Source organism: Streptomyces sp. NBC_00178 (assembly GCF_036206005.1).
In the GTDB taxonomy this organism is placed as follows: domain Bacteria; phylum Actinomycetota; class Actinomycetes; order Streptomycetales; family Streptomycetaceae; genus Streptomyces.
In genome coordinates, this window is record NZ_CP108143.1 from 3,274,310 (window position 1) to 3,388,309 (window position 114,000).

The 114,000-nt window shown below is 71.0% G+C and carries 104 protein-coding genes and 3 rRNA genes (2 of these 107 only partly in view); 40 read left to right on the forward strand and 67 right to left on the reverse strand.

The genetic code is table 11. From position 1 onward, the window contains the following. Positions 1-244, forward strand: partial view of a YnfA family protein gene (locus tag OHT61_RS14085; RefSeq protein WP_329038389.1) — the 3' portion only. Its footprint begins 92 nt before the window's first position; only the last 244 of its 336 coding nucleotides appear in the window; its start codon lies beyond the left edge, outside the window; it ends in the stop codon at positions 242-244. Positions 245-332: 88 nt separating this feature from the next. Then, a complete protein-coding gene (locus OHT61_RS14090) occupies positions 333-1,091 on the forward strand; it encodes an SDR family NAD(P)-dependent oxidoreductase (protein WP_329038391.1) in 759 nt (252 codons plus the stop codon). Between the two features lie 159 nt (positions 1,092-1,250). Here the strand turns inward: OHT61_RS14090 and OHT61_RS14095 are convergent, their stop codons facing one another. Continuing rightward, on the reverse strand, positions 1,251-2,444 hold the full coding sequence (locus tag OHT61_RS14095) for an RtcB family protein (protein WP_329038393.1): 1,194 nt from the start codon (positions 2,442-2,444) through the stop codon (positions 1,251-1,253). A 171-nt stretch (positions 2,445-2,615) separates the two neighbouring features. On the opposite strand from OHT61_RS14095, the gene OHT61_RS14100 reads away from it, so the two are divergent. The 3 genes from OHT61_RS14100 to OHT61_RS14110 all read left to right on the forward strand — a co-directional run bounded on the left by OHT61_RS14100 (position 2,616) and on the right by OHT61_RS14110 (position 6,074). Continuing rightward, complete coding sequence (locus OHT61_RS14100) at positions 2,616-3,404, forward strand: DUF3558 domain-containing protein (protein WP_329038395.1); 789 nt, start codon at positions 2,616-2,618, stop codon at positions 3,402-3,404. A 209-nt stretch (positions 3,405-3,613) separates the two neighbouring features. Further along, positions 3,614-4,471 (forward strand): DUF3558 domain-containing protein, encoded by an 858-nt coding sequence (locus OHT61_RS14105; protein WP_329038396.1) that lies wholly within the window; start codon positions 3,614-3,616, stop codon positions 4,469-4,471. A gap of 181 nt (positions 4,472-4,652) precedes the next feature. Then, positions 4,653-6,074, forward strand: coding sequence for a DUF2637 domain-containing protein (locus OHT61_RS14110; protein WP_329038399.1), 1,422 nt, complete (start codon positions 4,653-4,655; stop codon positions 6,072-6,074). Between the two features lie 66 nt (positions 6,075-6,140). Here OHT61_RS14110 and lysS read toward each other — a convergent pair whose 3' ends face one another. After that, positions 6,141-7,901, reverse strand: a complete 1,761-nt coding sequence (lysS, locus tag OHT61_RS14115; RefSeq protein ID WP_329038401.1) for a lysine--tRNA ligase — start codon at positions 7,899-7,901, stop codon at positions 6,141-6,143. A gap of 146 nt (positions 7,902-8,047) precedes the next feature. Here lysS and argS point away from each other — a divergent pair, with 146 nt between their 5' ends. Further along, positions 8,048-9,817, forward strand: a complete 1,770-nt coding sequence (argS, locus tag OHT61_RS14120; protein ID WP_329038403.1) for an arginine--tRNA ligase — start codon at positions 8,048-8,050, stop codon at positions 9,815-9,817. A 70-nt stretch (positions 9,818-9,887) separates the two neighbouring features. On the opposite strand, the gene OHT61_RS14125 is transcribed toward argS, so the two are convergent. Together OHT61_RS14125 and OHT61_RS14130 are read right to left on the reverse strand one after the other, a co-directional pair. Beyond that, positions 9,888-11,186, reverse strand: coding sequence for a phospholipase D-like domain-containing protein (locus tag OHT61_RS14125; protein WP_329038406.1), 1,299 nt, complete (start codon positions 11,184-11,186; stop codon positions 9,888-9,890). A gap of 86 nt (positions 11,187-11,272) precedes the next feature. Next, complete coding sequence (locus tag OHT61_RS14130; protein WP_443049433.1) at positions 11,273-12,739, reverse strand: helix-turn-helix domain-containing protein; 1,467 nt, start codon at positions 12,737-12,739, stop codon at positions 11,273-11,275. 339 nt (positions 12,740-13,078) lie between these two features. Here OHT61_RS14130 and OHT61_RS14135 point away from each other — a divergent pair, with 339 nt between their 5' ends. Then, positions 13,079-13,855: a DUF4232 domain-containing protein gene (locus OHT61_RS14135; RefSeq protein WP_329038411.1), complete on the forward strand. Its 777-nt coding sequence runs from the start codon at positions 13,079-13,081 to the stop codon at positions 13,853-13,855. Here OHT61_RS14135 and OHT61_RS14140 read toward each other — a convergent pair. Next, on the reverse strand, positions 13,845-14,111 hold the full coding sequence (locus tag OHT61_RS14140) for an ATP-binding protein (protein WP_443049434.1): 267 nt from the start codon (positions 14,109-14,111) through the stop codon (positions 13,845-13,847). The two genes, OHT61_RS14135 and OHT61_RS14140, sit on opposite strands and share 11 nt — an antisense overlap. Positions 14,112-14,365: 254 nt before the next feature. On the opposite strand from OHT61_RS14140, the gene OHT61_RS14145 reads away from it, so the two are divergent. Further along, a complete protein-coding gene (locus OHT61_RS14145; protein WP_329038413.1) occupies positions 14,366-14,773 on the forward strand; it encodes an SRPBCC family protein in 408 nt (135 codons plus the stop codon). A 175-nt stretch (positions 14,774-14,948) separates the two neighbouring features. Here OHT61_RS14145 and OHT61_RS14150 read toward each other — a convergent pair whose 3' ends face one another. Continuing rightward, positions 14,949-16,040 carry a winged helix DNA-binding domain-containing protein gene (locus OHT61_RS14150; RefSeq protein ID WP_329038415.1) on the reverse strand — a complete coding sequence of 364 codons (1,092 nt, stop codon included), beginning with the start codon at positions 16,038-16,040 and terminating at the stop codon, positions 14,949-14,951. Positions 16,041-16,231: 191 nt separating this feature from the next. On the opposite strand from OHT61_RS14150, the gene OHT61_RS14155 reads away from it, so the two are divergent. Then, the gene (locus OHT61_RS14155) at positions 16,232-17,233 is read left to right on the forward strand and encodes a helix-turn-helix transcriptional regulator (protein WP_329038417.1); all 1,002 of its coding nucleotides are present in this window, start codon (positions 16,232-16,234) and stop codon (positions 17,231-17,233) included. 27 nt (positions 17,234-17,260) lie between these two features. On the opposite strand, the gene OHT61_RS14160 is transcribed toward OHT61_RS14155, so the two are convergent. The 3 genes from OHT61_RS14160 to OHT61_RS14170 form a co-directional block, all read right to left on the reverse strand. Beyond that, complete coding sequence (locus OHT61_RS14160) at positions 17,261-17,905, reverse strand: DUF5701 family protein (protein ID WP_329038419.1); 645 nt, start codon at positions 17,903-17,905, stop codon at positions 17,261-17,263. A 234-nt stretch (positions 17,906-18,139) separates the two neighbouring features. After that, the gene (hemB, locus tag OHT61_RS14165) at positions 18,140-19,135 is read right to left on the reverse strand and encodes a porphobilinogen synthase (protein ID WP_329038421.1); all 996 of its coding nucleotides are present in this window, start codon (positions 19,133-19,135) and stop codon (positions 18,140-18,142) included. A gap of 85 nt (positions 19,136-19,220) precedes the next feature. Further along, positions 19,221-19,814 (reverse strand): TetR/AcrR family transcriptional regulator, encoded by a 594-nt coding sequence (locus OHT61_RS14170; RefSeq protein ID WP_329038422.1) that lies wholly within the window; start codon positions 19,812-19,814, stop codon positions 19,221-19,223. A 116-nt stretch (positions 19,815-19,930) separates the two neighbouring features. Here OHT61_RS14170 and OHT61_RS14175 point away from each other — a divergent pair, with 116 nt between their 5' ends. Then, the gene (locus tag OHT61_RS14175) at positions 19,931-20,941 is read left to right on the forward strand and encodes an NADP-dependent oxidoreductase (protein ID WP_329038424.1); all 1,011 of its coding nucleotides are present in this window, start codon (positions 19,931-19,933) and stop codon (positions 20,939-20,941) included. A 109-nt stretch (positions 20,942-21,050) separates the two neighbouring features. Here OHT61_RS14175 and OHT61_RS14180 read toward each other — a convergent pair whose 3' ends face one another. The 5 genes from OHT61_RS14180 to OHT61_RS14200 all read right to left on the reverse strand — a co-directional run bounded on the left by OHT61_RS14180 (position 21,051) and on the right by OHT61_RS14200 (position 26,531). Beyond that, positions 21,051-22,718 carry a bifunctional uroporphyrinogen-III C-methyltransferase/uroporphyrinogen-III synthase gene (locus OHT61_RS14180; protein ID WP_329038427.1) on the reverse strand — a complete coding sequence of 556 codons (1,668 nt, stop codon included), beginning with the start codon at positions 22,716-22,718 and terminating at the stop codon, positions 21,051-21,053. Further along, positions 22,715-23,707, reverse strand: a complete 993-nt coding sequence (gene hemC / locus OHT61_RS14185; protein WP_329038428.1) for a hydroxymethylbilane synthase — start codon at positions 23,705-23,707, stop codon at positions 22,715-22,717. The genes OHT61_RS14180 and hemC overlap by 4 nt, the downstream gene beginning before the upstream one ends. Further along, positions 23,704-25,188 carry a glutamyl-tRNA reductase gene (locus OHT61_RS14190; RefSeq protein ID WP_329038430.1) on the reverse strand — a complete coding sequence of 495 codons (1,485 nt, stop codon included), beginning with the start codon at positions 25,186-25,188 and terminating at the stop codon, positions 23,704-23,706. The genes hemC and OHT61_RS14190 overlap by 4 nt, the downstream gene beginning before the upstream one ends. After that, positions 25,185-25,970 (reverse strand): redox-sensing transcriptional repressor Rex, encoded by a 786-nt coding sequence (locus tag OHT61_RS14195; protein WP_329038432.1) that lies wholly within the window; start codon positions 25,968-25,970, stop codon positions 25,185-25,187. The genes OHT61_RS14190 and OHT61_RS14195 overlap by 4 nt, the downstream gene beginning before the upstream one ends. 285 nt (positions 25,971-26,255) lie before the next feature. Beyond that, entirely contained in the window at positions 26,256-26,531 is a 276-nt protein-coding gene (locus tag OHT61_RS14200) for a glutaredoxin family protein (RefSeq protein WP_329038433.1), read from the reverse strand. Positions 26,532-26,688: 157 nt separating this feature from the next. Between OHT61_RS14200 and OHT61_RS14205 the strand changes: the two genes are divergently transcribed. The 3 genes from OHT61_RS14205 to OHT61_RS14215 all read left to right on the forward strand — a co-directional run bounded on the left by OHT61_RS14205 (position 26,689) and on the right by OHT61_RS14215 (position 30,251). Continuing rightward, entirely contained in the window at positions 26,689-27,630 is a 942-nt protein-coding gene (locus OHT61_RS14205; protein ID WP_329038435.1) for an HAD family hydrolase, read from the forward strand. Positions 27,631-28,059: 429 nt separating this feature from the next. Next, positions 28,060-28,845 carry an ECF subfamily RNA polymerase sigma factor, BldN family gene (locus OHT61_RS14210; protein WP_329038437.1) on the forward strand — a complete coding sequence of 262 codons (786 nt, stop codon included), beginning with the start codon at positions 28,060-28,062 and terminating at the stop codon, positions 28,843-28,845. A 209-nt stretch (positions 28,846-29,054) separates the two neighbouring features. Then, positions 29,055-30,251: a DUF5667 domain-containing protein gene (locus tag OHT61_RS14215; RefSeq protein WP_329038439.1), complete on the forward strand. Its 1,197-nt coding sequence runs from the start codon at positions 29,055-29,057 to the stop codon at positions 30,249-30,251. Between the two features lie 83 nt (positions 30,252-30,334). On the opposite strand, the gene OHT61_RS14220 is transcribed toward OHT61_RS14215, so the two are convergent. From OHT61_RS14220 to OHT61_RS14275, 12 genes are all read right to left on the reverse strand, one after another. Then, positions 30,335-31,381, reverse strand: a complete 1,047-nt coding sequence (locus OHT61_RS14220; RefSeq protein WP_329038441.1) for a lysophospholipid acyltransferase family protein — start codon at positions 31,379-31,381, stop codon at positions 30,335-30,337. Between the two features lie 16 nt (positions 31,382-31,397). Next, entirely contained in the window at positions 31,398-32,468 is a 1,071-nt protein-coding gene (locus OHT61_RS14225) for an NAD-dependent epimerase/dehydratase family protein (protein WP_329038444.1), read from the reverse strand. Between the two features lie 225 nt (positions 32,469-32,693). After that, a complete protein-coding gene (locus OHT61_RS14230; protein WP_003948845.1) occupies positions 32,694-32,792 on the reverse strand; it encodes a 30S ribosomal protein bS22 in 99 nt (32 codons plus the stop codon). A gap of 111 nt (positions 32,793-32,903) precedes the next feature. After that, positions 32,904-33,116, reverse strand: a complete 213-nt coding sequence (locus tag OHT61_RS14235) for a helix-turn-helix domain-containing protein (protein WP_014046653.1) — start codon at positions 33,114-33,116, stop codon at positions 32,904-32,906. Between the two features lie 128 nt (positions 33,117-33,244). Next, positions 33,245-34,060, reverse strand: coding sequence for a phosphatase (locus OHT61_RS14240; protein ID WP_329038446.1), 816 nt, complete (start codon positions 34,058-34,060; stop codon positions 33,245-33,247). 75 nt (positions 34,061-34,135) lie between these two features. Then, entirely contained in the window at positions 34,136-35,308 is a 1,173-nt protein-coding gene (locus tag OHT61_RS14245) for an acetoin utilization protein AcuC (protein ID WP_329038448.1), read from the reverse strand. Continuing rightward, a complete protein-coding gene (locus tag OHT61_RS14250; protein ID WP_329038451.1) occupies positions 35,277-36,482 on the reverse strand; it encodes an MFS transporter in 1,206 nt (401 codons plus the stop codon). The genes OHT61_RS14245 and OHT61_RS14250 overlap by 32 nt, the downstream gene beginning before the upstream one ends. 42 nt (positions 36,483-36,524) lie before the next feature. After that, entirely contained in the window at positions 36,525-37,172 is a 648-nt protein-coding gene (locus OHT61_RS14255; protein WP_329038453.1) for an HAD family hydrolase, read from the reverse strand. 72 nt (positions 37,173-37,244) lie between these two features. After that, a 5S ribosomal RNA gene (rrf, locus tag OHT61_RS14260) occupies positions 37,245-37,361 on the reverse strand. 79 nt (positions 37,362-37,440) lie between these two features. Then, positions 37,441-40,566 (reverse strand): 23S ribosomal RNA (locus OHT61_RS14265). 304 nt (positions 40,567-40,870) lie between these two features. Then, a 16S ribosomal RNA gene (locus OHT61_RS14270) occupies positions 40,871-42,396 on the reverse strand. Together the 16S, 23S and 5S rRNA genes form the textbook arrangement of a ribosomal RNA operon. 657 nt (positions 42,397-43,053) lie before the next feature. Beyond that, positions 43,054-44,046 carry a GlxA family transcriptional regulator gene (locus tag OHT61_RS14275; RefSeq protein ID WP_329038456.1) on the reverse strand — a complete coding sequence of 331 codons (993 nt, stop codon included), beginning with the start codon at positions 44,044-44,046 and terminating at the stop codon, positions 43,054-43,056. A gap of 74 nt (positions 44,047-44,120) precedes the next feature. Here OHT61_RS14275 and OHT61_RS14280 point away from each other — a divergent pair, with 74 nt between their 5' ends. Then, positions 44,121-44,705: a cysteine hydrolase family protein gene (locus tag OHT61_RS14280; RefSeq protein ID WP_329038458.1), complete on the forward strand. Its 585-nt coding sequence runs from the start codon at positions 44,121-44,123 to the stop codon at positions 44,703-44,705. A 4-nt stretch (positions 44,706-44,709) separates the two neighbouring features. Here OHT61_RS14280 and proC read toward each other — a convergent pair whose 3' ends face one another. From proC to OHT61_RS14310, 6 genes are all read right to left on the reverse strand, one after another. Further along, the gene (proC, locus tag OHT61_RS14285; RefSeq protein ID WP_329038460.1) at positions 44,710-45,519 is read right to left on the reverse strand and encodes a pyrroline-5-carboxylate reductase; all 810 of its coding nucleotides are present in this window, start codon (positions 45,517-45,519) and stop codon (positions 44,710-44,712) included. A 71-nt stretch (positions 45,520-45,590) separates the two neighbouring features. Further along, the gene (locus OHT61_RS14290; RefSeq protein ID WP_329038462.1) at positions 45,591-46,349 is read right to left on the reverse strand and encodes an ABC transporter permease; all 759 of its coding nucleotides are present in this window, start codon (positions 46,347-46,349) and stop codon (positions 45,591-45,593) included. Continuing rightward, positions 46,346-47,128 carry an ABC transporter ATP-binding protein gene (locus tag OHT61_RS14295; RefSeq protein ID WP_329038464.1) on the reverse strand — a complete coding sequence of 261 codons (783 nt, stop codon included), beginning with the start codon at positions 47,126-47,128 and terminating at the stop codon, positions 46,346-46,348. The genes OHT61_RS14290 and OHT61_RS14295 overlap by 4 nt, the downstream gene beginning before the upstream one ends. 51 nt (positions 47,129-47,179) lie before the next feature. Then, a complete protein-coding gene (locus OHT61_RS14300) occupies positions 47,180-47,938 on the reverse strand; it encodes a class I SAM-dependent methyltransferase (protein WP_329038466.1) in 759 nt (252 codons plus the stop codon). 90 nt (positions 47,939-48,028) lie between these two features. Next, the gene (locus OHT61_RS14305) at positions 48,029-48,568 is read right to left on the reverse strand and encodes a hypothetical protein (RefSeq protein WP_329038468.1); all 540 of its coding nucleotides are present in this window, start codon (positions 48,566-48,568) and stop codon (positions 48,029-48,031) included. 34 nt (positions 48,569-48,602) lie between these two features. Then, on the reverse strand, positions 48,603-48,917 hold the full coding sequence (locus OHT61_RS14310; RefSeq protein WP_329038470.1) for an SH3 domain-containing protein: 315 nt from the start codon (positions 48,915-48,917) through the stop codon (positions 48,603-48,605). 124 nt (positions 48,918-49,041) lie between these two features. Between OHT61_RS14310 and OHT61_RS14315 the strand changes: the two genes are divergently transcribed. Next, positions 49,042-51,201 (forward strand): serine/threonine-protein kinase, encoded by a 2,160-nt coding sequence (locus OHT61_RS14315; protein ID WP_329043249.1) that lies wholly within the window; start codon positions 49,042-49,044, stop codon positions 51,199-51,201. Positions 51,202-51,235: 34 nt separating this feature from the next. Here the strand turns inward: OHT61_RS14315 and ilvD are convergent, their stop codons facing one another. The 4 genes from ilvD to OHT61_RS14335 all read right to left on the reverse strand — a co-directional run bounded on the left by ilvD (position 51,236) and on the right by OHT61_RS14335 (position 55,984). Beyond that, on the reverse strand, positions 51,236-53,086 hold the full coding sequence (ilvD, locus tag OHT61_RS14320) for a dihydroxy-acid dehydratase (RefSeq protein WP_329038472.1): 1,851 nt from the start codon (positions 53,084-53,086) through the stop codon (positions 51,236-51,238). Between the two features lie 334 nt (positions 53,087-53,420). Further along, complete coding sequence (locus OHT61_RS14325) at positions 53,421-54,044, reverse strand: TetR/AcrR family transcriptional regulator (protein WP_329038473.1); 624 nt, start codon at positions 54,042-54,044, stop codon at positions 53,421-53,423. After that, on the reverse strand, positions 54,041-54,865 hold the full coding sequence (locus OHT61_RS14330) for a sugar phosphate isomerase/epimerase family protein (protein ID WP_329038474.1): 825 nt from the start codon (positions 54,863-54,865) through the stop codon (positions 54,041-54,043). The genes OHT61_RS14325 and OHT61_RS14330 overlap by 4 nt, the downstream gene beginning before the upstream one ends. A gap of 171 nt (positions 54,866-55,036) precedes the next feature. Then, entirely contained in the window at positions 55,037-55,984 is a 948-nt protein-coding gene (locus OHT61_RS14335) for a Ppx/GppA phosphatase family protein (protein WP_329038476.1), read from the reverse strand. Between the two features lie 32 nt (positions 55,985-56,016). On the opposite strand from OHT61_RS14335, the gene OHT61_RS14340 reads away from it, so the two are divergent. Then, positions 56,017-56,859, forward strand: coding sequence for a hypothetical protein (locus tag OHT61_RS14340; RefSeq protein ID WP_329038477.1), 843 nt, complete (start codon positions 56,017-56,019; stop codon positions 56,857-56,859). A 151-nt stretch (positions 56,860-57,010) separates the two neighbouring features. Here OHT61_RS14340 and OHT61_RS14345 read toward each other — a convergent pair whose 3' ends face one another. Beyond that, positions 57,011-58,753, reverse strand: a complete 1,743-nt coding sequence (locus OHT61_RS14345; RefSeq protein ID WP_329038478.1) for a BACON domain-containing protein — start codon at positions 58,751-58,753, stop codon at positions 57,011-57,013. Between the two features lie 186 nt (positions 58,754-58,939). On the opposite strand from OHT61_RS14345, the gene radA reads away from it, so the two are divergent. Both radA and disA read left to right on the forward strand, forming a co-directional pair. After that, a complete protein-coding gene (gene radA / locus OHT61_RS14350) occupies positions 58,940-60,352 on the forward strand; it encodes a DNA repair protein RadA (RefSeq protein ID WP_329038480.1) in 1,413 nt (470 codons plus the stop codon). Between the two features lie 80 nt (positions 60,353-60,432). After that, positions 60,433-61,557 carry a DNA integrity scanning diadenylate cyclase DisA gene (disA, locus tag OHT61_RS14355; RefSeq protein ID WP_329038482.1) on the forward strand — a complete coding sequence of 375 codons (1,125 nt, stop codon included), beginning with the start codon at positions 60,433-60,435 and terminating at the stop codon, positions 61,555-61,557. Between the two features lie 189 nt (positions 61,558-61,746). Here the strand turns inward: disA and OHT61_RS14360 are convergent, their stop codons facing one another. Further along, entirely contained in the window at positions 61,747-62,559 is an 813-nt protein-coding gene (locus OHT61_RS14360) for a hypothetical protein (protein ID WP_329043251.1), read from the reverse strand. A gap of 260 nt (positions 62,560-62,819) precedes the next feature. Between OHT61_RS14360 and OHT61_RS14365 the strand changes: the two genes are divergently transcribed. The 5 genes from OHT61_RS14365 (at position 62,820) to cseC (ending at position 67,212) form a co-directional block, all read left to right on the forward strand. Beyond that, on the forward strand, positions 62,820-63,722 hold the full coding sequence (locus OHT61_RS14365) for an A/G-specific adenine glycosylase (RefSeq protein WP_327117378.1): 903 nt from the start codon (positions 62,820-62,822) through the stop codon (positions 63,720-63,722). A gap of 178 nt (positions 63,723-63,900) precedes the next feature. Beyond that, entirely contained in the window at positions 63,901-64,485 is a 585-nt protein-coding gene (locus tag OHT61_RS14370) for a SigE family RNA polymerase sigma factor (RefSeq protein WP_329038485.1), read from the forward strand. Next, positions 64,473-65,177, forward strand: a complete 705-nt coding sequence (locus tag OHT61_RS14375; RefSeq protein WP_443049440.1) for a hypothetical protein — start codon at positions 64,473-64,475, stop codon at positions 65,175-65,177. The genes OHT61_RS14370 and OHT61_RS14375 overlap by 13 nt, the downstream gene beginning before the upstream one ends. Before the next feature lie 11 nt (positions 65,178-65,188). Further along, positions 65,189-65,896 carry a two-component system response regulator CseB gene (gene cseB / locus OHT61_RS14380; protein WP_329038487.1) on the forward strand — a complete coding sequence of 236 codons (708 nt, stop codon included), beginning with the start codon at positions 65,189-65,191 and terminating at the stop codon, positions 65,894-65,896. Beyond that, positions 65,893-67,212, forward strand: coding sequence for a two-component system sensor histidine kinase CseC (cseC, locus tag OHT61_RS14385; protein WP_329038489.1), 1,320 nt, complete (start codon positions 65,893-65,895; stop codon positions 67,210-67,212). The genes cseB and cseC overlap by 4 nt, the downstream gene beginning before the upstream one ends. Before the next feature lie 92 nt (positions 67,213-67,304). Here the strand turns inward: cseC and OHT61_RS14390 are convergent, their stop codons facing one another. Beyond that, positions 67,305-68,885 (reverse strand): MDR family MFS transporter, encoded by a 1,581-nt coding sequence (locus OHT61_RS14390; RefSeq protein WP_329038492.1) that lies wholly within the window; start codon positions 68,883-68,885, stop codon positions 67,305-67,307. 132 nt (positions 68,886-69,017) lie between these two features. Between OHT61_RS14390 and OHT61_RS14395 the strand changes: the two genes are divergently transcribed. After that, a complete protein-coding gene (locus tag OHT61_RS14395) occupies positions 69,018-69,602 on the forward strand; it encodes a TetR/AcrR family transcriptional regulator (protein ID WP_329038494.1) in 585 nt (194 codons plus the stop codon). A 24-nt stretch (positions 69,603-69,626) separates the two neighbouring features. Here OHT61_RS14395 and OHT61_RS14400 read toward each other — a convergent pair whose 3' ends face one another. The 3 genes from OHT61_RS14400 to OHT61_RS14410 form a co-directional block, all read right to left on the reverse strand. Beyond that, entirely contained in the window at positions 69,627-70,349 is a 723-nt protein-coding gene (locus OHT61_RS14400) for a M23 family metallopeptidase (protein ID WP_329038496.1), read from the reverse strand. Positions 70,350-71,176: 827 nt separating this feature from the next. Further along, positions 71,177-72,442, reverse strand: a complete 1,266-nt coding sequence (locus OHT61_RS14405; RefSeq protein WP_329038499.1) for an LAETG motif-containing sortase-dependent surface protein — start codon at positions 72,440-72,442, stop codon at positions 71,177-71,179. Positions 72,443-72,950: 508 nt separating this feature from the next. Next, complete coding sequence (locus tag OHT61_RS14410; protein ID WP_329038502.1) at positions 72,951-75,479, reverse strand: ATP-dependent Clp protease ATP-binding subunit; 2,529 nt, start codon at positions 75,477-75,479, stop codon at positions 72,951-72,953. 440 nt (positions 75,480-75,919) lie between these two features. On the opposite strand from OHT61_RS14410, the gene OHT61_RS14415 reads away from it, so the two are divergent. Beyond that, positions 75,920-76,507 carry an SCO3374 family protein gene (locus OHT61_RS14415; protein WP_329038503.1) on the forward strand — a complete coding sequence of 196 codons (588 nt, stop codon included), beginning with the start codon at positions 75,920-75,922 and terminating at the stop codon, positions 76,505-76,507. Here OHT61_RS14415 and OHT61_RS14420 read toward each other — a convergent pair. The 10 genes from OHT61_RS14420 to OHT61_RS14465 all read right to left on the reverse strand — a co-directional run bounded on the left by OHT61_RS14420 (position 76,486) and on the right by OHT61_RS14465 (position 84,702). Further along, a complete protein-coding gene (locus OHT61_RS14420; RefSeq protein WP_329038505.1) occupies positions 76,486-76,821 on the reverse strand; it encodes a histone-like nucleoid-structuring protein Lsr2 in 336 nt (111 codons plus the stop codon). The genes OHT61_RS14415 and OHT61_RS14420 overlap by 22 nt on opposite strands. 144 nt (positions 76,822-76,965) lie before the next feature. Beyond that, complete coding sequence (locus tag OHT61_RS14425) at positions 76,966-77,583, reverse strand: amino-acid N-acetyltransferase (protein WP_443049441.1); 618 nt, start codon at positions 77,581-77,583, stop codon at positions 76,966-76,968. Positions 77,584-77,592: 9 nt separating this feature from the next. Beyond that, entirely contained in the window at positions 77,593-78,027 is a 435-nt protein-coding gene (locus OHT61_RS14430) for a BlaI/MecI/CopY family transcriptional regulator (RefSeq protein WP_329038507.1), read from the reverse strand. Between the two features lie 100 nt (positions 78,028-78,127). Beyond that, the gene (locus tag OHT61_RS14435; protein ID WP_329038509.1) at positions 78,128-78,307 is read right to left on the reverse strand and encodes a hypothetical protein; all 180 of its coding nucleotides are present in this window, start codon (positions 78,305-78,307) and stop codon (positions 78,128-78,130) included. Between the two features lie 67 nt (positions 78,308-78,374). Continuing rightward, positions 78,375-78,962, reverse strand: coding sequence for a hypothetical protein (locus OHT61_RS14440; protein ID WP_329043255.1), 588 nt, complete (start codon positions 78,960-78,962; stop codon positions 78,375-78,377). Positions 78,963-79,102: 140 nt separating this feature from the next. Next, the gene (locus tag OHT61_RS14445; protein ID WP_329038511.1) at positions 79,103-79,900 is read right to left on the reverse strand and encodes a type III pantothenate kinase; all 798 of its coding nucleotides are present in this window, start codon (positions 79,898-79,900) and stop codon (positions 79,103-79,105) included. Next, positions 79,900-80,946, reverse strand: a complete 1,047-nt coding sequence (gene nadC / locus OHT61_RS14450; RefSeq protein WP_329038513.1) for a carboxylating nicotinate-nucleotide diphosphorylase — start codon at positions 80,944-80,946, stop codon at positions 79,900-79,902. The genes OHT61_RS14445 and nadC overlap by 1 nt, the downstream gene beginning before the upstream one ends. A gap of 2 nt (positions 80,947-80,948) precedes the next feature. Further along, entirely contained in the window at positions 80,949-82,715 is a 1,767-nt protein-coding gene (locus tag OHT61_RS14455) for an L-aspartate oxidase (protein WP_329038515.1), read from the reverse strand. Further along, positions 82,712-83,728 carry a pantoate--beta-alanine ligase gene (gene panC / locus OHT61_RS14460; protein WP_329038517.1) on the reverse strand — a complete coding sequence of 339 codons (1,017 nt, stop codon included), beginning with the start codon at positions 83,726-83,728 and terminating at the stop codon, positions 82,712-82,714. Before panC ends, OHT61_RS14455 begins: the two co-directional genes overlap by 4 nt. Continuing rightward, complete coding sequence (locus tag OHT61_RS14465; protein WP_329038519.1) at positions 83,725-84,702, reverse strand: Rossmann-like and DUF2520 domain-containing protein; 978 nt, start codon at positions 84,700-84,702, stop codon at positions 83,725-83,727. Before OHT61_RS14465 ends, panC begins: the two co-directional genes overlap by 4 nt. A gap of 169 nt (positions 84,703-84,871) precedes the next feature. On the opposite strand from OHT61_RS14465, the gene OHT61_RS14470 reads away from it, so the two are divergent. Beyond that, entirely contained in the window at positions 84,872-86,116 is a 1,245-nt protein-coding gene (locus tag OHT61_RS14470; protein WP_329038521.1) for a threonine aldolase family protein, read from the forward strand. 29 nt (positions 86,117-86,145) lie between these two features. Here OHT61_RS14470 and OHT61_RS14475 read toward each other — a convergent pair whose 3' ends face one another. Continuing rightward, a complete protein-coding gene (locus tag OHT61_RS14475) occupies positions 86,146-86,304 on the reverse strand; it encodes a hypothetical protein (RefSeq protein ID WP_329038523.1) in 159 nt (52 codons plus the stop codon). A 104-nt stretch (positions 86,305-86,408) separates the two neighbouring features. On the opposite strand from OHT61_RS14475, the gene OHT61_RS14480 reads away from it, so the two are divergent. Next, entirely contained in the window at positions 86,409-87,521 is a 1,113-nt protein-coding gene (locus OHT61_RS14480; protein ID WP_329043256.1) for a DUF5937 family protein, read from the forward strand. A gap of 25 nt (positions 87,522-87,546) precedes the next feature. Here OHT61_RS14480 and OHT61_RS14485 read toward each other — a convergent pair whose 3' ends face one another. Continuing rightward, on the reverse strand, positions 87,547-88,218 hold the full coding sequence (locus OHT61_RS14485; RefSeq protein WP_327117335.1) for a response regulator transcription factor: 672 nt from the start codon (positions 88,216-88,218) through the stop codon (positions 87,547-87,549). A gap of 17 nt (positions 88,219-88,235) precedes the next feature. Continuing rightward, positions 88,236-89,444, reverse strand: coding sequence for a sensor histidine kinase (locus OHT61_RS14490; RefSeq protein WP_329038525.1), 1,209 nt, complete (start codon positions 89,442-89,444; stop codon positions 88,236-88,238). Positions 89,445-89,540: 96 nt separating this feature from the next. On the opposite strand from OHT61_RS14490, the gene OHT61_RS14495 reads away from it, so the two are divergent. Further along, positions 89,541-90,536 carry an SAM-dependent methyltransferase gene (locus OHT61_RS14495; protein WP_329038527.1) on the forward strand — a complete coding sequence of 332 codons (996 nt, stop codon included), beginning with the start codon at positions 89,541-89,543 and terminating at the stop codon, positions 90,534-90,536. Further along, on the forward strand, positions 90,533-91,675 hold the full coding sequence (locus tag OHT61_RS14500; protein ID WP_329038529.1) for an NADH-quinone oxidoreductase subunit D: 1,143 nt from the start codon (positions 90,533-90,535) through the stop codon (positions 91,673-91,675). Before OHT61_RS14495 ends, OHT61_RS14500 begins: the two co-directional genes overlap by 4 nt. 28 nt (positions 91,676-91,703) lie before the next feature. Here the strand turns inward: OHT61_RS14500 and OHT61_RS14505 are convergent, their stop codons facing one another. From OHT61_RS14505 to OHT61_RS14520, 4 genes are all read right to left on the reverse strand, one after another. Further along, positions 91,704-92,732: a hypothetical protein gene (locus OHT61_RS14505; RefSeq protein WP_329038530.1), complete on the reverse strand. Its 1,029-nt coding sequence runs from the start codon at positions 92,730-92,732 to the stop codon at positions 91,704-91,706. A gap of 104 nt (positions 92,733-92,836) precedes the next feature. Beyond that, a complete protein-coding gene (locus tag OHT61_RS14510; protein WP_329038532.1) occupies positions 92,837-93,817 on the reverse strand; it encodes an ABC transporter substrate-binding protein in 981 nt (326 codons plus the stop codon). Between the two features lie 54 nt (positions 93,818-93,871). Then, positions 93,872-94,546 carry an ABC transporter permease gene (locus tag OHT61_RS14515; RefSeq protein WP_329038534.1) on the reverse strand — a complete coding sequence of 225 codons (675 nt, stop codon included), beginning with the start codon at positions 94,544-94,546 and terminating at the stop codon, positions 93,872-93,874. Between the two features lie 2 nt (positions 94,547-94,548). Next, a complete protein-coding gene (locus OHT61_RS14520; RefSeq protein WP_329038536.1) occupies positions 94,549-95,268 on the reverse strand; it encodes an ABC transporter permease in 720 nt (239 codons plus the stop codon). A gap of 141 nt (positions 95,269-95,409) precedes the next feature. Between OHT61_RS14520 and OHT61_RS14525 the strand changes: the two genes are divergently transcribed. The 6 genes from OHT61_RS14525 to OHT61_RS14550 all read left to right on the forward strand — a co-directional run bounded on the left by OHT61_RS14525 (position 95,410) and on the right by OHT61_RS14550 (position 99,977). Next, positions 95,410-96,585, forward strand: a complete 1,176-nt coding sequence (locus OHT61_RS14525) for a betaine/proline/choline family ABC transporter ATP-binding protein (protein ID WP_329038538.1) — start codon at positions 95,410-95,412, stop codon at positions 96,583-96,585. Positions 96,586-96,922: 337 nt separating this feature from the next. Next, the gene (gene folP, locus OHT61_RS14530) at positions 96,923-97,783 is read left to right on the forward strand and encodes a dihydropteroate synthase (RefSeq protein WP_329038540.1); all 861 of its coding nucleotides are present in this window, start codon (positions 96,923-96,925) and stop codon (positions 97,781-97,783) included. Further along, on the forward strand, positions 97,780-98,262 hold the full coding sequence (locus OHT61_RS14535) for a nuclear transport factor 2 family protein (protein WP_329038542.1): 483 nt from the start codon (positions 97,780-97,782) through the stop codon (positions 98,260-98,262). The genes folP and OHT61_RS14535 overlap by 4 nt, the downstream gene beginning before the upstream one ends. 192 nt (positions 98,263-98,454) lie before the next feature. Beyond that, positions 98,455-98,814 (forward strand): dihydroneopterin aldolase, encoded by a 360-nt coding sequence (gene folB, locus OHT61_RS14540; protein WP_329038544.1) that lies wholly within the window; start codon positions 98,455-98,457, stop codon positions 98,812-98,814. After that, positions 98,811-99,422 (forward strand): 2-amino-4-hydroxy-6-hydroxymethyldihydropteridine diphosphokinase, encoded by a 612-nt coding sequence (gene folK, locus OHT61_RS14545; protein ID WP_329038545.1) that lies wholly within the window; start codon positions 98,811-98,813, stop codon positions 99,420-99,422. Before folB ends, folK begins: the two co-directional genes overlap by 4 nt. Before the next feature lie 69 nt (positions 99,423-99,491). Continuing rightward, positions 99,492-99,977: a DUF3180 domain-containing protein gene (locus OHT61_RS14550; RefSeq protein ID WP_329038547.1), complete on the forward strand. Its 486-nt coding sequence runs from the start codon at positions 99,492-99,494 to the stop codon at positions 99,975-99,977. 59 nt (positions 99,978-100,036) lie between these two features. On the opposite strand, the gene OHT61_RS14555 is transcribed toward OHT61_RS14550, so the two are convergent. The 7 genes from OHT61_RS14555 to dacB form a co-directional block, all read right to left on the reverse strand. Beyond that, positions 100,037-100,387, reverse strand: a complete 351-nt coding sequence (locus OHT61_RS14555) for a VOC family protein (protein ID WP_329038549.1) — start codon at positions 100,385-100,387, stop codon at positions 100,037-100,039. Between the two features lie 104 nt (positions 100,388-100,491). Next, positions 100,492-101,097 carry a GTP cyclohydrolase I FolE gene (gene folE / locus OHT61_RS14560; protein WP_327117307.1) on the reverse strand — a complete coding sequence of 202 codons (606 nt, stop codon included), beginning with the start codon at positions 101,095-101,097 and terminating at the stop codon, positions 100,492-100,494. A gap of 183 nt (positions 101,098-101,280) precedes the next feature. Continuing rightward, positions 101,281-103,329: an ATP-dependent zinc metalloprotease FtsH gene (gene ftsH / locus OHT61_RS14565; RefSeq protein ID WP_329038552.1), complete on the reverse strand. Its 2,049-nt coding sequence runs from the start codon at positions 103,327-103,329 to the stop codon at positions 101,281-101,283. Positions 103,330-103,539: 210 nt separating this feature from the next. Continuing rightward, positions 103,540-104,079, reverse strand: coding sequence for a hypoxanthine phosphoribosyltransferase (gene hpt, locus OHT61_RS14570; protein WP_329043257.1), 540 nt, complete (start codon positions 104,077-104,079; stop codon positions 103,540-103,542). A gap of 97 nt (positions 104,080-104,176) precedes the next feature. Beyond that, complete coding sequence (tilS, locus tag OHT61_RS14575; protein ID WP_329038555.1) at positions 104,177-105,250, reverse strand: tRNA lysidine(34) synthetase TilS; 1,074 nt, start codon at positions 105,248-105,250, stop codon at positions 104,177-104,179. Positions 105,251-105,440: 190 nt separating this feature from the next. Continuing rightward, positions 105,441-106,586 (reverse strand): zinc-dependent metalloprotease, encoded by a 1,146-nt coding sequence (locus tag OHT61_RS14580; protein WP_329038556.1) that lies wholly within the window; start codon positions 106,584-106,586, stop codon positions 105,441-105,443. 48 nt (positions 106,587-106,634) lie between these two features. Continuing rightward, positions 106,635-108,119, reverse strand: coding sequence for a D-alanyl-D-alanine carboxypeptidase/D-alanyl-D-alanine endopeptidase (gene dacB, locus OHT61_RS14585; RefSeq protein WP_329038558.1), 1,485 nt, complete (start codon positions 108,117-108,119; stop codon positions 106,635-106,637). Between the two features lie 86 nt (positions 108,120-108,205). Between dacB and OHT61_RS14590 the strand changes: the two genes are divergently transcribed. Both OHT61_RS14590 and OHT61_RS14595 read left to right on the forward strand, forming a co-directional pair. Further along, positions 108,206-108,700 (forward strand): inorganic diphosphatase, encoded by a 495-nt coding sequence (locus OHT61_RS14590; protein ID WP_018959738.1) that lies wholly within the window; start codon positions 108,206-108,208, stop codon positions 108,698-108,700. Between the two features lie 197 nt (positions 108,701-108,897). Continuing rightward, complete coding sequence (locus OHT61_RS14595; RefSeq protein ID WP_329038560.1) at positions 108,898-110,613, forward strand: threonine/serine ThrE exporter family protein; 1,716 nt, start codon at positions 108,898-108,900, stop codon at positions 110,611-110,613. Positions 110,614-110,673: 60 nt separating this feature from the next. On the opposite strand, the gene OHT61_RS14600 is transcribed toward OHT61_RS14595, so the two are convergent. Further along, complete coding sequence (locus tag OHT61_RS14600; RefSeq protein ID WP_329038562.1) at positions 110,674-112,134, reverse strand: DedA family protein; 1,461 nt, start codon at positions 112,132-112,134, stop codon at positions 110,674-110,676. Between the two features lie 148 nt (positions 112,135-112,282). Between OHT61_RS14600 and OHT61_RS14605 the strand changes: the two genes are divergently transcribed. The 3 genes in view from OHT61_RS14605 to OHT61_RS14615 are tightly spaced (at most 54 nt apart) and all read left to right on the forward strand, a layout consistent with a single transcriptional unit that may run on beyond the window. Next, complete coding sequence (locus OHT61_RS14605; protein ID WP_327117278.1) at positions 112,283-112,648, forward strand: YbjQ family protein; 366 nt, start codon at positions 112,283-112,285, stop codon at positions 112,646-112,648. 54 nt (positions 112,649-112,702) lie between these two features. Then, positions 112,703-113,326 carry an NAD(P)H:quinone oxidoreductase gene (gene wrbA / locus OHT61_RS14610; protein ID WP_329038565.1) on the forward strand — a complete coding sequence of 208 codons (624 nt, stop codon included), beginning with the start codon at positions 112,703-112,705 and terminating at the stop codon, positions 113,324-113,326. A gap of 16 nt (positions 113,327-113,342) precedes the next feature. Then, positions 113,343-114,000, forward strand: partial view of a glutamate decarboxylase gene (locus OHT61_RS14615; protein ID WP_329038567.1) — the 5' end (the start) only. Its footprint extends 767 nt past the window's final position; 658 of the gene's 1,425 nt are visible here — the first part of the coding sequence; the start codon lies at positions 113,343-113,345; the stop codon falls past the right edge of the window.

Consider the following 114,000-nt stretch of genomic DNA (forward strand, 5'->3'; position numbering starts at 1 on the left):
CAGGGGCTGGATCTGGATCGGCGCGGGCGTCATCGCCCTCGGCGCGTACGGCTTCGTGGCCACGCTCCAGCCGGACGGAGACTTCGGCCGCATCCTGGCCGCGTACGGAGGAGTGTTCGTCGCGGGATCGATCGCCTGGGGCGTGGTGGCCGACGGCTACCGCCCCGACCGCTGGGACGTGACCGGCGCACTGGTGTGCCTGGCCGGCATGGCGCTGATCGTGTACGCCCCGCGCGGCCGCTGACCCGGACCGGCGCCCGTCCCTGCGCCGTCCCGGCCGGGACCGCCCCGCCTATCCTTTCCCCGTACCGATCAGCTTCCGAGGAGTTCGCATGGCCGCCACCCCCATCGCCGTCATCACCGGTGCGAGCAGCGGCATCGGCGCCGCGACCGCCAGGCAGCTGGCCGCCGCCGGATACCGCGTGGTGCTCACCGCCCGCCGCAAGGACCGCATCGAGGCGCTGGCCGCCGAGCTCACCGAGGCGGGCCACCAGGCGACCGCCTACGCCCTCGACGTGACGGACCGCGCCGCCGTCGACGAGTTCGCGACCGCGTTCCGCTCCCTGGCCGTCCTGGTCAACAACGCGGGCGGGGCGCTCGGCGCCGACCCCGTGGCGACCGGCGACCCGGCCGACTGGCGGCAGATGTACGAGACGAACGTCATCGGCACGCTCAACGTCACCCAGGCCCTGCTCCCCGCCCTCACCGCGAGCGGCGACGGCACGATCGTGATCCTCTCCTCGACGGCCGGGCTCTCGACCTACGAGGGCGGGGGCGGTTACGTCGCCGCCAAGCACGGCGAGCACGTCCTGGCCGAGACCCTCCGCCTGGAGATCGTCGGCACCCCGGTCCGCGTGATCGAGGTCGCCCCCGGCATGGTCAAGACCGAGGAGTTCGCGACCACCCGCTTCCGGGGCGACGCCGAGAAGGCCGCCAAGGTCTACGCGGGCGTCGACGCGCCGCTCTCCGCCGACGACGTGGCCGAGACCATCACCTGGGCCGTCACGCGCCCCAGCCACGTCAACATCGACCTCCTGGTGGTGCGCCCCCGGGCCCAGGCATCCAACTCCAAGGTCCACCGCACCCTCTGACGCGAGCGCCGTGCCCGCCGTCCCCGACCGGCCGGCGGGCGCGCGGCACGCGACCCGCGACCCGTGACCCGTCCCCCGCGCCCCGTCCCCCGGCACGAAAGAGCCCCGGACCTCGCGCACCGCGGGGTTCCGGGGCTCACACCGGTGCCGGTCCTCGCCTCAGCCCTTCACACACACGACCTGCTTGAGCTTCGCGACGACCTCGACCAGATCACGCTGCTGGTCGATGACCTGCTCGATCGGCTTGTAGGCGGCCGGGATCTCGTCCACGACGCCGGAGTCCTTGCGGCACTCCACGCCCCGCGTCTGGTCCTCCAGGTCCTTCGTCGAGAATTTCCTCTTGGCGGCGTTACGGCTCATCCGCCGGCCCGCCCCGTGCGAAGCGGAGTTGAACGACTTCTCGTTCCCGAGTCCCTTCACGATGTACGAGCCGGTCCCCATGGACCCGGGAATGATCCCGAACTCCCCGGAGCCGGCGCGAATCGCGCCCTTCCTGGTGACGAGCAGGTCCATACCCTCGTACCGCTCCTCCGCCACGTAGTTGTGGTGGCAGGAGATCACCGGCTCGAACACGACCCGGGCCTTCTTGAATTCCTTGCGGACGACGTCCTGGAAGAGGCCCATCATGATCGAGCGGTTGTACTTGGCGTACTCCTGCGCCCAGAACAGGTCGTTGCGGTAAGCAGCCATCTGCGGGGTGTCCGCGACGAAAACCGCCAGGTCACGGTCGATGAGGCCCTGGTTGTGCGGAAGCTTCTGAGCCTGTCCGATGTGGAAGTCGGCGAGCTCCTTGCCGATGTTCCGGGACCCGGAGTGCAGCATCAGCCAGACCGAGCCCGCCTCGTCGAGGCAGAACTCGATGAAGTGGTTTCCGCTTCCCAGCGTCCCCATCTGCTTCGTCGCCCGCTCCTGGCGGAATTTCACCGCTTCGGCGATCCCGTCGAACCGCGACCAGAAGTCGTCCCATCCGGCGGTCGGGAAGCCGTGCAGCTTTCCTGGATCGACGATGCCGTCGTGCATACCCCGGCCCACCGGAATGGCCTGCTCGATCTTCGACCGCAGCCGGGAGAGGTCGCCCGGCAGGTCGTTGGCGGTCAGCGACGTCTTCACCGCCGACATCCCACAGCCGATGTCCACGCCCACCGCGGCCGGGCAGACCGCGCCGTGCATCGCGATCACCGAGCCGACGGTCGCCCCCTTGCCGAAGTGGACGTCCGGCATGACCGCGAGGCCCTTGATCCAGGGCAGGGTGGACACGTTCCGCAGCTGCTGCATCGCGACGTCCTCGACCGACGCGGGGTCCGCCCACATCCGGATCGGAACCTGTGCACCCGGCATCTCTACATACGACATAACCCCTCGATTCCCCCGAAAATGACTGAAGCGCAAAACCGGTGCCAAGGTCGGCATAACGGTCGGCCGACCGGCATTCACAGCGGCGCGTGCGATACACATTGTGTCCATCGGCCGCCATCGGGCGGCAACCCGTTTTCACACCGAAGGGAGCCTGGGACCGTGCGACACATGGCGTACGTACCCGGCGTCGCGCTCCTCGCAGCGCTCGTCGCCGGCTGCAGCGCCGGCTCCGGCGCCGACGACCCCGCCGCCGACAGCAAGCCAGGCAGCCCGACGGTCTCGGCCGCGCCTCCGGGTAAGTACCGCACCCTGCCGGAATCCTGCCGCGCCGTACCGCGCTCCACCCTCAAGGACCTGCTGCCGGGCACGGCGGAGCTCCCCGAGGAGCAGCGGGAGAAGATCTACGAGGGCACCGCGGTCGTCACCTACGACACCGACCGCAAGGTCGGCTGCCGCTGGAAGGCGGACGCCCCGGACGCCTCCCGCAACCTGTCGATCGACTTCGAGCGCGTGGTGTCCTACGACCCGGCGGTCAGCGACGACGACCGCGCCGACGAGGTGTACTCGCAGAGGGAGAAGGACGCCGAGCTGCCGGCCCCCGGCGGCGTGACACCGAGTACGTCCGCGACCGGGCCGGCCGTCGGCAGCCCGTCCGCCTCCGGCAGCAAGGCCCCGGCCTCCCCGGACCCCGGCACGACCCCTTCGGGGGGTGCGGATCTCGGGCCCAGGCTGCTCGACGGGCTCGGGGACGCGGCGTTCCTCGACGACGCGCTCACCCGGGCGGGTTCCAGCGCCCAGCACCGCACCGTGAGCGTGGTATTCCGCACATCGAACGTCATCGTGACCGTGAACTACACCGAGCAGTCGGCCCTCGTGACCGAGGTGCCCGACAGCCGGGAACTGCAGGAGAAGGCCCAGGCCCTGGCACGGAAACTGGCCGAGACCCTGAGCGAATGACCGGACGCCGAACGGCCCCGGACGTGGTGCCTGCCACGCTCCGGGGTCCCCGGCCGGAGGCGGCATCCGGTCGCGGTCCGTCGTACCGTGGCCCCCGGCCCGCCGACGACAGGACCGTCTCCGGCGGCCGGCCGCAGTGACCGCACCACCGCCGTACCGACGCAACCGCCCGCACGACCGAGACACCGTGCCGTCCGAGTGAAGGAACCATGCACCGATCAGCTCCGCGACTGTCCCGCATACTCGCCTGCGCCGCCGTTCCGGTGATGCTCGTCGTCGCCGGCTGCTCGTCGGACTCCGGCGACGCGAAGGACTCCGCATCGTCGACCTCTCCGAGTGCTCGGAAGTCCGGGCCGACCGTCGAGCCCGCGAAGTTCGACTCGCTGCCCGACGCCTGCGGATCGATCAGCAGGAAGACCATCGAGGACCTCGTCCCCAAGGCCAAGAGCAAGGGCGGCACCCCGGACAAGTCCAGTGACACCGCGGTCCGCGGCGGCTGCGCGTGGAACGGCCTGGACGACAAGGGCGTGAAGGGTTCGCAGTACCGCTGGCTCGACGTCGCCTTCACCCGCTTCGACTCCGACCAGTCGCTGGGGAGCGGCGCGAAGCGCGCCACCGCCGAGTACACCAAGCAGATCGCCAAGGCGCAGGCCACCGAGGGCGCCAAGAAGGTCGCCGCCAACCCCGCCGCGGGCATCGGCGAGCAGGCGACCGCCGTCGTGTACACCCTCACCAAGACCAGCGAGGAGTTCGAGTACGCGACGGTCGTGGCCCGCACCGGCAACGTCGTCGTCAGCGTCACCTACAACGGTGCCGGATACGCCGGTGCCAAGAAGCCCGCCGCCGCCGACATCCTCAAGGGCGCGCAGACGGCCGTCAAGGAAGCCGTGGCCAAGGTCGGCACCGACGACGACACCGACACGGACACGGACACCGGGAAGTCCCCGGCCTCACCGTCCGCCAAGCCGACGGGCAAGGCGACGCAGTCCGCCAAGGCGACCGCGAAGACCACGGCACCCGCCAAGGCGTCCTCGAAGACGACGGCCACCTCCAAGCCCAAGTCGTGACCTGAGACGTGCGGGGCCCCCGACTCCCCTGCACAGAGACGGCTTTACGCAGCCCGGTACCCCCGCTGGTACCGGGCTGCGGCCCCTCCCCGCGCAACACACCGCGCCGGCATGTGCCAGGCTGTGCCCGCGCCGGGTGCCGAAGTGGAACCGGTTCATCGAAGTCGGGAGGGGATCGCGGATGGCCGCCATGCAGCTGACCCGCGCGCACCGCGTACTCATCGGGGTCGTCGTCGCCGGCGCCGTACTCATCGCCGCGATCGGTTTCGCCGGCTCGTACGCCGCCGTACGCGAACTCGCGGAGGAGAAGGGCTTCGGCCAGTTCTCCCTGGTCTTCCCGATCGGCATCGACGCGGGCATCTGCGTCCTGCTCGCGCTCGACCTCCTGCTGACGTGGATGCGCATACCGTTCCCGCTGCTGCGCCAGACCGCCTGGCTGCTCACCGCGGCGACGATCGCCTTCAACGGCGCGGCCGCCTGGCCCGATCCGCTGGGCACCGGCATGCACGCGGTGATCCCGATCCTGTTCGTCGTCGCCGTCGAGGCCGCACGGCACGCCGTGGGCCGGATCGCGGACATCACCGCCGACAAGCACATGGAGGGCGTCCGGCTGACCCGCTGGCTCCTGTCGCCCGTCCCCACCTTCAAGCTGTGGCGCCGCATGAAGCTGTGGGAGCTGCGCAGTTACGAGCAGGTCATCAAGCTCGAACAGGACCGGCTGATCTACCAGGCCCGCCTCCAGGCCCGCTTCGGCCGCAACTGGCGCCGCAAGGCCCCCATCGAGTCGATGATGCCGCTGCGCCTGGCGAAGTACGGCGTCCCGCTCGCCGACACCGCCCAGGCCGGCCTCGCCGCCGCCGGTATCGAGCCGGTGCTGCTGGCACCCGCCCCCGCGGCGGTGGCGGCCGGACAGCACCCCCAACTGCCGTACGTACGCGAGGAGCAGGAGCCCCGCGAGCTCCAGGAGCAGGGCCCCCGCGAGCAGACGGCGCCTCAGCAGCCCGCCGCCTCCCGGCAGGAGCAGCACGACCAGCCCCAGCAGCACCCCCAGGAGGGCCCCGGGGCGCACGAGAGTCCCTGGTTCGCGGCCCCCCACGTGCCCGACGACGCGTACGAGAGCGCGTACAACCCGACGTACGTCGAAGGCCTCGAACCCACCCCGGTGATGATCCCCTCGGGCCCCGGAGGCCGCACCCGGCCGCTGGGTAACGTCGGCACCATCGGCGCGTTCCCGCACCCCCGCTCGGGCCAACCGCAGGAGGTCCAGCCCCAGCAGGTCACGTCCCAGGAGGCCCAGCCCCAGGAGGAGCCGCAGGGTCCCCAGGGTCAGCACGACCCGCAGCAGGGCTCTCCGGCCGGGCAGCAGGAGAGCGACCCCGCCGAATGGGCCGAGGCGGAGGCCGAGTTCAGTGCCGTCGCGTACAAGATGTTCACCGATTACACGATGGAGCACCAGGTCTACCCGAGCGCGGAAGCACTCGACATACACCTCTCGGACCGCCACGACGCCCGCCACCCGCGCAGCGCCGCCCTGCTCCGCAAGCTGCTGCCCGGTTTCAAGCAGCGCTTCGACAACGAGATGGCCGCCGACCACATCGCGTAGGGCGGGGCCGGACAGAGCGAGACGGGCGGGCCGCTGAGCGGCCCGCCCGTCCTCACACCCGAGGCGTTACGCGCCGAGCAGCTTCCGCACCCGGTCCGCCCCGACCGCGAGCAGCAGCGTGGGCAGGCGCGGGCCGGTGTCCCGGCTCACCAGCAGCCGGTACAGCAGCGCGAAGAACGACCGCTGGGCCACCTTCAGTTCGGGCGTCGGCTTGGCATCCGGCTCCAGTCCCTCCAGCACCTTCGGCACGCCGTAGACGAGCGTGGTCAGCCCGTCCAGCGACCAGTGCGCGTCCAGACCCTCCAGCAGCAGCCGCAGCGACTCGCGGCCCCGCTCGTCCAGCGACCCGAGGAGTTCCTTGTCCGCCTCGTCACGGACGACGGTGCGCGCCTCGGCCGGGACCTGGGTCGTGATCCAGTTCTCGGCGCGGTCGAGACGGGGACGCGCCTCGTCGAGCGTCGCCAGCGGGTTCGCCGGGTCGAGCTCGCTGAGGATCCGCAGTGTCTGGGCCTCCGCACCGGCCGTGATGTCGGCGACCGAGGCCAGCGTCCGGTAGGGCAGCGGGCGAGGCGTGGCGGGAAGCGCACCGGCGGCCGTGCCGATCGCCCGGGCGTAGGCGGCCGCGTCGGCGGGCAGCACGGTCCCCTCGGCGACCTTGCGGGCCAGCGAGTCCCACTCGTCGTAGAGCCGCTGGATCTCCTGGTCGAAGGCGATCTTGAAGGACTGGTTCGGCCTGCGGCGTGCGTACAGCCAGCGCAGCAGCGGCGCCTCCATGATCTTCAGCGCGTCGGCCGGGGTCGGCACGCCGCCCTTGCTGGAGGACATCTTCGCCATGCCGGAGATCCCGACGAACGCGTACATCGGCCCGATCGGCTGCACGCCGTCGAAGATCTCGCGCACGATCTGGCCGCCGACGACGAACGAGGAGCCCGGCGAGGAGTGGTCCACGCCACTGGGCTCGAAGATCACGCCCTCGTAGGCCCAGCGCATCGGCCAGTCGACCTTCCAGACCAGCTTCCCGCGGTTGAACTCGTTCAGCCGGACCGTCTCGGCGAAGCCGCACTCCGAGCAGGTGTAGTTCAGCTCGGTGGTGTCGTCGTCGTAGGAGGTGACGACGGTGAGGTCCTTCCCGCAGTTGCCGCAGTACGGCTTGTACGGGAAGTAGCCGGCGGAGCCCGAGCTGCCGTCGTCCTCGTCCGCCGCCCCGGAGCCCTCGGCGGCCTCCAGCTCGGCCTCGTCGACCTTCTTCTGCTGCGGCTTCTTCCCGCCCTTCGCGTCCGCCGCGCCGTCCTTCTTGGTGCGGTAGCGGTCGAGGACGGCGTCGATGTCGGCGCGGTGCCTCATCGCGTGCAGGATCTGCTCGCGGTAGGCGCCCGCCGTGTACTGCTCGGTCTGGCTGATGCCGTCGTACTCGACGCCCAGCTCGTCCAGGGCCGCCGTCATCGCGGCCTTGAAGTGCTCGGCCCAGTTCGGGTACGCCGACCCGGCCGGCGCGGGCACCGAGGTCAGCGGCTTGCCGATGTGCGCCTGCCAGGACGCGTCGACGCCCTCGACACCGTTCGGGACCTTGCGGTAGCGGTCGTAGTCGTCCCACGAGATCAGGTGGCGCACGGTGTACCCACGGCGGCGGATCTCGTCGGCGACGAGGTGCGGGGTCATGACCTCGCGGAGGTTGCCCAGGTGGATCGGGCCCGACGGGGACAGGCCGGACGCGACGACGACCGGTTTGCCAGGCGCACGTCGCTCCGATTCGGCGATGACATCGTCCGCGAAGCGGGAGACCCAGTCGGTCTCGGTGCTGCTCTGACTCGAAGCCACGGTCGGCACGTCCTTCTCTCGTGTAGGACTCGTAGGGGCGACCCCCATCAGGGGCACGCCCATTCTCCCAGGTACCGCCCGCAGCGCGAAAACGGCTTTACGCCCCGTGGGATACTGGGGTGATCCTTGTCCTCTACCGAAACGGCAGCCTTCTCATGGCTTCGGTCCCCTCCCTCGCTTCCACGCTCCAGCAGCAGCTGGCGGACGCCCTGACGGCAGCCCTGCCGGAGGCCGGCGCCGCGGACCCGCTGCTGCGCCGAAGCGACCGGGCCGACTTCCAGGCCAACGGGATCCTCGCGCTCGCCAAGAAGGTCAAGGGCAACCCCCGCGAGCTGGCCGACAAGGTCACGGCCTCCCTGCCGGCGGGTGAGCTGATCAAGGACATCGAGGTCTCCGGCCCCGGCTTCCTCAACATCACGCTCACCGACCGGGCGATCACCTCGACGCTCGCCGCGCGCGCCGCCGACACCGACCGCCTCGGGGTGCCGTCGAACCCCGCGGCCGGCACGACGGTCATCGACTACGCCCAGCCGAACGTGGCCAAGGAGATGCACGTCGGCCACCTGCGGTCCGCCGTCATCGGTGACGCCATGGTCCAGATCCTCGAGTTCACCGGCGAGAACGTCGTCAGGCGCCACCACATCGGCGACTGGGGCACCCAGTTCGGCATGCTCATCCAGTACCTCTTCGAGCACCCGGGCGAGCTGGAGCACGAGGGCGGCCAGGCCGACGGCGAGGCGGCGATGTCCTCGCTGAACCGCGTCTACAAGGCGTCGCGGGTCCTGTTCGACTCCGACGAGGAGTTCAAGGCCCGCTCCCGCGACCGGGTCGTGGCGCTCCAGGCCGGCGACCCCGAGACGCTGGCGCTCTGGCAGGGCTTCGTCGACGAGTCGAAGATCTACTTCTACTCCGTCTTCAACAAGCTCGACATGGAGATCGCCGACCCCGACATCGTCGGCGAGTCCGGCTACAACGACATGCTCGAGGAGACCTGCCGGATCCTGGAGGAGACCGGCGTCGCCGTCCGCTCCGAGGGCGCCCTCTGCGTGTTCTTCGACGACGTGAAGGGCCCGGACGGCAACCCGGTCCCGCTGATCGTCAAGAAGACGAACGGCGGCTACGGCTATGCGGCGACCGACCTGTCCGCGATCCGCGACCGGGTGGGCAACCTCAAGGCCGACACCCTGGTCTACGTCGTCGACGCCCGGCAGTCGCTGCACTTCAAGATGGTCTTCGAGACCGCCCGCCGCGCCGGCTGGCTGAACGAGGACGTGAAGGCGCACCAGCTGGCCTTCGGCACGGTCCTCGGCAAGGATGGCAAGCCGTTCAAGACCCGTGAGGGCACCACCGTCCGGCTGGAGGACCTGCTGGACGAGGCCGTCTCGCGGGCCACGGCGGTCGTCCGGGAGAAGGCCGGGAGCGTCGGCCTCTCCGAGGAGGAGATCGTCGAGAACGGCCGGTACGTCGGGATCGGCGCCGTGAAGTACGCCGACCTGTCGACCTCCGCCGTGCGGGACTACAAGTTCGACCTGGACCAGATGGTCTCGCTGAACGGCGACACGTCCGTCTACCTCCAGTACGCCTACGCCCGGATCCGCTCCATCATGCGCAAGAAGGGCGAGGCCGAGCCCGCCGCGCACCCGGAGCTGGAGCTGGCCCCGGCCGAGCGGACCCTGGGCCTGCACCTGGACCAGTTCGGCGAGGTCCTGTCCGAGGTTGCGGAGGGCTACGAGCCGCACAAGCTGGCCGCGTACCTCTACCAGCTGGCCTCGCACCTGACCACGTTCTACGCCCAGTGCCAGGTGCTCAGCCCGGACAACGCGCCCGAGGTCGTCGAGAACCGGCTGTTCCTCGTCGAACTCACCGCCCGCACCCTGCACCAGGGCATGAAGCTGCTCGGCATCCGGACGCCCGAGCGCCTCTGAGCCTCCGGTACCCCGTCGGCCCCGCACACTTCAGGGTGTACGGGGCCGACGGCGTATCCGCGTCGTCGTCTCACAGCCAGCGGCGGATCGGCAGGACGGCCAGTTCACGCATCCGCTGAGCCGGTGAGCGGCGCCGCCACCGGGCGCCGTCGATCAGCACGCTGTTGCCCCGGTCCTCCTCGAAGTGCTCGTCCAGGGTCGCGGTGAAGGCCGGGTCCAGCACGGCGAGCATCACCTCCTCGTCATGGTCGAGGGAGCGCCGGTTGAAGTTCGTCGACCCGATGAGCGAGGCGACGCCGTCGACCGTGAGCGCCTTCGTGTGCATCATCGTCGGCTGGTACTGGTAGATCTTCACGCCGCAGGCGGTGAGGTCCTCGTAGTGGTGCTGTCCGGCCAGCTGGCACACCCGCTTGTCGGTGTGCGGGCCGGGCAGCAGGATCTCGACGGTCACACCGCGCCGGGCGGTGGCGCACAGCAGCTCGATGAAATACGTGTCCGGCGCGAAGTACGCCGTCGTCAGGCGCACCCGCTCCTCGGCGGACTCCAGGACGACACGCAGCAGGGTCTGCATGTCCTGCCAGCCGAAGCTGGCCGAACCCCGCACCACCTGCACGATCGATCCGCCCTGGGGCTCGATCTCGACGAAGCGGTCGCGCTCGTCGAACAGTTCGGCGTGGCACTCCGACCAGTTCTGGGCGAACGCGGCGGCCAGGCCGTCCACGGCGGGTCCCCGGACCTGGACGTGGGTGTCCCGCCACTCACGCTCGTTGCGGGCGTCCCCGCACCACTCCTCGGCGATCCCCACCCCGCCCGTGAACGCCGTGCGTTCGTCGGTGATGAGGACCTTGCGGTGACAGCGGTGGTTCTGCTTCAGCGGCGAGAGGTACAACGGCTTGCGGAACCACGCCACCTCCACCCCGGCGTCCTCCATCATCGCCAGCTGGCCCTTCTCGATCAGCCGGCTCCCGAAACCGTCGAGCAGCAGCCGCACCCGCACACCCGCACGCGCGCGCTCCGACAACGCCTCCGCGAAGTCCCGCGCTATGTCGCCGCGCCAGTACACGAACGTCATCATGTCCACGGTGTGCTCAGCCCCGCGGATGGCGCCCAGCATCGCGGCGAAGATCTCGTCACCGTTGCGCAGGGGGACGACCTCGTTGCCCTCGGTGGCCGCGATCCCGATCAGACGCTCCAGCCGTCTGCGGAGCCGCTGGGTGCGCTCGGCCACCTGCCCGTCCGGTCTGCCGACCGCGTCCGGGGTGTCGTGCACGTCCGTTCTGCCGTTCGCGTCCGGGGTGTCGTGCACGTCCGATGTGCCGTTCGCGTCCGGGGTGTCGTCCAGGGACTTCTCGTCTGTGCGGAGGGACATCTCTCACCTGCTCGTCAGTGGCTGCGGGCAGGCGATGCCGCCGGCCCCTCGTGCTCCGGAACTCCTCGTACCCCGGAGAACGCCGCTCACAGCTCGGTGCGCTCCCACTGCGCGATATCGGGCCGGTAGAGGTACTGCGGCCTGGCCGCGACGCTGCTCGTGCGGAAGGGCCTGCCGTGGTCGTCGACCCTCAGCGTCCCGGTCCGGCCCCCGCTGGACCAGGCCAGCTCCAGGTACCAGCTCACGTCGTGGCCCTCCACGTGGGCGTCCAGGTGGAACACCTCCACATCGGTCGAACTCACCCGGTACGGGAAGTCCTTCGCGGGCACGACCTCGTCGCCCCGCGTGCCGGCGACCGGCTCGGTACGCGGCCGGGCGTCGTCCAGGTCGACCTCGAAGGACTGCGGCGTGATCCCGCTGCCGCAGCCGGTCCCCATCGAGTACGCCGACCGGTCGAGCGCCGGATCGCGTGTCAGGACCCGCACGTTCATCCCGGTCAGGACGACCGCGTCCCGTGAGGCCCCCTGGACGGTGAGCGCGAGCTTCATCGCTCCCCCGTCGACGCCGTCGAGCGCCCTCGCCCAGCCCCGGGTGTCCTGCGGCGCGGGCGGCGGCGGCACGTCGTCCGGCTCCCGGTCGAGCAGGTAGAACTGCCCGCACGGCTCCTCCCAGTTGTAGGAGCTGATCGTGGCGTGCACGGGGACGCCGCTGCTCTCCGCCTCCCCTTCCTTCCCGTCCGCTCCGGCTCGCGGCGGGGACGCCTTCACGGAGGGGGTTCCGGCAGCCGCGGGCGGCGACGACGGACGGCCCGGCTCCACGGAAGCACTCGCCCCCGGGCTGCCAGTCCCTCCCGGTGCGGTCACCGGAGCGCTCGGGCCCGGCTTCGCCGCCACCCCGTCGGCCGCGCCGTCCCGGGCGAACCCGTGGAGGGCGAGAGCCGCGGGCACGGTGAGCGCCACGACGGCCGTGGCGGCGAGCAGGACCCTCAGCCTTCTGCTCCGCCCCCTCCCCGGGCCGGTCCCGGCACCGGCCGCCTGGGGGGTCACGTCCTCGGCGGTGGGTTCCGTTTCGGGGTCGCCGTCCGATTCCGCTTCGGCATGTCCTTCACCGGTCCGTGGCCCGGGTTCCGCTGCGGACCCGGACGCGACGACCGGCTCCAGGCCGTCGGCCCCGGCACCGCCCCCGCCGTCGTCCCCGACGCGGCCCTCGTCGGGGACCGGCGCCTCCGGAGCAGCACTCCTCGCCGCCTCGGGCCTCCGCGCCGCACGCCGTTTGGCCTCGTCGGCCAGGATCCATCTGCGGTGCAGCGCCACCAGCTCGCCGGGGTTCGCACGGCACACCCGCGCCAGGCGCTCGACGGGCGCGTAGTCGGCGGGCACGGCGTCGCCGTTGCAGTAGCGGTGGACCGTCGAGGTGCTCATGTGCAGCTTCCGGGCGAGCGCGCCGTAGCTCAGCCCGGAGCGCTCCTTCAGCCGCCCGAGCTCCGCCGCGAAATCCTGGATCTCCGTACCCACCCCGACCGTCCCTCCCTCCGGCCCGTCCCGGAAAGGCATTCCAGGCGGGTCACGTCCATGCAGGTCAGGGCCCGTTCCGCCGTTCCGGCGTCCCGTCCTCGCCGGCAGGCGTTGCCACCGGAACACGGGCCCCCACAGGATGTGGGCACACCGCCGAACGCCACCTCGTCCGACCCGGAGACGCCGTGCGGACCCACCGTGGGATCAGCCTGACGGACATCGTCGCCACGGGGGTGCTGATCGCCTGCACGGCGATCGTCATCACCCTCCTGTGCCACCTCTGACCACTCGTCATTGTCCAGTACATCCAGCACGGTCCCGAACGCCGAAGCGGCGCGACGGGCACGACCGAACCACCGACACGGGGAGAACGACCTCATGCGCAGCCCTCGATTCCGCCACGCAGCCCGCACGACCGCCCTCGGCACGGCAGCCCTCGTGGCCGCCCTCTCGCTGACCGCCTGCCAGGGCGGTGACTCATCGGCCGCCGACTCCGCCGCACCGGCAGCGAACGCCCCCGCGGCACGCCCCGCCGCCAGCGACGGGAGCGGGTCGGACAAGGGCGCCGCAGCGTCCGGGGCCGACTCGTCCCAGGATTCCGGATCTCTGGGCGAAGGTACGTCCGGTTCCGGCTCGACCGAGGCGAAGCCCGCCTCGGACAGGCACGCGGGCAAGCACGCGGACACGCCCGCGAGCACACGGCAGGCGGGCGGAAAGGACAAGGACCCCGTCACCCGCGCGTGCGACGGCGGTAACACCGAGCTGACGCTCAAGCCCGTGACGCGCCCCCTCAACCACATGCTGCTGACCGTCACCAACACCGGCTCCACGGCGTGCAACGCCTACTACCACCCCTTCCTCCGGTTCGGCGAGGCGCAGTCCGCCCCGCAGGTCTTCGAGGAGAGCAAGCCGCAGGCCGTCGTCACCCTGAACCCGGGACAGTCCGCCTACGCCGGTGTCATGACGTCGTCCGCCGACGGGAGCGGCACGGGCGGCTACTCCACCAGGAAGCTGAGCGTGAACTTCCAGGGCCGCACGGGCGGCGGCTCCTCGGGCCCGTCCGCGAACGTGCCGCTCGGCAAGGCCGTGTACGTCGACAGCACACTGACCGTCACCTACTGGCAGAGCGACATGGGCGACGCCCTCATGTACTGACGGACCCGGAACCGGTGCACAGGACCGCGGGAGGGGCGGCGCCCGGACGGGTGTCGCCCCTCCCGCAGTCCCCCCGCGCGAACGCGCACCACACGACCTTGCCGGGGTCCCGCTCCCGCACACCCCAGCGGTCCGCCGCCGCTTCCACGATCAGCAGCCCCCGGCCCGACTCCCCGCACGGCTCCCGCTCGGCGGGCTCGCCACCTCCACTGTCGAAGCGCTCGCGGAGCAACGGGAATTGGATCGTCTCGTTCATGGGACGAGTGCCACTCTGCGCGCATGTCCCTGAGCAGCGCGCGCACCCGTACGGATTCCGCGTACGGGTCCGCCGCGCACGACGTACGTACCAGGGCGGGGAGTCCGACCGTACGCGCCCCGGGAAGCGCCGGAGCAGGAACGCGTCGGCCATGAGGACGGGGCGGAAGCGAGGGCCGGTGTGCCGGCCACGCCCCGGCCCCGTGTCCGATTCGTGCAAGACCGTCAGCGTCCCGGCTCGGTAGCGTCGCCCCCATGAACCCTTCCGCACCGGCAACCGTGCACCTCGCCGTCCGCATCGACCGCTCCGCCGACGAGGTCTACGCCTATGCGTCGGACCCGTCCCACCTGCCCGCATGGGCGTCGGGGCTGGCCGGGTCCATCGAGAAGTCCGGCGGGCAGTGGGTCGCGGACTCCCCCATGGGCCGGGTCCGGATCGCGTTCGCCCCCAGGAACGACTTCGGCGTCCTGGACCACGACGTCACACTGCCCTCGGGTGAGACCGTCCACAACCCGGTCCGGGTGATCGCCGACACCGCCGGATGCGATGTCGTCTTCACCCTGCGCCGGCGGCCGGAGACGAGCGACGAGGACTTCCGCCGCGACGCCGAGACGGTCACCTGCGACCTGGAAGCGCTCAAGCGCATCGTCGAGCGGTCCTGACGGGACCCACCGGCCCCTCCACTGCTCCCACACCACCGGGATCAACGCCTCCCACGCCGACGCAGTCACCCACGCCGACGCAGTCACCCGCCCCGACGCAGTCACCCCGCCTCATCGAACGGGCCACCCGCACCACCGGCCACCGGCCCGGAGACGGGCGGAGCGGTGGCCCGCCCTACCGGGCGATGCGCACACCGTCGGATCCACCCCCCGACAGGAACGCCGCGAGCCGCCCGCCCTCCTCGACGACCTCACCGCACTCGCTCCCGGTGAGGTCCCGCAGCGGGCTGACGGTCACCGCCCCCGCCTCCACGGTCCAGGTCGCCGATACCCGGCCGTCGACCAGCACCACCCGTGCCCCTTCGACCGACAGCCCCCGGTGCGCGTCGTCGATGATCCGGCTGCGGTCGTGGTAGCCGAGGATCGCGTTGTCGAACGCGGGCAGGAACCTCACGGGCGCGGGAGTGCCGGGGTCGGGGCGCGGCGCGTCGGGCAGGTCGAGCAGTTCACGCCCGCGCTCGTCACGGAAGCTGATCAGCTCCCCGCGGACCGCGGCCACAGCCGCCGGCAGACCCGCGAGCCCGCACCAGGCGCGAAGATCCGCGGACGCGGCGGGGCCGTACGCCGCCAGGTAGCGGCGTACCAGTAGCTCGCCCACCGGGTCGGCCCCCTGCGCGGCAGGTGCGTCGGCTTCGCGACCCAGCCATGCGGCGAGCGGGGTGTTACGGACTCCCGCCCTCACGCCCCACAGCCCTCGCGGCGGCATCTGCACCATCGGGACGAGCGCGGCGACGACCATCTCGCCCAGCGCCCTGCGCCCCGGGCCGGGCCAACGGCCGGTGAGGGCATCGGCGATCGCGGTCATCGTGCGGGGTTCGCCGTCGGCCATCAGCTCCCGCGCCGCGGTGGCCAGTTCACCCAGGTCCACCCCTTCCAGCTCACGCCGGTACGTCCCCAGCACCCGCTGGCGCAGCATCGGATCGTGCCGCGCCCGCCACACCAGGGCATCGGCCGCGGTGACGAGATGCACGGTGCGCCGCATCAGATGCGTACGCACCACGTGCCGCCCCGTCAGCAGTGCGTCCAGGGCCGCCGGGTCGAACGCGCGCACCCGGGACCACAGCCCCGTGAAGGGCTCCTGCGGCTCCTGCGCCTGCAGGCCGCACAGGTGCCCGATCGCGTCGAGCGGCGTCATCCCGGCGCGCTCCAGGAGCAGCTGCCTGGCGAGCGTCGCCCGGTTCAGCGCGCGGGCATCGAGGACGGTCATCCGGTCACCGCCGTGGGCGCGCCCGGCGGACGGCACAACGGTGCGGCGTCCGGGGTATCAGGAGGGGTGGTGGGCACGGGAGGGTTCCTTTCACCGTCGTACGGGGGCGGGGAGGGCGCGGTCGCCCTCGGGAACCACCGTCGCAGGGATGGAGGACAGGATCTGTCCTCCACTCCGGGCAGCATGGCCCCATGCCGAAGACCTCAGCCCGCCTGCTCGCGCTGCTGTCCCTGCTGCAGGCCCGGCGCGACTGGCCGGGCGCCCTGCTCGCGGAGCGCCTGGACATCAGCCCGCGCACCGTGCGCCGCGACATCGACCGCCTGCGCGAACTCGGCTACCCCGTCGCCGCCTTCAAGGGCCCGGAGGGCGGGTACCGGCTCGAAGCCGGCACCGTTCTCCCCCCGCTCCTGTTCGACGACGAGCAGGCCGTCGCACTGGCCCTCGCCCTCCAGGTCGTCACCGCGAGCGGCGCCGGGGTCGGGGAAGCCGCCGCGCGCGCCCTCGCGACCGTCCGGCAGGTCATGCCCGCCCGGCTCCGCGATCGCGTCGGCACCCTTCGGGTGACCACGGTGCGACAGCTCGCCGCCGGACAGGGCGCGCAGGCGGGCGGCGCCACTCTCATGGCGCTCGGCGGCGCCGTCCACGCCCGCGAGGAACTGCGCTTCGACTACGCCTCGCCGGACGACGCGGGACCCGACCGCCCGCCCAGGCGGGTCCAGCCCCACCACCTCGTCACCCACGCCGGACGCTGGTACCTCGTCGCCTGGGACCTCGACCGCGAGGACTGGCGCACCTTCCGCGCCGACCGGATCACCCCGCGCGTCCCCACGGGCCCCCGCTTCACGCCGCGCGAGGTCCCCGGAGGTGACGTGGCGGCCTTCGTGGCCGGCCGGTTCCGCGGCTCGGGGCCGCTCGGCGACTGGCCCTGCCGCGGCGTGGTCGTCCTGCGCACGTCCGCCGCCACCGTCCTGCCGTACGCCGACGACGCGATCGTCGAGGAACTCGGCCCGGACCGCTGCCGGGTCGTCATGGGCGCCTGGTCGTGGCCCGCGCTGGCCGCCGCCCTCGGCCGCTTCGACGCGGACGTCGAGGTCATCGGCCCGCCGCAACTGAAGGACGCCTTCGCGCACCTGGCGCGCCGCTACGCCGAGGCGGCCTCTCCCGGCCCGGCCCTCAAGGGAGCCATCGGGTGACGGCGGGGCCGGGGCAGGGGGCCGACGTCAGGAAGCGCCGCTTGCGGCGGTGCGCCCCGTGGCGGAGGCGAACCCCAGCCAGGTGTGCCGGTTGCCGGCCCAGCACCAGCCGATCTTGGGAGCGTCGCGGCGCTCCCGCCCGTCCCTCCCCGTGCCGTTGCTGATCCAGACGGCCGGAGTACGGGCGTCCAGCGCGCCGTTCGCCTTGCGCAGCCGCGAACCGATCGTCATGAAGCAGTGGTTGCGCTCCAGGACGGCGGGCTGCTGAAGCACCCACTGGATGCCCTCGGAGAGCAGCAGCGGCGACCGGCCCTCTCCGGCGAGGGCCGGCAGCGCCTCGTCCGGACTCCAGTCGGCCATGGAATCGCCCCGGTCGAGGCCGGTGACGACGTAGAACGGCGTGTCCGGCAGCTCGACGGTGTCCAGTGGCGCGAAGAGATCGACGTCGGCCATGTCGGTGACGACGAACCCGGGCCTGCCGTCACGGTCGAGGAGCGGCGCCAGGTGCGACGCCGGAACCCGGTCCGGGTGCACGGCCAGCAGGGCGCCGTCGTCCGCCCCGTCGGCGTCCGCCGCCCACGCGCGCAGCCCGGCGGCGTCGATGCCCGCCCTCTCGTGCACACCGAGCCGGATCAGCCGGTCGGCCTGGCCGGCGAGGGACGGAAGGGTCATGGGGGCGACAAGGGGTGCGGGTTCGGTCAAGGCAATCCCTCACTTCACGGATGCGGGGCAGCGGGCCCGGGGTGAACGAGGCACCCCGCCGGAACGTTCCCGGACCCGCCGCCCGCACCCCGAGCAACCCCGGCAGGCCGACCACGCCCGCCACGCGGTCCCGCGCCCGGCACACTCCCGGCGGGCTCACCACGCCCCTCTACGCGCTGTCCCACGCCCCCGCCCGTCCGGACGTCAGCGCCCGAGCTTCTGCGCGACCTCCGTGGCCCAGTACGTCAGGATCATCCGCGCACCCGCACGCCGGATACCGGTCAGGCTCTCCAGGATCGCCGCGTCCCGGTCGATCCAGCCCTTCTCCGCGGCGGCCTCGATCATGGAGTACTCGCCGCTGATCTGGTACGCCGCGACCGGCACGTCGACCGCGTCGGCGACCTTGGCGAGGACGTCCAGGTACGGTCCGGCGGGCTTGACCATGACCATGTCGGCGCCCTCCTCCAGGTCGAGCGCCAGCTCGCGCAGCGACTCGCGGAGGTTCGCGGGGTCCTGCTGGTACGTCTTGCGGTCGCCCCGCAGCGAGGAGCCCACGGCCTCGCGGAAGGGACCGTAGAAGGCCGAGGAGTACTTCGCGGTGTAGGCGAGGATCGACACGTCCTCGTGGCCCGTCTGGTCCAGCGCGTCACGGACGACACCGACCTGGCCGTCCATCATGCCGCTGGGGCCCACCACATGGGCGCCCGCGTCGGCCTGCACCTGGGCCATCTCGGCGTACCGCTCCAGCGTGGCGTCGTTGTCGACGCGGCCGTCCTCGGTCAGCACCCCGCAGTGGCCGTGGTCGGTGTACTCGTCCAGACAGAGGTCGGACATGATCACGAGGTCGTCGCCGACCTCCTGCCGCACCGCGCGCAGGGCGACCTGGAGGATGCCGTCCGGGTCCGTCCCCGCGGTGCCCCGGCCGTCCTTCTTCTCGTCCAGCGGGACGCCGAAGAGCATGATTCCGGAAACACCGGCCGTGACCGCGTCGACGGCGGCCTTCCGCAGCGTGTCCAGGGTGTGCTGCTGGACACCCGGCATGGCCGAGATGGCGACCGGGGCGTCGATGCCCTCGCGCACGAACGCGGGCAGGATCAGGTTCGCCGGGTCGAGCCGGGTCTCGGCGACCATGCGCCGCATGACGGGGGTCGTCCGCAGCCTGCGGGGCCGTGAGCCGGGGAAGTTTCCGTAATCGGTCATCCTTCGAGCCTAGACCCGCGCACATCAGCCTTTTACCGACAGCCCAGCCGGAAAAAAGCGGGCCCGGCCCGAGTGCGTGACGGTCTCAGCCACCGGCGCGGGTACGGCGCTCCCCCTCGGCGCCGCCAGGCCCCGCGCTCGTCAGGATCGCGCCCGCGACCACCCCGAAGAGCCGGTCGGCGCGTGAGGCCAACGCGGGCTGGTCGCCGAGCCAGGCCAGCATGGCCACCAGCCCGAGCAGATCGCCCCCGTCGATATCGCTCCGCGCCACGCCCTCGGCCTGGGCACGGGTGAGGAGGCGCCCACCGGCCGCGCGCAGGGTGACGCAGGAAGCGTGGAGCGCCGACTCGGGGTCCTCGATGGCGGCTGCCATGAGGACCGTCGCGCCCCGGTACTCGGTCGTCCACTCCACGCAGTCGCGCAGCCACGAGACGAGCGCGTCCCCGGACGAATCCGACGTCTCCAGTCCGGCCGCCCGTGCGGCCAGCTCTTCGAAGCTCGTGCGCAGCAGGGCCTCGAGCAGCGCCTCACGCGTAGGAAAGTGACGCAGCAGTGTCGCGAGCCCGACGTCGGCTCTGCGCGCGATGTCGCGCAAGGAGACCTCGACGCCTTGCTCGGCGATGGCGGCACCCGCGACTGCGAGCAGGTGGTCGCGGTTCTTCCTGGCATCGGCCCGCATCGGTCCGTCCCCCTTGACTATCCGGATCAGTGGTCCATATATTCGGATCAGCGATCCGTTTATGCGGACCACTGATCCGAATCAGCGTATCCCGTCACGCGAGCAGGAGAGAGACGATGTCGGCACACACGATGAGGGCGATCCGGCTCCACGAGCACGGCGGCCCCGAGGCCCTGCGTCACGAGGAGGTGCCGGTTCCCCGCCCGGGGCAGGGCGAGGTGCTCGTCCGCGTGCACGCGGTCGGCGTCAACCCGCCCGACTGGTACCTGCGCGACGGGATGTCGAACCTGCCTCCGGAGACGAGGCCGACGTTCACCCTGCCCGTGATCCCGGGGACCGACCTGTCGGGCGTCGTCGAGGCGGTCGCCGCTGACGTGGACGGCTTCTCCGTCGGTGACGAGGTCTTCGGCCTCCTCCGCTTCCCCGGCTTCGACGGCAGCACGTACGCCGAGTACGTGGCCGCGCCCGCGTCGGACCTCGCACTCAAACCGGCCGGCATCGATCACCTGCACGCGGCCGGAGCACCCATGGCCGGGCTCACCGCCTGGCAGTTCCTGATCGACCTCGGCCACGACCACCCCTCGCCCTTCCAGACGGCGAGGCACCGGCCGGTGCCGCTCCACAGCGGCGTCACGGTGCTCGTCAACGGCGCTGCGGGCGGTGTGGGGCACCTCGCCCTCCAACTGGCGAAGGAGAAGGACGCACGCGTCATCGCGGTGGCGTCGGGCGCGCACGAGTCGTTCCTGCGCGAGCTCGGCGCCGACGAGTTCATCGACTACACCAAGGAACGTCCCGAGGACCTCGTGCGCGATGTCGACCTCGTACTCGACACCGTGGGCGGCCCCCACAGCAGGCGCCTCCTGCGGACGCTCAAGCGGGGCGGCTCCCACTTCCCCGTGTTCTTCGGCGAGTTCGACGAGAAGGAGAACACGGAGCTGGGCGTCACCGTCACGGGCACCCAGGTCCGCTCGAACGGCGCGCAGCTCGCCGAACTGGGACGCCTGCTCGACGCGGGCACGGTCCGCGTCGCGATCGACAGCACGTTCGCGCTCGCCGACGCCCGAGCAGCGCACGAACGAGCCGCGCGAGGGCACATCCGGGGCAAGATCGTGCTCACGGCCGCCTAGGCGAAGGCCGTGCCCGGACCCGGCCCGTCCGCGGCCACCACCCGGGAAACGGGACGGGCCCGGCCCCTCCGGGAAGGAGGAGCCGGGCCCGTACGTCCGTCGGGAACCCTCAGGTCGTCGTCCGGCGCCGCCTCGCACCCGGACGCCGCTCGCTCGGCCGGGTCACCGGGTCGCCGGCCTCCTTGGCCGCGTCCCGGCGCTGCGCGCCGAAGTCCGCCAGCGCCTGCGCCAGCTTGTGCACCGACGGCTCGGGGGACAGCACGTCCACCCGGAGCCCGTGCTCCTCGGCGGTCTTCGCCGTGGCGGGGCCGATGCACGCGATGACGGTCACGTTGTGCGGCTTGCCCGCGATACCGACCAGGTTGCGGACGGTCGAGGACGAGGTGAAGAGCACCGCGTCGAAACCGCCGCCCTTGATCGCCTCGCGGGTGTCGGCCGGCGGCGGCGAAGCGCGGACCGTGCGGTACGCGGTGACGTCGTCGACCTCCCAGCCCAGCTCGATCAGCCCGGCCACCAGGGTCTCGGTGGCGATGTCCGCACGCGGCAGGAACACCCGGTCGATCGGGTCGAAGACCGGGTCGTACGGCGGCCAGTCCTCCAGCAGACCCGCCGCCGACTGCTCACCGGACGGCATCAGGTCCGGCTTCACACCGAAGTCGACGAGCGCGGCACCGGTCTGCTCGCCCACGGCGGCGACCTTGATCCCGGCGAAGGCACGGGCGTCCAGCCCGTACTCCTCGAACTTCTCCCGCACCGCCTTCACCGCGTTGACCGACGTGAAGGCGATCCACTCGTACCGGCCCGTGACCAGGCCCTTGACGGCCCGCTCCATCTGCTGGGGCGTACGCGGAGGCTCGACGGCGATCGTCGGGACCTCGTGCGGCACGGCACCGTAGGAGCGCAGTTGGTCGGAGAGCGAGGCCGCCTGCTCCTTCGTGCGCGGCACGAGCACCTTCCAGCCGAACAGCGGCTTGGACTCGAACCACGCGAGCTGATCACGCTGGGCGGCCGAACTGCGTTCCCCGACCACGGCTATGACCGGCAGGTGCCCGTCCGGCGACGGGAGCACCTTCGCCTGCTTCAGGACCTGGGCGATCGTCCCGAGGGTCGCCGTCCAGGTGCGCTGACGCGTCGTCGTACCTGCGATCGTGACGGTGAGCGGGGTGTCGGGCTTGCGGCCCGCCGAGACCAGCTCACCGGCGGCCGCCGCCACCGAGTCCAGCGACGCCGACACGACCGCGGTCGCGTCGCTCGCCCCGACCTCGGACCAGCAGCGGTCCGACGCGGTGCGCGCGTCGACGAAGCGCACGTCGGCGCCCTGCGCGTCCCGCAGCGGCACACCGGCGTACGCCGGCACGCCGACCGCGTTCGCGATGCCGGGCACGACCTCGAAGGGCACGCCCGCGGCAGCACAGGCGAGCATCTCCGCACCCGTGTCGCCGTCCAGGCCGGGGTCGCCCGAGACGGCGCGAACGACCCGCCTGCCGCCCTTCGCTGCCTCCATGACAAGATTGGCCGCATCCCTGAGAACGGGCACTCCGGCGGGTGTTGACGCCATGTCAACAACCGCCAGCTCAGGCGTGCTTACCCCTGCCCGCGCATGGCAGCGGACGACGTCGAGAACCTCGGGTTCGGCGACAAGGACGTCCGCGCTCGCAAGCGCCTCGACGGCGCGCAGAGTCAGCAGTCCCGGGTCGCCGGGACCGGCGCCGAGGAAGGTGACATGCCCTGAGGACAGGACAGGGAAGTCGGATACGACAGGGCCGGTGGGGCTCAAAGTGCTCGCTCCCCCATAAGACCGGCCGCACCCTTGGCGAGCATCTCGGCCGCGAGCTCGCGACCGAGGGCCGCCGCGTCGTCGTGCGACGTGGGGACGGGACCGGTGATGGACAGCTGCACCAGGGAAGTGCCGTCGGTGGAACCGACGACACCGCGCAGGCGCAGTTCGTTGACAACCTGCCCGTCGGCCAAGAGGTCGGCCAGCGCACCCACAGGTGCGGAGCATCCGGCCTCCAGGGCGTTGAGCAGGGCTCGCTCGGCGGTCACGGCGATCCGGGTGTACGGGTCGTCGAGCTCGGCGAGCGCGGCGGCGAGGTCCGCGCTGCTCGCAGCGCATTCGATCGCCAGTGCTCCCTGGCCGGGAGCGGGCAGGACGGTGTCGACCGGCAGGAAGTCGGTCACCTCGTCCGTGCGTCCGAGGCGGCTGAGCCCGGCGGCGGCGAGAACCACCGCGTCCAGCTCCCCGCTCCGTACGAAACCAATGCGCGTATCGACGTTGCCGCGGATCGCGACGGCCTCTATCTCCAGGCCGTGCGAGCGGGCGTACGCGTTGAGCTGGGCCATGCGACGCGGCGAACCGGTCCCGATGCGCGCACCGGGCGGCAGCTGCTCGAAGGTCAGCCCGTCCCGCGCCACCAGGGCGTCGCGCGGATCCTCGCGCGGCGGCACGGCGGCCAGGAGGAGGCCCTCGGGCTGCGTGGTCGGCAGGTCCTTGAGCGAGTGCACGGCGAAGTCGACCTCGCCGCGCAGCAGCGCCTCGCGCAGGGCCGCGACGAACACGCCGGTCCCGCCGATCTGCGCCAGCTGCTCCCGGGAGACGTCTCCGTACGTGGTGATCTCGACGAGCTCGACGGGACGCCCGGTCACCTCACGGACGGCGTCGGCGACCAAGCCGGACTGCGCCATGGCGAGCTTGCTGCGCCGGGTGCCTAGCCGGAGCGGTGTGCTGGTGTCGGTCTCCCCGCCCAGGGGTGGGTTGTCGGTCATGACCGCCCTCTATTCGGGTCGTTCAGGTCTGCCCGGGAGACGGCGGCCACCGTCTGCGGGTCGAGGTCGAAGAGTTCACGCAGCGCATCGGCGTACCCGGCACCGCCGGGCTCGCTGGCGAGCTGCTTGACCCGCACGGTGGGCGCGTGCAGGAGCTTGTCGACGACGCGGCGCACGGTCTGGGTGATCTCGGCGCGCTGCTTCTCGTCCAGGTCGGGGAGGCGTCCGTCGAGCCGCGCGATCTCGCCGGCCACCACATCGGCGGCCATGGTGCGCAGGGCGACGACGGTCGGTGTGATGTGGGCGGCGCGCTGGGCGGCCCCGAAGGCGGCGACCTCGTCGGCGACGATGGTGCGCACCTGGTCCACATCGGCGGCCATCGGGGCGTCCGCGGACGCCTCGGCGAGCGACTCGATGTCGACGAGGCGCACACCGGCGACGCGGTGGGCGGCGCCGTCGATGTCACGCGGCATCGCGAGGTCCAGCAGGTGGAGCCGCACGGGACCGTCCACGGGCAGGCGCACCGGCATCCGGCGCACGGCCCGGTCCTGCGCGGCGGAGCCGTTCTCCACCCAGGCCGCGTGCTGGTCCAGCTCGTCCGGCGCGGGTGCGACGGGTGCCTTCGGCGGCTGCGCCGCCGAGTCGAAGTCGACGCCGAGCGCACCGGCGACGGCCTCGGCGGTCAGCACGAGGCCCGTGGAGCCGGTACAGGAGACGACGACGTCCGCACGTGTCAACTCGTCCGCGACCCCCGCCATCTCGACGGCCCGCGCGGTCGGCACACCGGCCTGGGCGAGGATCTCGACGAGCCGGTCCGCGCGAGCACGGGTCCGGTTGGCGACGACGATCTCCTCGACGCCGGCGCGGGCCAGGGTGGCCGCGGCGAGCGAGGACATCGACCCGGCGCCGATCACCAGGGCCTTCTTGCCGGCCGCCCACGCGCTGACGTCGGCGCCGTCGGCCAGCTGCTCGAGACCGAAGGTGACGAGCGACTGCCCGGCCCGGTCGATCCCGGTCTCGCTGTGCGCGCGCTTGCCGACGCGCAGGGCCTGCTGGAAGAGGTCGTTCAGCAGCCGCCCGGCGGTGTGGAGCTCCTGCCCCAGCGCCAGCGCGTCCTTGATCTGCCCGAGGATCTGGCCCTCGCCGACGACCATCGAGTCCAGCCCGCACGCCACCGAGAAGAGGTGGTGGACGGCGCGGTCCTCGTAGTGCACGTAGAGATAGGGGGTGAGCTCGTCCAGCCCGACGCCGCTGTGCTGCGCGAGCAGGGTGGACAGCTCGGCCACACCTGCGTGGAACTTGTCCACGTCGGCGTACAGCTCGATGCGGTTGCAGGTGGCCAGCACGGCCGCCTCGGTGGCGGGCTCCGCGGCGAGCGTGTCCTGCAGCAGCTTCGTCTGCGCCTCGGCCGCCAGCGAGGCCCGCTCCAGTACGGAGACGGGGGCGCTGCGGTGGCTCAGCCCGACGACCAGGAGACTCATGCCGGCATCACGGCGGGCATGTCCCCGTCGGGTCCCTTCCGGCCGGTGGGGGTGGCGCGCATCGGCGGCGCCTCCTCGTCGGAGTCGCCTCCCGTGCCCCTGCCCTCGGCGGCGGCGTCCTCGCCGGCCTTGCGCTGCTCGTGGAAGGCGAGGATCTGCAGCTCGATCGAGAGGTCGACCTTGCGCACGTCGACGCCGTCCGGCACGGAGAGCACCGTCGGGGCGAAGTTCAGGATGGACGTCACACCGGCGGCGACCAGCCGGTCGCAGACCTGCTGGGCGGCACCGGGCGGGGTGGTGATGACACCGATGGACACACCGTTGTCGCTGATGATCCGGTCCAGGTCGTCGGTGTGCTGGACGGCGATCCCGGCCACGGGGGTACCCGCCATGGCGGGGTCGGCGTCGATCAGGGCGGCCACGCGGAACCCGCGGGAGGCGAACCCTCCGTAGTTGGCGAGCGCGGCCCCGAGATTGCCGATGCCGACGATCGCGACCGGCCAGTCCTGGGTGAGCCCCAGCTCGCGGGAGATCTGGTAGACGAGGTACTCGACGTCGTAGCCGACGCCGCGTGTGCCGTACGAACCCAGGTAGCTGAAGTCCTTGCGCAGCTTCGCGGAATTGACCCCCGCCGCCGCGGCGAGCTCCTCGGAGGAGACCGTCGGGACCGAGCGCTCGGAGAGCGCGGTCAGTGCGCGGAGATACAGCGGAAGCCGGGCGACGGTGGCCTCGGGAATTCCTCGGCTACGGGTCGCCGGTCGGTGAGTTCGGCCAGTTGCCACGGTGCTCCTGCGGGATGAGCGGGGCTGCAGGCGGCCGTATGTCCTATGACCGCCCCGTCGACAGCAGGCTATGTCTTTGTGAACGCGTGCACAAAGATAGTGTCCGTTTTGTCCGGTCAAAGTGACCGGGGTCACGCATATTCCCTGCGCGCTCCCGGAACCGGGGACGACATCCGTCCGTTGCAGGCCCGAAGGGGGCAAGACGGTACACACTCCTCATGTCCACGCCCCCGAGACCACTCAAAACGCCCATGATGTTAGCCGGATTCCACCGGTCGTTCCCCCTTACGCACCCAGAGCCGTGCGCAGCCTCGCCGCGTCGACCCGCCAGAAGGTGTGCTGCTCGCCGTCGATCAGCACCACCGGAATCTGCTCCCAGTACTCCCTGTGCAACGCCTCGTCCCGGGTGATGTCCTTCTCCACCCAGGTCGCGCCGGTCTCCTCGCAGACGGCGCTCACCACCAGCCGCGCGTCATCGCACAGGTGACAGCCGGGCTTCCCCACCAGGGTCACCACCCGGTCCGCGGGCTTCTTCCTCGCACGACGCAGCAGAGCACTCATACCCTTATTCTGCGCCTCCGCGGGCCGGACCCCGCACCCCCGCGGGGCGGCCGCGCCGACCGCCGAATCACCCGTTTAACGCCGCGGTCCCGGAGAGTTCACGACGCCGCATCCCGCCGGGTCGGGAACGGACGGACAGAATGGTTATGCTCACGACATGGCCGCACTTGGATGGCTCACCCCCCGCAGGCGCCCCGCCACGGCACGCAGCGTGCTCGCAGGCGAGGCAGCAGCCGAGGCAGCACGGAAGTCGGCGCTCACCGCCGGCGCGGGGGAGCCCCTCGCCCCCTCCGACGAGGACCGCGAGCCGCCGTTCCCGGTGGCGGGCGACGACCGGGCCGCCGCCTTCTTCGACCTCGACAACACCGTGATGCAGGGCGCCGCGATCTTCCACTTCGGCCGCGGACTGTACAAGCGGAAGTTCTTCGAGCGCCGCGAACTCACCCGCTTCGCCTGGCAGCAGGCCTGGTTCAGGCTCGCCGGTGTCGAGGACCCCGAGCACATGCAGGACGCCCGCGACAGCGCCCTGTCCATCGTCAAGGGACACCGCGTCTCCGAGCTGATGTCCATCGGCGAGGAGATCTACGACGAATACATGGCCGACCGCATCTGGCCGGGGACCCGCGCCCTCGCGCAGGCCCACCTCGACGCCGGACAGAAGGTCTGGCTCGTCACGGCGGCCCCCGTGGAGACCGCCACGATCATCGCCCGCCGCCTGGGCCTGACGGGCGCACTGGGCACGGTCGCCGAATCGGTGGACGGCGTCTACACGGGCCGGCTCGTCGGAGAGCCCCTGCACGGCCCGGCGAAGGCCGAGGCGGTGCGCGCCCTCGCGTCGGCGGAAGGCCTCGACCTGGAACGCTGCGCCGCGTACAGCGACTCGCACAACGACATCCCCATGCTGTCGCTGGTCGGCCACCCGTACGCGATCAACCCCGACACCAAGCTCCGCAAGCACGCCCGCGCCCTCGACTGGCGGCTGCGGGACTACCGCACGGGCCGCAAGGCGGCCAAGGTCGGGATTCCCGCCGCGGCCGGCGTCGGCGCCCTCGCCGGCGGCACCGCCGCCGCGGTGGCGCTCCACCGCCGCCGCCGCTGACCCCGGCCCCGCCGCTCACGGCCGCCCGTTCACACCGGACCGGCTCCCCGTACGCCCCCGGACCTCCCGTCCGGGGGCGTACGGCGTCTCCGCGCGGCGGCACGCCCGGATGCGTACGGCCAATCGGGAGCGGGGCAGCGGGCACCGGCACCCATCGCCCCGGCCAGTCGCGTTGCGTTCCGACGACCACAACCCGTCGCCTCCACATGCACTTCGCGAAGGAATTCGATCAATAAACGGTCACCATGCGCTACTCAAACCGTCACTTAGAGGTTACGGAAGCGACGTAACCGATGATTTGAGCAACTGGGTGTAGCACGGCCTGTACGAAGCGTTATTCTCCTCAGACGCACAAGGAGCCCGCCGCCCGCTACGACGAGTGACGGTTTTCGAACTGCACGTGATGGAAGCTCTGCCTCTGGGAGTCCCGTGTACCCACACGTCGGGGTTGACACCTCGGGCCTGGCTACGCTCCGCGCAACGGTCCTCGACCACTTGCGCGGCTTCGTCCCCACCGCGTACGCCGTCCCCCAATTTGCCACCCCTGCACCTGCCGGTCCCTGCTATGCCCTGGCCGAACGCAGCGCGGCGGTCGGAAGACGCAGCAACCGCGGCACCACGGCCGCCGCGTCGTCGGCTCCCGTGCGCCGTCCGACGGCCGACAGCGACAGCGCGCGCATGATGGATCTCGTCGAGCGCGCGCAGGCCGGCGAGGCCGACGCCTTCGGCCGCCTGTACGACCAGTACAGCGACACCGTGTACCGGTACATCTACTACCGCGTGGGAGGCAAGGCGACGGCGGAGGACCTCACCAGCGAGACGTTCCTGCGTGCGCTCCGCCGCATCTCCACCTTCACCTGGCAGGGCCGCGACTTCGGCGCCTGGCTGGTCACGATCGCCAGGAACCTGGTCGCCGACCACTTCAAATCCAGTCGTTTCCGACTGGAAGTGACCACCGGCGAAATGCTCGACGCCAACGAGGTCGCGCGGAGCCCGGAGGACTCCGTCCTGGAGTCCCTCTCGAACGCCGCGCTGCTGCAGGCCGTACGCCGGCTCAACCCGCAGCAGCAGGAGTGCGTCACGCTGAGATTCCTGCAGGGCCTCTCGGTCGCCGAGACCGCCCGGGTCATGGGGAAGAACGAGGGCGCGATCAAAACCCTGCAGTACCGGGCGGTGCGCACACTCGCACGACTCCTGCCGGACGACGCCCGCTGACGTCACCATGCGTGACGTGTTCGTGACACACCGATCGGATCATCTTTCGTCCGTAACCCAACTGCCGCGCCACTCGTTGTGCCGGATGCAGGCCCCCTGTCGCCGCACCAGACCGTTTCCACCCGCTCGATCGTGTGGAAACGTCTCCGGTGGGCAACCTTCCGGACCCTCAGGGGAGTCGACCGTCATGACGAGAGGAGGTGCCGCCAGTGATCGCAAACGTTTCGGCACACCGGCGGGCGAACGCCTTCGCCCAGGCCCTGGAGGACCAGTCCCCCCAGGGTGCGGCGGCCGTACAGCCCGAGGACCCGGCCCAACCGGCCGACCACGGACAGCTGTTGGCCCTGGCGAACGGCCTCGGTGCACTACCGGCGCCGGAATTCGATCCCGAGGTCAAAGTGGTGCAGCGGGCCCAGCTCGTCGCCGCCATGGAGACCATGTTCGCCGAAGGCGGTGCGTCCACGGGCCCTACGGTGCCCGAACAGCGGAGCAAGGGCGCCCACCGGGCGTCCCCGATCCGAAAGCTCCGGCCCCGCTCCCGCTGGGCGAAGGGCCTCACCGCGGGCGGGCTCACGGTCGGTGTCGCGGCGGGGGCGTTCGGCGGAGTCGCCGCTGCCAGTTCCGACGCACTGCCCGGTGATTCGCTCTACCCGCTCAAGCGCGGCATGGAAGACCTCAGCCTCGGCATGGCCGACACCGACGCCGACCGTGGCGAGGTCTACCTCGACCAGGCGTCGACCAGGCTCGGCGAGGCCCGTCGCCTGATGGAGCGCGGCCGCGCGGGCGACCTGGACCACGAATCGATCGGCGAGGTCAGACGCGCGCTCGACGGCATGACGCACGACGCCACCGAGGGCCACCGTCTGCTCCACTCCGCGTACCAGCGCGACGGCTCCATCGGCCCCATCCAGGCCCTGGACACCTTCTCCCGCTCGCACCGCGCGAGCTGGAGCAGCCTGCGCGACCGCCTGCCCGTCCAGCTGAACGACGTCGGGGACAGGGTCAGCTCCGTCTTCGACGCCATGGACGAAGAGGTCGCCCCGCTGAAGTCGCTGCTGCCCCGCACACCGGACACCGACCGGCACGCACCGCCCTCCTCCTCCCGGGAGAAGGAGGGTTCCACAGCACCCGACCGCAGGGCGCCCGCGAGCTCCGCAGCCCCGGACGACAGCGCCTCCACGAGCAGCTCGCCGAAGCCCTCCGGCTCCGGCAGCAGCTCCGCCGAGGGCCTGCTCGACGGGGGCACGGACGGCCTGCTCGACGACCTCCCGACGGACGCCGGCACCACCCCGTCGTCCCCGGGCGGCACCTCCGGCTCCTCCCCCGCACCCGACGTCACCCTGCCGCCGCTGCTCCCCGGGCTGCTGCCCGGCCTGGGCATCGAAGGCGAGGACATCGAGCCGTAGGGATCCACCCGTGCGTGAGGGGCCGTCCGGACCGGGCGGCCCCTCACGCCGTGCACGGACCGGGCGGCGTGAAGGAGGCGGCGTCAGAAGAAGACGGAGCGCCGCTGCACCAGCAGCTTGTACAGCGTGTGCTGGATCTGCTCCCGCACCTGGTCGGTCAGGTTGAACATCAGCATCGGGTCCTCGGCGGCCTCGGGCGGGTACCCGTCCGTGGGGATCGGCTCGCCGAACTGGATCGTCCACTTCGTCGGCAGCGGCATCATCCCGAGCGGCCCGAGCCACGGGAACGTCGGCGTGATCGGGAAGTACGGGATTCCCAGCACACGGGCCAGCGTCTTGGAGTTCCCGATCATCGGGTAGATCTCCTCCGCGCCCACGATCGAGCACGGCACGATCGGCACACCGGCGCGCAGCGCCGTCGAGACGAAACCGCCGCGCCCGAAGCGCTGCAGTTTGTAGCGCTCGCCGAACGGCTTGCCGATGCCCTTGAAACCCTCGGGCATCACCCCGACGACCTCGCCCCGCTGGAGCAGCCGCTCGGCGTCCTCGGCGCACGCCAGCGTGTGCCCGGCCTTCCTGGCCAGCTCGTTGACGACCGGGAGCATGAACACGAGGTCCGCGGCGAGCAGCCGCAGATGACGCCCCGCGGGGTGGTTGTCGTGCACCGCGACCTGGAGCATCAGCCCGTCGAGGGGGAGGGTTCCGGAGTGGTTGGCCACGATGAGCGCCCCGCCGTCGGACGGGATGTTCTCGATGCCCTTCACCTCGACCCGGAAGTACTTGTCCGCCAGCGGGCGCAGCACCGACATGAGGACCTGGTCGGTCAGCTCCTCGTCGTAGCCGAACTCGTCGACGTCGTAGTCACCCGTGAGCCGGCGCCGCAGAAACGCCAGTCCCCCCGCGACCCGCCGGTCCCAGCCGCCCCCAGGAGCCTCTCTGCCGCCCCCGGGGGCCGCACCGGCGGCCTCGGCGGCCCCCTCGGGCACCTGACCGCCCGGAAGCGCGCTCACGGGCGCGGGAACGGCCGTCGCGGGTGGCTGCACCCGGCCGCCGGGCACCACACCCCTGCGCCGCCCCGCACCGGAGCGCGATCGGTCGTCGTCGAACGGAATGACCTTGGCGTCCGCCATCGTCGGTCGCGCTCCTCTACCTGGCGCCGTGAGTCGAATGTGTCGTACCGGCCTGCCCGCCGGCGAGCGGCAGTCCCGCCAGTCTGCCGACCGCCCTGCCCACCCGGTCGGGCGGCAGCAGCCCCGGCCCCCTGCTCCGCGCGAACTCCGCGAACGTCTCGGCGGTGGTGAACTTCGGGCGGAAACCCAGCGTCTCGCGCATCTGCACCGTGGAGACGACCCTGCCGTGGGTGAGCAGACGGATCTGCTCCGGGGAGAAGTCGGTCATGCCGATCGTCCGCAGCGCCGACCCCACCCAGGTGACCGCCGGCAGCAGCAGCGGCACGGTGGGCCGCCCCAGCCGCCGGGAACACTGCGAGAGCAGCAGCACCCCGTCGCCGGCGATGTTGAAGGTGCCGCTGTTCAGCGTCCCGCGCCGGGGTTCACGGGACGCGATCTCCAGTACGTCGACGACGTCGTCCTCATGGACGAACTGGAGCCGCGGGTCGTACCCGAAGACCGTCGGCAGGACCGGCAGCGTCAGATAGTCGGCGAGCGGCGAATCCGGCTCGGGTCCCAGGATGTTGGCGAACCTCAGCACGCACACCGCCACGTCGGGCCTGCGCCGCGCGAAACCGCGCACGTACCCCTCGACCTCCACCGCGTCCTTGGCGAACCCGCCGCTGGGCAGGGACTTGGGCGGGGTCGTCTCGGTGAAGACCGCGGGGTCACGGGGCGCGGAGCCGTACACGTTCGTACTGGACTTCACGACGAGCCGCTGGACGGTCGGGGACTTCTGGCAGGCGCCGAGCAGCTGCATCGTGCCGATGACGTTGGTCTCCTTGACCGTCGTCCGGCCCGCCGCGCCGGGCGCCTTCGCGGACACGTCCAGATGGACGACCGTGTCGACGGAGTGCTCGGCGAGGACCCTCGCGATCGCGGACTGTCTGATGTCCGCGGAGACGAATTCGGCGTCACCCAACTGGTGCGCGGGGGCGACCGCGTCCACCGCGATGACCCGGTCCACACCGGGATCACGCTGTATCCGCCGCACGAAACGGCCCCCGAGCTGCCGGGCCGCACCTGTGACGAGCACGATCTTTCCCAAGATCAGCGCCTTCCGTCGTTCGATCACCGAGCGGGGTTGTCCCCTGGCCGTCACCGTAGTCGGTGGACGTTGCCCTGTGACGACCCCAGGCTGGCTTTACCGAAGCGATGACCGGAATACCACCGGAACCGCACAACACCGCCGCCCCGGACACGGCCCCGGAACGCGCCGAGGCCCTCCCGCCGGAACGGCGGGAGGGCCTCGAAACTCACGAACTGCGTTCGCCTACTTCTTGTTGCGACGCTGAACGCGCGTGCGCTTGAGCAGCTTGCGGTGCTTCTTCTTGGCCATCCGCTTACGCCGCTTCTTGATAACAGAGCCCACGACTACCCTCGCTCACTTCTTCTTCACTGGTGCGGGGCGTCTGGGCCCACACGACCTACGTCGGCCTAGCCTACCCGCCACTGAACGAGGGGCGTAATCCGAGGGCGACGGTCAGGCCGACTCCACCCCCACGAAGGACTCGCGGAGATACTCGTGAACCGCTTGCTCCGGGACCCGGAAGGACCTTCCCACCCTGATCGCGGGCAGATGACCACTGTGCACCAAGCGGTACACGGTCATCTTCGACACCCTCATGACCGAGGCGACTTCCGCCACGGTCAGAAACTTGACCTCGTTGAGAGGCCTCTCGCTGCCAGCAGCCATGACCCACCTGTACCTTCCGCACGAGACGCGCACCGGCTTCCCCTCCGGTGACTCTTCGTCGTTGTGCGCTCACTCCCCAGATTAGGGGCGGGTGATGCGAGTGGGGAAGAGGTGAGACGATCGGCCGCCTACTGGGACAGACAGGCCCTATTGAGCACATACCGCGCGAGAGGCCGGTAGTAGTCCGGACGCACGGCGTCATCAAGCGGAACGGCGACGGACACCCGCCCCTCCGCCTCGCCCACGAACAGCGCCGGATCGTCCGTGTCGGCCAGACCGATGGCCTCGATACCCAGCTGACCTGCACCGCAGACCCACCCGTGATCCCCGACCACGAGCTCCGGCAGCACCCCACCGGACCCCACCGCATCCTCCAGGACCGCCCGAACCGGCAGCGGGGAATGGGTGTGTGCGCCGGTCGCACTCCCTGGGACCCGCACGCCCGGTTCGCGCACCAGCGCGACGCCCCGTACGTAGTCGAGGTGGTACGTGCGTACGCCGAACCTGGTCGTTATGTCGACACATCGGCCCTGCGCGGGGGTGAGGACCATGCACCCCGCCGCCGACATGGCGTCTGCCAGCCCGGCGTAGAACCCGAGCAGCCGATGGGGGTGTCCCGTGCCGAACAGCACGGGTGCCCGCCGCTCCGCCGCACCCGACAGTCGCGCCGCGAACGCGTCCAGCGCGGCCAGCGTCCGCTCCGGATCGATCACGTCAGGACCCGACACGTGCCCGGGATCACCCGAGACCCCGCACTTCGCGGCCATCAGCCCCAGCAGGTCGCGCTCCCCCCAGGACCGGTCGGGATCGAGCCCGAGCAGAACCCGGGGATCCCGCGCCGCGAAAAGCCGGTAACTCCGCAGGCTGGTCTCCCGCGGCGTCGCCACGGGCCCGGCGAGCCGGGCCGCCAGCAGATGAGCGCGTAACGCTCCGGTGCTCAACACCCTTCCGATGCTGCCGCACCCACGGCGTCCCCGGGCCGGAACCCCGATCGTGCCCCACAGTTGGCGTAACCCCACTCAGGTCAGCAGCCCCCGCAGCGGGAACACCGCCCGCCTCGTCGCCAGCACCGCCTGGTCCAGCCGGTCCGCCGGGTCGTAGCCGTCCTCCCACGGCTGCCACGACGGCTTGCGCCCGTCCGTCATCCGCCAGGGGCCCAACTGCCGTGTCCTGGCGTACACCTCGTCCCGCCAGGACGACGGGATCGCCGCCTCCGGATCCACCGGCGCGTGCGCGGCGATGCCCACCAGGTGGGTCCAGGACCGCGGCACGACATCCACCACCGCGTAGCCGCCGCCGCCGAGCGCGACCCAACGGGCTTCCTCCACGCAGGAATGCGCCAGATCATGACAGACCGTCATGATCTCCCGCTGCGCGTCGAGCGACACCGCGAGATGGGCCAGCGGATCCTCGAAATGCGTGTCGGCACCGTGCTGCGTCACCAGCACCTGCGGCCGGAAGTCCGCCAGCAGTTCCGGCACCACCGCATGGAACGCCCGCAGCCACCCCGCGTCGCCCGTACCCGCCGGCAGCGCCACGTTCACCGCGCCGCCCTCACCCGCGCCCTCGCCCGTCTCCTCCGGCCACCCGGTCTGCGGGAAGAGCGTGCGTGGATGCTCGTGCAGGGACACGGTCAGCACCCGGGGGTCGTCCCAGAACGCCGCCTGCACCCCGTCCCCGTGGTGGACGTCCACGTCGACGTACGCCACCCGCTCCGCGCCCAGTTCGATCAGCCGGGCGATGGCGAGCGCCGGGTCGTTGTAGACGCAGAAACCCGACGCGCTGCCCGGCATCGCGTGGTGGAGCCCGCCGGTGAAGTTCACGGCGTGGGCGCTCTCCCCCCGCCACACGGCTTCCGCGGCTCCCACCGAGAGCCCGGAGATGAGCGCCGACGCCTCGTGCATCCCCGCGAAGGCCGGATCGTCGACCGTCCCCAGCCCATAGTCCGGATCGGCGGCACCGGGATCGGCGGAAGCCGCACGGACCGCCGCCACGTAGTCCTCACGGTGCACCAGCCGCAGCGTCGAGTCCCCGGCCGCCTTCGCCGACCGGACGTCCACCGCCCCGTCCAGGCCGAAGGCCCGCACCAGGCCCATCGTCAGGGCCAGTCTGACCGGGTCCATGGGATGACCCGCCCCGAAGTCGTACCCCGTTACCGCCTCATCCCACATCAGCCGCGCGCGCCCGCTCATGCCCGCCACCGTATCGGGCGGGCTCCGCGCCGAACGACCGGGCGTACACGAGCGTCGCCAGCACCAGCACCATGGGCACGAGCATCGCCCCCCGGTAGCTCCACGCGTCCCCGAGAGCCCCCACGAGCGGCGACCCGACGAGGAAGCCCACGTAGTTGAAGACGTTCAGCCGGGCCACGGCCACATCGCTCGCCCCGGGGAACATCCGCCCCGCCGCCGCGAACGTCTGCGGGACGATCACACACAGCCCCAGCCCGAGCAGCGTGAACCCGAGCATCCCCCACCAGGCCCCCGGCGCCACCGCGACCACCGCGAACCCGAGTGCGGCCAGCACACTCCCGCCCCGCACCACGGCCACCGCGCCGAACCGCCGCACCCCGAGGTCCCCCACGGCACGCCCCAGCAGCGTCGTCACCATGTAGACGTTGTACGGGACGGTCGCCAGCTGCTCGGAACCGCCCAGGACGTCCTGGAGGTACTTCGCGCTCCAGTTGGAGACCGTCGAGTCACCGATGTACGCGAACGCCATCACCAGGCAGAGCGGCATCAGCAGCCCGAACGGCACCGCCGCGCCCACGCCCCCCGGCTCCCCGGCCGACGCCTCACGGCCGGCTCCGCCCTCGGCGTACCAACGGCTCCCGATCAGAGCCGCGGGCAGCAGGACGACGACCGCCGGCAGGTAGGACACCAGCAGCGACAGGTCCCAGTGGGCCCCGGCCCACGCCAGCGACGCCCCGGCGATGCCGCCGAGACTGTACGCGGCGTGGAACCCCAGCATGATGCTGCGGCCGTAGGCCCGTTGCAGGCTGACACCCATCATGTTCATCGAGGCGTCCAACGCCCCCACGGCCAGCCCGAAGACACCGAGCGCCACGGCGGCCTGCCACACCTCGCTGCCTGCGCCCACGGCCAGCAGCGCCAGCATCACGACGGGCTGGGCCCACCTCAGCACGACCCCGGGACGCACCCGCGCGACCAGCTTCTCGGTCGCCACACTGGCGGCCCCCGCCAGGACGGGGACCGCGGCCAGGAACACCGGCAGCAGGCCGTCGGATATCCCGTAGCGGTCCTGTACGGCGGGGATGCGCGTCACGAGCAGTGCGAAGGTCACCCCTTGCACCAGGAAGCTCAGGGCGAGGGAAGCTCTGCCGTACCGCAACCGCGCATCCGTCATGGCCGCGAGCGTAGGGCCAGGGACTACTCCTGGGTAGGTCGATCAGGCGAGCAGTTTGAGGAGCTGCGACATGTCGGAGAAGTGCCCGGTGACGCCGACCAGCCGGTCCGCCGGCATCATCGACGTGAAGCCGTACACGTCCATGCCGGCCGCCCGCGCCGCCTCGACGCCGAGGGGGCTGTCCTCGATGACCACGCACCGTCCGGGGGCGACGCCCATCCGTTCGGCGGCGTGCAGGAACAGGTCCGGGGCGGGCTTTCCCCGGCCCACGTCCTCGGAGCTGAAGATCCACTCCTCCTCGAACCACTGGTCGAGGCCGGTGTTCCGGTGTCCGGCCGCGATCTTCTGGTGGCTCCCGGACGAGGCCACGCAGTACGCGACCCCGTCGGCGACGAGCTCGCCCAGCAGCTCGTCGACACCGTTCACCGCCGCCAGCCGCTCCTGCTGGAACACGGTGAGGGTCCGACGGTGCAGCTCCTCGTCGAAGTCCGCGGGCAGCTTCTGTCCGGTCCGCTCCTCCACGAGGTCGTGGACCCGGTGGATGGCGGCACCCATGTAGTCGCGGAGGGACTCCTCGTACGAGGTGGGGTGGCCGAGCTCGGTGAGGTAGCCGGCCAGGACGGCGTTGGAGATCGGCTCACTGTCGACGAGCACGCCGTCGTTGTCGAAGATGACCAGTTCGTAGCGCATGGTCCGACCCTAGACGCTCGGAACGCAGAAAAGCCCCGTGCCACAAGGGCACGGGGCTTTCCCGGAATAATTGTTCGGCGGCGTCCTACTCTCCCACAGGGTCCCCCCTGCAGTACCATCGGCGCTGAAAGGCTTAGCTTCCGGGTTCGGAATGTAACCGGGCGTTTCCCTAACGCAATGACCACCGAAACACTATGAAATTAACCAACACCGGAACACAACACGGCCGTTCGTTATTTCAGAACTAACACAGTGGACGCGAGCAACTGAGGACAAGCCCTCGGCCTATTAGTACCAGTCAGCTCCACCCGTTACCGGGCTTCCACATCTGGCCTATCAACCCAGTCGTCTACTGGGAGCCTTAACCACTCAAGGTGGTGGGAATACTCATCTTGAAGCAGGCTTCCCGCTTAGATGCTTTCAGCGGTTATCCTTTCCGAACGTAGCCAACCAGCCATGCCCTTGGCAGGACAACTGGCACACCAGAGGTTCGTCCGTCCCGGTCCTCTCGTACTAGGGACAGCCCTTCTCAATATTCCTACGCGCACAGCGGATAGGGACCGAACTGTCTCACGACGTTCTAAACCCAGCTCGCGTACCGCTTTAATGGGCGAACAGCCCAACCCTTGGGACCGACTCCAGCCCCAGGATGCGACGAGCCGACATCGAGGTGCCAAACCATCCCGTCGATATGGACTCTTGGGGAAGATCAGCCTGTTATCCCCGGGGTACCTTTTATCCGTTGAGCGACAGCGCTTCCACAAGCCACTGCCGGATCACTAGTCCCGACTTTCGTCCCTGCTCGACCCGTCGGTCTCACAGTCAAGCTCCCTTGTGCACTTACACTCAACACCTGATTGCCAACCAGGCTGAGGGAACCTTTGGGCGCCTCCGTTACTCTTTAGGAGGCAACCGCCCCAGTTAAACTACCCATCAGACACTGTCCCTGATCCGGATCACGGACCCAGGTTAGACATCCAGCACGACCAGAGTGGTATTTCAACGGCGACTCCACAACCACTGGCGTGGCTGCTTCAAAGTCTCCCACCTATCCTACACAAGCCGAACCGAACACCAATATCAAACTATAGTAAAGGTCCCGGGGTCTTTCCGTCCTGCTGCGCGAAACGAGCATCTTTACTCGTAGTGCAATTTCACCGGGCCTATGGTTGAGACAGTCGAGAAGTCGTTACGCCATTCGTGCAGGTCGGAACTTACCCGACAAGGAATTTCGCTACCTTAGGATGGTTATAGTTACCACCGCCGTTTACTGGCGCTTAAGTTCTCAGCTTCGCACACCCGAAAGTGCACTAACCGGTCCCCTTAACGTTCCAGCACCGGGCAGGCGTCAGTCCGTATACATCGCCTTACGGCTTCGCACGGACCTGTGTTTTTAGTAAACAGTCGCTTCTCGCTGGTCTCTGCGGCCACCCCCAGCTCAGGAAGCAAGTTCCCTCACCAGTGATGGCCCCCCTTCTCCCGAAGTTACGGGGGCATTTTGCCGAGTTCCTTAACCATAGTTCACCCGAACGCCTCGGTATTCTCTACCTGACTACCTGAGTCGGTTTAGGGTACGGGCCGCCATGAAACTCGCTAGAGGCTTTTCTCGACAGCATAGGATCATCCACTTCACCACAATCGGCTCGGCATCAGGTCTCAGCCTTAATGTGTGACGGATTTACCTACCACACGGCCTACACCCTTACCCCGGGAACAACCATCGCCCGGGTTGGACTACCTTCCTGCGTCACCCCATCGCTTACCTAGTACAAGTCTGGTTCGTCGGCTCCACCACTACCCTCAACTCCGAAGAGATCGGGCCGGCTTCACGGACTTAGCATCGCCTGATTCAGTATTGGGCGTTTCAAAGCGGGTACCGGAATATCAACCGGTTGTCCATCGACTACGCCTGTCGGCCTCGCCTTAGGTCCCGACTTACCCTGGGCAGATCAGCTTGACCCAGGAACCCTTAGTCAATCGGCGCACACGTTTCTCACGTGTGTATCGCTACTCATGCCTGCATTCTCACTCGTGAACCGTCCACAACTCGCTTCCGCGGCTGCTTCACCCGGCACACGACGCTCCCCTACCCATCCACACAGGCGTTGGCCCTATATGTGTGAATGACACGACTTCGGCGGTACGCTTGAGCCCCGCTACATTGTCGGCGCGGAATCACTTGACCAGTGAGCTATTACGCACTCTTTCAAGGGTGGCTGCTTCTAAGCCAACCTCCTGGTTGTCTCTGCGACTCCACATCCTTTCCCACTTAGCGTACGCTTAGGGGCCTTAGTCGATGCTCTGGGCTGTTTCCCTCTCGACCATGGAGCTTATCCCCCACAGTCTCACTGCCGTGCTCTCACTTACCGGCATTCGGAGTTTGGCTAAGGTCAGTAACCCGGTAGGGCCCATCGCCTATCCAGTGCTCTACCTCCGGCAAGAAACACACGACGCTGCACCTAAATGCATTTCGGGGAGAACCAGCTATCACGGAGTTTGATTGGCCTTTCACCCCTAACCACAGGTCATCCCCCAGGTTTTCAACCCTGGTGGGTTCGGTCCTCCACGAAGTCTTACCTCCGCTTCAACCTGCCCATGGCTAGATCACTCCGCTTCGGGTCTAGAGCGTGCAACTCAATCGCCCTATTCGGACTCGCTTTCGCTACGGCTTCCCCACACGGGTTAACCTCGCTACACACCGCTAACTCGCAGGCTCATTCTTCAAAAGGCACGCAGTCACGACGCACCGAGCAAGCTCGATGCGCGACGCTCCCACGGCTTGTAGGCACACGGTTTCAGGTACTATTTCACTCCGCTCCCGCGGTACTTTTCACCATTCCCTCACGGTACTATCCGCTATCGGTCACCAGGGAATATTTAGGCTTAGCGGGTGGTCCCGCCAGATTCACACGGGATTTCTCGGGCCCCGTGCTACTTGGGTGGTTCTCAAACGAGCCGTTGATGTTTCAGCTACGGGGGTCTTACCCTCTACGCCGGACCTTTCGCATGTCCTTCGCCTACACCAACGGTTTCTGACTCGTCGACCAACCGGCAGATTGATCAAGAGAACTCCCACAACCCCGCATGCGCAACCCCTGCCGGGTATCACACGCATACGGTTTGGCCTCATCCAGTTTCGCTCGCCACTACTCCCGGAATCACGGTTGTTTTCTCTTCCTGCGGGTACTGAGATGTTTCACTTCCCCGCGTTCCCTCCACACTGCCTATGTGTTCAGCAGCGGGTGACAGCCCATGACGACTGCCGGGTTTCCCCATTCGGAAACCCCCGGATCAAAGCTTGGTTGACAGCTCCCCGGGGACTATCGTGGCCTCCCACGTCCTTCATCGGTTCCTGGTGCCAAGGCATCCACCGTGCGCCCTTAAAAACTTGGCCACAGATGCTCGCGTCCACTGTGCAGTTCTCAAACAACGACCAGCCACCCATCACCCCACCCTTACAGGTGAGTGCACTGGGGCCGGCAACCAAAGGAACAGACTCACACGAGCCCGTACCTTCAGATACCCAACAGCGTGCCCGACCCGACCAACCCGTTCCTGTTTTCCACGCCGAAGCAGTACTCACAACAACTTGCCGATCGTGCCGAATAGTCAACGTTCCACCCATGAGCAACCAGCATCGAACATTCGCCGATGTACTGGCCTCTGGTCAGCCGAAGCCGACAAGAAGTGCTCCTTAGAAAGGAGGTGATCCAGCCGCACCTTCCGGTACGGCTACCTTGTTACGACTTCGTCCCAATCGCCAGTCCCACCTTCGACAGCTCCCTCCCACAAGGGGTTGGGCCACCGGCTTCGGGTGTTACCGACTTTCGTGACGTGACGGGCGGTGTGTACAAGGCCCGGGAACGTATTCACCGCAGCAATGCTGATCTGCGATTACTAGCAACTCCGACTTCATGGGGTCGAGTTGCAGACCCCAATCCGAACTGAGACCGGCTTTTTGAGATTCGCTCCGCCTCGCGGCATCGCAGCTCATTGTACCGGCCATTGTAGCACGTGTGCAGCCCAAGACATAAGGGGCATGATGACTTGACGTCGTCCCCACCTTCCTCCGAGTTGACCCCGGCAGTCTCCTGTGAGTCCCCATCACCCCGAAGGGCATGCTGGCAACACAGAACAAGGGTTGCGCTCGTTGCGGGACTTAACCCAACATCTCACGACACGAGCTGACGACAGCCATGCACCACCTGTATACCGACCACAAGGGGGGCACCATCTCTGATGCTTTCCGGTATATGTCAAGCCTTGGTAAGGTTCTTCGCGTTGCGTCGAATTAAGCCACATGCTCCGCTGCTTGTGCGGGCCCCCGTCAATTCCTTTGAGTTTTAGCCTTGCGGCCGTACTCCCCAGGCGGGGAACTTAATGCGTTAGCTGCGGCACCGACGACGTGGAATGTCGCCAACACCTAGTTCCCAACGTTTACGGCGTGGACTACCAGGGTATCTAATCCTGTTCGCTCCCCACGCTTTCGCTCCTCAGCGTCAGTAATGGCCCAGAGATCCGCCTTCGCCACCGGTGTTCCTCCTGATATCTGCGCATTTCACCGCTACACCAGGAATTCCGATCTCCCCTACCACACTCTAGCTAGCCCGTATCGAATGCAGACTCGGGGTTAAGCCCCGAGCTTTCACATCCGACGTGACAAGCCGCCTACGAGCTCTTTACGCCCAATAATTCCGGACAACGCTTGCGCCCTACGTATTACCGCGGCTGCTGGCACGTAGTTAGCCGGCGCTTCTTCTGCAGGTACCGTCACTTTCGCTTCTTCCCTGCTGAAAGAGGTTTACAACCCGAAGGCCGTCATCCCTCACGCGGCGTCGCTGCATCAGGCTTTCGCCCATTGTGCAATATTCCCCACTGCTGCCTCCCGTAGGAGTCTGGGCCGTGTCTCAGTCCCAGTGTGGCCGGTCGCCCTCTCAGGCCGGCTACCCGTCGTCGCCTTGGTAGGCCATTACCCCACCAACAAGCTGATAGGCCGCGGGCTCATCCTTCACCGCCGGAGCTTTTAACCCCGTCCCATGAGGGACAGAGTGTTATCCGGTATTAGACCCCGTTTCCAGGGCTTGTCCCAGAGTGAAGGGCAGATTGCCCACGTGTTACTCACCCGTTCGCCACTAATCCACCCCGAAAGGCTTCATCGTTCGACTTGCATGTGTTAAGCACGCCGCCAGCGTTCGTCCTGAGCCAGGATCAAACTCTCCGTGAATGTTTTCCCGTAATCGGGATCACAACACGAGAGCGGAACAACCAGGTCGGAATATGACCGGCTGTTCACAGCGTCCTCGCTGTTGTTGCCCACCCGATCCGAAGACCCGGCAGGACTTTTCAAAGGAACCACCAACCTGCGTGATGCAGGCCGGGGTATCAACATATCTGGCGTTGACTTTTGGCACGCTGTTGAGTTCTCAAGGAACGGACGCTTCCTTCGGTCCCGTTTCACCGGGGCCCTCCGGGCGCTTCCCTTCGTTCTTGCGTTTCCGACTCTATCAGACTCTTTCGTGTCCGATTCCCGGTCGAAGCGGGTTACTGCTTGTTTCGCTTTCCAGTTCTTCGCTTTCGCGTTTCCCTTTCCGGCGAGTCCGACTCTATCAGATCCTTTCGGGCCTGATTCCCAGTCAGCGGGGGTTGTCGTTCGGGTTGTTGGGCCCTTCCGACGAGTGAGACATTAGCGGAATCCCCGGCCCCGACGCTAATCGGGGTCCTTCGAACGTCGATTCCTCATTTCGCACGCGTGCACGCAAAAACGCCGCGACAGATGTCGCCGGTTTTCGGTGGTTACTGCGGAATGGCTGTCCGGGGACCGACCGGAGTCGGCGCTCACGTCGGACAACTCGGAGCACACTACGGATCCGTGACGGGCGTGTCAACCCCGGTCGGCATCCCCCCGCGCGCGGAAGGCGAGCCGGTAGTCACGTGGGCTGGTGGCCATGTGCGTCGCGAAGTGCTGGCGCATGGTGACCTCGCTCCCGAAGCCGGCGCGACGCGCCACCTCGGGCAGGGCCAAGTCCGTCCGTTCCAGCAGCTTCTGGGCCGCGGCGACCCGCTGGGTGATCAGCCAGCGCATCGGCGTCGTACCGGTGGTCGCCTGGAAGTGACGGGCGAAGGTACGGGCGGACATGCCCGCGCGGGCCGCCAGTGACCCCACGGTGTGCGGTTGCGCCAGATGGGTCAGCGCATGGGTCCGGACCACCGCCAGGGCGTCGGCGTCGCGGTCGGCGCGCGGGGTGGGGTGCTCGATGAACTGTGCCTGCGTGCCCGTGCGGAACGGCGCCGTGACCATCGAACGCGCGATCGTCGCGGCGGCCTCCGCCCCGTACGTCGTCCGCACGAGGTGGAGGCAGAGGTCGATGCCCGCGGCGGTGCCGGCCGAGGTCCAGATGCCGTCCTCCTGGAGGAAGAGGGCGTCCGGCACCACAGTCACCCGCGGATGGCTGGTCGCCAGCAGGCCGGTGAGGTTCCAGTGGGTGACGGCCCTGCGGCCGTCCAGGAGTCCTGCCTGGGCGAGAGTGAAGGCACCGCCGCAGAGTGCCGCGAGGGGAGTCCCCCTCTCATGGGCGCGGCGGAGTGCGTCGAGGACGGGCTCCGGCGCCGGAGTCACGTGGTCGTCGAGGCCGGGCACCACGATCAGGTCGGCCCGTGCGAGCCAGGACAGGGTGCGGTCGGGGCTGAGGGACAGGCCGCCGCGCAGCGGGATGTCCGCGGTGCCGTCCGCGGCCCTGCGCAGCTCGAAGGCGGGCACACCGCGATCGGTGCGGTCGACGCCCCAGACCTCGGTGATGACCGAGACGTCGAAGGCCCGGACCCCGGGAAACGCGACCAGGGCGATACGGCCGGGGCGGTTCACGGGTGCGGTCACCGTGGCAGTAAAGCATCGATCGATGACTTTCGCGGTCCTGGCAGCGGGCGGTGGACGCCGGGACAGTGGTGGCCATGGAGATCGAGGAGAACGCAGCGCTGGTGGTCGTCGACGTACAGCGGGGATTCGAGGAGGAGGACTACTGGGGGCCGCGCAACAACCCCGGGGCGGACCGGAACATCGCGGAGCTCATCGACGCGTGGCAGTCGAGCGGGCGGCCCGTCGTCTTCGTGCGGCACGACTCGCCGAAGCCGGATTCGCCCCTGCGGACGGGCTACGCGGGCAACGCGTTCAAGGAGTACGTGGAGGAGCGGCGCGGGAAGGACGCGGGTTCCGAGCTGTTCCTGACCAAGTCGGTGAACTCGGCCTTCTACGGGACCCCGGGGCTCGATGCCTGGCTCCGGGAGGCCGGGGTGCGGCAGATCGTGGTGGCGGGCATCCAGACCAACATGTGCGCGGAGACGACGGCGCGCATGGGCGGCAATCTCGGATACGAGGTGTTCTTCCCGCTCGACGCGACCTACACCTTCGACGAGGTGGGGCCGTGGGGCTGGAAGCTGAGTGCTGACGAGTTGTCGCGGGCCACCGCCGTGACCTTGCACGGCGGTGGGTTCGCGAGCGTGGTGCGCACCGCGGAGCTGGTGGCGGCGGCGGTGTAGCGGGTCAGCCGTTGCCCGAGGCCAGCTCGCGGCTGCGGTCGCGGGCGGCTTCGAGCGCGGCGATGAGCGCCGCCCGGACACCGTGGTTCTCGAGTTCGCGGATGGCGCTGATGGTGGTTCCGGCCGGGCTGGTGACGGCCTCGCGGAGTTTGACGGGGTGTTCGCCGCTGTCCCGGAGCATCACCGCCGCGCCGATGGCGGACTGGACGATCAGGTCGTGCGCCTGGGCGCGCGGCATCCCGAGGAGGATGCCCGCGTCGGTCATCGCCTCGACGAGGAAGTAGAAGTACGCGGGCCCCGAACCGGAGAGTGCGGTGGCCGCGTCCTGCTGGGACTCGGGGACGCGGAGGGTCTTGCCCACACCGCCGAAGATGGCTTCCGCGTGGCCCAGGTGCTCGGAGGTGGCGTGCCGTCCGGCCGAGATGACGGACATGCCCTCGTCCACCAGGACGGGGGTGTTCGGCATGACGCGTACGACCGGGGTGCCTTCGGCGAGGCTGTCCTCGATGAACGCCGTCGTGATGCCGGCTGCCGCGCTGATGACGAGGCGGTCGGCGGTGAGGTGGGGGGCGAGTTCGCCGAGGAGTGTCCCCATGTCCTGGGGCTTGACCGCCAGGATGAGGATGTCGGCGTTCTTGGCGGCTTCGGCGTTGGTGACGGCCTCGACGCCGTAGCGGGTGCGGAGCTTCTCGGCGCGCTCGGGGCGGCGGGTGGTCACCAGCAGGTCGGCGGCCCGCCAGCCGGCCCGGATCATCCCGCTGAGCAGGGCCTCGCCGATCTTTCCGGTACCGAGGACTGCGACTGTCTGGGTCATGCGGTTCATCCTCCGGGGGGCGGTGCGCGGTACGCGGTACGTGTGGTGGCCGCCATCCTCGCACCGCCCCGTCACGCGGTGCGGCGGCGGAGGGTTGCGGCGCCCAGGCAGAGGACGAGCAGGGCGCTGCCCGCCACGATCAGGATGTCGCGGGAGAAGTCGGCGGTGACGTCGGTGTGGGTGAGGACCTGGTTCATCCCGTCGACGGCGTAGGACATCGGCAGTACGTCGGAGAGGGCCTCGAGGGCCGGGTGCATCTGGTCGCGTGGTGTGAACAGCCCGCACAGCAGCAGCTGCGGGAAGATCACGGCCGGCATGAACTGGACGGCCTGGAACTCGGATGCGGCGAAGGCCGAGACGAACAGGCCGAGTGCGGTGCCGAGGAGCGCGTCGAGCAGGGCGACCAGGAGCAGCAGCCAGGGTGACCCGACGACGTCGAGTCCCAGGACCCAGACGGACATGGCCGTGGCCAGGAGGGACTGGGCGACGGCGATCGCGCCGAACGCGAGGGCGTACCCGGCGATCAGGTCGGCTTTGCCGAGGGGCAGGGCGAGGAGCCGTTCGAGGGTCCCCGAGGTGCGTTCGCGGAGGGTGGCGATCGAGGTCACCAGGAACATCGTGATCAGCGGGAAGATGCCGAGCAGCGAGGCCCCGATGGCGTCGAAGGTCCGGGGGTTGGCGTCGAACACGTAGCGCAGCAGGGTGATCATCACGACGGGGACGATCAGCAGCAGCGCGATGGTGCGGGGGTCGTGGCGGAGCTGTCGCAGGACGCGGGCGGCGGTCGCCAGGGTCCTGGCCGGGGTGAGTACGGGGGCGTCGGTGCTCATCGGGCGGTCTCCTGGCGGGGGGCGGAGGCTTCGTCGACGAGGTGGAGGAAGGCTTCCTCGACGGTGGCGGAGCCGGTCGCGGTACGAAGGGCGTCGGGGGTCTCGTCGGCGAGGATCAGGCCCTCGCGCATCAGCAGCAGCCGGTGGCAGCGCTCGGCCTCGTCCATGACGTGCGAGGAGACGAGGATGGTGGTGCCCCGTTCGGCGGCGAGCGTGTGGAAGAGCTTCCACAGGTCGCGGCGGAGCACGGGGTCGAGACCGACGGTCGGCTCGTCGAGGACCAGCAGCTCGGGGGTGCCGAGCAGGGCGACGGCGAGGGACACGCGGCTGAGCTGGCCGCCGGAGAGGTTGCCGGCCAGTGCGTCGGCGTGGCCGGTGAGATCGACGTCGGCGATGGCGCGGGTGACGGCGTCCTCGCGGTCGCCCCGGTGTCTGCGGCCGGGCCGGAGTACGGCCGCGAAGTAGTCGAGGTTCTGCCGCACGGTGAGGTCCGTGTAGACGGACGGGGCCTGGGTGACGTAGCCGACGCGGGGGCGGAGGGACGGGTGTCCGGCCGGCCGGCCGAGGACGTTCAGCGTGCCCGTGGTGTGGGCCTGTGTGCCGACGACGGACCGCATCAGCGTGGACTTGCCGCAGCCGGAGGGGCCGAGCAGGCCGGTGATCCTGCCCGGCTCGATGGTGAAGTCGAGGCCGCGCAGGACGGTGCGGTCTCCTCGTACGACGGTGAGGGCACGGGCCTCGACGGCCCCCGCGTTCGCGGCACCCGAGTAATTCATCATGTGATGAATATGGAGCCCGCCGATGGGCCGCGTCAAGGGCGGGGGTGGCGGTCAGCCGGTCAGCACGGCGAGTTCGACCACATAGCGCTCCTCGACCGCGCCGTCGGAGAAGACGGCGGCGAGGTGCCCGCGCTCCTCGTCGAGGAACCGGCGGGTGGACTCGCCGTCGCGCACGAGGAAGGCCGAGTGGGTGGCGAGGTTGGCCAGATGCGTGTCGACCGGCACCGTCCGGGACCAGGGGAGCAGCCGCCGCGCGAAGTCGCCGGACAGGGTCTCGACGTTGCGCGAACCGGAACCTCCCGGCGTGCCGTGGGCGCCGTCGTCGATGCCGAGGTGACGCCCCAGCCGGGTGCCCTGCTCGGCGATCCAGCCCACGGACGCGTCGGAGACGTTCCACCAGAGCGCGAGCGATCCCCCGGGACGCAGGACGCGGAGTGCTTCGGGGAGGGAGTGCGAGGGGTCGGTCCAGTGCCAGGACTGGGCGTAGGTGATCAGATCGGCCGAGGCGGTGGCCAGGGGGAGGCGGTTGCCGTCGCCCCGGACGACCGGGACGGACGGCAGCGACCGCTGCAGTTCCGCCGCCATGCCCGGCCCCGGCTCGACGGCCGTGACGCGGGCGCCGCGTGCGAGCAGCAGCCGGGTGGCGATGCCCGTCCCCGCACCGACGTCGACGGTGCGGGCGCCGGGCAGTGGCCGGCCGGCCAGTTCCTCGACGGCGTCCAGGAGCGCGGGCGGGTAGCCGGGACGGTTCGCGGCGTACTGAGCCGCTGCGCTGTCGAACGACAGGGCGCGGAGCGGTGTGGCGGACATGCGTTCATGCTGCGTCCGGACCGGCCGGTGCGGGCGGGGATCGCGAAAGCTTCACCGGCGTCCGGAACGGCCGCCCGGCCCGGGAGGGTGCTACCGGCGCCCGGAGCGCTTGCCCTTGGCGGTCTTGCGGGCCGCGGGGTTGCCGGCGCGGTTCGAGCGGCGCTTCTCGTACTGGGCGAGCGCCGTCTCGTACTCCGTGCGCCGCAGCTTCTCGCCCGGTGCCTCGCGGAACGAGCGGAGGAAGTAGGCGAGCAGCGAGCCGATGAAGCCGATCGACTTGAGCCCGCGCAGCCTGTCGTCCTGGGACGGGTCGGCGGACCGGCTGCCGAAGCCGTCCCAGGTCCTGCGGAAGGCGATGGCGCTGCAGACGGCGAACATCAGCACCACCAGCAGGCCGACGAAGCCGCCGACCTCAGCGATCTCCAGGCCCTGGTAGGCGAAGCGGAGGACGAAGCACGAGGCGACGGCCGCCGCGAGCGAGCCGACGGTCACCCCCGCGCGCCGCAGTCCGTATCCGCCGTCGTGGTCGACCCAGGTCGTACCGAAGAATCGGAGGGATTCGGGCTGCGGCCCGGGGGTGCTGCCGTCGCGCGGCGGACCGGCTGGGGGTGCTTCGTTTTTCTCGCTCACGGGATCGATTGTCCCAGGGCGGGTGGCTGTTCCGTCAGTCGCAGCGCGGTGCGATGTAGCCGTCACTGCCCGTGTGGACATAGGCGTCCGACACGAACTCGCCCGAGGCGATGTTGTCCCAGAGGTTCGACGTGCCGTACGGCCCGGTCACCCGCTCGCCCGGCTTCTGGCAGTAGACCGGGACGCTCATCCCGTAGGGAAGGGTCCGCACGATGCCGTACTGGGTGCCGGGCCCCCTGCGGACGTTGACGCGGTAGCCGGGTGCGATCGGGTAGCGGACGACGTCCGCCGCGAGCGCCGCCGCCTCCGCGCCGCCCCCTGTGGTTCCTGTGCTCTCTCCAACGCCCATGAGGGCCTCCCCCGTCGAGTGACGAACATGCCGACGCGCAGGCTAACAAGCCCCGCGTTCCTCGCACGCACCATCGACTAGGCTCCGTGCGTCGCACATGCGCACGAATACACGGGGGTGGGCGGTGCCGCCGCTGCGAGGGACCGGATCACATCCGGAAGCGGAGCATCCTGAGTACGCCGGGCAGTACCGGCTCGAGGCATGTCTCGGCTCGGGCGGCATGGGAGTGGTGCACCTGGCACGCTCCGCGTCCGGGCTCCAGCTCGCGGTCAAGGTCGTGCACCGCCAGCACGCCGCGGACCCCGAGTTCAGGGCCCGGTTCCGGCAGGAGGTCGAGGCGGCCCGGCGGGTCAGCGGGGCCTTCACCGCCCCGGTCGTGGACGCCGACCCGACGGCGGCCCTGCCCTGGATGGCCACCCTGTACGTGCCCGGCCCGACGCTCTCCGCACAGGTCAAGCGGAACGGCCCGATGAGCCCCGCCGAACTGCGCAGACTCACGGCCGGACTCGCCGAGGCACTCCGCGACATCCACCGGGCCGGCGTCATCCACCGGGACCTCAAGCCGAGCAACGTGCTGCTCGCCGACTCCGGCCCCAAGGTCATCGACTTCGGGATCTCCCGGCCGTACGACAGTGATCTGCGCACCGAGACGGGCAAGCTGATCGGCTCACCGCCCTACATGGCGCCCGAACAGTTCCAGCGGCCCAGGGAGGTCGGGCCGGCCGCCGACGTGTTCGCGCTCGGCGCCGTGCTGGTCCACGCGGCGACGGGCCGGGGGCCCTTCGACTCGGACAGCCCCTACGTCGTGGCCTACCAGGTCGTGCACGACGAGGCGGACCTCGCGGGGGTACCGGAGGACCTCGCGCCGCTGGTCGGCCGGTGCCTGGCGAAGGACCCTGCCGACCGCCCCACGCCCGACGAGATCATGGCGGCGCTGCACCCTCCGTCCTACGAGGCGGCCGCGTTCATCCCGGCCCAGCGGCGGCCCGCCGCCCTCGAAACCGCGGCGGGGGACGGGGGCGGCCCCGCCGAGGGGCCCACGCACGTGCGGTCCGCCGGCGGGCCCCCGCCCACGACGGGCACGGGGAGACGCAGGCGCGCCGGTCTCCTTGCGGCGGCCGGCGCCGTGGTGCTCGCGCTGGTCGCCGGCGGACTGTGGGCCGCGACGGCGGGAGACAGCCCCGCGGCACCGGGAGGGGGCGGGACCGGGAGCGAGGCGAAGCCCCGGGCCGCCTTCGTGCCGTGGCGGGCGGCGCTCCGCCCGGCGTCCGGATCGGCCCCGTCGTGCGCGTCCGCCGGATCCGCGCTGTACTGCGTGGCCGCCGGTTACGGGACGGCGCGGCTGGACCCCGCGGACGGACGGATGATCTGGACGCACCGGGACGACATCACCGAAGCCCCCGGGCTGGGCGCGGCACCGGACGGTCCGGCGTACACGGCGACGCCGGGCGGCCCGCTCCGGGCGTACGCCGCCGAGGACGGGGACCCGGCGTGGCGGGCGGACCTCTCCGGCTACCAGGACGTCCCCTTCCCGGCGGGCGCCACCCTGCTGATGGTCCGGCAGGACGGCACGGCGGAGGGCCTCGACGCGGCGACCGGCGCGTCCCGCTGGCACCACGCACTGCCCGGCCTCGGGCACCCGTCCTTCGCGTTCCACGACCCGGCGGCGGGAGTGGCGTACGCCTACGAGCACGCGGCGGACGGGACCTCGACGCTCGTCACCGCGATCGGGGCGGACACGGGGCGCACCGTGTGGCGGCACCGGCTGGACGGCATGCTCACCCCGGCCGGGACGTCCGGCGGGGAACTCGTGCTGACCGCCATGAACAGCGACGCCCAGATCACCGGGCTGGTCCGCTACGCGCCCGAGCGCCGGAGCGCGGCACGGGTCGCCCTGCCGTTCCGCATGAACGGGCCCGAGGTCGTCGTGGCCGGGGACACCGCCTATCTGCTGGAGCGGGGCGGGACCCTGCTGGCCGCCGGCATCCGGCCCGGCGGCGGCAAGGCGGAGCGGTGGCGTCTGGAGACGGCCGTCGGGCTGACCTCCGCCCCGGTGCTCGGCGCCGGGGACCGGCTGTACTTCTCGGCGGCCGACGGGCGGCTCCTGGCCGTGGACACGGTGCACGGGACGCTGCTCGGCCAGACGCGGCCCCGGCTGAAGGAGGGCAGGCTCGGCCTCGCCTCCTCGCTGCCCGCCCCCGTCGTGCTCGGGCGGAGCGTCGTGGCGACCGCTCCGGACGGATCCGTGTTCGCGGTGGACGCGGACGGCCCCGCCCACTGGTGAGACCAGGGACGGGGCCGGACGGGAAGCGCGCGGTTCAGCCGAGCTTGGAGACGTCGCGGACCGCGCCCCGGTCCGCGCTGGTCGCCATCGCCGCGTAGGCGCGCAGGGCCGCCGAGACCTTGCGGTCGCGGTTCTTCGGCGCGTACACGCCGTTCAGCGCCTCACGCCGGGTGTCGAGCTCCGCGTCGGGGACGAGGAGCTCGATCGAGCGGTTCGGGATGTCGATGCGGATCCGGTCGCCGTCCTCGACGAGGGCGATCGTGCCGCCGGACGCCGCCTCGGGCGACGCGTGCCCGATCGACAGGCCCGACGTACCGCCGGAGAAACGGCCGTCGGTGACCAGGGCGCAGCTCTTGCCGAGGCCGCGGCCCTTCAGGAAGGACGTCGGGTAGAGCATCTCCTGCATGCCGGGACCGCCGCGCGGGCCCTCGTAGCGGATGACGACGACGTCGCCCTCCTTGATCTCCTTGCGGAGGATCTTGTCGACGGCGTCCTCCTGCGACTCGCAGACGACGGCCGGGCCCTCGAAGGTCCAGATCGACTCGTCGACGCCCGCCGTCTTCACGACACAGCCGTCCACGGCGAGGTTGCCCTTGAGGACCGCGAGACCGCCGTCCTTGGAGTACGCGTGCTCCAGGTCGCGGATGCAGCCGCCGGCCGCGTCGAGGTCGAGGGTGTCCCAGCGCTCGGACTGGGAGAAGGCCGTCGCGCTGCGCACGCAGCCGGGGGCGGCGTGCCAGAGCTCGACCGCCTCGGGGGACGGCGAGCCGCCCCGGACGTCCCATTCCTTGAGCCACTCGGCGAGGGTGTCGGAGTGGACCGCGTGCACGTCCTCGTTGAGCAGCCCGCCGCGGTGGAGTTCGCCCAGCAGTGCGGGGATGCCGCCGGCCCGGTGGACGTCCTCCATGTAGTACGTGCCGCCGGGGGCCACGTTGGGGGCGACCTTCGAGAGGCAGGGGACGCGGCGCGAGACCTCGTTGATGTCGTCGAGGGTGTAGCGGAGCTCGGCCTCCTCCGCCGCGGCGAGCAGGTGCAGGATCGTGTTGGTCGAGCCGCCCATGGCGATGTCGAGCGCCATGGCGTTGTCGAACGCGGCGCGGGTGCCGATGGAGCGCGGCAGGACCGTCTCGTCGTCCTGCTCGTAGTAGCGCTTGGTGATCTCGACGACCGTGCGGCCCGCGTTCTCGTACAGCGCCCTGCGGGCGGTGTGTGTGGCGAGGACGGAGCCGTTGCCGGGGAGGGAGAGGCCGAGGACCTCGGTCAGGCAGTTCATCGAGTTGGCGGTGAACATGCCGGAACAGCTGCCGCAGGTGGGGCAGGCGTTCTCCTCGATGCGCAGGATGTCCTCGTCGGAGATGCTCTCGTCGACGGCGTCGCTGATCGCGTTGACCAGGTCGAGCTTGCGGACCGTGCCGTCGACGAGGGTGGCCTTGCCGGCCTCCATGGGACCGCCGGAGACGAACACCGTCGGGATGTTGAGGCGCATCGCGGCCATCAGCATGCCGGGGGTGATCTTGTCGCAGTTCGAGATGCAGATCAGGGCGTCGGCGCAGTGCGCCTCGACCATGTACTCGACGCTGTCCGCGATGAGGTCGCGGGACGGGAGGCTGTAGAGCATGCCGCCGTGGCCCATGGCGATGCCGTCGTCCACCGCGATCGTGTTGAACTCCCGGGGCACCGCCCCGGCCGCCTTGATCGCCTCGGAGACGATCCGGCCGACGGGGGCGAGGTGGGTGTGCCCGGGCACGAACTCGGTGAAGGAGTTGGCCACCGCGATGATCGGCTTGCCAATGTCCTCACTGGCTACGCCGGACGCCCGCATAAGGGCGCGGGCGCCCGCCATGTTGCGGCCGTGGGTGACAGTGCGGGACCTCAGCTGGGGCATCGTCTCTCGCTCCTTCGACAGAAAAGACTCCTTTGGAGCGTACGCCTACCGTGCCAAGATCTGGACAGACCGTCCGATATACGGGACGGGCGGCTCGGTGCGCGGACGGGGGGGGGCGGGCGCCGGACGGCCCGGTGCGCGGACGGGAGCGGGCGCCGGACGGCCCGGTGCGCGGACGGGGGGCGGGCGCCGGACGGCCCGGCGCCACGGGCTCAGTCCTCGGCCAGATACCGCTGGAGCGTGGGGGCGACCATCGCCCCCGGCGCCACGGGCTCAGTCCTCGGCCAGATACCGCTGGAGCGTGGGGGCGACCATCGCCCCCGGCGCCACGGGCTCAGTCCTCGGCCAGATACCGCTGGAGCGTGGGGGCGACCATCGCGATGATCTTCTCCGGATCGGCCGACGCCAGCGGTTCCGCCTGGATCACGTACCGCAGCATCGCGATGCCGATCATGTGGGAGGCCGCGAGCTCCGCCCGGAAGGTCGGATCGGGCACGTCGAGGTCCGCCGCGATCCGCTCCAGCAGCCGCCGCAGCACGAACTCGCGCAGCACTTTCGCCGCCGCCTCGTGGGTGAGGGCGGAACGCAGGATCGCCAGCAGCGGCGCCCGGGACGCGGGGTTCTCCCACACGCCGATGAAGTAGCGGGCCAGCCGCTCCCCGACGTCCTCGGAGGGGCCGCCCAGGATCGAGGGGATGACGAGCGCCGGCTCGAAGGAGACCTCGACGGCGGCGGCGAAGACCTCGTCCTTCGTGCCGAAGTAGTGGTGCACCAGGGCTGAGTCCACCCCGGCCGCCTTCGCGATGCCCCGGACCGACGTCTTGTCGTAGCCGCGTTCGGCGAACTCCGCGCGGGCCGCCTCCAGGATGCGGGTCCTGGCGTCGGGCCCCTCGGCGTGCGCGGTACGGGAGGGGCGGCCCCTGCGCCGGGGTGCCGGTCCTTCGGCGCCGGACGTCACGAGCGGGGCGCCCGCGCCGGTGAGGCCAGGTGGAGCCGGGTGAAGGCCAGCGCCTCCGCGAGGTCCGCCTCGCGCTCCGCGGACGACATGGCCCTGCGGGTGTTCACCTCGATCACCACATGGCCGTCGAAGCCGGTACGGGCCAGCCGCTCCAGCAGTTCCGCGCACGGCTGGTCGCCCCGGCCGGGCACCAGGTGCTCGTCCTTGCCGGACCCCTTGCCGTCCGCGAGATGGACGTGCGCGAGCCGGTCGCCCATCCGGTCCACCATCGCGAGGCTGTCGGTGCGCGCGGTGGAGGTGTGCGAGAGGTCGACGGTGAAGTGCCGGTAGTCGTCGTTGCTGACGTCCCAGGCCGGTGCGTACGCCAGCATCTCGCGGTCCCGGTAGCGCCACGGGTACATGTTCTCGACGGCGAAGCGCACATCGGTCTCGTCGGCCATGCGCCAGATTCCGGTGATGAAGTCGCGGGCGTAGTTGCGCTGCCACCGGAACGGCGGGTGCACGACCACCGCGGAGGCCCCGAGCTTCTCCGCGGCGTCCCTGGCCCGCTGGAGCTTCACCCACGGGTCGGTGGACCAGACCCGCTGGGTGATCAGCAGACACGGCGCGTGGATGGCGAGGACCGGCACCTGGTGGTAGTCCGACAGCCGCTTCAGCGCCTCTATGTCCTGGCTGACGGGGTCGGTCCAGACCATGACCTCGACGCCGTCGTATCCGAGGCGCGCGGCGATCTCGAAGGCCGTCGCCGTGGACTCCGGATAGACGGAGGCCGTAGACAGGGCGACCTTCGCATCCGGGATGCGCACCACTGGTTCTGCCACCAGGACAGCCTACGGGCAGCGGCGCGCGTCCTTCGGGGACCCCGGCGGAAAGTGAGAAGGGCCATGACAGCCCCGGGCGGGATCAGGGACGGCCTCCGACGGGTTCAGGGACAGCCCTCGGCGGCTTCAGGGGCGGTCTCCGGTGGGATAGGGGGACGGCCTCCGGCAGGGTCAGGCCAGGACCGCCTGCGCCGCCGGCAGGTGGTCCAGCCGCCGCAGGATGACGCCCTCGCGCAGCGCCCACGGGCAGATCTCCAGCTCCTCGATCCCGAAGAGGTCCATCGCCCCCTCCGCGACGAGCGCCCCGGCCAGCAGCTGCGCGGCACGCCCCTCGGTGACCCCGGGCAGGTGACCCCGCTGCTCGACGGTCATCGTCGTCAGCTTCGGCACCCACTCCTCCAGCGCCTTGCGGGAGAGGACGCGCTGCACGTACAGCCCCTCGGCGGAGCGGGCGGCGCCCGTGATCCTGGCGAGCTGCCGGAAGGTCTTGGACGTCCCGACGACGTGGTCGGGCGGTCCCAGCCGGGTGAACTCGCCCACCGAGCGGGCGATCCCGGCGCGGACGTGACGGCGCAGGGCGCGCACGTCCGTCGGGTCCGGCGGATCGCCCGGCAGCCAGCCGGCCGTGAGGCGCCCCGCGCCGAACGGCAGCGAGACGGCCGCGTCCGGCTCCTCGTCCATCCCGAAGGCGACCTCCAGCGAACCGCCGCCGATGTCCAGGACCAACAGCTTCCCCGCGGACCAGCCGAACCACCGGCGGGCCGCCAGGAAGGTCAGCCGCGCCTCCTCCTCGCCGCTGAGGACCGCCAGGGACACCCCGGTCTCCTCCCGCACGCGCGCCAGCACCTGATCGGCGTTGCCCGCCTCGCGCACGGCCGAGGTGGCGAACGCCAGCACGTCCTCGCAGCCCTTGTCCTCGGCCGCCTGGACGGCTCCGGCGATCGTGGACACCAGGCGGTCCATGCCCTCGGGGCCGATCGCCCCGTTCTTGTCGAGGAGTTCGGCGAGCCGCAGCTCCGCCTTGTGCGAGTGCGCGGGCTGCGGGCGCGCACCGGGGTGGGCGTCGACCACCAGCAGGTGCACCGTGTTCGAACCCACGTCGAGGACTCCGAGTCTCATACCGGAACGCTACTGCGGCTTACTCTGGGCGCGTGCCAAAGACGAAAAAGGCGAAGCCGGACAAAGCCACGAAGAAGCAGTCGCGATCGGAGCAGGAGACGCAGCAGCCGGATACGACAGGGCCCGGCGGGCCCGACGAGAAGGAGCTCGACTTCGCGCGGGCCTGGGTCGAATTCCCCGACCCGTCCGACGACGAGCAGGTCTACCGCTGCGACCTGACCTGGCTCACGTCCAGGTGGAACTGCATCTTCGGGAGCGGCTGCCAGGGCATCCAGGCGGGCCGCGCCGACGACGGCTGCTGCACGCTCGGCGCGCACTTCTCCGACGAGGACGACGAGAAGCGGGTGGCCGGCCATGTCGCACGGCTCACACCGGACATCTGGCAGTTCCACGACGTCGGGTCGAAGTCGGGCTGGGTCGGGGTCGACGAGGACGGCGAGCGGCAGACCCGGCGCTGGGAGGGCTCCTGCATCTTCCAGAACAGGCCCGGATTCGAGGGCGGCGCGGGCTGCTCCCTGCACATCCTGGCGCTTCGGGAGGGCAAGGAACCGCTGGAGACCAAGCCCGACGTGTGCTGGCAGCTGCCGGTCCGCCGGACGTACGACTGGATCGAGCGGCCCGACGACACCCGTGTGCTCCAGGTCTCGATCGGTGAGTACGACCGTCGCGGCTGGGGCCCCGGCGGGCACGACCTGCACTGGTGGTGCACCTCGGCGACCTCCGCGCACGGTGCCGGGGACCCGGTGTACGTCTCCTACCGGCCCGAGCTGACCGAGATGATGGGCAAGGAGGCCTACGACCGGCTGGCCGAGCTGTGCGAGCAGCGCCTGGCGTCGCTGCTGCCGATGGCACCGCATCCGGCCGACCCGGCCTGAGGCGGTCCGGCGCCCGCCCGCACACGACGGCGGCCCGGTGCGCGGTGCGACGTCCTCGCGCCGGGCACCGGGCCGCCGTCGTGTGCCGGGTACAGCGCGGATCCGTGCCACCGCGCACGTGGCCGCGGACCGGGCCGCCGCCGTGTGCGGCTCAGCCGGCCGGTTCCGACGGCTCGTCCGGCGGCGTCGTGCCGGGTGAGGGCTCGGGCGGCGACGGCTCGCCGGTGGGTGACGGCGTCGGGTCGGTCGGATCCGGCGTGGGCGTCGGTGTGGGCGTCGGGTCCGGTGACTGCGTGGGGTCGGGGGTCGGATCGGGCGACGGGGGCGGCGACGACTGCGTGGGGCCCGGCGGTTCGGACGACGGGCCGGGGGACGGGCTGCCGGGGCGCGGGGCGCCCGCGCCGTGGCCGGTGACCGCGACGACGGAGCCCGAGGGCGTGAGGACGACGCGGGCGGTCCAGGGGCCGCGCGGTTCGGCCGCGCGGTCGACGAACACCTGGAGGGTGGTGCTCCGGCCCGGCGCGAGCGTGCCGGACGAGCGGCTGAGGCGGAGCCACGGGGCCTGCGCCCGCGCCGACCAGGAGACCGCGCGGGTGCCGGCCGACGTCAGGGTGATCGTCGTACGGCCCCCGGACGAACGGGCCGAGACGGTGAGCGTGCCCGCCGCGGCCGGGGAGGCGCCGACGCTCACGACCTCGGCGGAGACGTCCGGCCTGCGGGCACCGTCCCTGAAGCTGTCGTCCGCCTCGGGCCTGGCGTTGCCCGCGTTCTCGTAGTGCTCGTACGTCTCGTCGCCGGGGGCCGGTTCCACGTCCATGTCCGTCGCCGTGACCGAGGTGTCCCGCCCCTCCCCCGTGAGCGGAGCGCCCCGGTAGGCGGCCCACAGGGCGATCACCGGCGCGGCGACGACCGTCGCCACGACCGTCGTCGTCACGACCCGGGCGCGGAGCCGGTCCCTGCGGGCGGCGTGGTCCTTGGGGTCCAGCGGGAATCCCGTCCTGCCGAAGCGCGGGGCGGCGGACCTGGAGCGCCGGGCGTGGGCCAGGGCGACGTGGACGGAGGGGCGGGGCGCCTCGACGACCGGCAGTGAGGCGACGGGCCGCACGGCCGTCCCCGGCCAGGGCCCGGCGGCGCCCGCCCGTTCGGCGGCCCGGCGGCAGCGCGGGCAGTCGTCGACGTGCCGGACGAGCTCGCTGCGCAGGACCGCCGAGAGCAGCGCCTGACGCGTACCGGTGAGCCTGGCCACGGCGGGGCAGTCCCCCCTCTCGACGACAGCGAGGGCGGCGCGGGTGCGCTCCACCTCGCAGGCGGCCCCGGCCAGGAGTTCCCGGGCGCTTCCGACGTCCAGGCCGAGGACGGCGGCGACGGCTCGCGAGGTGAGCCCGTGGCGCACGGCGAGCTCCAGTGCCTCCCGCTGCTCCGGGGTGGTGCCCGCGGCCTCGGGCCAGGCCAGCTGTGCGAGTTCCCGCCGGCGCGCCTCGGATGCCGGCGACCGGGCAGGTCCGCCCGGGTCCGCCGCCTCCTCCGGGGAGCTGTGCGTGACGGCGGGGACCGGGGCCGGGACGGACTGCCGGCGGTGGGCCTGCCGGCCCCGGCGCTGCTCGGTGAGCGCACGCAGACACGTCCACCTGGCCAGGGCGTACAGCCAGGATTTACGTTCCTCCTGGGACTCGGGGCACCGGCCGTCCTGCCGTTCGGCGATCGCCAGGACGAGGCCCAGGGCGTCGGTCGCCGCCTCGTGGTCGCAGAGGACGGAGAGGCAGTAGGTGAACAGGCCGTCGAGGTACGGCTCGTACCGTGCGGACGGGCGCTGCGCCGAGGGGTGCGCCGCGCGTCGGTGCGCCCGGTGTGCGCCGGTGGTGCGTACGGAGGTCTCCAGCCTGCTGCTCGTCACCTTGCGACCGTAGGCAGACGGGGGTGACCCCCTGGCGGCACTTTCCCGGATTTAATCCTTACGAGTGACGCTGTCCTTCCAAAGCGGACGAGGATTCCGCATTCCACCGGAATCCCCGCATCGGGCACGTGTTCGCTCGTCGCTCCCCCGGCCGGTGCTGTCGGACCTCACCTATACGGTGACGCCATGGCTGCCCGTACGAAATCCGCGAAGGACCGGCCGTCCTACCGCTGCACCGAGTGCGGCTGGACGACCGCCAAATGGCTCGGCCGCTGCCCGGAGTGCCAGGCCTGGGGGACGGTCGAGGAGTTCGGCGGCGCCCCCGCCGTCCGCACGACCGCGGCCGGCCGGGTCTCCACCGCGGCCCTGCCGATCGGCCAGGTCGACAGCCGCCAGGCCACGGCACGCTCGACCGGGGTCGGCGAGCTGGACCGGGTGCTCGGCGGCGGGCTCGTGCCCGGTGCCGTCGTGCTGCTCGCGGGCGAGCCGGGCGTCGGCAAGTCGACGCTGCTGCTGGACGTCGCGGCGAAGGCGGCGAGCGACGACCACCGCACGCTCTACGTCACCGCCGAGGAGTCGGCGAGCCAGGTGCGCATGCGGGCCGACCGCATCCGCGCGATCAACGACCACCTCTACCTGGCAGCCGAGACCGACCTCTCCGCCGTCCTGGGGCATCTGGACGCGGTCAAGCCCTCCCTGCTGGTCCTCGACTCCGTGCAGACGGTCGCCTCACCGGAGATCGACGGCGCGCCCGGCGGGATGGCGCAGGTCCGCGAGGTCGCGGGCGCGCTCATCAGGGCGTCCAAGGAGCGCGGCATGTCGACGCTCCTGGTCGGCCACGTCACCAAGGACGGCGCCATCGCGGGACCGAGGCTGCTGGAGCACCTCGTCGACGTCGTCCTGTCCTTCGAGGGCGACCGGCACGCGCGCCTCAGGCTCGTGCGCGGCGTCAAGAACAGGTACGGCGCCACGGACGAGGTCGGCTGCTTCGAGCTGCACGACGAGGGCATCACCGGTCTCGCCGATCCGTCGGGGCTCTTCCTGACCCGGCGCGACGAACCCGTGCCCGGCACCTGCCTGACGGTCACCCTGGAGGGCAAGCGCCCCCTGGTCGCCGAGGTGCAGGCGCTGACGGTCGACTCGCAGATCCCGTCGCCCCGGCGCACCACCTCGGGCCTGGAGACCTCCAGGGTCTCGATGATGCTGGCGGTCCTCGAACAGCGGGGCCGGATCAGCGCGCTCGGCAAGCGGGACATCTACAGCGCCACGGTGGGCGGCGTGAAGCTCACCGAGCCGGCCGCGGACCTCGCGATCGCGCTGGCGCTGGCCAGCGCGGCGAGCGACACACCGCTGCCGAAGAACCTGGTCGCGATCGGTGAGGTGGGCCTCGCGGGCGAGGTCAGGAGGGTGACGGGGGTGCAGCGCAGACTGGCCGAGGCCTACCGTCTGGGGTTCAAGCACGCCCTGGTTCCGAGGGACCCGGGACAGGTTCCCGCGGGCATGAAGGTCACGGAGGTCGCCGACATGGGAGACGCTCTGAGAGTCCTTCCGCGCCGGTCTCGCCCGGACGGACCACAGGACGACGGCGCACGCCGGTAGACTTTGCCCTGGTCTCGCCCGTCCGTACGAACGGTACGAGGGACGCAAGGGCACCGCAAACCTGTGACCGGAGGAGTGCAGTGGCAGCCAACGACCGGGCAGCAACGCCCGGAAAGTCCGGCCAAGGCACGGGGAACGAGGCGCTGATGCGCGCCTCCTTGAGCGCGGTCGCGCCCGGAATGGCCCTTCGTGACGGCCTGGAACGCATCCTGCGCGGCAACACCGGCGGGCTGATCGTTCTCGGCATGGACAAAACCGTCGAATCCATGTGCACCGGTGGGTTCGTGCTCGACGTGGAGTTCACCGCGACCCGCCTGCGCGAGCTGTGCAAGCTGGACGGCGCGCTGATCCTCGACAAGGACATGACCAAGATCCTCCGGGCCGGCGTCCAGCTCGTCCCGGACGCCTCGATCCCGACCGAGGAGACGGGCACCCGCCATCGCACGGCGGACCGCGTCTCCAAGGCCTGCGGGTTCCCCGTGGTGTCGGTCTCCCAGTCGATGCGTCTGATCGCGCTCTACGTCGACGGGGAGCGCCGGGTCCTGGAGGAGTCCTCCGCGATCCTGTCCCGCGCCAACCAGGCCCTCGCCACGCTGGAGCGCTACAAGCTCCGGCTGGACGAGGTCGCCGGCACGCTCTCCGCACTGGAGATCGAGGACCTGGTGACCGTCCGGGACGTCACGGCCGTCTCGCAGCGGCTGGAGATGGTGCGCCGGATCGCCACCGAGATCGCCGAGTACGTCGTGGAGCTGGGCACCGACGGGCGCCTCCTGTCGCTCCAGCTGGACGAATTGATCGCGGGTGTGGAACCGGAGCGGGAGCTGGTCGTGCGCGACTACGTGCCCGAGCCGACCGCGAAGCGGTCCCGCACCGTCGCCGAGGCGGTGGCCGATCTGGACACCCTGACGCACACCGAGCTGCTCGAACTCCCCGTGGTGGCGAGGGCCCTGGGCTACAGCGGCTCGCCCGAGACGCTCGACTCGGCGGTCTCCCCGCGCGGCTACCGGCTGCTCGCGAAGGTGCCGCGGCTGCCCGGAACGATCATCGAGCGGCTGGTGGAGCACTTCGGTGGCCTCCAGAAGCTGCTCGCCGCCAGTGTGGACGACCTCCAGACCGTGGACGGCGTCGGCGAGGCCCGGGCCCGGAGCGTGCGCGAGGGCCTCTCCCGGCTGGCGGAGTCGTCGATCCTGGAGCGGTACGTCTGAGGGCTGTGCGGGAGCGTTCCGGGACCACCCGGAACGGCTGCCTCCCGCTGTCCTGACCCCCTGCCGCTGTCCCGACCTCCACCCCTGTCCTGCGGCTGCCACCGTCGTGACGGCTGCCCCGGCCCTTACGGCTGCCTCTGCTCCCGCCGCACCCGGGCCGGCCGGCCGAGGGCCGGCCCCGGCCCGGAATCAGTCCTTGGCCAGGACGAACGACGCCCGCTGCACACTCTCACCAGGCATCCTGGCCTCCAGCAGGTACGTCCCCGGCGCCGCGACACCGGGAGGCGGTGTGGCGCACTTGGGCGCGCTCCGCTCACGGTCCCACTCCACCGTGTGGACGACCGTCGCTCCCGCGGGGATCTTCAGGAACATGGCCCCGGAACGGGGGCAGTCCTTGGACGACCACAGCTCGTCGTCGTCCTCTCCCGCCTTCGTGATCGTGAGCACGGCGCTCTTCGGGCCGAAGTCGGCCTTGCAGTCCGCGCCGGAGGTGTTCCTGGCGGTGAGGCGGAAGCGCGGCTTGTCGTCGGGCCCGAAGCTGTTGTCCGTCTTCACGCTCAACTGAAGGGCGGCGGGCGTGCAGTTGGGGAGCGGGGAACTCGCGGGCACCTGCTGGGCCGCGCTTGCGCCGGCCGCTCCGGCACTCGAACCCGCCGTACCCGCGGAACCCGCCGTACCGCCCGCGCCGCCGGCCGATCCCGCACCGCCGCCGGTACCGGCACCACCGGTCGCACCGGAGCCGCCGTCCGTGCCGGAACCGCCCGACTCGTCGCGTCCGCCCGGAGGTTGGCCGACGACCGGTCCGGAACCGGAGGGTCCCGGAGTGATGGACGGTGCGGGGCTCTTGCCGCCGGGCTTGCCGTCGTCCGTGCCCGGTGCGCCACCGCCACCCCGGGTGACGGCCCATACGGTCAGCGCCGCGAGCAGCGCGATCACGAGCACCGCTACTGCTCTCCGACGCCAATAGATGCTGGAGGGAAGCGGCCCGACCGGATTGCGCATAGAACCCACGCACCGAACTGTACGAGAGTTCCCGCCCAACTCCGGCCCCCAACCGCCGCTCTGATCGACAAGTTTTCCGGATCATCATCACGGAACGGCCGTTGCGGGCGCTTCCAGCCACTTTGCACCGGCCCGGACTTCGTCCGCACCGTACGAAGGGACAGAACGGGTGGCGTTATCACCCCGTGAGCCCCCGGCCGGGCCGACACCCCCGTCGCGTGCGCGCCACTCCCGTCTTCCGTGCCAGGATCGTAGGTGCGATGACTGCCACGACTTCGACACAGACGCCCCCCGCCTCCCTCCACGCGCCCGTCATCGGGTGGTTCGAGCAGCACGCCCGCGATCTGCCCTGGCGCCGCCCCGAAGCGGGTGCCTGGGGCGTGATGGTGAGCGAATTCATGCTGCAGCAGACCCCGGTGAACCGCGTCCTCCCGGTCTACGAGCAGTGGATGGCCCGCTGGCCGCGCCCCGCCGACCTGGCCGCCGACGCGCCGGGCGAAGCCGTCCGCGCCTGGGGCCGGCTCGGCTACCCCCGGCGCGCGCTCCGCCTGCACGGGGCCGCCCAGGCGATAACGGAACGCCACGGCGGAGACGTGCCGAGCGAGCACGGCCAGTTGCTCGCACTGCCCGGCATCGGCGAGTACACGGCCGCGGCCGTGGCGTCGTTCGCGTACGGGCAGCGTCACGCCGTGCTGGACACCAACGTCCGCAGGGTGTTCGCCAGGGCCGCCACCGGCATCCAGTACCCGCCGAACGCGACCACCGCTGCCGAGCGCAAGCTCGCCCGCGCCCTGCTCCCCGAGGAGGACGAGCGCGCCGCGCGCTGGGCCGCGGCCACGATGGAGCTCGGCGCCCTCGTGTGCACCGCGAAGAACGAGGACTGCACCCGGTGCCCCATCGCGGAGCAGTGCGCCTGGCGGCTGGCCGGGAAGCCCGCCCACCAGGGGCCGCCCCGCCGCGGCCAGACCTACGCCGGTACGGACCGGCAGGTGCGGGGGCGGCTGCTCGCCGTGCTGCGGGACGCCGTCACCCCGGTGCCGCAGTCCGCGCTGGACTCTGTGTGGGAGGAGCCCGTGCAGCGGGCGCGGGCCCTGGACGGGCTCGTCGCCGACGGGCTGGTCGAGCCCCTGGCCAACGGCAGGTACCGGCTGCCCCTGACCTGACCCGCATCCGGCGGACCGGCTGCCCATCGGCTGTTACACAACCGATGGGCAGCCGTGCGTCGGCGTACGGCTGCCCCGCACAACCTCGTGACAACGCCTCCGTAACGTCACCGGACGTCGGCGGAACACCTGGCCGGCGGCGGTACCACGGGGTTCCACGGGGACGGAGGCGGTTGTCATGACGCAGGGTGAGGTGCTCGGATTCGAGGAGTACGTACGGACCAGGCAGGACGCGCTGCTGCGCAGTGCCCGCCGGCTCGTACCCGATCCCGTCGACGCGCAGGACCTGCTGCAGACCGCCCTGGCCCGCACCTACCGCCGCTGGGACGGCATCGCCGACAAGTCCCTCGCCGACGCCTACCTGCGCCGCGTCATGATCAACACGCGCACGGAGTGGTGGCGGGCCCGCAAGCTCGACGAGGTCCCCACCGAGCAGCTCCCCGAGGCGAGCATCGACGACGGTGCCGAGCAGCGCGCCGACCGTGCCCTCCTCATGGACGTCCTCGGTGTGCTGGCTCCGAAGCAGCGCAGCGTCGTCGTGCTGCGACACTGGGAGCAGATGAGCACGGAAGAAACGGCCGCGGCCCTCGGCATGTCGGCCGGCACGGTGAAGAGCACGCTGCACCGCGCCCTGGCGCGCCTGCGTCAGGAGCTGGAGGACCGCGCGGCGCGCAGCCGTGAGGCCGAAGGCGTCCTCGCGCGGATACCCGCCCAGCGGGACAGGCGTCACGACGAGCGGGAGCGGGAGCGGTGCGCGGCCTGAACGGCAGAAGCACGGGCGGCGACGGGACGGCGGGCCGGGGGGCCGGACTCGGTGCGGGTCTCGCGGCGGGGAGCACGGCGGTCGCCGGGCTCGCCGCCTTCGCGCTGTTGTGCTCCGGCTGCGCCTCCGGGGGCACCGGTACCCGTGACGAGGGCCCCGCGGGTACCCGGCCGGTCACCCGGGCCTCGGCGCCGGACGCCGTCCCCGCGGGGACGGCGAAGCCCGCCCCGCGTATCGACGCCGTGCGGCTGGTGCGGGCGGATCCGAAGGTCAGCGCCCGGTTCAAGGACGACCTCAAGCCCTGCACCGGCGACGAGTACCCGATCGACACCTCCTACGGCACGCTCACCGACGGTCCGGCGGCCGACGTCGTGGTCAACGTGATGACCTGCGGCGACTCGGTGGGCGTGGGCACCTACGTCTACCGGCAGCGCGCCGACGGCTCCTACGGCAACGTCTTCGCCGCCGAGACGCCCGCGGTCTACGGCACCATCGACCGGGGGGACCTGGTGGTGACGACGCAGGTGTACGGGTCCAAGGACGCGGTCGCGTACCCCTCCGGGGAGGACATCGTCACCTATCGCTGGACGTCCGGCCGGTTCGCCGAGACCGACCGGGTGCACAACGACTTCAACCGGGCCGTCGGCAGCGGGGAGGGCACCCTCCCCGAACCGCCGACGGCGAAGAACTGAGAGCCGCCCGTATGGCCGAGACCCACGTCCTCTTCGTCGAGGACGACGACGTCATCCGTGAAGCCACCCAGCTCGCCCTGGAGCGGGTCGGCTTCGCGGTCACCGCTGTGCCCGACGGCCTGCTGGGCCTGGAGGCCTTCCGGGCGGACCGTCCGGACATCGCGCTGCTGGACGTGATGGTGCCGGGGCTGGACGGCGTCAGCCTGTGCCGCCGCATCCGCGACGAGTCGACCGTGCCGGTGATCATGCTGTCGGCGCGGGCCGACGCGATCGACGTGGTGCTGGGCCTGGAGGCCGGGGCCGACGACTACGTCACGAAGCCGTTCGACGGGGCGGTGCTCGTCGCGCGCATCCGCGCGGTGCTGCGGCGATTCGGCCACGCGGCGGGTCCCCACGGGGCCGCGCCCGGCGACGGGCCCGCGGACGGGGCGGACGGTGTGCTGGTCTTCGGCGACGTGGAGATCGACACCGAGGGCATGGAGGTACGCCGTGGAGGCGACCAGGTGGGCCTGACCCCGACCGAGATGCGGCTACTGCTGGAGTTCTCCTCGGCGCCGGGCACGGTCCTGTCCCGGGACAGGCTCCTGGAGCGGGTGTGGGACTACGGCTGGGGCGGGGACACCCGCGTCGTCGACGTCCACGTCCAGCGGCTCAGGACCAAGATCGGGCAGGACCGGATCGAGACCGTCCGCGGCTTCGGCTACAAACTCCGCGCATGAGGCGACTGGCGCTGCGGACCGGTGTCCGCTGGAAGATCAGCATCGCGATCGCGGCCGTGGGCGCGCTCATCGCGCTGGCCCTGAGCCTCGTCGTCCACAACGCCGCCCGTGCGTCGATGCTGGAGAACGCCCGTGAGGTGCAGCTGGAGCGGCTGCTGTTCGCCCAGCGGCTCTACGAGGCGACGAACACCCAGAAGCCGTCACCGAAGTTCGGCGCCAAGATCAACGACCCGGCGCTGCCGAAGAGCCTGCGGGAGAGGACCCGGGAGAACCGGCGCGCCACCCACGTCGACGAGTACGCGGACGGGGTGCCCGACGTCTGGGCGGCCGTGCCGCTGGCCAACGGCGACGTGCTGTCCCTGCACACCCGCTTCGCCGACCGCAACGCCACCGTGATGGGCGACCTCGACCGGGCGCTGGTCATCGGCTCGGTCTCGGTCGTCTTCGGCGGCTGCGCCCTGGGGGTGCTCATCGGCGGCCAGCTCTCACGGCGGCTGCGCAAGGCGGCCGCGGCGGCCGGCAAGGTCGCCCAGGGCAACACGGAGGTACGCGTCCGGGAGGCCGTCGGCGGTGTCGTACGGGACGAGACGGACGAGCTGGCCCGGGCCGTGGACGCGCTCACCGACGCGCTGAACGAGCGGATCGAGGCCGAGCGCCGGGTCACCGCCGACATCGCCCACGAACTGCGCACCCCGGTGACGGGGCTCCTGACGGCCGCCGAGCTGCTGCCCCCGGGCCGCCCCACGGAGCTCGTAAGGGACCGGGCCCAGGCGATGCGGACACTGGTCGAGGACGTCCTGGAGGTGGCGAGGCTCGACAGCGCCTCGGAACGCGCCGAACTGCAGGAACTGCGGCTGGGCGAGTTCGTGGGGCGCCGGATCGGGCTGCTGGATCCGGAGATCACGGTGCGCGTGCTGCACGAGTCCCAGGTCTCCACGGACCCGCGGCGGCTGGAGCGCATCCTGGGCAATCTGCTGGGCAACGCGGCCAAGCACGGCGCGGGCCCGGTCGAGGTCACGGTCGAGGGCCGGGTGGTACGGGTCCGCGACCACGGACCCGGCTTCCCCGAGGCGCTGCTGCGGGAAGGGCCGAGCAGGTTCCGTACGGGGAGCGCCGACCGGGCGGGGCGGGGCCACGGGCTCGGCCTGACCATCGCGGCCGGACAGGCACGGGTCCTCGGCGCCCGGCTGACCTTCCGCAACGCGGGGCCCGCCGGGAGTGCCGGGGGCGGGGCGGTCGCGGTGCTGTGGCTGCCGGAGCACGCTCCGACGAACACCGGGAGCTTCCCCATGCTGCGTCAGGACGGCACGGACTGAGGCAGGGGCGCCTCCGCGTCCTCGTGCAGGGCCGGACGGACGCGAAGGGCCCCGGAGGCGTGACACCTCCGGGGCCCGTCGTATGCGGCAGCTCAGACGGCCTGCGGCGCGGTGGCCGCCACGGGCGGCACAGTGCCCTCGGCCTCCGGTCCCTGCGGCTTGGCGGTGCCCCGCAGCGGGACCTCCTTGACGAAGAGCGACGCCACCAGGGCGATCACCGCGACCGAGCCGCCCACGAGGAAGGCGATGTGCGTCCCCGAGGCCACGGCGAACTCGTACGCCTCACGGATGGGGTCCGGGAGCTTCGCGAGGCTCGCCGCGTCCAGCTGCGCCGACATCCCGGTCGCCGCCGCTCCGCCGCGCTCCGCCATCTCGTCCTGGACGCGCCCGGTGAACAGGGCGCCCATGATCGCCACTCCGAAGGAGCTGCCGAGCGTACGGAAGAGGGTCGTGGCGGACGAGGCGACGCCCATGTCCTTGAGCTCGACGCTGTTCTGCGCGACGAGCATCGTGATCTGCATCAGGAAGCCCATGCCCGCGCCGAGCACCGCCATGTAGACGCCGGAGGTGAGACGCGTGGTGCCGGTGTCCATGGAGGCCAGCAGGAACAGGCCGACGACCATCAGGCTGCTGCCGATGATCGGGAAGATCTTGTACTTCCCGGTGCCGGTGGTGACCCGTCCCGCGATCAGCGAGACGACCATCATCGAGAGCAGCATCGGCAGGAGCAGGAGCCCGGAGTTGGTCGCGGAGGCGCCCTGCACCGACTGCTGGAACAGCGGCAGGAAGAGGACCGCTCCGAACATCACGAAGCCGGCCATGAACCCGACGACCGACATGAGGGTGAAGTTGAGGCTGCGGAAGATGTGGAGCGGGATCACCGGCTCGGCGGCCTTCGTCTCGACGAAGACGAACCCGACCAGGGAGGCCACGCCGAGCGCGACGAGCTCCATGATCACGGACGATCCCCAGGCGTACTCCGTACCGCCCCAGGTGGTGACCAGCACGATCGCGGTGATGCCCACGGTGAGGAGGGCCGCGCCGAGGTAGTCGACCTTGCTCTTCGCCCGCTCCTTGCGGGGCAGGTGCAGCACGACGGTGACCATGGCGAGGGCGAGCGCGCCGAGCGGGATGTTGATGTAGAAGCTCCAGCGCCAGCCCAGGTGGTCCGTGATGGTGCCGCCGACCAGCGGCCCGCCGATCATGGCGATCGCCATGACGCCGGCCATCATGCCCTGGTACTTGCCCCGCTCACGCGGGGGCACCAGGTCACCGAGGATCGCCATGACGCCGACCATCAGACCGCCCGCGCCGAGGCCCTGGACCGCACGGAACCCGATCAGCTGCCCCATGTCCTGGGCCATGCCGCTCAGCACCGAGCCGATCAGGAAGATCACGATGGACGTCAGGAAGATGCCCTTGCGCCCGTACATGTCGCCGAGCTTGCCCCAGATGGGGGTGGAGGCAGCGGTGGCCAGGGTGTAGGCCGTCACCACCCAGGACAGGTGTTCCAGTCCGCCCAGGTCACCGACGATGGTCGGCATCGCGGTGCCGACGATCAGGTTGTCGAGCATGGCCAGCAGCATCGTGATCATCAAGGCCAGTACCACCACCCTGACGCTGCGCGCCTGCGGTTCGGCCGGGCCGGCCGCCGCCTTCTTCGGTTCCGCCATGTCGTCTTCCCCTGATCCCCTGGTGCCCGGTCCGTGGACTCGACCACTTACTTGTCGCCCGGCTAGTTGGCTACACTGAGGAAGGTAGACCCGTAACTAGCCGGGCGTCAAGTAAGTTCTTGGGAGAGTCGCATGGGCAGCACGCCGCAGCCGCGCCGGGGCAACACCCGCCAGCGCATTCAGGACGTCGCCCTGGAGCTCTTCGCCGAACAGGGCTACGAGAAGACGTCGCTCCGCGAGATCGCCGAGCACCTGCAGGTCACGAAGGCGGCGCTCTACTACCACTTCAAGACCAAGGAAGACATCCTCAACAGCATCTTCGAGGACCTGAACCGGCCGGTCGAGGAACTGCTGGAGTGGGGCCAGAAGCAGCCCCGCACGCTGGAGACGAAGCGGGAGATCCTGGTCCGCTACAGCGAGGCGCTCAAGGCCGCCGCGCCGCTGTTCGTCTTCATGCAGGAGAACCAGGCGACGGTACGGGACCTCAGCATCGGGCACACGATCAAGCATCGTGTCATCGCGCTGGTCGACCTGATCAAGGAACCGGACGCCTCTCTCACCGACCAGGTCCGCTGCTTCACCGCACTGATGGCCATGCACGCGGGGATCTTCGCCCTCAGAGACGCCGAAGGCGACCCCGAGGAGAAGCGCGAAGCTTCTCTCGAGGTCGCCATCGAACTGGTGACCAGGGCCCACGACCCGGGGTCCGCCGCCTAGGGGCGGACCCACGCGTCAGACGTCTCACACGTGGACGTGCTCGGCGTGCAGGTAGTTGACCGGGTTGATCGCGGAACCGTAGTTCGGGGTGTTGCGGATCTCGAAGTGCAGGTGAGGACCGCTGGAGTTGCCGGTGTTGCCGGACTTGGCTATCTCCTCACCCGTCTTGACGCGCTCGCCGACCTTGACCTCGATCTTCGAGAGGTGCGCGTACTGCGAGTACTTGCCGTTGGCGTGCTTGATGACGATGGCGTTGCCGTAGGCGGGACCGTCACCGGCACCGTTCGGGCCGGCCTTGACGACCCGGCCGGTGTGCGCGGCCTCGACCTTGGTGCCGATCGGCACCGCGAAGTCCTGGCCGGAGTGCTTGTGGGCCCAGCGGTCGCCGCCGACGCCGAAGGTGGCGCTCAGCTCGTAGTGGCGGACCGGGACCTCCCACGACGTGGCCTTCTTCTTCGCGGCGGCCTTCTTCTTGGCAGCCGCCTTCTTCTTGGCGGCGGCCTTCTCGGCCTTGTCGGCCTTCGCCTTGTCCGCGGCCTTGGTCTGAGCGGTCGCCTGCTGGGCGATCGAGCCGGCGGTGGCCGCGCCGGCGAGGGCCGCGGTGTCCGCGGTGCCCGTCGTGCCGGACGCGAACGCCGCGCCCGCACCGAACACCATCGACGCACCCAGGCCGACGGCCACGACGGCGCCACTGACGCGGGGCATGGACGGGCGGCGGGAGTGCTGGAACGTTACGCGCTTCGACATGCGGTGAGTACCTCCGGGGTGACTGGACCCGGTGCTCGACCGGGCTTGCTCCACCTTGGTAACCCGCACCCCCAGGAACACTCAAACCCCCCATCTACGATCAAAAGCCGTAGTTGAAGGGCGGGGAATTAACCGCGGTTGCCGACCCGGGCCACCGCGGGCGCCCTTTCGGGCGAAGTGTCCGGATCGGGTTTAACCCCAGTTCGAAAGCCATCCTTCCTGGACATGCGCTTACAAACAGGGCAAATCAACACATACGCCGAAAGACTCGGCGGGTGCGGGCCGAAGGTCCCTGCGCCGCCTCCCGGGGACTCTCCTATCGGCGGTAGTAGGCCCAAAACGGCTGTGCGCCTTGTCACCGCCGGTGGGCCCGAAGCCTGTCCGTTTCGGGACCTTCGGCTCCTCACCTCTTACGCCGACGGACGCACGGCCTCGTTCGCACTCCGGCCGGTGCCGAGCGGGCGGAGGCGCGGGGAGACCCGGGCAGCCGGGGAGGCGGGTCCAAGGCGCGGGGCCAGGGGACGCGGGCCCGCAAAACGCCGGGACCAAGGCGCGGGGCCAGGGGACGGCGGCCCACAAGACCCCGGGACCAAAACGCAGAGCCAGGGCAGAGGCCGGGAGCCGGGCCGCGGAGTGACTCCGCAAGGCGACTCGTGCGTCGCGTGCGTCGCGGCGGCAGCCTCCGTCCGCCCGATGGCGACTGCTCGGCGGACATGCTGGGCGGCGGTCGGCTGATCAGCAGGACGGGCCCGGCACCGTGGTGCCGGGCCCGTCCTGGGCGTTCATCGCGCGATGCCTGGCGCCCGGCGGGCGTCCGGCCTCAGGCGTCAGGCGTGCGCACCGGCCTTGCGGCGGCGCGCGACGTACACCGCGCCCGCGCCGATGGCCAGGGCGGCGCCGCTCGCGAGGGCGAGCTGCGACGTCGCCGAGGACGAGCCCGTGGCGGCGAGGCTGCCGCCCACGGGAGTGGCCGACCCGCCGCTCTGGGGCTTGACGCCCGAGTCGGCCGGCTTGGTGGTGGGCGTGGCGTCACCGGTGGCCGGCGTGCTGCCCTTGGCGGCGATGAGGAACTCGTAGCCCTCGAGGTCCGGACTGCCACCGCACGTGCCGTTGTCGTTCCAGTAGTCACCGGCGACGAAGGTGACGCCGTTGCCCGCGGGGGCCTTGGCGTCCACGGCGAGGCGCATCTTGATGTCCTCGTGGGCACCGGCCTTCAGCGGGCTGATGGCGTCCATGTAGTGCTCGTTGTCGACGTTCTTCCACGAGCCGGAGGAGCCGGGCGACCACTGCAGGTGCACCAGGTCGCCGAGGTCCTTGACGCCGCTCTTGTCGGTCGCGTGGACGTAGGCGAACGGGTACACCTCGTCCATCGTCCTGGTGGTCCCGTTGGTCACCCGGAGACGGAAGTCGACCTTCGTGCCGGCGACGACCGTGGACGGCAGACCCGTGACGACCGTCTTGAGCTTGGCCTCGGGAACGCACTCCTCGTCGCCCTCGCCCTCCTCGATCGCCTTGGCCAGCGCCTCGTCGGCGGCTTCCTTCTGGGCCAGTGCCTCCTTGGTGGCCTCCTGCGCCTGGCCGATCGCCCGGGCCGCGGCCACCCGCGCGTCGTCGAGCGTGTCCTGGGCCTCCAGGACCTTGGCGTCGGCGTCCTCCTTGGCCACGGCGGCTGCGGAGGCGGCGGTCTCGGCCTCGGTGACGGCTGCCGCCTTGGCAGCCCTCTCCTCCTCGGTGGCGTCGGCCGGGAGATCGGCCAGCGCCGCCTTCGCGGCAACGAGCGCCTGGTCTGCGGTCCCCTTCTCGGCGTCGGCGGTGACCGCAGCGGCCTTGGCCGCGTTGACCGCCACGACGAGCGGGGCGGAGTCGGAGGAGAGTGCCTCCAGAGCCGCCTCAGCGGCGTCCTCGGCCTCCACGGCGCTGTCGTACACCGCCTTGGCCGCGGCGGCGGCCTTCTCGAGCTCCGCGATGGACGGCTTCTCCTGCGTCTGTGCCGCCGGCTTGCCGTCGGCGAACGCGGGGGTGACGGACAGCAGGAGCACGGGGGTGGTCACCGCGGTGGCGACGGCTGTGGCGAGAATCCGGCGAATCTTCACAAGAGCCCTTCGGGGTCCGGAAAAAGAGATGAAGGGGTCGCAGCGGAATGGGACACGCAGACGCGACTCGGAGTGATCGTATGGCCGGGACGACGGTCGGTCGCCACAGTTTCTTCACCTGTTCCGGTCGGCAGACGGGCACAGGGGGAGACAGAAAAGACGAAAGGGTGCAGTTGCTTTCACTGTGTGCACTTTCGCTGTGAGGAACACCACATGAACCCGGAACGGCGGACCCACGTATCCGCGCCCGCCCGACGGGCTTCGCGCTGAACGGAGGGAGGTTCCGCACGCGAGGAGAGCCTCATCGGCATCGGCGCCCGCGCGAAAAGTGTGCGTACGAGCCCGGAGCGCATGGCCCGGAAGGTACTCGTCCCGCCTCGTACGCGGGGCCCGGGATCCGTCGGGAAAGAGCTGCACCCGGACTCCGGGGACCGGTCGGAAAAAGGGGCTGCCCCGGACCGAAAACCGGTCCGGGGCAGCCCCTTCGACGCTCAGGCGCTGGGCGCCGTCACGCTTCCTTCGTCAGATTCGGGCCGGCGCCACCTGCCGCCTGCTCGATCGGCGGGACGTCGGGCAGTGCCGACTTCTCCTCGCCGCGGAAGGAGAACTTCTTCTCGTCACCCTCGCCCTCGGTGTCCACGACCACGATGTGGCCGGGGCGCAGCTCGCCGAAGAGGATCTTCTCGGACAGGATGTCCTCGATCTCGCGCTGGATCGTCCGGCGCAGCGGCCGGGCGCCCATCACGGGGTCGTAACCCTTCTTCGCCAGGAGCGACTTGGCTTCCGAGCTGAGCTCGATACCCATGTCGCGGTCCTTGAGACGCTCATCCACCTTGGCGACCATCAGGTCGACGATCTGGATGATGTCTTCCTCGGTGAGCTGGTGGAAGACGACCGTGTCGTCGACACGGTTGAGGAACTCGGGCCGGAAGTGCTGCTTGAGCTCTTCGTTGACCTTGACCTTCATCCGCTCGTAGTTCGTCTTCACGTCGCCCTGGGCGGCGAAGCCCAGGTTGAAGCCCTTCGAGATGTCCCGCGTCCCGAGGTTGGTCGTCATGATGATGACCGTGTTCTTGAAGTCCACGACCCGGCCCTGGGAGTCGGTCAGGCGACCGTCCTCCAGAATCTGGAGCAGGGAATTGAAGATATCGGGGTGGGCCTTCTCGACCTCGTCGAAGAGGACGACGGAGAACGGCTTGCGGCGCACCTTCTCGGTGAGCTGGCCGCCCTCTTCGTAGCCCACGTAACCGGGGGGCGAGCCGAAGAGGCGGGAAACCGTGTGCTTCTCGCTGAACTCCGACATGTCGAGGGAGATCAGCGCGTCCTCGTCGCCGAAGAGGAATTCGGCGAGCGTCTTGGACAGCTCCGTCTTACCGACACCGGACGGGCCGGCGAAGATGAACGAACCACCGGGACGCTTCGGGTCCTTCAGGCCGGCCCGCGTACGGCGGATCGCCTGCGAGAGGGCCTTGATGGCGTCCTTCTGGCCGATGACGCGCTTGTGGAGCTCGTCCTCCATGCGCAGCAGACGCGAGGACTCCTCCTCGGTCAGCTTGAACACCGGGATACCGGTCGCGGTGGCGAGGACCTCGGCGATGAGCTCGCCGTCGACCTCGGCCACGACGTCCATGTCGCCGGCCTTCCACTCCTTCTCCCGCTTGGCCTTCGCCGCCAGCAGCTGCTTCTCCTTGTCACGGAGCGAAGCCGCCTTCTCGAAGTCCTGGGAGTCGATGGCCGACTCCTTGTCGCGGCGGACGCCCGCGATCTTCTCGTCGAACTCGCGGAGGTCCGGCGGCGCGGTCATCCGGCGGATGCGCATCCGGGAACCGGCCTCGTCGATCAGGTCGATCGCCTTGTCCGGCAGGAAGCGGTCCGAGATGTAGCGGTCGGCCAGGGTGGCGGCCTGGACCAGCGCCTCGTCCGTGATGGAGACCCTGTGATGGGCCTCGTAACGGTCGCGCAGACCCTTGAGGATCTCGATGGTGTGCGGCAGCGACGGCTCCGCGACCTGGATGGGCTGGAAGCGGCGCTCGAGCGCGGCGTCCTTCTCCAGGTGCTTGCGGTACTCGTCGAGCGTCGTGGCGCCGATGGTCTGGAGCTCGCCTCGCGCCAGCATTGGCTTGAGGATGCTCGCGGCGTCGATCGCGCCCTCGGCGGCACCCGCACCCACCAGGGTGTGGAGCTCGTCGATGAACAGGATGATGTCGCCGCGGGTGCGGATCTCCTTGAGGACCTTCTTCAGGCGCTCCTCGAAGTCACCGCGGTAGCGCGAGCCGGCGACCAGCGCGCCGAGGTCGAGGGTGTAGAGGTGCTTGTCCTTGAGGGTCTCGGGCACCTCGCCCTTGACGATGGCCTGGGCCAGGCCCTCGACGACCGCCGTCTTGCCGACGCCGGGCTCGCCGATGAGCACCGGGTTGTTCTTCGTACGACGGGACAGCACCTGCATGACCCGCTCGATCTCCTTCTCGCGCCCGATGACCGGGTCGAGCTTGGACTCACGAGCGGCCTGGGTGAGGTTCCGGCCGAACTGGTCGAGCACCAGGGACGTGGAGGGCGTGCCCTCCGCGGGGCCGCCGGCGGTGGCCGCCTCCTTGCCTCCCGAGTACCCGGAGAGCAGCTGGATGACCTGCTGCCGCACCCGGTTCAGGTCGGCGCCCAGCTTCACGAGGACCTGGGCGGCGACGCCCTCGCCCTCGCGGATCAGGCCGAGCAGGATGTGCTCCGTGCCGATGTAGTTGTGGCCGAGCTGAAGGGCCTCGCGGAGCGACAGCTCCAGGACCTTCTTGGCCCGGGGCGTGAAGGGGATGTGGCCGGACGGGGCCTGCTGGCCCTGGCCGATGATCTCCTCCACCTGCTGGCGGACCGCCTCGAGCGAAATCCCGAGGCTCTCCAGGGCCTTAGCGGCGACACCCTCACCCTCGTGGATCAGGCCCAGGAGGATGTGCTCGGTGCCGATGTAGTTGTGGTTGAGCATCCGGGCTTCTTCCTGAGCCAGGACGACAACCCGCCGCGCGCGGTCGGTGAACCTCTCGAACATCGTTAATCGCTCCTCAGAGCGGTCAGGCAGTAAGGGGTCGGTCCCCTCCCTGTCCTTCCGCAGCTTAGTCCCGCAAGCGGGGACCGCTCATTTCAACTGCCGACACCCGGCCTGCTTCCCGGGGGGATCTCCTGCCCCGAACGCCGACAACTGCTCCAACCCGATGGTGCGAGACGATGTTCCCGCAGGCCAGGCAGATAGCCCTTTCGCCAGTACGCCGATGGCGAACGTGAGACGCTTTTGCCCGCGTGTCGCCCCTTCCCACTAGGGATGTCTTACCCGCACTCACCGACAGTCCATGCGGCGCACCCCCGTTTCCTCCGCTACGGGCGAACAACTTCGTGCTGCCGGACGCTCCCGCACGCCCCCGCCATGATCACGCAGAGCAGTCGATCATGAACTGCGCGTAACTTCGGGGTGGGTTCGGCAGTTCATCGGACATGGCCTCCCTCGTCCCGCCGCCCCGCTCGTCGACCGAGTCCGAGGGCTGGGCCCGGTGGTACGCCCAGGAGCTCGGCTGGGCCACGACGGGCACCTCGCCGCTGCGGCTTCTGACGGGGCTGCGCTTCGACGTCCTGGAACTGCCGGCCGCGGCAGGTCACGCGGCACTGAGCCGGGTGGGGCGCACGGGCCCTGTGGCGGTGGCGGGGCAGCGGATGTCGCTGCTGGTCGCCGCGGGCGGCGCCGAAGAGCTGCCGGGGCTGCTCGACTGGCTGGAATGGGGCGGCATCGCCCTCGACCTGACCGCTGCCGGTCCGGGCGGGCACATGATCGCCCCGGCGCCACCCGGGGTGGCGTCGGCGGGCTCACCGGGGGCCGCGGTCTGGCTGCGGCCACCCGGGTCCGGCCAGGGGACGGAGGCGGCGCTCCCGGCCCTGGGCGGCTTCGGGAGCAGGGGTGGGGATGCTCCCGATCTCGTACGACTCGTGGACGCGGCGGCGACCGAGTGCCACCGGGCCAGACTCACGCACGCCCGGACGAACCTGCGGGCCCATCGGCCGACAGGTCAGCCGTTGGCCTTCTCGTAAGCCTCGCGGATCTCGGCCGGGACACGGCCGCGGTCATTCACGTTGTGTCCGTTCTCGCGGGCCCACTTACGGATCTCGGCGGTGTCCTTGTTGCCGCCCGTGACCGCACGGCCCTTGCCACGGCCGGTCGCCGCGCGGCCGCCGGTGCGACGGCCACTCTTGGTGTACGGCTCGAGAAGACCACGGAGCTTGTCCGCGTTGGTCGTGGTGAGGTCGATCTCGTAGGTCTTGCCATCCAGAGCGAACGTCACGGTCTCGTCCGCCTCGACACCGTCGAGGTCATCAACAAGAAGGACCTGAACCTTCTGCGCCACCGGATTTCCTTTCATCGAAAATGCAGTACGCGGAAAGGAAACCGCTTTTCCCCGGAAAACACAAACCCCTGGGAGAGGTTCAGGAGCGCGAGAACGCGGGAAACATGCGCGATTCGGACATAGGGCTCCGTCGACTTCCGCCGGTCACAGGTGCAGAAGCATCCGGCTGTTGCCCAAGGTGTTCGGCTTCACTCGTTCGAGACCCAGGAACTCCGCGACACCCTCGTCATAGGAACGAAGCAGCTCGCTGTAGACATCTCCGTCGACCGGCGTCTCTCCGATCTCCGTGAAGCCGTGCTTCGCGAAGAACTCGACTTCGAAGGTGAGGCAGAAAACCCGGCGGACACCGAGCCAGCGCGCGGTCTGCAGCAGCTTGCCCAGAACCTGGTGTCCCACCCCGGAGCCCTTGATGCCGTGGTCGACGGCGAGAGTACGGACTTCCGCGAGGTCTTCCCACATCACGTGGAGTGCGCCGCAGCCGATGACGCGGGCGTCCTCGTCGCGTTCGGCGACCCAGAACTCCTGGATGTCCTCGTAAAGCGTCACCGTCGCTTTGTCGAGCAGGATGCCTTCGGTGACGTAGCCGTCGAGGAGTGCGCGGACCGACGCCACATCACTTGTCCTGGCGCGGCGGACGGTGATGGCCGGCCTATTTACCGACGGGTCGGTATGAACTTCTGTCGCGGATCCTGTTTCCGGCCGGGTACGGGCTCCGGTTCGCGTCTCGTTCCCGTACTCGGTTCGCGGTTGCTCAGAGGACATCCCCCGACGCTATCGCCCGCTCTGCGGCGGCGCTCCATCGGCCGCCCCACCGTCCTCGGGCGGGCTCGCGGGCGACTCGGGCTGCGTGGGCGCGACGACGCGCATGGCGTCCCCGAGCGCTTCCCGCTGCTCCGGCGACATCATCCCGAAGAACGCGACCAGCGCCGCCGCGGGGTTGTCGCTGTGGGACCAGGCTTCGTTCATCAGTGCGGCCGAGTATGCGGCGCGGGTGGAGACGGCCGTATATCGATATGCCCGGCCGTCGACTTCCCGGCGCACCCAGCCCTTCTGATGGAGATTGTCCATTACCGTCATCACGGTCGTGTAGGCGATGGAACGTTCCTGTTGCAGGTCTTCGAGAACTTCCCGCACGGTGACCGGGCGGTTCCATTGCCAGACCCGCGTCATCACGGCGTCTTCCAGCTCTCCCATTTGGCGAGGCACAGCGCCACCTTAGTGCTAGATGTCCGTAATGGGGTAATTCCGGAACGACAAAAGGGCGCACGGCTCCGAGGAGCCGTGCGCCCTTTATGTCAGGTACGAGTCAGACGCCCTCGGCCCGCGGGGCCTGCTGCACCGATTCGGCCCGGGCGAGCGCCGCGTCCACGGCGGCGTCCTCCTTGGCCTTGTTCGGACCGCCCTGGCTCTTGATGATCGTCACGACGAGACCGATGAAGAAGACGGCCATCACCACGGGAGGCAGGAGCGCGGAGAAGTATTCCATGGCGACCAGAGTAGCGAGCCCGGCATTACGGCCACTCCCGGGCACCCCCCGGCGCGGCGCGCGTCCGTCAGGAGACGGCGCGCTCCTCCGGCGGGGGCGCGGGCGCGGGGCGGCGGCGCGGCGGGAAGACCTCGGAGGGCTTCGGCATGGGCCGCTCCCCCGGGGCGCCCGGCTGCTTGGGACGGGGCGGGACGGGCGGCCGTTCCGGCTCCTTCGCCGCCGCCAGTCCGCCGGGCAGCGCCAGCAGGCGACGGCGCGGCGCGGGGGCCGTGACCGCTGCCGCGCGCCCGGCGAGCCGCGCCCGCACGGAGCGCTCCGCAAGCACCTGGCAGCGCTCCAGGAGCGCCGCGGCGACCGGTCCGGCGCGCAGGGCACGCAGGGCCGCGAGGTCGTCGGGGCGTGGGTCGTAGCCGGCCGCGAGGGCGTCCTGGAGGAGCTCCAGATAACCGCTGAGCGAGCCGGGGAGGGCTTCGCGGTAGCGGGCGAGATCGGCGAGGAGGAAGGCGCGCAACCGTCCCGCCTCGCTCACCGCCTCGTCCACCGCGCCCGCGAGTCGCAGGCAGTCCTGGACGTCTTCTTCCGGCAGGGGCGTGGGGTGGAGGGCGTTGGCGAGAGCGCGTCGGAGCACCCGGAGCTCGTCCGCGCTGAACGCCATGCCGCCGCGTGATCCGTAGGGCGTGGGCATGGCGCGACAATACGTGCTAAATGGACAAAATCCGCTTAACTGGCCGCCCGGCGGCGCGGCGTCCCACGCCGTGCCGCCGGACCGTTCCCGCAGGTGGCCGCGGGCGGGACCTACATCCGGGCGATGTTGCGCTCGTAGACCAGACGCAGCCCGATGAGCGTCAGCCAGGGCTCGTGCTCGTCGATGACCGAGGACTCCCCCAACACCATCGGAGCAAGGCCGCCCGTCGCGATGACGGTGACGTCGTCCGGGTCCGCCGCGAGCTCCTTCTTCATGCGCTGGACCACGCCGTCGATCTGGCCCGCGAAGCCGTACACGATGCCGGACTGCATCGCCTCGACCGTGTTCTTGCCGATCACGCTGCGGGGCCTGGCGAGCTCGATCTTGCGCAGCTGCGCCCCCTTCACCCCGAGGGCCTCGACCGAGATCTCGATACCCGGCGCGATCACGCCGCCCGTGTACTCACCCCGTGCCGAGACCGCGTCGAAGGTCGTGGCCGTGCCGAGGTCGACGACGATGGCCGGACCGCCGTAGAGCTCGACCGCGGCCACCGCGTTGATGATGCGGTCCGCGCCGACCTCCTTCGGGTTGTCCGTCAGGACGGGCACGCCGGTCTTGACGCCCGGCTCCACGAGGACCGCGGGCACGTCTCCGTAGTAGCGCCGGGTGACCTCGCGGAGCTCGTGCAGGACCGCGGGGACCGTCGAGCAGATCGCGATGCCCTCGATGCCGTCGCCGAGTTCGACGCCGAGCAGCGGGTGCATGCCCATCAGGCCCTGGAGCAGGACGGCGAGCTCGTCGGCCGTACGCCGGGCGTCGGTGGAGATCCGCCAGTGCTCGACGATCTCCTCGCCGTCGAACAGTCCGAGGACGGTGTGCGAGTTTCCGACGTCGATGGTGAGCAGCATCAGGCGCCGGCCCCGTCGGACGGCCCCGCCTCGCGGAAGTCCAGGCCGATGTCGAGGATCGGCGAGGAGTGCGTGAGCGCGCCGACGGCCAGGTAGTCGACGCCCGCCTCGGCGTAGGCGCGGGCCGAGTCGAGGGACAGCCGGCCGGAGGACTCCAGCACCGCGCGGCCGCCGACGAGGGCGACCGCCTCCGCGGTGGCGGACGGGGTGAAGTTGTCCAGCAGGATCAGGTCTGCGCCGGCGTCGAGCACCTCGCCGACCTGCTCCAGGGTGTCGACCTCGACCTCGATCGCGAGCTCCGGGAACGCCTTCCTGACCCGTGTGAACGCCTCGGCGACGCCGCCGGCCGCGATCACGTGGTTGTCCTTGACCAGCGCCGCGTCCACCAGCGACATGCGGTGGTTGACACCGCCGCCGCAGCGCACGGCGTACTTCTCCAGCGCGCGCAGCCCCGGCGTCGTCTTGCGGGTGTCGCGGACCCTGGCCTTCGTGCCCTCGAGCACGTCGGCCCAGGCGCGGGTGGCGGTCGCGATGCCCGAGAGCCTGCACAGCAGGTTGAGCGCGCTGCGCTCGCCCGTGAGCAGGTCGCGGGTGCGGGTGGTGACCGTCAGCAGCTTCTGTCCGGGCACGACGCGGTCGCCGTCCTCGACGTGCCGCTCGACCTCGAACTCGTCGGTGCAGACGATGGAGAGGACGGCCTCCGCGACGCGCAGGCCGGAGACGACGCCCGCCTCGCGCGCGGTGAAGTCACCCGTGGCGACGGCGTCCTCGGGGACGGTCGCGACGGTGGTGACGTCCTCGCCCCCGTCGAGGTCCTCCTCGATCGCGACGTGGGCGATGTCCTCGACCTGGACGGGGTCCAGCCCGGCCTCGGCCAGGAGCTGGGCCAGAGCGGGGTCGAGGCCGCACTCCAGGCCGTCGGGGTCGTAGCCGTCACCGCAGCCGCAGCCGTCGCCGCACCCGCCGTCGGACGCGGCGGGGGCGCCGATGTGGATCAGCGGTACGTCCACGGGCGTGGGGCGCGGATTCTCTTCGGGCGTGCTCACGGTTACGGCTCCTCGGGGGCGTCGGCGGGGTGGTTCGGGAGGCCGGGCAGTGCGGAGTCTGCCGGGTCTCCGGGACGTACGGGCGGGAACGCGGAACTGTCCGTCGTGCGGACGACGGGCAGCAGGTCCTGGTCGACGCGGACGACCAGGTGACGGCGCCAGGAGTCGTCGTCGCGGTCGGGGCGGTCCTCGCGCCAGTGGCAGCCGCGGGTCTCCTCGCGCTCCCGGGCGGCGGCCACCAGGACCTGCGAGACGAGGAGGAGGTTGGTGGCCTCCCACGCCTCCACTCCGGGCACGGCGTCCTTGCGGCCGCCCTCGTCGGCGGTGGTGGCGGTCCGGCCGAGCGCCTCCAGTTCCGCGGCCGCGGTGGCGAGGCTGGCAGCGGAGCGGATGACTCCGGCGCCCTTCGTCATGGTCCGCTGGATCGCGGTCCTGGACTCCGCGGTGAGCAGCGGCACCGCGTGCGATCCGGCCGGGTGCGCCTCGGGGGCGGGCCCGCCGCCGGCGGCGTCACGGGGGCCGTCCACGGAGCCGGTGATGTCGGCCGCGATGCGCTCGGCGAACACCAGCCCCTCCAGGAGGGAGTTGGACGCGAGCCGGTTCGCCCCGTGGACGCCGGTGCAGGCGACCTCTCCGCAGGCGTAGAGCCCGGGCACGGTCGTCCGGCCCCGGAGGTCGGTGCGCACGCCGCCGGAGGCGTAGTGGGCGGCCGGGGCGACGGGGATCGGCTGTGTCACGGGGTCGATGCCGTGGCTGCGGCACGCGGCCAGGATGGTCGGGAAGCGCTGCTCCCACATGGCGGCACCGAAGTGCCGGGCGTCGAGGTACATGTGCTCGGCGCCCCGGAGGTGCATCTGGCGGGTGATGGCCTTCGCGACGATGTCCCGGGGCGCCAGCTCGGCCAGCTCGTGCTGCCCCAGCATGAACCGGGTGCCCGTGGCGTCGACGAGATGGGCGCCCTCGCCCCGTACCGCCTCGGACACCAGCGGCTGCTGGCCCTCGGAACCGGCGCCGAGAAACAGGACGGTCGGATGGAACTGGACGAATTCGAGGTCCGAGACCTCGGCGCCGGCCCGCAACGCGAGCGCCACTCCGTCGCCGGTGGAGACCGGCGGATTGGTCGTGGCGGAGAAGATCTGGCCCATGCCGCCGGTGGCGAGCACCACCGCGGGGGCGCGGACCGCGCCGACACCGTCGTGCTGGCCCTCGCCCATGACGTGCAGGGTGACACCCCGGGCGCGGCCGTCGGCATCCGTGAGCAGGTCCAGGACCAGGGCGTTCTCGATGGTCCGCAGGGCCGCCGAGCGGACCGCCTCGACCAGGGCGCGGGAGATCTCCGCCCCCGTCGCGTCGCCGCCGGCATGCGCGATGCGGCGGCGGTGGTGGCCGCCCTCACGGGTCAGGGCGATCGCGCCGGTCTCGGTGGTGTCGAAGTGCGCGCCGGTGCCGATGAGGCGCCGGACGGCGCCGGGGCCTTCGGTGACCAGGGCCCGGACCGCGGTCTCGTCGCACAGTCCGGCGCCGGCGACCAGGGTGTCGTCCAGGTGCTGTTCGGGGGTGTCGCCCTCGCCGAGGGCGGCCGCGATACCGCCCTGGGCCCAGCGGGTGGAGCCGTCGTCGAGGCGGGCCTTGGTCACGACGACGGTGGCGAGGCCCGCGGCGGCGCAGCGCAGGGCCGTGGTGAGACCGGCCACGCCGGAGCCGACCACGACCACGTCCGCGTCGATGGACCAGCCCGGGGCGGGGGCGGTCAGCCGTATTCCGGTCACGTGAGGGCTCCGAGGGTCAGCGGGATGTTGTCGATCAGGCGGGTGGCGCCCACCCGCGCAGCGACGGCGAGGACCGCGTCGCCGCTGTCCCGGTCGTCCGGGATCTCGGTGAAGTCGGCCGGGTCCACGAGCGCCACGTAGTCCAGATCGAGCGGCACCGCCTCCCCGGCCGCCTCCTCCAGGACGGCCTGCGCGGCGGCCCGTACGTCGGCGGGGGCGATGGTCGGCCGGGCCAGCGCGACCGCCTGGGAGTCGGCCGCCGCACGGGCCTCGCCGAGCCGGGTGAGGGCCGCGGCCCTGCCGCCGTGCTCCGGGAGCGCCAGGGCACGGACGTGGAGCGCCTTCTGGGCGGCCAGCCGGTCACGGGCCGCGAACAGGGCCCGGGGCAGCGCCAGCGCGGTGCGGCGCTCCTCGGCGGAGAGGAAGCGGTTCCGGCTGGACAGCGCGAGCCCGTCGGGGTCCCGGACGGTCGGGACGGCGACGATGTCGATGCCGAAGTTCAGGTCGCGCACCATGCGGCGCACCAGCGCGAGCTGCTGGGCGTCCTTCTGCCCGAAGTACGCCGCGTCCGGCCGGGTGAGGTGGAGGAACTTCGCGACGACGGTGAGCATCCCGTCGAAGTGACCGGGGCGGGAGGCGCCTTCGAGTCGCTCGCCCATGGGGCCGGCGGTGATCCTGACCTGGGGGTCCCCACCGGCGTAGACCTCGTCCACGGCCGGGGCGAGGACGGCGTCGGCGCCCGCATCCGAGGCGAGCGCGAGGTCGGCGTCCAGCGTGCGGGGGTAGCGGTCGAGGTCGGCCGCCTCGCCGAACTGGAGCGGGTTCACGAAGACGGTGACGACCACCTGGCCGTCCGGCCCCGCGGCGGCGCGGGCCGCCCGGATCAGGGTGGCGTGGCCCTCGTGGAGCGCCCCCATGGTCATGACGACGGCACGGTGGCCACCGCCGTCGGGACGGCCGAGCGCCTCCAGTGCGGCCGCGGTGCGCAGCAGGGTGGCGGGTGCGGTGGTCATCGCTTCTCCCCCGGCCCGGACGCGTCCGGGCCTTGTGTGCCGTTCTTCCCGTACGCGGTGTTCGCGCGGTCCGACAGGACGACCAGGAGGTCCTCCGCGGACTCGGGCTTGAGAAGACCGTGGTCCAGCGCCCGGTCCGCCGTGGCGCGGGCCATGGCGAGGTAGCCCGCCACCATCTGCGGGGCGTGCGCCCGCAGTTCGCCGACGTGCGCGGAGACGGTTCCGGCGTCGCCCCGGGCCACGGGCCCCGTCAGCGCCGCGTCACCGGAGCGCAGGGCGTTGTCGAGCGCGGCGCCGAGCAGCGGGCCGAGCATCCTGTCGGGTGCGCCGACCCCCGCCCTGTGGAGCAGCTCCATGGACTGCGCGACCAGCGTGACCAGGTGGTTCGCACCGAGGGCGAGAGCCGCGTGGTAGAGCGCCCTGGACTCCTCCGCGATCCACTCGGGCTCCCCTCCCATCTCGATGACGAGTGCCTCGGCGGCGAGCCTGAGCTCGTCGGGGGCGGTGACACCGAAGGAGCAGCCGGCCAGGCGCTGGACGTCGACGGGGCTGCCGGTGAAGGTCATCGCGGGGTGCAGGGCGAGCGGGAGGGCACCGGCCCGCAGCGCGGGGTCGAGGACCCGGGTCCCGTAGCGCCCCGAGGTGTGGACGATGAGCTGGCCCGGCCGCACGGCGCCCGTCTCGGCGAGGCCCTCGACCAGGCCGGGGAGCGCGTCGTCGGGGACCGTCAGCAGGACGAGCTCGGCCCGCGCGAGGACCTCGGCGGGTGTCACCAGGGGCACGTCCGGGAGCAGCGCGCCGGCCCGCCGCACGGAGGCGTCGGACACGCCGGACACGGCGACCGGACGGTGTCCGGCGAGCTGCAGCGAGGCGGCGAGGGCGGGCCCGACCCGGCCGGCGCCGACGACTCCGACGGTGAGGCGGGCGGGGCGGTCCCTCGCGTCGAGGGATTCCTTGGAATCTGATGCGTTCACGCGGCTAAGGCCTTCCGTTCCAGTCCGCGGGGGGTACCGGACGATTCCTCTGCATGCTACGCCAGCGTTCCGGTTCGCCCCCACGGTCGTCCACATCCTGTGGATAACTTCTGGCGGGGCGCGGGGACCCGGGGTGGGGCCCGCCCGCGGTCCGGGTGATGATCGTCCCATGGGAGCCACCGATGAGCAGAAGCAGCGGCACCGCAGGCTGACCGCCTGGCGGGCGTCCGCGAAGGTCCTGGCGCGGGCGTCCGCGGACCACACCCTGGCCGAGCGGCTGGCCGCACTGGCCGCCGACGCCGGCACGGTCCACGACCTGGACGAGTGGACGGACGTGTACGGCGACGGGGTGGTCGCCGAGGTCGAGCGGCGCACCGCCGACCTGCTCGGCATGGAGGCCGCCGCGTTCTTCCCGACCGGGACGATGGCCCAGCAGGTCGCGCTCCGCTGCTGGGCGGCGCGCACCGGCAGTCCGGTCGTGGCACTGCATCCGCTGTCCCACCCCGAGGTGCACGAGCGGGGTGCGCTCACCTCGGTGAGCGGACTGCGCACGGTGCACCCGGTGAGCGGCCCCCGCCAGATGACCGCGGACGACGTGCGCGGCTTCCCCGAGCCGTTCGGCACCCTGATGGTGGAGCTTCCGCTGCGCGACGCCGGCTTCGTCCTGCCCTCCTGGGAGGAACTGGAGGCCGTCGTGGCCGCGGCGCGCGAACGCGACGCGGTCGTGCACCTGGACGGCGCCCGGCTGTGGGAGTGCACCGAGCACTTCGGACGGGGACTCCAGGAGGTGGCCGCGCTCGCCGACAGCGTCTACCTGTCGTTCTACAAGTCCCTGGACGGGCTGTCCGGCGCGGTGCTCGCCGGATCGGAGTCCCTGGTCGACGAGGCACGGACCTGGCGCCACCGCTACGGCGGCCAGCTCTTCCAGCAGTACCCGGCGGCCCTCACTGCGCTGCTCGGCCTCGAACGGGAGCTGCCCCGGCTGCCGTCGTACGTGGCACACGCGAAGGTCGTCGCCGGAGCACTCGCGGACGGCCTCGCCGATTCGGGCCTGCCGTGGTCCCGGGTGCATCCCCGGCCGCCCCACACACACCAGTTCCAGGTCTGGCTGCCGTACGCCTCCGACCTGCTGGACGAGGTGTCGGTGCGGCAGGCCGAGGAGACGGGCACGACGCTCTTCCGCCGCTGGTTCCCGGCCTCGGCGGGACCGCCCGGCGTCTCGTTCACCGAGGTCACGGTGGCCGCGCCGGGACTGGAGTGGACGGCGGGCGACGTGCGCGAGGCGGTGGCGGACTTCGCCGCACGCCTGCGTGAGGCGGCCGCCGGCCAGACGCAGGACGGGCCTGCCCGGGGAGATTCCGGATCTCAGGAGCAGGACGGGCCTGCCCAGGGAGACCCCGGGTCTCAGACGTAGGCCCGGCCTCCGCAGCGGGCCCCCGCTCCTCAGGCGTAGGGCGGCCGGTGGGCCGCGGCCCAGTCGCGGATACGTCTGCCGATCGCCCGCAGGACCTCCCCGTCGTGCCGGCCCGGCGGCGGGGGAGGTCTCAGGCCGTGGGCCGCGGCGCGGTAGCTGTCGAGCATGTGCTGCTGAACGCTGTCCATGCATCCAGCCTGACCCCGGCCGGGCGGGCCCGCCCGTGGATTGACGGCCGTCGTCAAGTGAGGCCGGATCCCCTCCGCCCACCCCGCACTATGGAGGGGTGAGCGTGCACATCGACATCGCGGGCCTTCCGCCCGAGCGCATAATCTTCGAGATCTCCCCCCTGGCCGAGCTGGGGCTCGCCCTGCACGCGCTGTCGGAGCCGGGTCACCATCCGGGCCTCCACGGCTGGACGACGGCAACGGCGGCGGGCCTGGAGCCCGGCCTCGCGGACCGGCTGCACGAGGCGGAGTTCCTGTGGCGGAACACCTTCTCCGACATCTTCATGCCGTTCGCCGGCGTCCGGGGCGGAGACGGCAGGACCGGGTCGACCCTCGCCGAGGACCTGGACATCCTGGACCGGCTCGACGACGAGCGATTCGTCTCGGCCGCCCTGGAGTTCACCTGCTCCAGCCTCTATGACACGGGGGCGCCCTCGCCCCTCACCGACGCCGGGACACGGTCCCGCGCGCTCGAGATGGCGACGGCCAGGGGCCCGGAGCAGCTGGACTTCACCCGGCAGCTGCTGGCCGACCCGGCCCCCGTACGCGCATGGGTCCGGCGTCTCTTCGAGGACTGCGACGAGGCCTTCTTCGCCGACACCTGGCAGCGCGCCCAGGTCCAGCTCGCCGCCGACGCCCGGCACAAGACCGAGGTGCTGCGGCGCAAGGGCCTCGGCGCGGCGCTGGGCACGGTCTCGGCGGCGCTGTCGCTCGACGAGCAGGCCGGCAGGATCAGCGCCGACAAGCTGTCCACGGGCCGGACCGACGCCACGGGGTCGGCCGCGGGAACCGGTCTCACGCTCATCCCGACCAGCTTCGGCTGGCCCCACCTGATGGTGCTGCACGCGCCGGGCTGGCGCCCGGTGATCCACTACCCGGTCCACCGCCCCGAACTGCCCTCCCCCGCGTCCGTGGAGCTGCTCCAGCTCCGGCTGGAGGCGCTGGCCCACCCCGTGCGGATGCGGATCTGCCGCAACCTGGCCCGCTCCGCGTACACCACCGGTGAACTCGCCGACTCGCTCGGCATCACACCGCCCGAGGTCTCCCGTCACCTCGGTGCGCTGAAGAAGGCGGGGCTCGCCACCACGCGGCGGCGCGGCCGGTACGTCCTGCACTCGCTGGACCTCACCGTCGTGGCCCGGCTGGGCAGCGACTTCCTGGAGGGCGTGCTGCGGTGACGGCGCTCCCGCGCCGACGGCCGGATCAGCCCGTGCCGCCGGCCCTGACCAGGCCGGTCTCGTAGGCGAGGACGACCACCTGGACGCGGTCGCGCAGCGCCAGCTTGGTGAGGATCCGCCCGACGTGCGTCTTGACCGTCGCCTCGGAGAGCACCAGCCGGCCGGCGATCTCCCCGTTCGACAGACCCTGGGCCACCAGCAGCATCACCTCGCGCTCTCGCCCCGTCAGCTTCTCGACGGCCTTGTGCTGGGGCTCCTTCGTGCTGCTCGGCAGCATCGGCGAGAAGCGGTCCAGGAGCCGGCGCGTCGTCGACGGGGCGACCACGGCGTCGCCGCTGTGCACCGAGCGGATCGCGGAGAGCAGCTCGGCGGGCGGCACGTCCTTCAGCATGAAGCCGCCCGCGCCCGCCTTCAGGCCGGAGAAGGCGTACTCGTCCAGGTCGAACGTCGTCAGGATCAGCACCTTCGGCGGGTCCTCGGCCGCGCAGATGCGGCGGGTCGCCTCGACACCGTCGAGCCTCGGCATGCGGACGTCCATCAGCACCACGTCGACGGCGGTGGACCGCAGGACCTCGATCGCCTCGGCCCCGTCCCCGGCCTCGGCGACGACCTCCATGTCCGGCTGCGCGGCGAGCACCATGCGGAAGCCGGTGCGCAGCAGCACCTGGTCGTCGACGAGCATCACGCGGATCGTCATGGGGTCCCGTCCTTCTGTCACTGGTTCGCCGGCTTGAGCGGAAGCAGGGCGCTGATCCGGAAGCCGCCGCCCTGGCGCGGACCCGCGTCCAGCGTGCCCCCGACCATGCCGACCCGCTCCCGCATGCCGATCATCCCCTGGCCCGCGCCGTCGGCACCGCCGTCCTCGTACAACTCGTGCGGTGCGCCCCGCCCGTCGTCCTCGACGAGCAGGCCCAGACCGTCGTCGAAGTACACCAGGCGCACACTCGCCCCGACGTCCGGGCCGCCGTGCTTGCGGGTGTTGGTGAGCGCTTCCTGGACGATGCGGTACGCGGTCAGTTCGACCCCGCTCGGCAGCGGACGCGGGGTGCCCTCGATCTTGAAGTCCACCGCCAGGCCGGTCTCCCTGACCTTCGTGACGAGTTCCTCGATCTGCTCGACGTCGGGCTGCGGGACGTACTCGCCGCTCTCCTCGGTGTCACCGGTCCGCAGCACACCGAGGAGGCGGCGCATCTCGGCGAGTGCCTGGCGGCCCGTTCCGGAGATCGTCTCCAGGGCCTGGCGCGCCTGGTCGGGGGAGGTGTCCATGACGTAGGCCGCGCCGTCGGCCTGGACCACCATGACCGACACGTTGTGCGCGACGACGTCGTGCAGCTCGCGTGCGATACGGGCCCGCTCGGCGGCCACGGCCACCTTCGACTGGGCCTCGCGCTCCCGCTCCAGCCGCGCGGCCCGCTCCTCCAGCTGGCTGAAGTAGGCCCTGCGGGTGCGTATCGAGTCACCGAGCACCCAGGCCAGGACGAAGGGCACGGTCATGACGACGACGTAGAAGAACGTCTGCACCCAGCCGCCGGAGGGGGCGTCGGCGGGCCAGCGCAGCCTCGACACCGCCGCCGCGCCCAGGCTGCACCCCAGCGCGAGCCGCGAGGCCCAGCGCTCCCCCACCGTGGCCACCGTGTACGTGATCACCAGAAGGGCGAAGTCCGCCACGTCGGGGCGCACCCCGAGCAGCAGCTGCGCGAGCCCCATCAGGATCGCGAGGAGCAGCATCTTCTCCGGTGCGCGGCGGCGCAGCGCGACAACGACGCACAGGCCGACGGCCACCGGCACCGCGGAGACGCGCTCCCGGCCCCCGCCGGCCTGGCCGGCCACGATGGACACGCCGGAGAGCCCGAGGAGGACGACAGCCCAGAGGATGTCGACGCCCGTCGGGTGTCTGCGGATGAAATCGTAGAAGCGCTGCACGTTACCCAGCGTAGGGACAGCTGATCGGTGCCCGGGTCAGCCGAAGGGCCGATCCGGGTCCTCGGACCGTACTCCCCAAGGTGGAGACTTGCCCATGTGACGGATGACTGGCGCCTGTGGCGGGAAGCGGCTGATACCGCTTTGTACGGGGAAGAGGGCTTCTACCGGCGGCCGGAGGGCCCCGCGGGACACTTCCGCACCTCGGTGCACGCCTCCCCGCTGTTCGCCGCCGCCGTCGCCCGGCTGCTCGCCGCGACGGCCCGGGAGCTGGGCACGGACACGGTCGACCTGGTGGACGTCGGAGCCGGCCGCGGTGAACTGCTGACCGGAGTGCTGGCGGCGGTTCGGGGCGGTGTCGCCCCCGGACTCGCCGTGCGGGCGTACGCCGTGGAGCTCGCCCCGCGCCCGCCCGGCCTGCACCCGGAGATCGGGTGGAGCGCCGAACTCCCGCCCGGCGCCCGGGGACTGCTGTTCGCCAACGAGTGGCTGGACAACGTCCCGACGCAGATCGCGGAGGCCGACGAGGACGGAGTGGCGCGTTACGTCCTCGTCCGGGAGGACGGCGCCGAACGGCTGGGCGCCCCGGTGACGGGCGCGGACGCCCGGTGGCTGAGCCGCTGGTGGCCGCTGTCCCGGCCGGGCGGGCGGGCGGAGATCGGCCTGCCGCGCGACGAGGCCTGGACGCGCGCCGTCTCCTCGATGGACGCCGGGACGGCCGTCGCGGTGGACTACGCGCACGCACGGGGATCGAGGCCGCCGTTCGGGACGCTGACCGGCTTCCGCGAAGGGCGTGAGGTGCGGCCCGTGCCCGACGGGCGGTGCGACCTGACCTCGCACGTGGCCCTCGACGCCTGCGCGGCCGCGGCCGGCGGTCCGGCGGAACTCCTGGACCAGCGGACGGCCCTGCGGGACCTGGGGGTCAGCGGTGAGAGGCCCCCGCTGGCGCAGGCGTCCGCCGACCCTGCCGGCTATGTGCGGGCACTCGCGTCGGCGGGGGAGGCGGCGGAACTCACGGCCCGCGGCGGGCTGGGCGACTTCGGCTGGCTGCGGCAGCGGGTCCCCGTACGCGAAGGGGGATACTGTCCCGCATGACGGAGACGACGATCGGTATCGGCGGCGCGGCGGAGAGCACCGACATGGTGCTGAACATCGGTCCGCAGCACCCCTCCACCCACGGTGTCCTCCGGCTGCGGCTCGTCCTGGACGGCGAGCGCATCGAGCAGGCCGAGCCCGTGATCGGTTACATGCACCGCGGCGCCGAGAAGCTCTTCGAGGCCCGCGACTACCGGCAGATCATCATGCTCGCGAACCGCCACGACTGGCTCTCGGCGTTCTCCAACGAGCTCGGTGTCGTCATGGCCGTCGAGCGCATGCTCGGGATGGAGGTCCCGGAGCGCGCGGTCTGGACGCGGACGCTGCTCGCGGAGCTGAACCGGGTCCTGAACCACCTGATGTTCCTCGGCTCCTACCCCCTCGAACTGGGCGGGATCACCCCGGTGTTCCACGCCTTCCGGGAACGCGAGGAGCTCCAGGCCGTGATGGAGGAGGTCTCCGGCGGCCGCATGCACTACATGTTCAACCGGGTCGGCGGCCTCAAGGAGGACCTGCCGGCCGGCTGGCTCGGCCGCGCCAGGGACGCCGTGGCGTCCGTGCGTTCGCGGATGGACGTGTACGACCGGCTCGTGCTCGGCAACGAGATCTTCCGCGGCCGCACCCGCGGCGTGGGGATCCTGTCCCCCGAAGCGGTGCACGCCTACGGGGTGTCCGGACCGATCGCCCGCGCCTCCGGAGTCGACTTCGACCTCCGGCGCGACGAGCCGTACCTCGCCTACGGGGAACTCCAGGACACCCTCGCGGTCGTCACCCGGACCGAGGGCGACTGCCTGGCGCGCTTCGAGTGCCTGCTGGAGCAGACGCACAACGCGCTGGCCCTCGCGGACGCCTGCCTCGACCGGATGGCGGACCTGGCGCCCGGCCCCATCAACCAGCGGCTGCCCAAGGTGCTGAAGGCACCGGAGGGCCACACCTACGCGTGGACCGAGAACCCCCTCGGCATCAACGGCTACTACCTGGTCTCCACGGGCGAGAAGACGCCGTACCGGCTGAAGCTGCGCTCCGCGTCGTACAACAACATCCAGGCGCTGACCGAGCTCCTGCCGGGCACCCTCGTCGCCGACATGGTCGCGATCCTGGGTTCGCTCTTCTTCGTCGTCGGGGACATCGACAAGTAGCGCCCCGGGGTGCGGGCCGTCCCCGGTGCTAAGAGGAGACGGCGCTGCGCAGTCCGACGACGTCCAGCTGCTCGGTCTCGTCGTGGGCGGTCAGGTCGATGACCTTGCCGACCGCCCGGTTCTCGGCCGCCCCGGTGCGGTGCGCCGCCAGTGCCTCCTCGCCCACCACGTCGGCGAGGTCCTCGTTCTGCACGGACTCGATCGCGGCATCGGCCTTGTGCGTGCCGAAGAAGTCGAAGCTCCCCTGCGGGACGAGGTGGCGGCGCGACGCGGCGTACGGGACGACGGCCGAGGCGACGGGGACCGCGCGGGACGGACGGGGCGCCGGCAGCTGCTTCTGCCCGGCCGGGGCGGGGGCGGTGGGACGGCGGTGCTGGAGTTCACCCGCTCCGGCGACCGCCGCGTGCTTCCCCCGGGGTCCGTCGCCCTCCGTGTCGCGGTCGGCGGACCGCTCGGCGAGGTCCCGCTGCCGGGCCAGCTCGGCGGTGCGGCGGGCCTCCTGGAGAGCGGCGTTGCGCGGCAGGTCCCGCAGGGCCTGCGCAGCGCGCGCGTAGGCGTCCGGGGTGGGCGTCGAGCGTGCGGGGAGGAGTTCGCGCGGCGCCGACGCCTCGATGGCGAGCTGCCTGCGGCCCTCCAGTGCGCTGGCCCGCTCCGTCTCCGCGTTGGCGTACCGGCGCAGCAGCGCGGCGTGCTCGCCCCGCAGTCCGGCGAGCTCCACCCGCTTGCGGCGGAGCCTGGTCTCCATCCGGACGCGCAGTTCCCTTGATTCCTCGAGGTCCGCCTCGAGTTCGGCTATGCGCTCCTCGGTCTTCCACTCGTCACTGAGCCGCGCCCGGTTCAGCTCCGCGACACGCAGCCCGGCGGCCCGGTCCCAGCTGCGCATCAGGTAGGCGCCGCTCAGAGCGGCGGCGGCCGTGGCGGCCACCAGGGCGCGCAGGGCCAGGGGTTCCGCGAGGAGCCAGGCTCCGGCGGCACACACGACCGGCACTCCGGCCACCAGGGCGGGCGGCAGGATTCTGTGGAGGGGCGGCGAATGGCGGTGGCGTCCTCGTGGCATGGCCCGAAATTTACCGTGCGTACGAGTCACTTGGGAGGCCACCCGGCAATCTGTTCCCCGCCGGTTACCTTGCGGCCTCCCAAGTGCCCCTTCCCGGGGTACTCCTACTTCTTGATCAAGCCCTTCGACTCCAGATATTCCCTGGCCGCGTCGGCGGGCTTGGCGCGCTCGGCGTCGACCTTGCGGTTCAGTTCCGCGAGGTCCTCGGTGGTGAGCACCTTCGTGAGCTTCCCGAGGGCCTCGGCGACCTCCGGCCCACCGGCGTCCTTGGCATTGACCACGGGAAGCACGTTGTCCGCGTTCTGCAGCTTCTTGTCGTCCTCCAGGAACACCAGCCCGAACGAATCGAGCACCGCGTCCGTGGTGGTGGTGAGGACCAGCTGGTCCTTGCCGTCCTTGACCGCCTGCTTGGACTGCGGGGTGCCGACGCCCTTGGGGTCGATCCCCGCCACATCGATGCCGTACGTCTTCTTCAGTCCGGGCGCGCAGAACGGGCGCACCTCGCACTCGTCGCCCGCCGCGATCTTCACCTTGATCTTCGACCTGCCGAGATCGGAAAGCGACTTCAGGTCGTTCTTGTCGGCGAATTCCTTCGAGACCGCGAAGGCGTTCTGGTCGACGGCCGGGCCCGCGGGAAGGACCTTCAGCCCGAGCGGGGTCGCCAGCTTCTCCAGCGCGGCCACGGTGGCGGTCACGTCACCGGAGGCGACCGGGGCCTTCTCGGCCTCCTTCGCGCCGTTGGTCTTGGCGTTGAGGAATTCCGCGAGGGTCGCCGCGTATTCGGGGACGACGTCGATCTCGCCCTTCTCGAGGGAGGGCTCGTACAGTTCGCGGTTCTTCACCGTGGTGACCGAGGTGTCGTAACCGGCCCCGTCCAGCACCTGGGCGTAGAGCTCGGCGAGCACCTTGGACTCCGTGAACGCGGCGGCGCCCACGACGAGCGAGCCCTTCCCGGAGCCGCTTGAGGCGCCCTTGTCCGAACCGCTCTTCCCCTCCTCCAGGCTGTCGCCGCCGCAAGCCGCGAGCGATCCCGCCAGCACGACCGCTCCGACGACCGCACCCGCTATGCGCGAGGTCCTGCTCATGTTCTTCTCCGTCCGCGAAACAATGATGTGCACAGTCCGAAAAGCCCGCGCGCTCTACACGGTCCGGCGGCGGCGCAGAGGCGACAGCAGCCGGTCCAGCGCCACGAGAACGCCCTCGACCACCAGGGCCAGGAGGGCGACGAGCACAGCACCGGCGAAGACCTGTGCCGTGTCGTAGGTGTTGAATCCGGCGGTGATGATCCGCCCCAGGCCGCCGAGGCCGACCATGGCCGCGATCGACGCGGTGGCGACCACCTGGACGGCGGCGGACCGCAGGCCGGTCATGATCATCGGGTAGGCCAGGGGGAGCTCGACCCGCAGGAAGAGCTGCGCACCCGACATCCCCATGCCGCGCGCGGCCTCCCGCACCGACCGGTCCACCTCGGTCATGCCGACGTAGGCGTTGGTCAGCAGGGGCGGGACGGCGAACAGCACCAGGGCGATGACGGTGGGCAGGTAACCGGAGTTGCGCAGGGGCGTCAGCATGAAGAGCGCCAGCACCGCGAACACCGGGACCGCGCGGCCCACGTTGGACACGTTGACCGCGAGCGCGCCGCCCCGGCCCGAGTGCCCCAGGTACAGCGCGACCGGCAGGGCGATGGCGCAGGCCACCGCGAGGGCGAGCCCGCTGACGTACAGGTGCTCGCCCAGCCGCTGCGCCGCGCCGCCGTCCCCCGACCAGTTGGCACCGGTGGTGAGCCAGGTCCAGGCCTCTCCTACGACTCCCATGGTCAGCCGGCCTCCGTCGTGACGATGCCCGGCCCGCCGGGCGCCCCTGCGGGCCTCCGTATCCGGGTCCAGGGCGTGAGCAGGCGCTGGAGGCCCAGCAGCAGCAGATCGGCGGCCACCGCGAGCAGCACGCAGAGCACGGACGCGGTGAGCACCTGGGCCTTGAAGAAGCTCGGCAGCGCGTCCTCGATGAGGTTCCCGAGTCCGCCCTTGCCGACCAGCGAGCCGACCGTGGTCAGCGCGACCGTCGACACGGTGGCGATCCGCAGACCGGCCATCAGCGCGGGCAGCGCGAGGGGGAGCTCCACCTCCCACAGGAGACGGGCCGGCCCGTAGCCCATGCCCTTCGCCGCCTCCTTGGCCTCCTCGGGCACGGCTTCGAGGCCGGCGAGGATGTTGCGCACGAGGATCGTCAGCGAGTAGAGCACCAGGCCCGTGACGACGAGCGCCGCCGAGAGCCCGAAGACCGGCAGCAGCAGCGAGAACATCGCCAGCGACGGCACGGTGTAGAGCACCGTCGTCAGGCCCAGCACGGGTCCGGCGAAATGCCGGCCCCTGCGCGCGAGCAGCGCGAGCGGAAATGCCACCGCGAGACCGATCAGCACGGAAGCCGCCGTGATCCAGATGTGCTGGAGCGTGGCATCCGTCAACTCATGGCTGCGGGAACGCAGATACTCACCGCAGATCCAGTCGTTCGCCACCAGGCAGTTCTGCTCGGACATCCGTCCCCACCTCCTGTTCACCCGTGCGACGCCCTCGCGGCTCCGGTCCCCGGTGACCCTATCCTCGACCACCGACAATCGCCGAGGCTGTCGTATTCCGGCAACATGGCCTTCACAGAACCCGCGTCACAATGGGGAATCATGATCCGTTTCGAGCACGTCACCAAGCGGTACGCGGACGGCACCACCGCCGTCGACGGCCTTTCCTTCGAGGTCGCCGAGGGTGAACTGGTCACGCTCGTCGGACCTTCCGGCTGCGGCAAGACGACCACCATGAAGATGGTGAACCGCCTGATCGAACCGACCGAGGGCCGGATATTCCTCGACGGGGACGACATATCGGCCATCGACCCCGTCCAACTCCGCCGCCGTATCGGTTATGTCATCCAGCAGGTGGGACTCTTCCCGCACAAGACGGTCCTGGAGAACACCGCGACCGTTCCGCATCTACTCGGCTGGAAGCGGGGAAAGGCGCGGGAACGCGCCGCCGAACTGCTGGACCTCGTCGGACTCGATCCGTCCGTTTACGGCGGCCGCTATCCGGAGCAGCTCTCGGGCGGCCAGCGCCAACGCGTGGGTGTGGCGCGGGCGCTCGCCGCGGATCCGCCGGTTCTCCTGATGGACGAGCCTTTCGGAGCGGTCGACCCGGTCGTACGGGAAAGGCTGCAGAACGAATTCCTGAAACTGCAGGCGCGCGTGCGCAAGACCGTGCTCTTCGTCACGCACGACATCGAGGAGGCCGTCCGGCTCGGCGACCGCATCGCCGTGTACGGCCAGGGCCGCATCGAGCAGTTCGACACCCCCGCCACGGTGCTCGGGGCGCCGGCCACCCCGTACGTCGCCGATTTCGTCGGCGCCGACCGGGGGCTCAAGCGGCTCTCGGTCACGCCCATCGAGGAGAGCGACCTGGAACAGCCCCCGGTCGTCCACCTCGACGACTCCCTGGCGAGGGCGACGGAGCGGCTGCGGGCGGACGGTGCCCGCTGGGCCGTCGTGCTGGACGGCAAGGACGAGCTGCACGGCTGGATCCCCGCCGGCGACGCCCTGACGGCCAAGGGCACGGTCCGCGAGCACGCGCGGCGCATGGAGGCCTGGCTGCCGCTCGGCGCGCCCCTCAAGCAGGCCTTCTCGACGATGCTCCAGCACGACGCGGGCTGGATAGCCGTCATCGACGAGGCGGGCGCGGGCCGCTTCCTCGGCGTACTCACCCCGGCGCGCCTGCACGAGGCGTTGCGCCGGTCCATCGACGCGGACGCGCAGGACGTGCCCCGTGCCGAGGTCGCCGTGGAGACGGTGGCCGGCGTCGGCGCCCCCTGAGGTCCGCCCCCGTGCGCCGGACCCCGCGTCCATCCGGCTGAAATCCCGCGCGTGGAATCCGGTGCGTGACGGCGGCGGACGGGGCCCGGCCGGGCGGGCGCCGTCTCCGGGCCGCCGGGGGCCCGTGTCCGGCACGGCCCGGCCGGACGCTTCCCGGGCGTACGGGCTGTCCCGCCGGCCCTTGGCGGATCGGCGCGCGGCGGCGGATGCGGTGCATCGCACGGCGGAGGGACGTCCGCGTACGGGATGTGTCCGGGCGCTCCGACAACGCGGCGAGGTGCCGTAGCCGTCGTCGCGCGCCCACCGGGGATGACGGCCCGGCCCTTACGCTGGTCGTATGAGTACGTTGCGAGGACGGGGCACAGTGCGGGGCCTGCCGGAGTGGGACCGCTGCGCGGTCATGGGAGTCGTCAACGTGACGCCCGACTCCTTCTCCGACGGCGGCCACTGGTTCGACACCACGGCGGCGATCAAGCACGGCCTCGAACTGGTGGCCGAAGGTGCGGATCTGGTCGACGTCGGCGGCGAGTCGACCCGCCCGGGCGCGAGCAGGGTGGACGAGGCGGAGGAGCTGCGGCGGGTGATTCCCGTCGTACGGGGACTCGCGTCCGAAGGCGTCACGGTCTCCGTCGACACCATGCGGGCCGGCGTCGCCGAGCAGTCCGTCGCCGCCGGCGCCGCCCTGGTCAACGACGTGAGCGGAGGCCTCGCGGACCCGGGCATGATCCCGGTGGTCGCCGACGCCGGGGTGCCGTTCGTCGTCATGCACTGGCGCGGCTTCAGCGAGTCGATGAACAGCCGCGCGGTCTACGGGGACGTCGTGGGCGAGGTCGTCGCCGAGCTCCGCGCCCGGATGGAGGCCGTGATCGACGGCGGGGTGGACCCCGAGAGGCTCGTGATCGACCCCGGGCTCGGCTTCGCCAAGGACGCCGCCCAGGACCTGGCGCTGGTCGCCCACCTCGACCGGCTCCACGACCTGGGCCGGCCGCTGCTCGTCGCCGCCTCCCGCAAGCGGTTCCTCGGCCACGTCCTGGCCGACGAGGGAGGGACCCCTCCACCGGCGAGGGAACGCGACGCCGCGACGGCCGCCGTCTCGGCGCTCTCCGCCGGGGCGGGCGCCTGGGCGGTCCGGGTCCACGACGTACGGCCCACCGCGGACGCGGTGCGGGTGGCGCGCGCGGTCGAGGGAGCAGCGTGAGCGCCCCGCGGGACGAGCACGAGGCCGCCGCGGCCGACATCGCGGCGGTCGAACAGGCCAACACCGCCTTCTACGAGGCGATGGAACGCGGCGACCTCGACGAGCTCTCGGCCCTGTGGCTGCCCGGCGAGGACCTCACCGTCTCCTGCGTCCACCCCGGCTGGCCGGTGCTGACGGGCCGCGGCGAGGTGCTGCGGAGCTACGCGCTCATCATGGCGGACACCGAGTACATCCAGTTCTTCCTGACCGATGTCGGCGTCTCGATGACCGGCGACACCGCCCTGGTGACCTGCACCGAGAACATCCTGAGCGGTGGCCCCGCCGAGGAGGGCAACGACCTGGGCCCGCTCGTCGGACAGCTCGTCGTCGCCACCAACGTGTTCCGCCGCACACCGGACGGCTGGAAGCTCTGGTCGCACCACGGCTCACCCGTACTGGCGGATACGGGCGAGGAGGACGAAGCGGACCCGGCCTCCTGACCTGCCGGGACACCACAGCGATGATTGGGCTTCCCGATCACCGGGTATACGCGGCTACCAGCCCCTGCCGGGCCACCCGCACGCCCCGCGGGCAGGAGCTGTCGGTGCCCGCGGGTAGATTCGACAGACGGTACCCCTCCGCCCGCACGCGGCCGGGTGCCTCCGGAGACGAGAACAGCAGGAGTGATTCGCGTGGATCGTGTCGCGCTGCGCGGCCTCAAGGCCCGTGGACACCACGGTGTCTTCCCGAAGGAACGCGAAGAGGGGCAGACCTTCATCGTGGACCTGGTGCTCGGCCTCGACACCCGCCCCGCGGCAGCCGCGGACGACCTCACCAAGACGGTCCACTACGGCGTGGTGGCGGAGGAGGTCGTCGACGTCGTCAGGGGTGAGCCCGTCGACCTGATCGAGACCCTCGCGGAACGCATCGCGCAGCAGTGCCTCAAGCACGAGGGGGTCCAGGAGGTCGAGGTCGTCGTCCACAAGCCGGACGCGCCGATCACGGTCCCCTTCGACGACGTGACCATCACCATCACCCGGAGCCGAGCATGACTGCATTTTCCACCGAGGGGCAGAGCGACCCGACCGTCCAGCCGGTTCCCACGTCCGTGGTCGAGCAGGTCGACGCGGCGGACGTCACCCTCTCCAACCCGAAACGGGCCGTGATCTCCCTCGGCTCCAACCTCGGCAACCGGCTCGAGACGCTCCAGGGCGCCATCGACGCCCTGGAGGACACCCCCGGCCTGCGGGTCAAGGCGGTGTCCCCGGTCTACGAGACCGAACCCTGGGGCGTCGACCCCGGCTCCCAGCCGTCGTACTTCAACGCGGTGATCGTGGTGAAGACGACCCTGCCCCCGTCCTCGTTGCTGGAGCGCGGTCAGGCCATCGAGGAGGCCTTCGACCGGGTGCGCGAGGAGCGCTGGGGACCGCGCACCATCGACGTCGACATCGTGTCGTACGCCGACGTGGTCTCCGACGACCCGCTGCTCACCCTCCCTCACCCGCGGGCCCACGAGCGCGCCTTCGTCCTCGCCCCGTGGCACGACGTGGATCCGGAGGCACAGCTGCCGGGTGCGGGCACGGTCGCCGATCTGCTGAACGGTGTCGGACGCGACGGGGTGCTTCCGCGGCCCGACCTGGAACTCCGTCTCCCCGAGTAGTCGTTAGGCTCAAGGACGGACACGGCCGACGGGCGACACGGGCCACGGCAGCGAAGGGCGGCACTCTCGGTGAAGCAACTACGGCTCAGGCTGCTGGTCGGCCTCTTCGTCGGAGCCGGTGTGCTGTCCTGGGCGGCGGCCCGCCTCTGGGATGCCCTGGGCACCCTCCCGAGCGTGCCACTCGCCGCGCCCATCGTGCTGGCCGCGATCGCCGTGGTGCTGCTCGCCGCGGCCCTGTCCATCCGGGCCCGGCTGCGCGCGCAGCGGGAGCGCCGGCCCGGCGCGAAGGGCGTGGAACCGCTGATGGCGGCGCGCGCCCTCGTCTTCGGGCAGGCGAGCGCACTCGTCGCCCCGCTGGTTGCCGGACTCTACGGCGGCACGGGCGTCTTCCTGCTCGGCTCCCTCGACGTACCGCCGCGGCGCGACCAGGCCATCTACGCGGGCTTCGCGGTCCTCGCCGGGGCCGCGGTCGTCGCCGCCGCGTTCTTCCTGGAGCGCGTCTGCAGGCTTCCGGACGACAAGGACGACGACCGGCACGGCGCTCAGGCCGCCTGAGGCGTACCGCTTGCCGGTCCGCGAGCTCAGGATGCGGACCGGGGGCGTTCCGGGGGCTCTCAGACGGCCACCGGGTTCTCGATCAGGGTGACCCGGTTGCCGTCGGGGTCGTGGAGGGCTGCGAAGCGGACGCGCCCCGCACCCGGCTGGGTCCCGCCGGCGGTGATCCCCCGGCCTGCGAGCTCCGAGAGCGCCCGGTCCAGATCGTCGACCGCCAGGTTCACCAGGGCACCACCCGCGTGCTCCGGCGAGCGGAAGACCTGGAGCCAGGCGTCCGGGGAGATGTGCCAGTCCGCCAGCCCGTCCATGGGCCTGGTGTCCGCCGGGCGCCCGAAAAGCCGCTCGTACCACTCGAGCGCGGGCCCGAAGTCCGTGACGGGCGCCACCGCGAGTACCTGTGTGAAGGACATGGGAGGTCCTTTCCGTGTGGGTGTGGCCTCTCGGCCACCGTCACTACGGTCGACTCCCTCCGCCGCCCGAACTCATCGGAACGACACGCGCCCGCCGCCCCGCGTCAGCGCGCCATGATGAGGCTCATCGCCTCGGCCCGCGTGGCGGAGTCCCGCAGCTGCCCGCGCACCGCAGAGGTGATGGTCTTCGCCCCCGGCTTGCGGATGCCCCGCATGGACATGCACATGTGTTCGCACTCGACGACCACGATGACCCCGCGCGGCTCCAGGATCGCCATCAGCGACTCGGCGATCTGCGTGGTCAGCCGCTCCTGCACCTGGGGCCGCCGGGCGTAGACGTCGACCAGACGGGCCAGCTTGGACAGTCCCGTGATCTTGCCGCTCGTCGCCGGGATGTACCCGACGTGCGCGACCCCCCGGAAGGGCACCAGGTGGTGCTCGCAGGTGCTGAACACCTCGATGTCCTTGACCAGCACCATCTCGTCGTGGCCGAGGTCGAACGTCGTGGTCAGCACGTCCTCGGGTTCCTGGTGGAGACCCGCGAATATCTCCTTGTACGCACGCGCCACCCGGCCCGGAGTCTCCCGCAGCCCTTCGCGGTCCGGGTCCTCTCCGACGGCGATGAGAAGCTCCCGTACGGCGGACTCGGCCCTCTTCTCGTCGAACACGCCGATCGAACCCTGGCCGTCCAGCGTCACCGGATCGGTCATCTGTGCCTCGTTCCTCTGTGCAGTCACATGCGCCGGCCCGCCCGGACTCACTGAACACGGCAGGCACTGCGCGGGCCGTACGAAAAAGCCGCGCCCCCACAGGCTAGAACCTGGGGGGCGCGGCTTCCATTCCGGGCCGGGTACCGCCCCCGTGACGGGGGCCACAACCGGATCGGTCCGGGACTAGTTCTCGGGACGGTCCTCGGGAAGGGCCTCGGTGGACGTGCCGCTGTTCTTCGACATGTCCGTCGGGGCGATCTCCGGGGTGGCCGAACCGTTGGCGCTGCCGTTGGTGAGGGCCAGCTCCTTGGGCGAGAGCACCGGCGGACGCGTCGACGGGGTACGCCGGGCGGAGCCGGTCCACGCCGGGCGGGCCGGACGCTTCACGATCGGAGCGAAGATCTCGGCGATCTGCTCCTTGCCGAGCGTCTCCTTCTCGAGAAGCTCGAGGACCAGGGCGTCGAGGATGTCGCGATTCTCGACGAGGATCTCCCACGCGTCGTTGTGCGCGGTCTCGATGAGCTTCTTGACCTCTTCGTCGACGAGCGCCGCGACTTCTTCCGAGTAGTCGCGCTGGTGGCCCATCTCGCGGCCCACGAACGGCTCGGTGTTGTCGCCGCCGAACTTGATCGCGCCCAGACGCTCGGTCATGCCGTACTGCGTGACCATCGCGCGGGCCGTGGCGGTGGCCTTCTCGATGTCGTTCGCAGCGCCGGTCGTCGGGTCGTGGAAGACCAACTCCTCGGCCGCACGCCCGCCCAGCATGTACGCCAGCTGGTCGAGCATCTCGTTGCGGGTCGTGGAGTACTTGTCCTCCTCCGGGAGCACCATCGTGTAACCGAGGGCGCGGCCGCGGGAGAGGATCGTGATCTTGTGGACCGGGTCCGACTGGGGTGAAGCCGCCGCGACCAGGGCGTGTCCGCCCTCGTGGTACGCGGTGATCTTCTTCTCCTTCTCGGACATGATCCGGGTCCGCTTCTGCGGGCCCGCCACGACGCGGTCGATGGCCTCGTCGAGCATGGCGTTGTCGATCAGCTTCTTGTTGCTGCGCGCCGTGAGGAGCGCCGCTTCGTTCAGCACGTTCGACAGGTCGGCACCGGTGAAGCCGGGCGTACGGCGCGCGACCGCGTTGAGGTCGACGTCCTCCGTGACCGGCTTGCCCTTCTTGTGCACCTTGAGGATCTCGAGGCGGCCCTGCATGTCCGGCCGGTCGACGGCGATCTGCCGGTCGAAGCGTCCGGGACGCAGCAGCGCCGGGTCCAGGATGTCCGGCCGGTTCGTGGCGGCGATCAGGATGACGCCGCCCTTCACGTCGAAGCCGTCCATCTCCACGAGCAGCTGGTTGAGAGTCTGCTCGCGCTCGTCGTGACCGCCGCCCATCCCGGCACCGCGGTGCCGGCCGACGGCGTCGATCTCGTCGACGAAGACGATCGCCGGAGCGTTCGCCTTGGCCTGCTCGAAGAGGTCGCGGACACGGGAGGCACCGACACCGACGAACATCTCGACGAAGTCGGAACCGGAGATCGAGTAGAACGGCACGCCCGCCTCACCCGCGACGGCGCGGGCCAGCAGCGTCTTGCCGGTACCGGGAGGCCCGTACAGCAGGACACCCTTGGGAATCTTGGCGCCGACGGCCTGGAACTTCGCCGGCTCCTGGAGGAATTCCTTGATCTCGTAGAGTTCCTCGACGGCCTCGTCCGACCCCGCCACATCGGCGAACGTCGTCTTCGGCGTGTCCTTGGTGATCAGCTTCGCCTTGGACTTGCCGAACTGCATGACCTTGGAACCGCCGCCCTGCATCTGATTCATCAGAAACAGGAAGACGACCACGATCAGTACGAAGGGCAGCAGGGAGAGAAGGATCGAGACGAACGGGGACTGCTTCGACGGCGAGACGGTGTAACCCTTCTCGATGTCACCGCTCTCGAACTTCTTCTGCAGCGTGTCGGCGAGCTGAACGCCCTGGTTGCCGATGTAGCTCGCCTGGAACTTGCTGCCGGACTCGCCCTGGAGCTTCTGCTTGTCCTTCAGCTCGATCTTGAGGATTTGTTCGTCACCGGTGGTCAGCTTGGCCTGCTCCACCTGGTTCTTGCTGATCGCCTGGATCACCTTGCCGGTGTCCACCGTCTTGTAGCCGCCGGACGAGCCGACGACCTGCATCAGCACGACCACGGCGAGGACGGCCAGCACGATCCACATGACCGGCCCACGGAAGTATCGCTTCACGTCCATCCATACGGAGCGAAGTCGCCCCGTCCCTCCTGCCCGTAGGTAAATGCTGCTGTGAGAAAAGAGTGTTCTTCGGACGGTACCCCAGCATTGTCACCCGCGACCGCAGGGGACGTCCGGCAAACCCGTCTTCGAAGGCTCCAACGGACCGAACGCCGCGAGTGTTCCCGGGAGTCCGGCCGGGTTCGGCCGGGCCCCCTGGGGCCCGGTGTCTCAGCCTCCGTAGACGTGCGGGGCCAGCGTGCCGACGAAGGGGAGGTTGCGGTACTTCTCGGCGTAGTCCAGGCCGTAACCGACGACGAACTCGTTGGGAATGTCGAAGCCGACCCACTGCACGTCGATCGCGACCTTCGCCGCGTCCGGCTTGCGGAGCAGGGTGCAGACCTCGAGGCTCGCGGGTTCGCGCGAGCCGAGGTTGGCCAGGAGCCAGGACAGCGTCAGACCGGAGTCGATGATGTCCTCGACGATCAGGACGTGCTTGCCCTTGATGTCGGTGTCGAGGTCCTTGAGGATCCGGACGACGCCCGAGGACTGGGTGCCCGCGCCGTACGACGAGACGGCCATCCAGTCCATGGTGACGGGGGTGGACAGCGCGCGGGCCAGATCCGCCATGACCATCACCGCGCCCTTGAGCACGCCGACGATGAGCAGGTCCTTGCCCGCGTACTCCGCGTCGATCTTCGCTGCCAGCTCCACGAGCTTCGCGTCGATCTCTTCCTTGGTGAGGAGCACCGACTGGAGGTCGGTGCCCATGTCCTTCTCGTTCACCCGCGTCTCTTTCTCTGCCTGCCGCTCCGGACTGTTCCCCGGGCCGGACCGGCGTCTCGCCTGCACTTCAGCCGCTTGCGCATCAGCTCTGCCGGATGACCAGTCTGCCACCCTGGCGCCGGACCTCGACGCGGCCGGGCAGGTTGATGCCGCCCTGGCCCCGCCAGCCGGTGATCAGCCGGTCGACTTCCTCGATGTGGCGGGCGAAGAGCGAACCCGCCGGTGACCCGGCGTCGATGACCGCCCGGCGCAGCACCCGGCGGCGGACCGCGGGGGGCAGGACCGAGAGCTTGGCGCACTCCAGCCGCCCGGCGTCGTCCAGGACCGAGCGGGCGGCCTCGGTGGCCCAGGTGTCGAGCGCGTCGGCGTCGTCGCGGGAGAGCTGTGCCGTGCGGGCGAGGGCCTCCACCACTCCCTTGCCCAGCGCCTTCTCCAGGGCGGGCAGGCCTTCGTGGCGGAGCCGGGAGCGGGTGTAGGCGGGGTCGATGTTGTGGGGGTCGTCCCAGACGGGGATCGACTGGACCAGGCAGGCCTTGCGGGCGGTCTGCCGGTCGAGCTGGAGGAAGGGCCGGCGGTAGCGGCCGGCGGGGCCGGAGGCGGCGGCCATCCCGGAGAGCGAGCGGATGCCGGAGCCGCGGGCGAGGCCCAGCAGCACGGTCTCGGCCTGGTCGTCACGGGTGTGCCCGAGGAGGACGGCGGCGGCTCCGTGACGCTCGGCGGCGTCGTCCAGGGCGGCGTAGCGGGCGTCACGGGCGGCGGCTTCCGGTCCGCCGTCGCGGCCCACCCGCACGGCGACGGCCTCGACTGGGTCGAGGTGCATCTCGGCGAGCCGGGCGACGACCTCGTCGGCCCGGAGGTCCGAGCCGGGCTGGAGGTTGTGGTCGACGGTGATGCCGCCGGCGCGGACCGGGAGTTTGCGCGACTCGAAGGCGAGGGCGGAGGCGAGGGCCATGGAGTCGGCTCCGCCGGAACAGGCGACGAGCACCAGCGGGGTGTCGGGCCGGTCGGGGAGCGCGGAACGCCTGCCGCCCGTGCCGGCCTCGGCGAGCTCGGCGTGGCCGGTCTGCCCGGCGTGACGGTTGTGTTCGGTGACGACGTCGTGGAGTACGCGGCGGACCGCCAGGCGTATCGCCGCGACCGCAGGATGGGGACCCATGTCCGGTGCCCTTCGGGTGAGGTTTTGGGGGGCGCCTCGGAGCGTGGCCGGGACGGGGTCCCGTCACTCAGAGTGCGTCGATGGTGACAGAGCCAAGCTGTCCATCGAGCATTGCACGCCTTCCCATGCCCCCATGGTCCCTCGGATGGGTGATAAGAGGGTCAATCTCGTGCATCCCGAGGGCCCGTGATCACGAATCCGTCCTACGGTGCACCCGCGCCACCCAGTCCGCCGGAGCGGCGATCTCGGCCTTCGTGGGAAGGGTGTTGGGCGACGTCCACACCCGGTTGAAGCCGTCCATGCCGACCTCCCCGACGACGGCCCGGACGAACTTCTCGCCGTCGCGGTACTGCCTCAGCTTCGCGTCCAGTCCCAGGAGCTTGCGCAGCGCCATGTCGAGCCGGCTCGCCCCGCGTGCCCTGCGCTGCTGGAACTTCTCCCTGATCTCGGCGACGGAGGTCACCACGTCGGGGCCCACGCCGTCCATGACGAAGTCCGCGTGGCCTTCGAGCAGGGACATCACCGCAGTGAGCCGCCCCAGGATCTCGCGCTGGGCGGGCGTCTGGACGAGCTCGACGAGGCTGCGGCCGCCGTCGTCGCCCTCCTCCCCCCGCTCGCCCTCGGGACGGCTGCCCCCGGAGAAGGTCTGCACGGCCTCCCGGAGGCGTTCGAGGACGGTCGTCGGGTCGACGTCGGTCTCGTCGAGGAAGGACTGGATCTCGCCCCGGAGGTGGTCCCGCAGCCAGGGGACCCCGGTGAACTGGGTGCGGTGGGTCTCCTCGTGGAGGGCCACCCAGAGCCTGAAATCGTGCGGGTCGACCCCGAGTTCACGCTCGACGTGGACGATGTTCGGAGCCACGAGCAGCAGCCTGCCGCCGCCCTTGGACGACGCGGGGAACTCCCGGGTGGCCGGGGCGAACGTCTCGTACTGCCCGAGGACCCGGGAGGCGAGGAACGACAGCAGCATCCCCAGTTCGACACCGGTCACCTTGCCGCCGACCGCGCCGATCACGGCTCCGCCGGGGCCCGTGCCGCGGCGGGTCTGCATCTTCGACAGCAGCGGGCTCAGCAGTTCGCGGAACCCCGCGACGTTGGCCCTGATCCACCCGGCCCGGTCGACGACCAGGACCGGCGTGTCCTCGGGCTCGTGGCCCTCCGGGATCATCCGCGTGAACGAACGGACGTGTTCCTCCGAGGCCTTGGCGTGCCGGCGGAGTTCGGCGACGACGGCGCGGGCCTCCTCACGGCTGATCTCGGGACCCGGCCGTACGAACCTGGTCGCGGTCGCGACCGCGAGATTCCAGTCGACCATCTCGGCACCACCGATGCTCGTCATGCGTCAACCGTACGTGAGGCGGTCGCCCCGTGGTGGGGTGTCAGCCGCTCACCGGGTGCCTTTGACGAGTGCGGTGGCCAGTGCGTCCAGGGATGCCTGTGCGCCGTCCGGCGACGTGGTGCCCGAGGCCAGGAAGGCGAAGGCGAGGAGCCGGCCCTTCGCGTCGACCACGGTGCCGGCGAGGCTGTTGACCCCGGTCAGGGTGCCCGTCTTGGCCCGGATCAGGCCGGTGCCGCCGGACGTGGGCGTGTAGCGGGCGCCGAGGGTCCCGCTGAATCCGGCGACGGGCAGGCCCGTGAGCACCGTGCGCAGCTCCGGGTGGCCGGGATCGGCCGCGCGGGCGAGCAGCCCGGCCAGGAGGCCCGCCGTCACCTTGTCGGCCCGGTCGAGACCGCTGCCGTCGGCGAGGGCGGCGCCGGCCATCGGCAGCCCGAGCGCCTTCAGCCGGGCGGTGACGGCGCGGCGGCCTCCGGCGAAGGAGGCGGGCTCCCCGGCCTTCAGGGCGGTCTGACGGGCCAGGGCTTCGGCGATGTCGTTGTCGCTGTTGGTCAGGGCGCGTTCGACGAGCGCGGACAGCGGCTTCGACAGGTGGGTCGCCACGGTCCGCGAGCCCGCCACCACCCGTCCGGGCGAAGGCGCGGAGCGGGTGGCGACGCCCGCCTCCTCCAGCGCGGCGGCGAAGGTGTCCGCGGTGTCACCGGCGGGATCGTCCGTGCGGGGCGCGGGTCCCCGGTCGCTGCCGTCGAGACGGCCCTCGTCGGTCATGAGTGCGCTGACGGGGGCGATGTTCTCGTTGGGGCCGATGGGGTGCAGCCCGGGGCCGGAGTAGCGCGAGGTGTCATACGTCAGCCGGACGGGTCCGGCCCCGGCGTCCCGCAGCGCGCGCGCCGCGTCGGCGGCCAGGGAGCGCAGGGCCGTCCGGTCGAGCGTGGGATCGCCGCCGCCCACGAGGGTGAGGGTGCGGGCGTCCGGTGACACCCGGACCGTCGTGGCGATGCGGTGGCCGGGCCCCAGGGCCGACAGGGCGGCGGCGGTCGTGGCGATCTTCACCGTGGACGCGGGGGTCATCGGGGTCCTGGCTCCGCGGGCGTACAGCTGTTTGCCGGTCGCCGCGTCGATGACCACCGCGGTGCGCACGGTGCCGAGGTCGGGTACGTCCAACAGGGGGGTGAGCACGGCCTCCAGGCCCTTCACCCCGGCCGGCGTGGTGAGACCCGCCGTGTCGCCCAGAGCGCTCAGGACGGCGGGGGCGCTGGCCGCGGGGGCGGGTCCGTCGAGCGGGTCACCCTGGTGATGTACGCCACCTGAGTGCCGCTCGACGGCCGCACGGTCCCGCTCGGCCTTACGCTGACCGGAGTCCCAGGGGCCTGCGGCCAGCACGGCACCGGCTGCGACCACCAGGCCGAGCGCCGCGGAGCCTGCGACGAGCAGACGGTCCCCGGACGCGCCCCCGCGCTTCAGGAAGTGCGGGACTTTCCACCCGCCCCACCTGTTCGGCGGTTCCTCCGTCGGTTTACGCACCGGCTCGGCCACCGTTGACCAGCCCCTTTCGCGAGCACTCGTCTGCGTGAGGGACACTTAACCACCAGTCGTATGTGTTGATCATGGAGGAGCCACCCGTGGAGTTCGACGTCACCATCGAGATCCCGAAGGGTTCGCGGAACAAGTACGAGGTGGACCACGAGACCGGTCGGATCCGCCTGGACCGTCGACTCTTCACCTCGACCAGCTACCCGGCCGACTACGGCTTCGTCGAGAACACCCTCGGCGAGGACGGCGACCCGCTGGACGCGCTGGTCATCCTGGACGAGCCGACCTTCCCCGGATGCCTCATCAAGTGCCGCGCCATCGGCATGTTCCGGATGACCGACGAGGCGGGCGGCGACGACAAGCTGCTGTGCGTCCCCGCGTCCGACCCCCGGGTGGAGCACCTCCGGGACATCCACCACGTCTCGGAGTTCGACCGCCTGGAGATCCAGCACTTCTTCGAGGTCTACAAGGACCTGGAGCCGGGCAAGTCCGTCGAGGGCGCCGACTGGGTCGGCCGCACCGAGGCCGAGGCCGAGATCGAGGCCTCCTACAAGCGCCTCGAGGCGCAGGGCGGCGCACACTGACGTGATCCTTCCGGTTCCGCTTGACGGCGGGACGGCAGGCATCGCGGAGCTCGGGCCCGACCAGGCCCGCTGACCGGGTTACCGACGGGCGGCACACCTTCACCGGTGTGCCGCCCGTCGTGCGTGACGGCCCATGTCCGTGCACATACTGGGCAGAAGCGCTCCCAGGACGGGCGGTCGAGAAGGAACGAGGTCGAGTGGTGGCGGAACAGGGCGGTCCTGAGGACCAGAAGCCCCAGTCCGACGAGGCACGCAGCGCCTTCGTCCCGCCGGCCGGTATGGAGCAGCCGACGGGCCCGCAGGACGACGACCACCCCACGTCGGAATTCGCCCTTCCGGCGGGTCTGCAGAACGATCCGTCGGCCTCGTCGGGATCAGGTCAGGGTTCCGGTTCCGGGCCGGGCGGCGGTTCGGCGTCCGACGCGCTGTCGTCCGCCTTCGTTCCGCCGAGCGGGTACAACGCGCAGCACCAGCCTCCCGCCTTCACTCCCGCGCACGGCATTCCGATGGTGCGGCTGACCAAGGAGGCCCCCTGGCAGGACCGGATGCGCACGATGCTGCGCATGCCGGTCTTCGACCGTCCGGCCCCCGAGATGGTGCAGAAGACCGACGACTCCGGTCCCGCCGTACCCCGGGTGCTCGACCTGACGCTCCGTATCGGGGAGCTGCTGCTCGCCGGTGGTGAGGGGGCGGAGGACGTCGAGGCCGCGATGTTCGCGGTGTCGCGCTCCTACGGACTCGACCGCTGCGAGCCGACGGTCACCTTCACGCTGCTGTCTATCTCGCACCAGCCGTCGCTGGTCGACGACCCGGTGACCGCGAGCCGGACGGTACGCCGACGGGGCACCGACTACACCCGGCTGGCCGCGGTGTTCCAGCTGATCGACGACATCACGACGGCGGAGCACGTCGAGGTCTCGCTGGAGGAGGCCTACCGCCGTCTCGCCGAGATCCGGCGCAACCGCCACCCCTATCCGGGGTGGGTCCTGACGGCCGCCGCCGGTGTCCTCGCCGGCTCGGCGTCGGTACTGGTCGGCGGCGGATTCCTGGTCTTCGTCGTGGCGGCGGCCGGCGCGATGCTCGGCGACCGGCTGGCCTGGCTCTGCGCGGGGCGCGGGCTGCCGGAGTTCTACCAGTTCACCGTGGCGGCCATGCCTCCGGCGGCGATGGGCATCCTGCTGACCCTCACCCATTCGACGGACATCCGGCCGTCCGCGGTGATCACCGGTGGCCTCTTCGCGCTGCTGCCGGGGCGGGCCCTCGTCGCCGGTGTGCAGGACGGACTGACCGGCTACTACCTCACCGCGGGGGCCCGGCTCCTGGAGGTCATGTACTTCTTCATCGGCATCGTGGCGGGGGTGCTGCTGATGCTCTACCTGGGTGTCCAGCTCGGCGCCCAGCTCAACCCGGAGGCACGGTTCGTGCCCAACGACCGGCCCGTGGTCCAGATCCTCGCCTCGATGGCCCTCACCCTGGCCTTCGCGATCCTGCTCCAGCAGGAACGCTCCACGGTCCTCGCCGTCACCCTCAACGGCGGCGTCGCCTGGATCATCTTCGGGGCGATGGCCCGCACCGGCGGCATCTCGCCGGTGGCGGCGACAGCGGTCGCGGCGGGTCTCGTCGGCCTCTTCGGCCAGCTGCTCTCCCGCTACCAGTACACCTCGTCGCTGCCGTACATCACCGCCGCGATCGGCCCGCTGCTGCCCGGTTCGGCGACGTACTTCGGTCTGCTGGGCGTGGCGCAGAACGAGGTGGACACCGGGCTCGCCTCGCTGTTCACCGCCGTGGCCACGGCGCTCGCCATCGCCATCGGGGTCAATCTGGGAAGTGAGATCTCCCGGCTGTTCATGCGCGTGCCGGGTGCCGTCGAGGGCCCGTCCCGCCGGGCGGCCAAGCGGACCAGGGGCTTCTGACGGACGAACGGCGCCCCGCTCCTGGGAGGGAGCGGGGCGCCGTTCACGGGGTGTTCCGGGTCAGCGGCCTTCCTGCCAGCCGTACCGGGCGGCGTCGTCCTGGCCGTCGCCGGGGCGCTCGCCTCGACGACCGGTGTCCTGGCCGCCGTAGGGACCGGCCTGACCGTCGCCGTACGGGCCGCTCCGGTCCGGGCCGCCGTACTGCCGGCCCGCGTCGCCGTACTGGCCCTGGGGACCGCCGCCGTACGGCGCTGCCTGGCCGTCGCCGTACGGACCCTGCTGAGGGGCGCCGTACTGACCCTGCTGGGCGCCGCCGTACTGGCCGCCCTGCCCGGCGGCGTACGGGTTCTGCTGCGGGGCGCCGTACTGACCCTGCTGGGGAGCGTCGTACTGACCCTGCTGGGGAGCGTCGTACTGACCCTGCTGCGGGGCGCCGTACTGGCCCGCCTGGCCGGAGCCGTACGGGTCCTGCTGCGGGGCGCCGTACGGACCCGGCTGGCCCGAGCCGTACTGGTCCTGCTGGGGGGCGGCGTACTGGCCGGCCTGACCCGAGCCGTACGGGTCCTGCTGCGGGGCGCCGTACTGACCCGCCTGGCCCGAGCCGTACGGGTCCTGCCGGCCTTGGCCGCCGTACTGGTCCTGCTGTCCGCCGCCGTACTGGCTGCCGCCGCTGCCGTACGGGTCTGCCGGGCCCGCGTCGTACCGGCCGCTGCCGTACGGGGCCGTCTGCCCGGCGTCGTACCGGCCGCCGTACGCGCCTGCCTGGGGGCCGCCGTCGTGCGGGCCGTTCCGGCCGTCGTCGAACGGGTCGGTGTGCCGGCCGTCCCCACCGTCGCCGTCCCCGTACGCGCCGTCGTCCGCGGAGCCCGCGCCGTCCTGCTGCCGCGCCGCGGCCTCCTTCCTGGACCGGCCGCGCGCCCGGAGGAACTCGATGATGATCGGCACCACGGAGACCAGGACGATCAGGATGAGGATCAGTTCGATGTGCTCGTGGACGAACGCGATCTTGCCGAGAGCGGCTCCGAGCAGCGTGACGCCGACGCCCCAGAGGACGCCTCCGATGATGTTGAACGTGATGAACGAGCGGTAGTTCATCCGGCTCACACCGGCGATGATCGGCGTGAACGTCCGGACGATGGGGACGAAACGGGCCAGCACCAGCGACTTCGGCCCGTACTTCTCGAAGAACTCGTGCGCCTTCTCGACGTTCTCCTGCTTGAAGAGACGGGAGTCCGGGCGCTTGAAGAGCGACGGCCCCACCTTCCGCCCGAAGAGGTAGCCGACCTGGTCGCCGATGATCGCCGCCAGCGCGACCAGCACGCAGACCAGCCACAGCGGGTACTTCAGATCGCCCGTGGTCACCAGGAGGCCCGTGGTGAACAGCAGGGAGTCGCCGGGCAGGAAGAACCCGATCAGCAGTCCGGACTCGGCGAACACGATGAGCAGGAGGCCCGGTAGCCCGAAGGTGTTGAGCAGGTAGTCCGGGTCCAGCCAGCTCGGGCCGAGCGCGATCGTATTCAAGGGTCCGGGCTCCAGGGTGGTCGGTGTGCGCGGCTGCGTGGCCGCCCCAAGTTATCAACGCCGCGGCGGACCCCTGGGTTCCACTGGCGTAAGCGAGGATGCGCACGGCCCGGACGGGAGCGAGGCTTTCCGCAGGAGGTGCCACATCATGGGCATTGAGGACTACGGCGGCGGACAGACGCCGCGGGCGGACGTCCTGGTCGTCACGACGAACGACGTACCCGGCCACCAGGTGACCGAGGTCATCGGGGAGGTGTTCGGGCTCACGGTCCGCTCACGCCACCTCGGCAGCCAGATCGGCGCGGGGCTCAAGTCGATGGTCGGCGGCGAACTCAAAGGGCTGACGAAGACCCTCGTCGAGACCCGCAACCAGGCGATGGAGCGACTCGTCGAGCAGGCCAGGACCCGTGGTGCGAACGCGGTGCTGATGATGCGGTTCGACGTGAGCGAGGCGGCGGACGTGGGCACCGAGGTCTGCGCCTACGGAACGGCGGCCGTGATCAACAGGATCTGACACCGCCCTCGCCCCCGCGGTTCGGCCGCGCCCCCCTCACCGGAGGTTCTCCGCATGCCCACGTCCGTCAACGTCGCCGTCGTGTACTACTCCTCCACCGGCACCATCTCGGCCATCGCCGACGCCCTCGCGAAGTACGCCGAGAACGCCGGCGCCCAGGTGCGGCTGCGCAAGACCGCCGAGCTCGCCCCGCAGTCAGCCATCGACGCGAACCCGGCCTGGGCGGCTCACGCGACGGCGACCGCCGGTGTCCGCGAGGTGACGCCCGACGACATGGTCTGGGCGGACGCGGTGATCTTCGGTACGCCGACGCGGTACGGCAACGTCGCCGCCCAGCTCAAGCAGTTCCTGGACACGCTGGGCGGCCTCTGGCAGGCCGGGAAGCTGGCGGACAAGGTCTACAGCGGCTTCACGGCCAGCGCCACGGCCCACGGCGGGCAGGAGTCGACCCTGCTGGCGCTCTACAACACGATCCACCACTTCGGCGGCATCCTCGTCCCGCCCGGCTACACCGACGCGTCGAAGTTCGCCGACGGCAACCCGTACGGCACCTCCCACGTGTCCGGTCAGGGCGACAACCCGGTCGGCGAGCAGACACTGACCGCCGCGCGCGTGCAGGCGGAACGCGTCGTGAAGTTCACCCGGGCCATCAAGGCCGGACTCGCGGCAGAGAACTGAAGGGGACGACTCACCGATGCCACTGCACCAGGGTTCGCACGGCAGGCCGGCGCCCTCCGAGGAGCACCGCAGACTGGCCCTCAACCCGTTCTACGGGGAGGCCGATCCGACCGCGCAGATGGAGGCCGCGCCGGCGACCCACCAGCTCCCGGACGGCCCGCTGCCCCCGCTGACCGCCTACCGGCTCGTCCATGACGAGCTGATGCTCGACGGGAACTCCCGGCTCAACCTCGCCACCTTCGTCACCACCTGGATGGAACCCCAGGCCGGCGTCCTGATGGGCGAGTGCCGCGACAAGAACATGGTCGACAAGGACGAGTACCCGCGTACCGCGGAGCTGGAGCGGCGCTGCGTGGCGATGCTCGCCGACCTGTGGAACGCACCCGATCCGATGGCCACGGTGGGCTGCTCGACCACGGGCTCCAGCGAGGCCTGCATGCTGGCCGGACTGGCGCTCAAGCGGCGCTGGGCCAAGAAGAACTCCGGCCGCTATCCGGCGTCGGCCCGGCCCAACCTCGTCATGGGCGTCAACGTCCAGGTCTGCTGGGAGAAGTTCTGCACGTTCTGGGAGGTCGAGGCCCGGCAGGTGCCGATGGACGGGGAGCGGTTCCACCTGGACCCGCAGGCCGCGGCCGAACTCTGCGACGAGAACACCATCGGTGTCGTCGGGATCC

Coding starts and splice junctions, on each gene's coding strand:
- OHT61_RS14090 (WP_329038391.1), top strand. CDS start 333: ATGGCCGCCACCCCCATCGCCGTCATCACCGGTGCGAGCAGCGGCATC.
- OHT61_RS14095 (WP_329038393.1), bottom strand. CDS start 2,444: ATGTCGTATGTAGAGATGCCGGGTGCACAGGTTCCGATCCGGATGTGG.
- OHT61_RS14100 (WP_329038395.1), top strand. CDS start 2,616: ATGGCGTACGTACCCGGCGTCGCGCTCCTCGCAGCGCTCGTCGCCGGC.
- OHT61_RS14105 (WP_329038396.1), top strand. CDS start 3,614: ATGCACCGATCAGCTCCGCGACTGTCCCGCATACTCGCCTGCGCCGCC.
- OHT61_RS14110 (WP_329038399.1), top strand. CDS start 4,653: ATGGCCGCCATGCAGCTGACCCGCGCGCACCGCGTACTCATCGGGGTC.
- argS (WP_329038403.1), top strand. CDS start 8,048: ATGGCTTCGGTCCCCTCCCTCGCTTCCACGCTCCAGCAGCAGCTGGCG.
- OHT61_RS14125 (WP_329038406.1), bottom strand. CDS start 11,186: ATGTCCCTCCGCACAGACGAGAAGTCCCTGGACGACACCCCGGACGCG.
- OHT61_RS14130 (WP_443049433.1), bottom strand. CDS start 12,739: ATGCCTTTCCGGGACGGGCCGGAGGGAGGGACGGTCGGGGTGGGTACG.
- OHT61_RS14135 (WP_329038411.1), top strand. CDS start 13,079: ATGCGCAGCCCTCGATTCCGCCACGCAGCCCGCACGACCGCCCTCGGC.
- OHT61_RS14140 (WP_443049434.1), bottom strand. CDS start 14,111: ATGAACGAGACGATCCAATTCCCGTTGCTCCGCGAGCGCTTCGACAGT.
- OHT61_RS14145 (WP_329038413.1), top strand. CDS start 14,366: ATGAACCCTTCCGCACCGGCAACCGTGCACCTCGCCGTCCGCATCGAC.
- OHT61_RS14150 (WP_329038415.1), bottom strand. CDS start 16,040: ATGACCGTCCTCGATGCCCGCGCGCTGAACCGGGCGACGCTCGCCAGG.
- OHT61_RS14155 (WP_329038417.1), top strand. CDS start 16,232: ATGCCGAAGACCTCAGCCCGCCTGCTCGCGCTGCTGTCCCTGCTGCAG.
- OHT61_RS14160 (WP_329038419.1), bottom strand. CDS start 17,905: ATGACCCTTCCGTCCCTCGCCGGCCAGGCCGACCGGCTGATCCGGCTC.
- hemB (WP_329038421.1), bottom strand. CDS start 19,135: ATGACCGATTACGGAAACTTCCCCGGCTCACGGCCCCGCAGGCTGCGG.
- OHT61_RS14170 (WP_329038422.1), bottom strand. CDS start 19,814: ATGCGGGCCGATGCCAGGAAGAACCGCGACCACCTGCTCGCAGTCGCG.
- OHT61_RS14175 (WP_329038424.1), top strand. CDS start 19,931: ATGTCGGCACACACGATGAGGGCGATCCGGCTCCACGAGCACGGCGGC.
- hemC (WP_329038428.1), bottom strand. CDS start 23,707: ATGACCGACAACCCACCCCTGGGCGGGGAGACCGACACCAGCACACCG.
- OHT61_RS14190 (WP_329038430.1), bottom strand. CDS start 25,188: ATGAGTCTCCTGGTCGTCGGGCTGAGCCACCGCAGCGCCCCCGTCTCC.
- OHT61_RS14200 (WP_329038433.1), bottom strand. CDS start 26,531: ATGAGTGCTCTGCTGCGTCGTGCGAGGAAGAAGCCCGCGGACCGGGTG.
- OHT61_RS14205 (WP_329038435.1), top strand. CDS start 26,689: ATGGCCGCACTTGGATGGCTCACCCCCCGCAGGCGCCCCGCCACGGCA.
- OHT61_RS14220 (WP_329038441.1), bottom strand. CDS start 31,381: ATGGCGGACGCCAAGGTCATTCCGTTCGACGACGACCGATCGCGCTCC.
- OHT61_RS14235 (WP_014046653.1), bottom strand. CDS start 33,116: ATGGCTGCTGGCAGCGAGAGGCCTCTCAACGAGGTCAAGTTTCTGACC.
- OHT61_RS14245 (WP_329038448.1), bottom strand. CDS start 35,308: ATGAGCGGGCGCGCGCGGCTGATGTGGGATGAGGCGGTAACGGGGTAC.
- OHT61_RS14250 (WP_329038451.1), bottom strand. CDS start 36,482: ATGACGGATGCGCGGTTGCGGTACGGCAGAGCTTCCCTCGCCCTGAGC.
- OHT61_RS14255 (WP_329038453.1), bottom strand. CDS start 37,172: ATGCGCTACGAACTGGTCATCTTCGACAACGACGGCGTGCTCGTCGAC.
- OHT61_RS14280 (WP_329038458.1), top strand. CDS start 44,121: ATGGAGATCGAGGAGAACGCAGCGCTGGTGGTCGTCGACGTACAGCGG.
- proC (WP_329038460.1), bottom strand. CDS start 45,519: ATGACCCAGACAGTCGCAGTCCTCGGTACCGGAAAGATCGGCGAGGCC.
- OHT61_RS14290 (WP_329038462.1), bottom strand. CDS start 46,349: ATGAGCACCGACGCCCCCGTACTCACCCCGGCCAGGACCCTGGCGACC.
- OHT61_RS14295 (WP_329038464.1), bottom strand. CDS start 47,128: ATGATGAATTACTCGGGTGCCGCGAACGCGGGGGCCGTCGAGGCCCGT.
- OHT61_RS14300 (WP_329038466.1), bottom strand. CDS start 47,938: ATGTCCGCCACACCGCTCCGCGCCCTGTCGTTCGACAGCGCAGCGGCT.
- OHT61_RS14310 (WP_329038470.1), bottom strand. CDS start 48,917: ATGGGCGTTGGAGAGAGCACAGGAACCACAGGGGGCGGCGCGGAGGCG.
- ilvD (WP_329038472.1), bottom strand. CDS start 53,086: ATGCCCCAGCTGAGGTCCCGCACTGTCACCCACGGCCGCAACATGGCG.
- OHT61_RS14335 (WP_329038476.1), bottom strand. CDS start 55,984: ATGAGACTCGGAGTCCTCGACGTGGGTTCGAACACGGTGCACCTGCTG.
- radA (WP_329038480.1), top strand. CDS start 58,940: ATGGCTGCCCGTACGAAATCCGCGAAGGACCGGCCGTCCTACCGCTGC.
- OHT61_RS14360 (WP_329043251.1), bottom strand. CDS start 62,559: ATGCGCAATCCGGTCGGGCCGCTTCCCTCCAGCATCTATTGGCGTCGG.
- OHT61_RS14365 (WP_327117378.1), top strand. CDS start 62,820: ATGACTGCCACGACTTCGACACAGACGCCCCCCGCCTCCCTCCACGCG.
- OHT61_RS14370 (WP_329038485.1), top strand. CDS start 63,901: ATGACGCAGGGTGAGGTGCTCGGATTCGAGGAGTACGTACGGACCAGG.
- cseB (WP_329038487.1), top strand. CDS start 65,189: ATGGCCGAGACCCACGTCCTCTTCGTCGAGGACGACGACGTCATCCGT.
- cseC (WP_329038489.1), top strand. CDS start 65,893: ATGAGGCGACTGGCGCTGCGGACCGGTGTCCGCTGGAAGATCAGCATC.
- OHT61_RS14390 (WP_329038492.1), bottom strand. CDS start 68,885: ATGGCGGAACCGAAGAAGGCGGCGGCCGGCCCGGCCGAACCGCAGGCG.
- OHT61_RS14395 (WP_329038494.1), top strand. CDS start 69,018: ATGGGCAGCACGCCGCAGCCGCGCCGGGGCAACACCCGCCAGCGCATT.
- OHT61_RS14400 (WP_329038496.1), bottom strand. CDS start 70,349: ATGTCGAAGCGCGTAACGTTCCAGCACTCCCGCCGCCCGTCCATGCCC.
- OHT61_RS14410 (WP_329038502.1), bottom strand. CDS start 75,479: ATGTTCGAGAGGTTCACCGACCGCGCGCGGCGGGTTGTCGTCCTGGCT.
- OHT61_RS14415 (WP_329038503.1), top strand. CDS start 75,920: ATGGCCTCCCTCGTCCCGCCGCCCCGCTCGTCGACCGAGTCCGAGGGC.
- OHT61_RS14425 (WP_443049441.1), bottom strand. CDS start 77,583: ATGTCCTCTGAGCAACCGCGAACCGAGTACGGGAACGAGACGCGAACC.
- OHT61_RS14435 (WP_329038509.1), bottom strand. CDS start 78,307: ATGGAATACTTCTCCGCGCTCCTGCCTCCCGTGGTGATGGCCGTCTTC.
- OHT61_RS14440 (WP_329043255.1), bottom strand. CDS start 78,962: ATGGCGTTCAGCGCGGACGAGCTCCGGGTGCTCCGACGCGCTCTCGCC.
- OHT61_RS14445 (WP_329038511.1), bottom strand. CDS start 79,900: ATGCTGCTCACCATCGACGTCGGAAACTCGCACACCGTCCTCGGACTG.
- panC (WP_329038517.1), bottom strand. CDS start 83,728: ATGACCACCGCACCCGCCACCCTGCTGCGCACCGCGGCCGCACTGGAG.
- OHT61_RS14470 (WP_329038521.1), top strand. CDS start 84,872: ATGGGAGCCACCGATGAGCAGAAGCAGCGGCACCGCAGGCTGACCGCC.
- OHT61_RS14475 (WP_329038523.1), bottom strand. CDS start 86,304: ATGGACAGCGTTCAGCAGCACATGCTCGACAGCTACCGCGCCGCGGCC.
- OHT61_RS14485 (WP_327117335.1), bottom strand. CDS start 88,218: ATGACGATCCGCGTGATGCTCGTCGACGACCAGGTGCTGCTGCGCACC.
- OHT61_RS14500 (WP_329038529.1), top strand. CDS start 90,533: ATGACGGAGACGACGATCGGTATCGGCGGCGCGGCGGAGAGCACCGAC.
- OHT61_RS14505 (WP_329038530.1), bottom strand. CDS start 92,732: ATGCCACGAGGACGCCACCGCCATTCGCCGCCCCTCCACAGAATCCTG.
- OHT61_RS14510 (WP_329038532.1), bottom strand. CDS start 93,817: ATGAGCAGGACCTCGCGCATAGCGGGTGCGGTCGTCGGAGCGGTCGTG.
- OHT61_RS14515 (WP_329038534.1), bottom strand. CDS start 94,546: ATGGGAGTCGTAGGAGAGGCCTGGACCTGGCTCACCACCGGTGCCAAC.
- OHT61_RS14520 (WP_329038536.1), bottom strand. CDS start 95,268: ATGTCCGAGCAGAACTGCCTGGTGGCGAACGACTGGATCTGCGGTGAG.
- OHT61_RS14525 (WP_329038538.1), top strand. CDS start 95,410: ATGATCCGTTTCGAGCACGTCACCAAGCGGTACGCGGACGGCACCACC.
- folP (WP_329038540.1), top strand. CDS start 96,923: ATGAGTACGTTGCGAGGACGGGGCACAGTGCGGGGCCTGCCGGAGTGG.
- folK (WP_329038545.1), top strand. CDS start 98,811: ATGACTGCATTTTCCACCGAGGGGCAGAGCGACCCGACCGTCCAGCCG.
- OHT61_RS14555 (WP_329038549.1), bottom strand. CDS start 100,387: ATGTCCTTCACACAGGTACTCGCGGTGGCGCCCGTCACGGACTTCGGG.
- folE (WP_327117307.1), bottom strand. CDS start 101,097: ATGACCGATCCGGTGACGCTGGACGGCCAGGGTTCGATCGGCGTGTTC.
- ftsH (WP_329038552.1), bottom strand. CDS start 103,329: ATGGACGTGAAGCGATACTTCCGTGGGCCGGTCATGTGGATCGTGCTG.
- hpt (WP_329043257.1), bottom strand. CDS start 104,079: ATGGGCACCGACCTCCAGTCGGTGCTCCTCACCAAGGAAGAGATCGAC.
- tilS (WP_329038555.1), bottom strand. CDS start 105,250: ATGGGTCCCCATCCTGCGGTCGCGGCGATACGCCTGGCGGTCCGCCGC.
- OHT61_RS14580 (WP_329038556.1), bottom strand. CDS start 106,586: ATGACGAGCATCGGTGGTGCCGAGATGGTCGACTGGAATCTCGCGGTC.
- OHT61_RS14605 (WP_327117278.1), top strand. CDS start 112,283: ATGGGCATTGAGGACTACGGCGGCGGACAGACGCCGCGGGCGGACGTC.
- wrbA (WP_329038565.1), top strand. CDS start 112,703: ATGCCCACGTCCGTCAACGTCGCCGTCGTGTACTACTCCTCCACCGGC.